The following is a 115,343-nucleotide window of genomic DNA, read 5'->3' as shown; positions in this document are numbered from 1 at the left end:
GCGGCGCTGCTTCGGGTGCGACGGGCGGCCTCGGTGGAGCCGGCGGAAACGTCAACTTCGGCGACGGCGGAGCCGGCGGCGACGGCGGAATGTGGGGTTCTCACAATGTTGGAGATACCTACACCAACGGCGTTTCCCAGGCGAGCGCAGATGCTTCGATCGACGTCACGGCGTTCAACCAGAGCATCGTCATGGGCGCCAACCTGATGGAAAACCTGCTCAGCCAGACAGTCGTCGGCGGCAACTACGACGTGGACCACAACGGCGACGTCTGATGCCAGATCCGCGCAAGCGGAATATTTACAACGGCTACGCGGGGAATCCCGCGTAGCCATTTCCGTCAAAGCCTACCTTCGTTCACCGGGAAGCTAAGCAACATCGAGGAACGAGACCGTGCCACTGGACAGAATCACTGAGGCGATTGCCCATTTCGTTGGGCTTTTCCAGATTGCGTCTGAACAAGCACGGATGCGCGACGACTACATGGAATTCGTCGCACGCCGCGCACAGGAAGCGGCAGACCATTCGGATCAACCGATCCAGATAAAATTCGATTCGCCCTATGATCTGGATAATCCGCAGCCGGGGATACACTACGTTCCCGCTCCGAACTCCGTCGAGCCGTTTGTCGCTCACAGCGAACCGCTCTACGCGGCTCCCGAAATTCCGATAGACGTACAGGCCCAACCGATCATCTATCCGGGCTACGTCCCTCCGACGCTTTTTCATCACAGCGCGTCTTCGTTCAAGATTCTCGACCCCCAGCCACCCGGATCGGTGGTCAGCATCGTTTCGCAGGCAAACAACCTGTCGGACGAAGACTTCGTCAATGTCGGTGGCAGCAAGGCGATTTTCGAGCAAATCGGCAGCCCCCAGACAGCGCTGCAGGAACTGGTAAATGATGCCACGCAAGCCATGCCGATCCAGGGCGGCGTCATGCCCGGATCGTCCGAGGGCATCGGACAGTTCATCAACGCCTCGGCGGATTCGATCCACGATTTCCTGGCAGGTCTGGAAAGCGAAGAGAACGCCGACAGCATTCAGACGTCCAGTACGATCACCGACAATGACGACGGCACTTCGACCGAAACGCATGTGGCAACGGTAGCGCCTTCCGAAGGTGCGATCTATGTCAACGGCGTGGTTGTCGACGAGGCCCCAAAATTCGACGATCACCTTCCCGCTGCATCACCTCTGGTCAAAGACCCCGCTGCTGATGCAGCGCCCGCGGGCAGCAACGGCGTCTGGGAAACGGGCTCGACGGCCACTGCCCAGGTCGTGCATGGCCAAGGCAGCATCGCCGTAACGGCATCCGTGGAAATCAGCACCGGTCTCAATGCGCTGATCAACTCCGCCACGCTCGTAAACGACGCTCTAGAAGGGCAAGTGTTTGCAGTTGCGGGAGATCATTTCTCGCTGAACCTCATCGTCCAGGTAAACGCTTGGAGCGATTCCGACTCGGTTGGCGCAAGCATGTCGGGGTGGAATTGCCCACCCAGCAACACCACGGCCTTCAACATCGCTTCGATGGAGCACACGCCGATCAACGCCGGGACGCAAGAGCCGGCCGGCGGCGGCGTGCCCACTTTCCCCAAGGCATGGGCGGTTACCGAAATAACCGGCGACTTCGTGTCGATGAACTGGCTGCAGCAACTCAATTTCGTCGTCGACCACGACATGGTCATTTCGTCGTCGTCAGCCGGCGTCACCTCGATGATCGGCACCGGCGCGAACCAGACCATCAACAGCCTGTCGATCTTCGATCTCGGCAAGTATTACGATCTCATTCTGGTTGGCGGAAGCTACTACAGCGCCAACATGATCATGCAGAAAAACATCATGCTCGACGACGACATCGTCGGCGGAGTGAGCGGTTTCCGTACTTCCGGCCCAGGTTCGGTTTCCACCAGCGACAACCTGTTGTGGAACGAAGCCAAGATAACCAACATCGGCACGCCTCATAACTCGGAAATGCCAAACGGCTTCCACGGCGCGCTGGACGATTTCGCAGCCGGCAACAAAGTGCTCTCCGCAGATGTGCTGAATGATGCCGCCTTTTCCGGCTTTGCAGGGCTCCACGTCCTTTACATTTCAGGCAGCATCTACGACCTGCAATACATCCAGCAGACCAACATTCTAGGTGACGCCGATCAGGTGGCGGCTGCGATGCACGGCGTCAATTCGACGGCGGATGCCAATTGGTCCATCACCACCGGTTCGAACGTGCTGGTCAACCAGGCCCATATCGTCGACGTCGGTCCCGGCGGAACGGTCTACTATGGCGGCGGCCAATATTCGGATGAACTTCTTGTCCAGACGGATATCATCAAGATCGACAATGGGATCGATATCAAACCACCGGACCAGTTGGTGAACGAAGCCGTTGCATTCCTCAGCGACGACATGCTCACGCCTGCCCAGAACCAAGATACTGACAGCGGTTTCAAGAGCGACCCCGGTGTCCATCCCGCACACACCGACATCATGCAATCGGTCGTGACTTGACCGCTTTTCCCGCTGGAGCACCATGAACCAACATATTGGTAATATTGGCAACGCGACGGTGAACCGTGGGGCAACGGTCGATTCCGACCAGTCCGACGAGGCGTACGCCGCGCCGTCCCCGGATATGGCTCAGTTCAGGGGCTTCAACACGCCCTTTGATGAGTTGATGGCCGAGGTCGACAGGATGGCAGCCGAGTTGCGGACCCGGCCAACACCCGTATCAGAGCCCACCGAATTCGACGACGCAGACGACCTCGCCGAAGAAGAAGATCAGCCGGACGTGGCCATGTCTGCGACGCCCGATCGGAATGCCGAGACGGAAGCAGACATTGCCGAAGTTCCCGTTTCGCACGCGGCCCCCGTTTCGGAAACGGCGCAAGCCGTACCGTTTGCAAGCGCTCCCGGCGCTGCGCCGGCTTTGGCGGAAGTTTCGAGCGATCCTGAAGATACCCCCGAAGAGGCCTACGAGCCGGTTGCCAGTCGCTCCGCCGATCTTTCCGCGGAACCCGAACTGGAAAGACCGCAGCGATCGAGCATCGAACACCCCGTTTCAGCAGGGCAACTGAAATCTATCGACGGCGATACAGGGCCGCTTCTCTCGAACAACGGCGCGCAGACACCTCCGGGGAACAAGCTGCCCAAGGCAAGCAACGACGCCGGCAATTCCGGAGACGTATTCCATCGCCGCCTCGGCCCGATCAATCTGGCAGACAACCTCAAGGCCGGCGTTCTGGCCGTAAGGCGCAATCTGCTGGTGGTCATGGGCTTTACACTCGCCACCAACATCCTCGTTCTGGCTATCCCGGTCTATCTGTTCCAGATATCGGACCGCGTGCTGACCAGCCGCTCCATCGACACGCTGGTCATGCTGACCATCATCATCGCGGGAGCAGTGATCCTGAATGCCGTGCTGGACGCCGTGCGCCGCTTCATATTGATGCGCACTGCCGTCGAAGTCGCGGCGCAACTCGGCGCACCGATCCTTGGCGCCGCCGCACGCGCATCGCTGCACAGCAACGGCCGGGAATACCAGACGCTTGGCGACCTGCAGCAACTGCGGTCGTTCCTCGTGTCAGGCACGCTTTTATCGTTCCTCGACGCACCGCTGGCGCCACTGTTCATGCTGGCCGTTTTCCTCGTGCACCCGCATCTCGGCTACATAGTCGTGGTGTCGGCGATCCTCTTGCTGGTCATCGCCTACTTCAACCAGAAGGTGACGGCCCAGCCCTTCCACGAGGCAGGAAATTTCCAGAGCAAGGCCAACCTGCACCTCGATTCGATGTCGCGCAATTCGCAGATCATCAACGCGCTGGCAATGATCCCGGAGGCCGTGAAAATCTGGGGCCAGGATACAGCCGGCTCCCTGAAAGCGCAGGTGCTGGCGCAGGATCGCAACGTTATCTCGGCTTCGATTTCCAAGGCCGTACGCTTGCTGACCCAAGTCGCCATGCTTGGCTGGGGCGCCTATCTGTCCATCGAAGGGCAATTGACGGGCGGCATGGTCATTGCCGCCTCGATCATTGCCGGCCGCGCGCTGGCGCCAGTGGAAGGCGCTATCGAGGGTTGGCACCAATTCCTCAACACACGCTCAGCCTACCAGCGCATCTCGGCTTTGCTGAAAGCCTCTCCGCTAAACTTCGAGCGGCTGAAACTGCCGAAGCCGCAGGGGCGTCTCGACGTCGAGCGTTTGCTGTTCGTTCCGCAAGGCACAAAGCGCGTGGTGCTGAACGGCGTGACGTTCTCCCTCGAACCCGGCGAATCGCTGGCGATCATTGGCGATTCCGGAGCGGGCAAGACCACGCTTGGCAAGATGCTGGTAGGGTCGATCCTGCCGACATCGGGCAGCGTGCGCCTGGACCTGATGGACTTGAGAAACTGGGACCAGCGCCAGTTCGGCGAGAACATCGGTTACCTGCCGCAGGACGTCCAGCTGTTCCCAGGCACCATCAAGGCGAACATCGGGCGAATGCGCGACGATGCCAGCGACGAGGACATCTACAAGGCCGCGATGCTGGCGGATGTGCATGAACTGATCTCGAGCTTTGCCCAAGGCTACGAAACGATCGTGGCCGCGGACGGCTCGCCCCTGTCGGGCGGACAAAAACAGCGCATTGCGCTAGCGCGTGCCTTCTTCGGCAATCCGCATCTGGTGGTGCTGGACGAACCGAACTCCAACCTCGACGGTGCAGGCGACGCAGCATTGCTGCGCGCCTTGGAGCACGCCAAGAAGGAAAAGATCACCGTCATCACCATAACCCAGCGTCCATCGCTGCTGAACGGCGTCGACAAGATCCTGCTTCTATCGAACGGAGCGGTTTCGATGTTTGGCGTGCGCCAGGATGTGCTGAAGGCCCTGGCACCGTACAACGCCGCCACTGCCCGCAACAATCTGTCCAACCACCAAGCCCAGGCAGTCCAGAAGCCCGTGCAATTTGTTCAACAGGCCGCCCAATGAGTACGAGTATCGCCAACGTCCATGACATCGAATGGTATGGCGACGTGCCACGCTCGATCCGTAAACACGCGATGTTCGGACTTTTGCTGGTGGCGCTGGCTTTCGGCGGCTTTGGAACATGGGCCGCAACCGCGCCGCTGGCCGCCGCGGTCATCAGCGCGGGAAGCTTCGTCGCCACTGGTGAAAACAAGGTGGTGCAGCACCTTGAAGGGGGCATCATCCAGGAACTTCTGGTCAGCGAGGGCGATCACGTCAACGCCGGCCAGCCACTGATCAGGCTGGATGGCATTGTGGCTCAGGTGAAGGAACGGCAGTTGTTCCTGCGCCAGGCTCGTCTGGAAGCCAATGTCGCCCGCCTTCAGGCTCAGGTGGCCGGCAGCACGACCGTAACATTCCCGCAGATTATCGCCGACAACAAAGGTGACAGCGACATCCGCTCCATTGTTGATGGCCAACTGGCTAACTTTCAGTCCGCCAAGAACCGGATGGACAGCGAGATCGGTCTGCTGAAACAGAACATCGAATCGTTGAAATTTCGCATGGAAGGCTTTGATCGGCAAAAGCAATCCATGATCGAGCAGAAAGCTTTCCTGAAGGACGAATACACCGGCAAGATGCAGTTGTTGTCGGAAGGCCTGATCCGCAAGACGGAAGTGAACGCGATACAGCGCGCCATGGCCGATGCAGACGGCCAGATCGGGCGCCTTGAGTCAGAAGTATCGGAAACCCAGGCCCAGGTGCAGAAGTTCGACCAGCAGATCACGCAGACGGTGACCGAGTTGAACCAGAAGTCACTGGACGAACTTCAGGTCGCGCAAGGCGATCTCGACGCCGTTCGGGAAGAAGCAAGACAGGCACAAAACCTGTTGCAGCGCTCGACGATCAACGCGCCCGTTACCGGCACCGTCGTGCGCATGTATTATCACACCTCGGGCGGCGTCATCGAAAGCGGCAAGAAAATCCTCGAAATCCTGCCCTCTGACGTGCCGTTGATCATCGAGACGCAAATCCAGCGCAAGGATATCGACGCCGTAAAGCCCGGCCAGAAGGCGACCATCCGCCTGGTAGCACTGAACCGACGCACGACGCCCGTGCTGAACGGCGACGTCTACTATGTTTCGGCTGACGCGCTGGCTGACACCATGATGCCGAACAGCGAAGTCTATCTCGCTCGAATCAAGCTCTCGCCAAGCGAGCTGGCGAGAATTCCCGGATTCACGGCGACGCCGGGCATGCCGGCGGAGGTCATGATCGAGACGGCGGAGCGTACGTTCCTCGACTACCTCACCAAGCCGATCCGGGAAAGCATGGCGCGCGCCTTCACCGAGCGGTGACGCTGCTGCCAAAGCGAACATGAACGGCGCGCAGCAGATATTTCGCCAAGGAATATCTCAAATGATCCGCTTCTGCTCTCGCCGCGGGTTTTAGGCCTTGCGCCGCAATTGGCGAAACTATAAGGCTTCACGCGGTTCGGAGTGTAGCGCAGCCCGGTAGCGCACTTGACTGGGGGTCAAGGTTGCTCAGGCCGATTTTTTCTTTCCTTCCAGATTGTTAGAAATCTGCTTTGAAGCGTCGGTGTGGCTTACGGTGTGGTTTGCTGCATCCATGGCGACACGCATGTCCTCGATCACCGCGTGGGCATACTTCGCGGTTGTCGTGATGTTTTCGTGACCGAGCATCCGCTGAACGACTTTCATGTTGCCGGCACGTAGCGTGCGCGTTGCGGCTGTGTGACGAGTGTCATGAAAGCGGAAATTCTCTACGCCGGACTTGGAGCTGCCACGACGCCAAGCGGTCTTAAAGCCCTCCATTGTGATGGGATAGCGCGCACCGCGAACAAGGCCCATCCGTTTGTTCGTCCTCTTCGCTGCATAGGTGAAGACCGCCGAAGCATGGTGGCCTGTGAGAGGCCGGAGCAGATCACAGACTGCGTCCGTCATCGGCAAGATCCTTGTCTTGTCCCCCTTGCCGATAACGGTGATCGTCCTGCCGAAGAAATCAACACGCGACCACGACAGATCGACGATCTCCATCCGCCGACACCCGGTCAGTATTGCGAACCGAACCGCAGGTGCGTAGTCGTCACGCATGGCAGCCATCAGACGCCTCTCTTCATCAACGCTGGCCTCGCGCACGCGCTCCCTCGGTTCCTTGAGCAGATGGCGGCTCCAGTCGATGTCGGCAACCGGCACCTTCCACGTCTTCTTTGCCCGCGTCATGATCCCCCGCAAAGGGACGGTCGCAGTGCGATTGACAGTCGCATTGCTGACGCCGTCGAACCGACGGGTGGATACCATGGCCGCGACCATGGAGTCCGTGATGCGGTCCAACGTGATATGCTTGCCAAAATGCTCCAGGAGCCAACCGAGAAAACGATAGTAGTTGTCGGAATTCGCCAGATGCTGTCCGACCTCATGCCAGAACCGTGAGCTGGCGATTTCCAGCGACATTGGTCCCTCAGCAGTGAACGCCGCAGCCTGTTTGGACCGTTCGCGAACTTCCCGACGCTTCTCGTCTAGGATGCGTTCCGCCTGGCGCTTATTGCTCGTGCCCGTGGAGCCTGAAAATCGACGACCGTGAACGGTAAAGTCGTAGTGGTATTCTGATTTGCCGTGTTTTCGATATACTGACACGCGTTGCGGCTCCTTCTCTCGATGAAGTTCAGCAGATCTTCTTGCCTGTAGCGACGGGTTGGTCGCCTACCCTCAAGACCGATATTCACCCAGGGTAGCTGACCGGCATCGGTGAGCCAGCGCATGTGCTTGGGGCAGATGGCGAGAAGCTCGGATGCTTCGGCGGGAGTGAGAAGACGCTGCATATTTCAGTTATAGCGAAAGCGAGACTGGAGTGCAGTTGACGTAACGTAAAGCCCGTTCTTGCCGATTCATTATTTGCCAGACGAAGTCGTTGGTCACAAAATGGATGGCGGTCGGAAGGAGTAGTGCCTCGACTGGAATTCGGCTCGATCAGCATGCCGTTGCTTTACCGCTACGACGCCATTTCTTGACATCGGTGGATGGACGGAGAGACGGACTCAAGCTTGCATCCGGTCTTGGAATGGAGATCGGAGAGAAATGGGGAATGGCTGACTTCCTCCCGATAGGATCAGGGCGATGGATCCCCGTGGACCACCACGGGGATTGACCGAAGGGCAGAGATCGAAGTCCTAGGAAATTTCAACGTATGCAATGGGGATGCCTTGGGTCACCACCGAGATTCGGAGATCCAATCCTCCTCTACGATGGTTCGGCGTGGTAGCTGGGGCGACCTGCTGAGCTCAGGCACTCTATTTCCCAATTTGGGAAGTTTTCTCTTGTTCCCATTACGGGAAATCGCTATATCAAGCCATGCAGATCATCGCCAGGAAAGCACTCAAGGACTTTTGGACTAGGCACCATCAGGCCGAAATTCCATTGACGACCTGGTATCTGGCCGTGAGCAAGGCGGATTGGACCGGACCGGCTGACATCAAGGCTGCATTCGGCGCAAGCGTGGACTTTGTTGGCGACAACCGAGTCATTTTCGATATTGGCGGCAACAAGTTACGACTGATCGTTCACGTTGCCTACAAATTCCACCGTGTCCTAATCAAGTTCGTCGGGACACATAATGAGTATGACAAGATCAACCCGGAGACAGTGTGATGGAAAATATTCGTCCCATTCGAACCGAAGATGACTACAACTGGGCTCTGGCCGAGATCACCGGATATTTCGAGAACGAGCCTGAAGTCGGTTCGCCCGATGGTGACCGCTTCGACGTGCTTGCCGCTCTGATCGAAGCCTATGAGGACAAGCATTACCCGATTGAAGCGCCTGACCCGGTCGATGCCATCCATTCGCACATGGAACTGTTCAACCTGTCCCGAAAGGCTCTTGCGGAGGTGATCGGCTCATCACCCCGCGCGACAGAGGTGCTGAACCGGAAGCGCGCTCTGACGCTGGATATGATCTTCAAGCTCAACAAGGAATGGCGTATTCCCGCCGAGATTCTTATCCGACCATACCATCTCGCCAAGGGAGCGGTGCAAAAGCACACAACGGGAGAATGATTGTCTGAACGCTGGCGCCAGCGGACCGACGGACCAGCGTCAATCGATGGCTGGCTTTCGAGAGCGTCGACCGTTCATCGAGCTCCATTTTCGGCTCGACCTTCAGCCTCGACTTGACGGGCTTTCCACCATGCAGCGGGATCTCGGCTGCGGTGCCGCCCGGAATTCGGCAACGATCTTGAACAGATATCGCTCCATGCTCGTAATCTGCACGTTTCCGAATGGTTCTCGCGGCTACTGACTCCCTCCTATCAACAACACCGGTTCCTATCATTCGAACAAATGCAACCAAGAGTGTCTGCGCTACGTTGTCATTCAACCGGATAGTGACAACTTAGCCTCGAAAAATGCCAACTTACGACCCGTCTAGAAGCCGAAAACGACAACTTCAGGCCAGCCGATGTCAACTTCTCACAAGCGAAACGCCCGAAAATCGGGCGCTAAGTTGTCACCGAGTTGAAGAGAGTTGTCACTTTTGGCCCGAAATCGGCTTTTTTGGAAAATTGCCAACCTGAGCGCGTGTAAAAAGGGTGGCCACACGAGATATTTAATCCAATCTCAGCGACGGGATGGACCCGGTTCGGGAAACAAAACGCAGCGCATTTTCCCCACCTATCAGGTCCTGTTGTCGGATCTGCGCAACCCCTTGTCTGTCAACGAACAATACATATTCACACAGCGTGCCTATGTGACCCTCAGGATCGAGGCGACCGTCAGGATCCATCGCCGGTGACGACTTATTTGGTAGGCGGAAATGATCGGAATTCGGTAATCGAGCCAGAACGTTCCATAGTTAGAAAACAAAAATATAGGAGGCGTGCTGGTGCGCCGACCTTATGTCTACTTTAGACGGAACGCGGCCAATCCTCCAATGATGCCCAGCCGCCTGATCGTCGTTCTCTCGTTTCGGCACCCAACCGTCGATCAAACCTCCTTGCCTCAGTTTAACTGCTAGGGGCCAAGCGAGAAGCCCGAAGAGAATTGACCTCGGACCACAGCGCTTCCACATTATGTCGGCGAAGGCGCAACCCAAGTCGTTGCGCGACGTAATGCATTGCGAATGCCATCGAGTGGCTTGACAAAATGTAAGTATTTGCTTACATCTTTATCAGTCGTGCAAGGGCACCCCCGCCACGCCATGCGGCTCCACGACCATTTCGCCGTTCCGGCAGCACCCGCCTACCTGCTCATATTTCAAACCGTCATCTTTCATAACAAAGCGAACGCCGATATCGGTCAAATAGACGGCGTGCCTCTTCCCGATGGGAATGCGAACATAGCGGCATCGAGCAAGACGGCCCGTCCTTAAACCATGAGGACACTATGAGGCAGCCGCAGCCGACTGGAAGATCAGAACGATCGCTCCCCGGGGAAATTCCGGACGCCCGCTTCTGGTTGTCGCCAGACTTAAAGGACATGATCAAAGATCGCGGCAACGTAGTGCAGAATTACGACCGCGTATCGTGCGCTGGTTGGAGTTAAGCCGGGCACGATGATGGATGCCGTTTTGCACGTCATCCTAACCGGATGGGGCCTTACGGCCCGGGATTCGGAGTTATGGCCAGGTTACGCATCCCACCTGGCCGCCCGGACAAGGCTAAGCTCTTCAACACAATCGATGCAGAATCGAACTAAATCCTTCTTGCAGGACCGTCACTATTAGAAATGCCCGGTCCAGCAGGGGGGAAAGTCAATCTCTGCAGGGACATAGATCGTCCAGCGTTAGATAGCTATGCGAAATACCCCGCGTCAGGGGCTCGCCAACTTCCGGAGTTTAACTAAACCACTGCGCTGTCGCTGATTTCCCGGATCCGGGCAACGAGATCCGTAATGCGCCCATCATCGAACACCTGCTCCGGCCCGGTCGGCGCGATGTCCGTGAACGGCGCCTCGTAGAGCAGAGCGGGATTCATTGATCCGGCTTCGGTCAGGTGCTCGACGACCAGGTCGATGAACTCGATCTGCTGACGGGTGGCGGTGCCATGTGCGAGGAAATCTGCGAAGGTCTCGTTCACTGCCGCCCGGTCGAGCCCGACCAGGGAGCGCACGAAACGACCGAAGCCGCGGCTGGTCTCCCGGGCGCGCTCGATATCCTGCAGAGCGCCAATACCTGCCTCCAGGAGCAGCCTTTCCAACTCCGCCAGATCGTAGGCCGTCAGCGGCTTGCCCTGGCGCAACTTGTCGAGAACCTGGTTACCGGTGAGCCCACGGAGGAAATGCCGCGCCTTGGCTTTGAATCGAACGAAATCGGCCTCGCCAACCTGCGGCAGTTCGATCTCTTCGCTGGCGCCGATTTCGTCGGCAAAGTTCGAATAGACGACCGCCTTGCGGCCCTTCTCGATATGCTGGATTAGATTGCGGAGGCGCAGCCGCACCAGCTCCAGCAGCGGAACGGTGACACCTTCCCACCATTCCGAGGTCTGGATCTCCTCGATGATGGCAGCCTGCGCGGCAATGCCGGGAATAGCTGTCTGGTCATCAAGCGCGGATGCGATTTCCAGAAGCTGCTTCTTCAGCGCATCGAAGCGCCTGGAGCCTTTAAGCAAAGCAAGCTCGAGTTGAAAGATAAGCAGATCGAAGCGCTTCGCCTCCTCAGTGCCGAGTTCGCGTGACGACGGTAGCGAGGCGATGTCATTCACCAGTTCGTCGCGCGCCGTTTCGTCGAGTTCGGCCCACGCCGGATCCGTCTGGTATTTTTCTACCGTGCGGAGCTTCTGGCGCACGATGAAGTTGTCGATGTTGAGACCAGCGACCGTCTCGCGCAGGACGGAAAGGGCGCTGGCCCGCACCTCCTCCTCGCCGGGCAGATTTTCGTCCTCACCCGGCGCCTGGTAAGGTTCCTGCCCCGGTGATGCAAATCCATCTACCCGGCCCTGCTTCTGATCGAGCGCCAGCACCAGATCGAGCCGGGCGGCGAACAGGCGGGCGGAAAGTGACTTCGCAGCACCAACTTCCTTGATCTCCGGATTGGCGCCGAAAAATTCGAGGTTCTGGCAATAGTCGAAGACGCGGAAGAACTCTTTGTCTTGGCCAGGGCCGAACAGGTCGGGGCAGAGCCGGGTGCCGCGGCCCATCATCTGCCAGAATTTCGTCTTCGATCTTACCTGCTTGAAGAAGACGAGGTTGACCACCTCCGGCACGTCGATGCCAGTGTCCAACATGTCGACCGAGACAGCGATGTGAGGCGCCTTGTCTCTGCGGGAAAAATCGTCGATCAGCGTCTGCGCGTAAGGCCCGCTCTCATAGGTGATGACACGAGCGAAATGGCCCGCTAGCGATGGATAGGCGGCATTGAATCGTGCCTCGACATAGACGGCGTGCGCCTGGTTCTTGGCGAAGATGATGGTCTTGCCGAGCCGATCTCCACCTTCCACCTTGAGCCCGTTCTGCATCAGGTGCGCGATGACCTGGTCGACCGTATCCTGGTTGAACAGCCGTTTGTTGACCTCGGCCGCTTCAACGGCGTCGGGGATCTCATCCTCACCCCACTCCAGCATGTCCCATTGGTCCTTTTCCTCGTCGGAAAGGTCGTCGTAGCGCAGGCCGGAACGCACGATTCTCAGCGGCACGGAAATCGCTACCGGCGGCACGAGATGGCCGTCGGCGACGGCCTCCTCCAGGCTGTAGGCGTCGGTCGGCACGCCGTCTTCCAGGTCGAACAGCGAATAGGTGTTCTTGTCGATCTCGTCCTTGGGCGTGGCGGTCAGGCCGACGAGGAAACCGTCGAAATACTCGAAGATGGCGCGGTAGCGCTGGTAGACTGAGCGGTGCGCCTCGTCGATGACGACGAGGTCGAAGTGCCCCGGCCCGAACTTCGCCTTGCCCTCCTGCCTGCCGTCGATGAGGTTCATCATTGTCGGATAGGTGGAGAGAAAGACGCGGCCTTCGCTGGTGCGCTCGGTCACGAGATTGACCGGCGCGGAATCCGGCAGGTGCGCCTTGAAGGCGCCGGCCGCCTGGTTCACCAGCGCCACGCGGTCGGCGAGGAACAGCACACGCTTGACCCAGCCGGCGCGCATCAGGAGATCGACCAGCGCGATCACCGTGCGCGTCTTGCCCGAACCGGTCGCCATCACCAGCAGCGCCTTGCGCTCGCCCTCGTCCTCGAAGGTCTTGGCGATGGCGCGGATGGCGCGCTGCTGGTAGGGGCGCCTGTCGCCGGCGATCTTGGTGTTGAGCTTCGTCTCGGCGAGCCGTTTACGACTCGTGCGGCGCTGGATCAGCAGTTCCAGTTCGTCCCGCTTGTAGAAGCCGCCGATCTGGCGCGGTGGATGGTGCGCATCATCCCAGATCCAGTGCTCGTAGCCGTTCGAATAGAAGATCACCGGCCGCTGGCCGTAGCGCGCCTCCAGCCGATCGGCGTAGAGCTTCGCCTGCTGCTGGCCTTGGCGCGCGTCCTTCTTCGTGCGCTTCGCCTCGACCAGGCCAAGCGGCTTACCGTCTGCTCCCCAGAGCACATAGTCGACGAAGCCGATGCCTTCGTTGTTGGGCATGCCCTCGACACGGAACTCCGTGTCCTCGGGCCGGTCGAGCGCCCAGTCGGCTTCGCGTAGCAGCAGATCGATGAAGCGGTCGCGTGTCTCGGCCTCGTTGTAGTCGTGCACCGAGGGCGCGGCCTCTGCAGCTTTGCGGGCTGCCGCGACTTCATCCCGCAGGCGCTTCAACTCGTCGTCCAGACTGGCCTTGTCGGAAAGCAGCTTGGTGAGTTCGCCATTCTTTGCGTCGAGTTCGGCCTGCTGCGCCTTGAGGTGGGCGAAGGCCTTCTTCAGCGTCTCGTCCCGGCGTGTGAGCACGGAAGAGTCGAAGGTAAGTCCCTCGGTCGGCTTGGATTTCCGAGCATAAGTGCGGGCCAACCAAAAGCAGACGTGAAACAGTTCCTTCACCGCGCCAGCGGCATCCTGTGGCCGTATGGTGCGCTCCTCATGCACGGCGCGATTGCGTAGCGTGTTGATGAATCTCGCCTTGACGAACACCGCTTCGCCCGCTGCGCGGCGAAAGCTCGGCTCGTGCAGCAGGGCCGCGATATTGTCCTGGTAGGGAAGTTTCAGGCCGGGATCGTTGCGGAACGCCCATTTGACGGCAAGCTCCACCGTCTTACCTGCGAAGAACGCCGCCGCCGTCGGAGACACGGCCGCCTGCCGCTCAGCTTCCAGCGCGGCATCGTGGACGGTTGGAAATTCGGCTGCGAGGAAGGCAAAGTTTGAGGTCACTTCAAGTCTTTCAGTCTCGGGAAGTCACTAGCAAATGCCCGTCGAATTGGCATCCACTCATTGTCATCGACATTATGCTTCCACTTTACGGTATTCATCACATCGTATCCCGCAGCACGGAGATCTTCCTCGAGCCTCTTTTCCATTGCCCCGACAATATCCCGTAAAGGCGTATGCAATTCCATAAGAGACTTGCGCATCTGCTTGTCAGCATGATCGAAATCTTCCGGCTTGACGACCTCGGGGTGAATCGGTCCATGCGCGACCAGTCCGAAGGTCAAACACGTCTCGGGCTCGACGCCCAGATTGGTGAGTTGACGACGCAGTGCGTTCTGGTTTTTCGCCGAACCAAGATGCTGACCCAGCCTAATATAAGGTGGAGAGGCGTTGGGGCTCGAATTGTCGCCTGTTCGTCCCACGTAAAGCAGCTCCCGACCGTCCGCAGTCACGGCTTTCCAAACATAAATCCAAAACCCGCGTCGAAGCATTTGTCCCGGTAAAGTAAGACGGAATGTTCCTATTTCAGTCATCGTGATTGTGCCCTTCAAAACTCAGCGCGCCAGGTTGCGGCTTTCAACAGCACGGTTTTGTGCAAAGGTGGCGTGAGTTCGAACCCACGCGGATCGCGAGCAAAGTCGAACAGCCGCACCAGCCTGAAAGCATCGGGCCGTTCCTCTGAGAAGGCCCGTTCGTTTTCCGAGAGCAGGAACGGCGTCTGCTTGTGGCCGGTGGTTGTCTTCACCTCGATCAACCGCTCTCGGCCGGCAGGATCGAAGGAGCGGATGTCGTAGCCGGCACCGTCTCCATCCTCTGCCGATACCCAACGCACCTTGCGGGCAAGATCGTCACGCCCCGACGATCGCAAGCTGGACTGCTCAGCGAAGAAGACACGTTCCTCGCCATCCTTGCCCAATTGCCGGTTGCGGGCGTCTCGGAGTGCAGGATCGAACTTCCGCACGATCCGCACCAGTGCGGGCGGCAATGCCTCGAATTCCGTAACAGGCGGCGCCTCGAAAAAGATTGGTTGGGGCTCGCGCAGGCCGGGCAAAGGGGCCGTTGGCATCGGATTTTCGAAGAGTGCCGGATAGCGAGCAATATGCCGCTCGACGCCGTCGACCAACGCGCGTTGGAAATTCGCCATCGGCTTGTAGCCGGTGATCCAAGGCATGCCGAGACGGTAGAGCACCGCGCTTATGTTCTGGTGCTTGAACTCGATCGAGCCGCGGCTGCGGCCGGTCAGCTCTTGCAATGTCGCGTTGCGCTGTGCCTTTACGAACGGACGGTTAACCAGTTCCAGCGCCAGCATTTCGAAATAGTCGGCGACGATCAGATCGATTTCGTGGTCAGTCCAATCACTGCCAGCCAGCGCGTTGGGCATGATCAGATCTGACCTGAGAACGCGCGAGATTGGAGTGAGGAGAAGAGGAATTCAGCGAGAGATAGCTGTGATTTAGCTGGGTCGAAGACATGATGTATGGCTGCAATCTTAGTTGAAAACTGATCTTGAGCTTCCCGTCTAGGTAAAATGAGCGGGAAGTGGCGTAAATCTCCAAGATTTATACCTTTCACAGCTGCCCCTTTTGTCCTTCGATCCATCCAGTTTTTCGCGGCGGCAGTTTCCATCTGCGCTTTCACAAAGACGGTGTTCGCCCCTTCGATGGCCAGACGAGCCGTATCCTGCGTAATATTTGCTCCCTCACAAATATCAGGAGTAATAGCCAGTCGGCCCACATGCCCCCGAATCGAGATGAGCAAATCGCCCTTTCGCAGGATTGACCGCCTATATTCGCGTGCGATCTCCTTTGTTGTTCGTTTCAGCCCCGAAGCCACTACAGCCCCGTTTTGGATATCAACAACACGAATGTAGGGCACTCCGTCTGCTTGGTCTGGGCCTGGCTTAAGGATGCCGTAAGTAATTTTCCGGGAGGGCGACACGATATCCTCCAAGGGCTCAATTGGGAGATGTTGCGGGTTTTCGATTGGATCGCCGAACATCTCCAGAAAGATCGACTGCGTAAGGCTGTCGAGCAGTTCGATGGCACGTTTGCGCTTGCGGCGCAGCGCATCCGCCTTGTCCAGGACCGCCGCGATCCGCCGCTGCTCGAGGAGCGGCGGGAGGGGGATTTCGAGGCGCTTCAGAAACTTGTAATGCCGACTATATCCGGCACTCGGTATCTCGTTAGCACGCAGGAAGTGATAAAGGAATCGCGGGTCCGCTTCTATCTCCGGCCTTTGCTTCAGAAGCTTGACGCCGTCGGCACCCATACAAAAGGGAAAATCCACGAATTTTAGCGCGCGAGTGTGATCACCGAAAACGATCCACGGTCCTCTCCCTTTGACGAGATAGGCGGGATCGTCGGTGTATCCGCCTACGAATTCCTGCCCTTGATCGACGATCGGATGCCGGCCAATTGCGGCGTAATCGCCTTTTTGAACCTTCAAGTTACCCGAAGAAGCATCTTCGAACACTTGCTCGAAAGGGAGCGCAATAACGCTCACAGCATCGCCTCCAGTTCCTCAAGTCCCTTGGCGATCTCCTTCTCCAGCGCCTTCAACTCGGCAATGATTTCCTTCGGCGGGCTGTGCTCGACCGTCTCGTGCACCACTTCCTTGTAGCGGTTGATGGAAAGATCGTAGCCGTCCGCCGCGATCTCGGCTTTCGGAACGCAGAAGCTTTGCGCGGTGCGCAAGCGTTCGCGCTCGGCGCCGTTGCGCTCGGCCCAGCGCGCGGCGATGTCGGGCAGATTGTTCTTCGCCAGTTCCTCGTCGGAGAGCGTCAGGTTGACGAAATGGCCGGCCTCATGGTGGCCCGGCGTCGGCCCGATCTTCTCGGCCGGTAGTAGCGCGTTGCGCTTGTCATCCAGTGAAAAGCCGTCGGCCTGGCAATCATAGAACCAAACGTGATCGGTGCCACCGGAATTGGTCTTGGTGAACAGCACGATCGCCGTCGAGACGCCGGCATAGGGCCGGAACACGCCGGACGGCAGCTTGACGATGCCGTCGAGCTGATGGCCCTCGACCAGCATCTTGCGGATCGCCTTATGTGCGGTGGACGAACCGAACAGAAAGCCGTCCGGCACGATCACCGCCGCGCGCCCGCCAGGCTTTAACAGTTTCAAAAACAGCGCCATGAACAGAAGCTCGGTCTTCTTCGTCTTGACGACTGCTTGCAAGTCCTTGGCGACCTGATCGGCATCGAGATAGCCGGCGAAGGGCGGGTTGGCGAGCACCAGCGAATAGCGGTCCTCGTCGCCGGCATGCTCCTGGCTGAGAGAATCCTTGTAGCGGATATCGGGATCCTCGACGCCGTGGAGCGTCATGTTCATAGAACCGATCCGGAGCATCGTCTGGTCGAAGTCGAAGCCTTGGAACATTTCTGTATTGAAATGGTCGCGGCTTTCCTGGTCGATGAACAACTTCGGGTGGTTGTCGCGCAGATACTCGCCGGCGGCAACGAGGAAGCCGCAGGTGCCGCATGCCGGGTCGCAGATGATGTCCTTCGGCGTTGGCGCCGTCATTTCCACCATTAGCGATATGATGTGGCGTGGCGTGCGGAACTGTCCGTTCTGGCCGGCGCTGGCGATCTTCGACAGCATGTATTCGTAGAGGTCGCCCTTGGTGTCGCGATCCTGCATCGGCAGCCTGTCGATGAGGTCGACGACCTTCACAAGCAGCGCCGGCGACGGAATGGTGAAACGCGCGCCCTTCATGTGGGTGGCATGCGCGGTGCCATCTTCGGCCATGGTGCGCAGGAACGGGAAGACGTGTTCGGCGACGAGGCTGAACATCGTGCCCGCGTCCATGTTCTTCAGCCGTGACCAGCGCATGTCGGTATAGGTGACGCCGCCACCCTCGCCGATGCCATCCTTTCCATCCGGGAAAATGCGCCGGCGCATAGGCTGGCCGGTGCGAGTCGAGCGGTTTTCCTCGAGTTGCTCGGCATCGTCCAGCCCGCGCATGAACAAGAGATAGGTGATCTGCTCGATCACCTCGAGCGGATTGGCGATACCGCCTGCCCAGAAGGCGTTCCACACGGCATCAATCTTCGAACGCAATTCACCTGTGATCATTCTTGTTAGCTCTTGATTCCAACTGCGGCGACAACCTAGGCTACTTAGAGTGAAAAGAAAAAGAGGCTTGGGGTAGATACATTCGGGCGTTCCGCGCGGGGCGCAAAAGCAGTGCCAGTCGAAAACTACAAGGTATTCGCGACGACAACGACGAGGTCGGCGTCGCTACAGCGATTTCTACGGTCAGCACAACTGTCGCGACCGGGGCGTGTTCCTGGTCGCAATCCCGAATTCCAAGATCAAACGGATGCTTGAAGTTAATGCGAAGGCGATTTCCAGGGTTCTAGAAGCTGCACGCCGCAAGCTACTCGAAACTGGAACGCGAAACCGGCTGATCCACGTCAATCGGGCCAATCAGCGGGCGAATTGCCTAAATGTGATCAACGAGCGCACGGGCGACATTTTCGCGCTCCTGCGTATCCACGGCAAGCGCATGCGCTTCATGGCGATGGGCAAGGACAAGGTCGAGGAAGGGCAAGAAATTCTGCTCTCTCAACAAGGCGATGATCGCGAACCCGATGCCGGCAGATATGGCGACAGCATCATCGAGACGCCGCTGGGACCAGAAGCGCTAGCGCGGCGTCTTTTGCGCCTGGCGCATGACGCGAAGACGGCGGAAGAAGAACAGGGACTCAACATCCTTTACCTTGCTATGGGTTTCCTACGTTGGCGTGAGAGCCCGACATCGGAGATCCAGCGCGAGGCGCCACTGGTGCTCATACCTGTGCAACTGGTCCGCAATGAGCGCACCTCGACCTTCGATATCCTGTCCCGCGACGATGACATCACCACAAACCTGCCCTTGCAGGAGCGGTTGAGACAGGATTTCGGGATCGTGCTCCCGGAAATCGAAGAATCCGAAGAATGGAGCCCGTCGCAGTATTTTGAGCTAGTGGCCGATGCCGTTTCTGGGCAACCAAGCTGGTCCATCGATGCCGACGGCATGCAGATCGGCTTCTTCTCCTTCGCCAAGCTTTTGATGCACCGCGACCTCGACCAGGCGAACTGGCCGGACGGCACGCTGGCCGACAACGATTTGCTTGCCGGGCTGCTGGCCGACGGTTTCGAAGCCGACACGCCGCTTTTCGGACCCCACGACAAGCTGGACGACCATCTAGATCCAGCGCAGATCATCCAGGTGGTCGACGCAGACGCCTCCCAGACCAAGGTAATCGAGGAGGTGCGCAAAGGCGCCAGCCTGGTGGTGCAGGGACCACCCGGGACCGGAAAGTCGCAGACCATCACCAACATCATCGCCGCCGCTGCTCATGACGGCAAGTCGGTGCTTTTCGTCGCCGAAAAAATGGCAGCGTTGTCGGTCGTGCATGATCGGCTCGTGAAGTCAGGACTGCGAGACATTTGCCTCGAACTGCATTCGCGCACGGCCAACAAGAAGGCCCTGGCCCAGGAACTCGGCCGCACTCTGATGGCTAGCGCGCGAGCTTTGCCGAAAGCGACCGATCCCGCGCAGCTTCGCCTTACGCGCGACGAGCTGAATCGGATTACGGAGCTTTTGCACACACGTCTATCGCCGAGCAACGAAAGCCCCTTCCGAGCGATCGCGGAGATCATTGGGTTTATCGGCCAAGGAGCGAAGGCACCATCGATTTCCGAGGAGGGACTAGAAGCGCTAACGCGGGATGCCCGCCAGCGGGCGCTGACGGCCATATCCGGCTTTGCCGCAGCGCTCGAAGTAGCAGGCTCGCCCGAAGCGCATCCATTTCGCGGAACCATGAACCTTGATCTGCAGCCTACAGATCTGGTGCGCCTCGAGAATGAATTGGCGGCGGCAACGAAGTCAATCTCAGATATCCACGGTGCTGCGAAGCAGCTTGCCGACACACTTCATCAACCCCAGCCGACCACGCTCACCGAGATCGCCGCTCTTGGTGCAGGGTTGGAGGCACTGGCAGCGGCTCCTGCCGATGCGGCGTCATCGATAGCCGTTTTGTTTCCGAATGCGGACCAGGCCCGGCAACATGAAGCGCTACAGACCGGCGTTCACTGGGCGAGAGCCCAGGCTGCCGCGGCCCCTAAGTTTGCTGGAGCAGCATGGGGCGCTAGTCTGGGCTCGATGCGAAAGGCGATCGTTCGCGGCCAGACATCTTTCTTTGCCCGGCTGTTCGGTCCCTATCGCCGGGCGTCCGGCGAATTGGCGAGCCTCTTGTCAGGTTCGCTGCCCAAGACGCCGACGGAACGGCTAGCTCTGGTCGACGAACTGTCCGAGGTGCAGAATCTGCGCAAGAGCCTAGCCGATGAAGAAGGCTGGCTGCAAGCGACGCTTGGCGCCGAATGGCGCGGCGAACGCACGCCCTTTGCAACTCTGTTTGCAATCAGCGACTGGTTGGCCGACATCAAACGTTCCGGAGCATTTTCTGAAGCCGACCATGTGGCGAAAGCGATCACGGTGTTTTCGGATCCTCTCGCCGCAGCACGCGACATCGAGGTCCGCATTCAGGCCTGCCGTGCTCGCGTGGAAGCGCCGATTACCCGGTTGCAACTGGATCTGGCACAAGCGGAGATCGGAGATGCGCTTGAGGCGGCGCCTCTATCCGAGATCGCTGCGGCATTCGGACAGATGAAGGCCGACACGGAACGCTATGTTGACTGGGTCACTCTTGCGCGCAGCGTTGCAGCAGCGATCGATAGCGGTGCCGGTGCGATCATCACCGCAATCGATGAGGAACGGATCAATCCCTCGGAGGCTGGACGTGAATTCGCCTATGCTTGCGCCGAGGCACGCTGGAACGCAGCGCGCGCTTCGAGACCCGAGTTGAATGGGCTTCACCGGCTTGATCGGCACGACCTTGTGCAATTGTTCCGCAAACTGGAAAAGGATCGCATCGATACCGCCAAGACATTGATCCTGTCGCGTCATTTCGAGCAGATGCCGCGCGGCACAATGGGGGAGATGGGTATCATCCGCGGTGAGATCGGACGCAAGCGCGGTCACAAGTCCATTCGCTGGGTGATGAAAAAGGCCGGCAGCATGGTGCAGCGCATCAAGCCGGTAATGCTGATGAGCCCGATTTCGGTAGCCCAGTTTCTACCGCCAGGCAGCGTCGATTTCGATCTCCTCGTGATCGACGAGGCATCTCAGATTCGGCCCGAAGATGCCCTGGGCGTTGTGGCCCGTGCTCGACAGATAGTTGTTGTTGGCGACCAAAAACAGCTTCCTCCGACGTCATTCTTTGATCGGCTGGTCGATGATGTTGAGGATTTTGAAGACGAGGACGAGGATACCCCTGTCGGTGCCACCGCGGCTGACATGGAGAGCATTCTGTCGCTCTGTGAGGCGCGCGGGCTAAGGTCGCGCATGTTGGAATGGCACTACCGATCCCGCGATCCATCGCTGATCCGTGTGTCGAACGCCGAGTTTTACAGAGACGAACTGGTGTTGCCACCGTCGCCGCTGCAACTCGACGACGACTACGGGCTGAAATTTCACCGCGTTCCCGGAGTGTATGCGCGCGGTGGCAGCGGGTTGGGGCGTCAAGGCACCAACCGAATTGAAGCGCAGGCAGTTGTTCGCGGGATGGCGGACCATGCCCGCGCCTGGCCTGACCTGTCGCTTGGGGTCGTTGCATTCTCAAAGGCGCAAGCCGACATGCTGACCGAACTGTTGGAACTCGAGCGTCGTCAGGATCCCGCCTTGGACGGCTTCCTGCGCGAAGGGCGCCATGAGGATGTGTTCGTCAAGAATATCGAGAACGTGCAGGGTGACGAGCGCGATGTCATTTTGATCTCGGTGGGCTACGGACCGCAGGAGGCAAATGGGCGACTCGCTTCCATGTCTTTCGGACCTGTCAACGGTGAAGGCGGAGAAAGGCGGCTAAACGTCCTGTTCTCCCGCGCTAGAGTTCGCTGCGAGGTCTTTGCTTCATTCGACCCGGGCGATATCGACCCAGCACGCAGCAAGCGCGAGGGGCCAAGAGTATTGAAGCGCTTTCTCGACTTCGCCAAGACCGGGGTCATGGAGGAGCGTGCGGTCAGCGGTCTCGATGCAGACAGTCCGTTTGAGGAAGACGTTGCTACCGCGATCCGTTCGCTCGGATACCTGGCGGATCCTCAAGTGGGGACGGCAGGGTTCCGAATTGACTTGGGGGTGCGTCACCCAGATCGCCCAGGGCAATATCTGCTGGCTGTTGAATGTGATGGTGCTGCCTATCACGCTGCCCTCTGGGCTCGTGAGCGTGACCGATTGCGTCAAGATGTTCTCGAAAATCTAGGTTGGCACTTCCATCGTATCTGGAGCACCGACTGGTTCCATCACAGATCCCAAGAGATTCAACGATTGTCCGCAGCATTGAACGAGGCGCGATCGGCGGTGGCGGATGGAATTCGCGTTCGAGGTGCGAACGACGGGGGCGTGAAACCGGCAGTAATGACACAAGATGCTGCACCTGAACTGATTGAGATAGACCATCTTGCCTTGTCGGCGCCTCCCTATGTCCGCGCTGAGCTTTCCGTGCGATCGAATCTCGAGCCTCATGAGGTTCCAGTCGCTCAGCTCGCTGACCTCGTGCTGAAAATCGTCGACATCGAAGGGCCGATCCACATCGACGAGGTGGCACGGCGCATCACCTCGTCGTTCGGTAGATCGCGGGCCGGCAATCGTATCGTTGAGGCAACCGGGCGTGCCGCGCGTCTCGCTGCGCAGAGAGACCAAGCGCTGAGGCGGGAAGGTCCATTTCTTTTGACGGAAGAGCAAGCAGAAGATCCGCCGGTCCGGGATCGTATCGCCGAGACTGGCAGTCTCCTGAAGGCCTCCTACCTACCACCCATGGAAATAGCAGCTGCGGCTCATCGCATTCGTTCGGAAAGTGGTGACATGCCGACCGAGGATCTGATCCGCGCTGTAGCGCGCCTCTTGGGATTTCAGCGGGTTGGAAACGATTTGGCGGAAGTGATTGGCGAGACGCTCAGATAGTAGAAGGATCGAGACTGTGCGCACCTCACTGTTTCACATCGACAACGACAGCAAGATCTCGGAGATGAAGGCCGCGCCTTACGAGAACGAAGACGCCATCCAGTCACTACTCGAACACTATCCCGATGTCCTCGCAGGTGATCAGTTTGCAGGCGAGGAACCACGCCGTTGGGCGCTCGTTGCCCGAGAGATGGAGGTGCCAGACAGCGAAAACGGGCCAGCGCGATGGTCTCTTGATCACCTCTATCTCGACCAGGACGCAATCCCTACGCTTGTCGAAGTAAAGCGCCGCAGCGACACCAGGAGTCGGCGCGAAGTTATCGGGCAAATGTTCGACTATGCCGCCAATGGACCGTCATATTGGGCAATCGGTGATCTCCAGACGTCATTCGCGAAGACACATGCCGATATAGGTGCCGATCCGTGCGAGGTGCTGCGAAAGCTTTTCGGCGATAGCCTAGATGCCGAGACCTACTGGCCGCGCGTAGAAGACAATCTGCGCAACGGTCGGATTCGTATGATCTTTGTGGTCGATGAGATGCCGCCGGAGTTGCTGCGCATCGTAGAGTTTCTCGCTCGCCAGTTGCGCGACGCGGAGGTCTATGCGGTTGAAATCCGCCAGCACCTCAGCCCTGCTGGCCGGTTGCTTTCGACTCGCGTCCTCGGTCGCACTCAGAATGCGGAGACTAAGATTGCAAAAACCCATTCCACCATCACCTTGAGCGAAAACGAATGGCTCGACCGCTTGGAGGCTAAGCATGGGGCAGTGGCTCGCGCGATCTCCATCACGTTGATCGAAGGCGCACGCAGGCTTGGTCTCGAAACCTTTGTGACACAGGCCCAGAATCCCTCAATCGGCACCCGCACCGAGGTAAATGGGGCCATGCGCTATCCATTCTTCCTAGTGCCCAATGCCAAGGCCACAATCTCGCTCAGCTATCTGGTCTACGCACCCGGCTTTACTAGCGAAGGAAAACGTCAAGAACTTGTCGACCGCATGCATGACGCAGGTTTCAAATTTCAGATGACCAACCTCAATGGAGACATAAGAATACCTTTGTCAGCACTAAGTGATCCGGTCATTCAGGCGAGTTATCTGGGGATTCTGGGCTGGATGATCGACGAGCTTCCGGGGGAAATACGTGCAACGAACTGACCGAATAGAGCTTTGGAGCAAGGCTGCTTTGGAGGAGAATATGCCGACTTGCAACATTCGTAGCCCCCAATTTAAAAACAACCAATTGGATCAAACTTCCTGTGTCATGGCTTGAGAGACCAGTTCCAGTCGCCCGTGATCAACCCAAAAAATCGCCACGCCTCGTAACGGTTGAGCAGGAAAGATTTGGGCGACAATTGCGCTATAAGCAGAGAGTTGCGGCCAATAGGGGCCGAGCCCCTCCCCTGCCCCGCCTGATTTATGGTCGATCAGAAGGCAACCCCCAGGCCCGGTAGCCAGAAGATCAATAGTGCCCAGGATTTCGGCTCCCTCCGGCAAGCGCCCCAGAACCGGAATTTCGGCATGCAGTTCGGTAAAACCTTGCTCCGCGAGCCACCGTTTCAGTGCAATTGCTCTCTCGGCAACCGTCGCAAGCACTGCATCATCAAGTCCTGTTGCGGCAGATAGATTGGGTGCTAGATCGGGGCGTGTCAGGTATGTCCGTAATGCCAGATGCAAAGCGCTTCCACGAACAGCATCATTGATTACCTCGGGCCACCGCGCACCGAGCAAAACAGGCTGGCTGGCTGGGGGCGCTTCAGTGGCCACGACCTGCGACGGCTGCAATCTCCAAGGACTGAGCGGCATTGGAGGCATAGGGGCAGGTCTGCCGAACCGCAGCAAATCGGCCACCTGCTCGCCATTATGTATGGTCAAGCTAGCCTGTTCGGATTGTTCCAGAATTACAGCAGAGCATTCCAGCTTTCCAATTTGCAGCTTGCCATTGCCGAGGCGAACCTTGCAGCCGTCTTCAAAAACATGGAAGAGGCAGCTGGCCTCCCGTGCCTCCTCTTCACGTCCCTTCAAGAAGCCAGGCCATTCCAGCACAACTCTGTCGCGCGCGCGAGTAAGCGCGACATAGAGCAAGTTGCGCGCATTTGCTTCGAAATCTGAGCGCCGGTCCTCGATGAAGCGGGTCTGAGCCTCGGGCGCGGCGAAAGTCGGCGTATGGATCAGTTGCGCAGACGCAAGAACTGCCCCCATATCATCAATCTGTTCAAGAGCCTCAAAGCGGATCGAGGTCGTGCCAGGTCGCTCCTCAATCCCATTGTCGAATTCCGCAATGACGGTAATTGGCCATTCACGACCTTTGGAGGCGTGCCAAGTGACGATCTCGACTGCCTCGGCGCTGTTGGAAGATGGGTCAGGTCGGCGATCGAAGTCACGCTCGCCGGACCGCGCATCAAGCCAGCCAAGGAATACTTTGACGGTCTCCCCATGAAAACCCGAGGCCGCCTTCAGATCGCGATGTGCGACTTCGAACTCACGCGCCTCTGCCTCGAGGCGCAGCAGATCAGCCCTCGCCTGGGCCGCGTTCGGCAGGCGCTCGGCCCAAATGCGCAGTTCCGCCGCATCCAGCACCAGATCCACCGCATTGGTGACTGGCACGCGAGCGAGTCGATCGGCAAGAGCTGCAAGGCGCACCAGCACCGCATCGTCAACAAACTGTCCATCGATCTGCCCTGCAAGCGCCTCTTGCAGGTCCAAAGGACTAGGACCAAGGGTGCGCAGCATCAGACCGGCATGGATGTCCGATGGGTTCGCAGCATAGGAGAGCGCCGCGCAGGCAGCCTGCACCACGGTGCTTTGTGCCCAGCCGTCCTCTGCGATACGCACAGGCACACCGCGTGCGCGAAGTTCCTTGGCGTAACGAGCAGCAGTCGTGTGACGGCAGACAAGGAGCGCGATATCTGAAGGGCGCACCTTGCGCGCCTTCTTCGTATAGCGATCGGTGACAGTTTCGCCGTTCTTCAAGATGCAAGAAATTCGTTCGCCCACATGTTCATGCGGTTTCGAGAAATTCTTGACACCGCGGCCCTTGACTACATTCAAGATCTCGAGCGCCGGCCCGTCGACGGCGTCCCGTGTTGGGGTCAGCGGATTGTAGCTCGCACCGAAAAGCCCGCTCCCCATGGCGTTGATGAACTCCATCACAGCCGGAGTTGAACGCCAGTTTTGTTCAAGAGGTTGCGTGGATTCACTGTTGGCGGCCGCTAACGCCTCGGAAAGCCGCGGATCGGCTCCCTGAAAACCCATGATCGATTGTTTGACATCACCCACCAGCAGCGTGCGCGGCGCGTTGGCTCCCAGTTGCCACAGAAGTGCGAACTGCACCGGGTTAGTGTCCTGGAATTCGTCGATGATGACGCAATCGATCTCATCCAGCACCGACTGGAGCACCAACGGATCCGTGCGCAAGAGCCGCTCCGCACCGGTGATCATGTCGGCAAAGTCAATCAGGCCGAACGCCTTCTTGCGCGCCTCATAGGCCTCCATCACCTCCTGCGCGCAGGCAACAAGGCATTGCAGGTGCAGTTTCGCATCCGCAAGCGGTCCAGGATGGAGCGGCAGGACCTCTGCTGCCGTCATGATCCGCTGTGCATGGTAGTCATAGCCATCGGGCGTCTTACTACTTGAGTTCGATACGAACAGGCTTCGCAGAGACTGCCAGAGCCCCCAATCGTGGTCGAGCAATGCTGGATCAAAAGCCACCCGGCGAAACAGCGAGAGATTCTTTTCCAGCTTCTCGACATTTGTTCTCGCGGTGATCCCCGCCATGCCACCTGCGGGAAAAGCCTCCAGCATCGCGGTGATCGCCCCTTCTAGCGTCGCACGAGCAGCCGCAGGGTCGGCGATCACCTTGCCATAAACACCATCCAGCCGGTCGAGCGCAGGCGCGATAAGGCCATCATCGCGCCCCTTGTCGCCAAGACCGCGCAGCAGATCGATCATAGACAGCACTCGGTCACGTAGGCTGTCTTCAACCGTCTCGCCCTTCTGCCAGTTCGCGTGATAGCCAAACCGCTCCGGTTCAGCCTTGATCGGGTCGAGTGATTTGGCATGGGCAAGCGCTTGGCGAACTAGAAGATCGCGCTCGGCATCACCCAGATGGCGCGGCTGCGGCGAAGTCCCGGCGGCCAAGGCATGTTCGCACAACAGTCGCAGACCCAGCCCGTGAATAGTCGACACATAGGCGCGCTCTACTGCCAACGCTTCGGAAACAAGGCCCTCGGCCAGCAACCCTGCGCGGATGCGGTCTCGCAGTTCACTGGCAGCGGCTTCGGAAAAAGTCACAGCCAAGATGCGTTCGGGCCGAACAACCCCGCGCGCCACCCAGTCGGAGAGCTGTGTCTTGATTGTGTGCGTCTTGCCTGCGCCGGCACCGGCGGGAACGATGACAAGGTCCGTGCCCATGGCTATCGCTCCTCAGCCTGGCGGATGAAAGCTCGGACGAGCGGCGAGCCATCGCTTAACGCATAGGGCGTGAATCCACCTTCTTTTCTGAAGAAACTCTCGTCACCAGACCCATTGAGCACGATCTGCCCGGATCCCAATTCGCCCAGCCGCTCAATCAGCCGATTGACCGCGCCTTCGTTGACCGCATTGCCCATATCGCGGGCGGTTGAATCTTGGGGCAATACAAGCCCTGACGTCAGAAATCCGCCGTCGTTCATCAGGTGATAGGCAATAGCGATTTTGCGGCCAATCAGCTTTTGCATGTCGTCACCTTCGCATCGAATAGGCCTCGCAAGCATGTCTCGGTAGAGGCCAGCCTGCAGATCCCATCCCGCCTCCATCCGGCGGCGCCGGCCAGACGTGCCGCTTTTTTTGTGATCGACCACGAGCAATTCTCCCGTGGGTAGCTCAAGGATCATATCGGCCTTGCCGCGCACAAGGATGCCGTTGCTCTCTCCAGCCAACCAGATCTCACTGCCCCTGATCTTGGCACTCAGCGCCAAGATATGATCGCGCCAGCGCTGGGCCGCGATGAGGATTTCACGCTCCAACCCCTTGCGTTCCATCTCCCAGGACGAGTTACGCAGGAAACCCGCATGACGGGTGAGCGCCTGCTCATAAGCTTTAGAGACTGCCTCCTCCAATCCTTTCGGATCCAGGACGTCCTCACCAGCCGGAAAGACATGTTCGAAAACGTCATGAGCGATATTACCCTTGGCGAGGACATCCAGTTCATCTGCTGTCCAGGCGAGGTCGGTTGCATTGATCTCGCCCAGAAGCCAAGCGAGCGGACTGACAATCAAGGTCTCGAGCCGACTAGGTGACTGCGGCATGGCTGTCCCGTTATCATCTCGCCTGAGCCCAAGCAGGTCACGGTCCGGGAAAACAAGCGCCTCGGGCAATGGCAACGGATCGGGCAATCGGGCGAGACGGTGATGTGCAACTGGCCAGAACTCGGGGGTGTGTCGGGACAGATCTGTAACCAAATCCCCCGCTTCGCCAATACCGCTTGTTGCGCGCGCGATCAACGAAAGCCCGGCCGACGGTGCAATCCTCACTCCAGACAAATCGCGCCAAGGAACAAGGAAAGTCACACTCTCGCTTACCGATTGAAGTTGCTCATCGAAAAGAGCAAGGCTGTGGGCAAGCTCCTCAGCCCGTCCGTGAAGTTGCAAACCGATAGCCGCACAGATTTCCAATATTTCGCTATCGAGAAATAGCGGATTGGCGTGCGGTCTTGCTGGATAAAGCCCTTCGGTAAAATCCGTCACGATCAAATGGCGGCACGGGCGCCAAGGACTTTCCCGCGCAGACCAAAGACTGACACCTTCAAGATTACGGAGATGTTCAACCTCGTTTGGCGGCGCAATCTGCACGGCACGCAGGATTGTCTCCCAATCTGGGCTACCCTCGCCTGCTGGGATCGGCAGCCGCGCCAACAGAGCCTTGCCTTGCGGCAGGCGCTCGCAGATGCGATCGATCAGAAAGCGCAAATGCTGAAGGCTTGAGGCAGCAGTTCGGATATCCTGCCAGAGCGCCTTGTGATTTGAATTCGCATCAAGAATCCGGCCGCGAAAATCACCAGCCATTACGCTTTCGGCAAGATCGCGACCTGTCTGCAACTCCCAAGGCATCAGTGGCGAAAGAATCAGGCTTGCCAAAACCATGGCCGGAGTCGGTGGGCGCTTTGCGAGCAACAAATTCAGCGCGGTTTCACCCAGGAAATCTCGCTCCGGAAGGTCGGCAGGCTGTCCGGAAAGTGGCACGCCCTGCGTCGCAAAAGCCCGAACCAACTGCCGTGTTTCGTCCGCAGTCATCACCGCTATGTCTCGAGCGGCAACACCGTCCTCAATGAGTGCCCGCGCGCGGGCAGCAGCAAAATCCGCGCAAGATGCGGGATCACGTAGACCGAAGAAAGCCACGCTGCCATCCGCCGCGCCGGTTTCGAGTTCGCGTGCACTGACCCCGCCTTGCAGCGCAAAGAGCCGTGAGCCCCTCGGCGCTTTCCGTTCCGTGGGAGGAACAGTCACGAGCCCAAATTCGGTCTGCAGACGCTCATAAAGCGCCTTCATACATGCAGGAGCCAGTGGATCAAGCGACCCATCCACCACTGGCAGCGGATCGAGGAAGCTACCTTGCCGCTGCTCCAGCACATGACGAATAGGCACAAGGCCCTCAGGCAGGCTATCTCCCAGCTGTCGCCAAAGTTGAACTAGCGCTGAAAGATGCCGCTTCGCCCGACTGTCAGCCATGCTCGATATCTGCGGAGGACGCAAGTTAGACGTAGAGGAGATCAGGTCCTCAAGCGCCGAAGAAACGGCTGCGACTGTCTCGGCCGGTGCATTGAAATAGCTCTCCGCCCAAACCGGATCTGGCGCAGAAGAGATAATATGACCTGGCGCCCATTCAGAAGGTCGCGGACAAAGCGAGAGCTCCGCAAGGCGAGTGCCATTCAACCGATAGTGCAGACCAGAGCAAGGATCAGCAACGAGAAAAGGATAGAACATCAACTAGCTCACAGATAAGATGCCCGCGACAATGTATGAATTTCGTTAATTTCTGCGCAGGTCCACACTTTGCGCACAAATTTTTCCTAGATAGGTATAATAATGCCTTACATCTACAACGAGCAACATTGGGATAATTTTGTAACGGCCGAGCATAATCATCAAAACGCTATCGGAAAAAATCCTCGTTCGTTTGCGGAAAGCGTGGGTGATTTGCCTCCGGAACTCCTAGAGATTCTACCAAACTATAGGCTCTCTCGAAATGATTTGTTTGGTATGGTAGAAAATCAGGAAGACAATCGGGTAATTTTTCTTAGTGTAATGGCTTGGGGATCCATGAAGATACCGCACTGCCGCCTATCTCTAGAAAGTCTCGATCAAATATCTGATTGGATCGAATCTATACGTTTCGGAGATACGTCGCGGCGCGAGGCATACGATAGTTTTATACAGATTGCGGCAAGAGGCATTGGCCCTGCATATTTTACAAAACTAATATTCTTTCTAACAGCAAGAAACGAAGATACAAATACAGGCTATATTATGGATCAATGGACTGCAAAATCTGTGAATCTAATAATTAACGGAATAAACATTAGAGGTATAGATTATATAGGATCACTTATCAAATTGACAAATCAAGGTTATGTCGACTCAAAAAATGAGTCGCTACGATACGAACACTTCTGCAGGATAGTCGACCAGATTGGAGGATGCCTTGAAGGCAATGGCGGAAATAATCCTGAAAATATCCCTTGGAATGAATTTGCAGAAGAGAAGATGTTTTCCAAAGGTGGAATAAATCCTATGCATTGGCGTAGTTATACCAGAGCACAATTTATAGATAGAAATATTATGAATTTACCTCAGGCATTGACATTAAATCAGCTCGAATTAATCGATTAACGATTCATAGATATACTACTGAAGCTAAAATATTGATAATTTTATCAATTCTGCATCTTAACATGTGAACCGTCTTAATAATGCACCGTTTATCCAGCTATGGAATACCGGAAAAGTCGCTGCGCTGATAACCTTGCACCATCTTGCGCAGGGCGTCCGGTTTGATCACTTCGACACTGTCACCCCAGGCATAAAGCGCCCATGCCATCTCCAGATGACCGCCGGCTGAAAAGCGGACCGTCAGCGAACCATCCACTTCTTCGGTGACTTCCTGATCAGGATGAAAGCGATAGCCTCTGATCGTGCTAGCGACCTTGGGGCTGAACCGCCACTCGACCTCGCCGTATTCTTGTTCGTTATGAAAGGCCCCGAATGAACGCTTGGCATAGGAAGCCAAGTCGAATTCGCCGGGCCGTATCGACGGCGCATCCAACACCCGCGCGTTTGCCATGCGGTCGATACGCCAGCGCGATGGATTGTCACCTGAGGCTCCGTCTACAAGAGCTACCAAGTAGGCACGATGACCAAAGATTACGCCATAGGGATGCACAACCCGATGCGTCGTGCCAGTGCTTCCTGGATACTCAAATGCCAGTTGCTTCAGCGCCAAAATGGCTTCTGTGAGCGGCCTCATAGTGACCGGATCGATTTTTGGACGTGGTCCAGGCCTCGCCATTACGTAGCTGCCACTCAGCAGAGCCTCGTAGTCTACGTCTAGGCTGCTTATCCGTCTTTCGGGCGCCATCAAACGGATCTTGGTGCGCAATGATTGGAGTGCAGAGGATTCATTTGAGGCATTGGCAACTTCGAGCATTTCAATTGCATGATCGAGTGCCGCCATTTCCTCCGGCGCGAGATCCGTTATCGGGCGCAGTCTGTCACCATTGATATGAACCGTCTTTCCGCCGACCTCATTTGTGCTCGTCGTTAGTTTATTGCCGAATACGCTTTCAAGAGCCTTGATAAGGCGTTGCGTGTTGCGCCTTTTGCCGTTTGACGAAGGAGCATTCGACCGTTCATCGATAGCTTCATATGACATTCCGTAGCGCTGCGCGGCGATCTCCATAGCGAGATCAAGAAGCTCTCCTGCCTTGACATAGGACATTATCAAATCTCCTTGCGTTTCGGGGTAACCGAAACTGTCGCCCAACAAGGGTAGATATACAGCCATCAAAGACAAGGAAGAAGCTTTGCCACACATACAATTGATATGGCAGGGGCCGCATAGAAGGAGGATCAAGCCCATGGCCGAAAACAGATTGATGCATCGCCATCTCAAAGTGAAGCGCAACGTGTTCCGCATCATCGAAATGCATCTGGCTGAAAAAGGCGCAACCGAAATCGCACGGAAAACAGGCATCAGCCGATCGTCCGTCTATCGGGTAATTTCCGATATCATGGACAACCAGCCGATCCCGAAGAAGACACCGGAAAATCTGGAAAACGGCCTAAAGTGAAAACCGCGATCGACCTACTGGTGGAGCGGTTGCCCGATGATGCCAGATGGTGGATCCGGCACCTGTCGATTGGGGATCGTATTGAGGTCGATCGATTACTGAAGGAGACCGGCGCTGAGAATTTCAGCAGGCACTGGCGAGAACACAAAGCCGAACTTGAAAAGATAGAACATTTTTAACAGGCGACCAGAGTCAACATGAGCAGCAAATCAACCAAGGAAAATCGGCGCAAGATTCCGACATTCAGTCTGAAAGAATTGGAAGAGGCTGGAAAAATTCCCCCCCTACACAAACCTGATGGATCCCTTCGACAAATGGCTGGCCGAAGAGGAGCGAAAAAAGGCAGAAAGCGGCAAAAATCTTTCAGTGAAATGAGCTCTGCACCTTAATGCAATAGAATCTACCATAGCCGTAGGGATACATGATTGATACATTTCTCATCACATCATTACCTGGATATAAAACTTGGAGCGTATGAAAAATTCATATTGAAATCATACTTTATTTCCTATCTTGCCTCTCATGCTCGTGATGGCAAAGTGCGCTTGTCTACTGAAATTTTACAGTGGTATATGCAATATGGGTCAATTCTTAGACTTGAGTTGCCCTCGCTAAATAGACTGGTTGGCGGGCCAATCCAAGATGACCCGCGCTCTGCCGTAACAGTTCAAGTGACCCGCTCGATTATCGAGCAAAACAGGACCGCACCTCCACCGCCTTCCGCCCTGCAAAAGAGGCTCGATTGGGTTGCCCGCACGCTGAGGCTGGACTCAGATGAAGCGGCATGTGTGGGCGCGCTCATCCGCCTAACTCAATTTGAACCGTTCCAATCGTTTTCCAATGCCGCGTCACAATATTTTGAGAAACGTGATGAAGCGTCTGCGGACCTTGTCGGCTCGCTAGTTGGACTTCAACTGAGCAAATCGCAAAAGCTATTTGACCGCCACGGAAACCTAATGCAGCTTGGCATGGTCGAGGACCGAGGTGGTAGGGACATCGCTCCTTCCGATATATTGTTGAAAGTTTTACGTAGACGCACCAGCAATCCACGGATGTTAGAGGATGTTCTTCTTGGCGGAACGCCAAACCCGACGCTCGATTTGGCGGACTTTGATCATTTGGGTCGAGAGCGTGACGATGTGGTTGCAATATTACGCGGGAGCCTCGATCGTCGAATTGAGGGAGCGGGCATCCTGTTTTATGGCCCGCCCGGCACCGGCAAGACCGAATTTGCTACGCTCCTTGGCAAGGCCTGCGATGCAAGAATTGTATTTGCGGGAGAGATGGATGCGGAGCGGTCCGAACCGGACCGGTCCGATCGTATCGCGCATCTTGCACTGATCTCAGCGATCGGAAAGCGAGCCGGTCGAGTGATTGTCGTTGTCGATGAGGCAGATGACATCTTTACCGGTGTAGATGACGAAAAATTGTCCAATCGCACCGGGTCGAAAGTCTTCATCAATCGGTTGGTGGAACATTGCCGCATCCCCACCATCTGGATCACCAACAATCCACAGCGCCTCGGGGAAGCAGTCATCAGGCGCATGTTGCGCGCCATTGAATTTCGAAAGCCGGGAATTAAGGCACGCAGGCGAATTGTCGATCGAAATGCAGCGACGCTCGATCTTGGAATCGACGAAACCTATCGCGTAAAGCTAGCTCAACTTCCTGCCTCGCCCGCAGTTCTGACGTCAGCTATGCGTGCGACGAGCGTGTGCGGTGGTGACGGCGAGACCGTTCTCAATGCGGCGCTGTCACTTCAAAAGGCTATGGGCTGCTTGGAGACTCTTCGGGAGCCGCCTTCAACGGTCGCTTTTGATACTGCCTTATCAACAGCGGACGCAGATCTTGTCGAGATTGAGCAAAGCGTAGCGCGAGTTGGCGCAGAGGCGCTGTCTTTCCTCTTCACGGGGCTCCCCGGAACGGGAAAATCAGCATTCGCGCGACACCTTGCAGGTAGCCTTGAAATGGAAATCTTGGAGAAACGTGCATCCGATCTGCTTGGCATGTTCGTCGGAGAGTCGGAAGCAAAGATTGCCCAGGCTTTCGAGGAAGCAGCGGACACCAAAAGCTTTTTGATTTTTGATGAAGTCGATTCCCTTCTTCTCGATAGACGCAACGCGCTTCGCTCCTGGGAGGTGAGTCAGGTGAACGAGATGCTGACTTGGATGGAAAGGCATCCTTTTCCTTTTGCGGCAACCAGCAATCTAGCAGAACGGCTTGATCAGGCGGTTCAGCGCAGATTCACTTTCAAGGTGAAATTCGCCGCGATGACAGACAAGCAGATTGAGTTGGCGTTCCAGCGTCACTTCAAACTACCTGCGCCTAGAGAACTGCTTCGCATCAATCCGCTCACCCCCGGTGACTTTTCGGTCGTGGCCAAACGAGCCGCCACCATCGGCGTCAGAGACGCCAACACATTGGCTGCAATGCTTGAAATGGAAGTTTCTTCCAAACCGACCATGATCAGACGCATCGGCTTCTGATCACCGTTAGCAGCATCAGACGACAAAGGAACGCAATTGCTACGAACAAGCATAACACATCCTATTCAGATCGCTGAACTTAGCGCCGGCAACGGATATGGCCGAATTGGCATCACGCTCTGCCCAGGTAAGGTCGACCCCAATTCCGCTGGTGGAGCCTGGTCGCGTGACCTTCAACAGGATCTCGACGCCATAGCAGCGTGGGGAGCATCAACCGTAGTTTCGCTGATAGAAGACCACGAATTCAACCTACTCCATGTGCGCCAGCTTGGCGTTAAAGTGAGAGAACGCCATATGGGATGGCTGCACCTTCCCATTATGGATGTGTCGACCCCGCAACCGGATTTCGATGACGGCTGGAAGCTTAAAGGCGAAGCTCTACGTGCGAGCGTTCGCAATGGTTTCAACGTCGCCATCCATTGTCGTGGTGGTTTGGGTCGGGCTGGAACGGTCGCGGCGCAGCTGTTGATTGAACTCGGTATGGAACCAGAAAGGGCCATTGGTGAAGTTCGACGTGTAAGACCAGGCGCCATCGAGACCATCCAACAAGAGAACTATGTTCGAGGTCTGCGGGCCGTTCCCGAACATCAACCGAGAACAAACGAAGAAGCGATCCGCGACCGCGCGATCGGTTCCATGGTGGGCCTGGCGGTGGGCGATGCTCTTGGCACAACATTGGAGTTTGAGCCGCGCGACAGCTTCCCGCTTATTGATGACATGGTCGGCGGTGGTCCCTTCGGCTTGCAACCGGGCGAATGGACTGACGATACGGCGATGTCACTTGCGTTGGCCGAAAGCCTTGCTGAGTGTGGTGACATGGACGAGACAAATCTACTTGAGCGGTTTTGTGACTGGCATCAAAATGGCACCTACTCTTGCACTGGATATTGTTTTGATATCGGTGTCACCACCAGCTTGGCGTTACGTCGTTGGAAAACAACCGGCATGTCGCATGCCGGTTCAACTGAGCCCAACACTGCGGGCAACGGATCTTTGATGCGATTGGCCCCTGTCGCAGTTCGATATTGGCGTGATCGACCGGCACTTAGGGATGCCGCCGCGCGGCAAAGCCTCACCACGCACGGCGCGGCCGAAGCAGTAGATGCCTGTGTTGCCTATTCCGAAATGTTAGCTGATGCCATCGAAGGAGCACCACTTTCCGCAGTTTTAGGAAATCGAGCCGCAAATTATTGCGAAACCGTTTCCCAAATCGTGCGAGGTTCCTGGCGAGGCCGCTCAAGAAATACGATACGGGCATCCGGCTATGTCGTTCACTCTATGGAAGCATCGCTCTGGTCCGTTGCTCGAACCGCCGAGTATCGGGCAGCGGTGCTCACCGCAGCCAACTTGGGTGAAGATGCGGACACGACAGCTGCAATCGCTGGACAGTTGGCTGGAGCGCTCTATGGATTTGCTTCGATTCCACCGGCATTCGTCCAACGGCTCGCATGGAAGGATCGAATTGTTGCTGTCGCAAACAACCTGTTTGAAGCCGGCATGAAAGGTTCAAAAAACACTTTCGGCCCGGGTATAGCCTGAAACCTAATTCAAATGGAATTCAGACATATGCGTTACGATATTATTGCAGACATTCATGGTTACCATGATACTTTGTGTGAATTACTTAAGAAAATGGACTACACCTTACACGCGGACAGTTGGAAACACCCGCAAAGAAAGGTCATTTTCCTTGGCGACTTTATTGACCGGGGCCCACGTCAGGCAGAGACCTATCGGACCGTTCGCAAGATGATTGACAGCGGACATGCGCTCGCTGTCATGGGGAACCATGAATTCAACGCTATAGGCTGGACAATCCGAGACCCTGTTAATCCGGAAGAATTTCTGCGAAGTCATACCAGTGAACGCCGGAAGCAGCACGAAGCCTTTCTTGAGCAAATTGGCGAGGGTAGCGCACTTCACGCAGAGATCATTGCTTGGTTTTGGCAGCTTCCGCTTTGGCTTGAACTGAACGGGCTGCGGATCGTGCACGCCGCCTGGGATGAGGCGAAGATCAAAGAATTGATCCCCTTGCTCATGCCGGGAAACAAGCTAAGTGCCTGCGTATTACAGGGCTACAACGACCGAAATTCAGCAACTTATGACGCCTTGGAAACGATCCTAAAAGGCATGGAAGTCAAGTTGCCGGACAGCGCGTCCTTCAAAGATAAAGATGGAAAATTACGTAGTGAGATAAGGCTTAAATGGTGGGAGACTGGGCCATCTTCATACAAGAATGCAGCGCTCATGTCGGACGACATTGTGAACCGTCTATCGCTGGATATTATGTTGGTTGATCCTCGCCCAGGCTACGATGACCATTGCCCTGTATTTATTGGGCACCATGCGCTCTCCGGTCTGCCGAGACTCCTGTCTTCCAAGGTTACGTGCTTGGATTTCTCCGTAATCAATAGAGGCGGCCATCTCTGCGCCTATAGATGGAGTGGCGAGACTGAACTACTTGAACAAAATCTTGTTTGGGTGCGCGTTAACGGCTGACGATGCGGCGAACCAAGTCATATGTTTCAAACTACTTGGGCAGATCGTAAAAAGTGTAGATCTTCTTGCCACAACGAAGGCAATATGTTCTCGACCAGCGTTACAATTTCGATTTTTGACTGCTGCTGAATCTATTCTCCCGATTCACAATGTCGGCATCGCAAGTGACGATCGTCAATCGGAATTCACGAACCTGTCGAACTGCGGGATAACTCTTGCGATCAGGTCAAATTCCGGCTCGAACTCGGCTAGTATTTGTCTCAGTTTCTTTTCCAACTCGTCAGTGTCGTAAATATCGTTCACCGTCACAGAATTCTTTTTGAGAAAGCGCGAATATACACGCCCTATATCGGCAGCTCCACTCTGGAACTGAATACGGCTCAAGCCATTTGCAGACGTCTCCGACTTAATCGCGTCGATTATACATTTGCGGATCTCATGGTTTGATATGGGGCCAACTTCCGCATTCAGCTTGAGATGCCCCTTCACACCATCATCGCCAGCCCGTAGCTCTGCCCAGACAATGAACGGGTAGCCTGCCCACCAATTCTCGCAGCCACGCCATTCTCCTTCGGTCTTGTCCAACTCATCACGCCAACGGGCGGGCAGGAAGCTTACGAGGCTCTTCGCGAGACCGTTGTAAACAAACTCGCGTTCTCCAATCCTAACCACATCTCCTCGGCCGGGATTGTCCCCGAACAATCGATGCACAGCGAGCGAAAAATCAGATCCGGACCCATGCTCAATAATGAAATCCAGCACCTTCTTATGATCACGATAAAGCTTACGTGCCAAATTTTCCATTTCGGAGCGCTCTTTGCTCATCCCGGTCAATTCCTCAAGAACTCTAAGGTAATGAGTTAGAAATGTTGCCACTTCCGGCGTAAACAAATATGCCTCTTGCTCAAGATAGGTTTGTAGAAATCCGCAGATTTTTTCATATCGTGTCGAGGTATATTCGTCATCTTCGGGCCCCTCCCCCCGTAGCGTGAGGAATATTCCGCAAATATCGACAGTCGTTTCCGATTCGTTGCTAGTATCTTGGGCGCGAAATAGCTCCATAACACGTTCGCGATATTTCGTCAGTTGACCAGCATGCTGCTTGCTATAGACCTTGTTCTCAATGATAAAGGCCCAGCGATTTTGTGGCGAGAGAACGAAAATATCGATATGGTTCCATTCACAACGGACGTCTGCGTCACGCATGTCACTTTGTGAAACTTGAAGCGCGTTTGGTCTCTTGCGACTATTTCCTTTTAGCGCCTCCGCAAGAAACGCTTTCAAGAAGTGGTCGCCCAGGCCATGAGTTTCTTTAGGATTCAAGAGCCAGGCAAGAATGGCGGAATGGCGAATTTCCATTCCCTCCATTTTCATTACTCTAATGGGATTGAAACGGTTGAGGTATGCCTCGATCCTCTGCATAGAGGAATTGTTGACGAAGAGCGCTTCCAGTTCATCATACGTGGTCTCAAGCTGCAGCCGACCCAGTGCATTCATAGCAAAATCATTTCCTCTGCCTAACCTACGTAAGACCGGCCAGATATCGACAACCATTAAGAGTGGAGCCCGTCCCGATACGTCGCTATCGTAACCGAGGCAGCTTCCACGCAATCGGGCTGGTAAATCGGTGCTGACGCATACAGATCGGTTTCATTTTCCTCATTCAACTATTTTTGCACCATGACGTTGATGCAGGCGAATTGGCTGGATAGCACGCATAGCCTACCGAGGTCATATCGCGTTCGTCGCCCTGGGCGTTTTCTGTGCTTTTGCAAGCACACCTCATAGCCTCCTTCTTGCTAGCGATAGGGTATTAATTCTATATCTATTTCATCTTTCCGGGCTTCGATCGCCCGAGTTTGTTCAGATGCTTGCTCGGCGGCAGAGCGGTCACGATGTAGCCGTTCCTCACGAGAACAAAATACTGCTTCCACAGCCGGGTATTCCGTATCAGGTAGATAATGGCGCCGGAGGGCGCACGCTCGATGATCGTCGCACGGCCGGTCTTGATGTCACTCAGCATTTCCGAGAACTCACCAGGAGCCAGCACGACGCCGTATCGCGCAAAGAGCTGTTGATGGAAATGCCAGTGGCTTTTGGGGATGGATTTGCCATCCCAGCGAGAATCGAAACCGGTTTCGTTTTTCATTTGGTTCAGCCAATTTTGATTTGAACAAACAGGCAGAGCGGTCCGCAAGAGCGAGTCGCTGCATCATGGGAACGACGGCCTGGTGGCGAAGAACTAAGGGCTTGTCTGGAAGATCACCCGGAGCTTTTGCACCTTTTCGAGGGTTGGAGCCGGATCCGAATCCCAGGAGGCGAGCCTGATCACCTCGAGCCAGAAACGCTCGTTGGGCGTTATTTCCCGATTACGACTACCGTCGATCCGACGCCGGCTATCGGTGAATGGGTCTTGCTCCCCGCTCATTTGCCGAAAATCCCGCGAATGGCGGATCGCGCCTTCGAGGTAAGGCTAGGATTGGCATGGTCCGATGCCCGGCGGATTTCCTCGAGCCATACCACCTCGTTTTCGGTGACCAGGGTTCCGAAGATCTGCCTGACGGCAAGTTCGGTGGTGTCGCCCCCGAGCTGCTCGAGGGCCAGCTGAAACAGCATCACCGGATCGCAGTCCAGGGCAATCGCCAGAGCCGAAACCCTGTCGAGCGGGAGCTTGGCCGTGCCGGCCTTGATCATAGCGAGCATGTTGGGATTGACGAAACCTGCCTCGCTGGCGATCGCGATCTGGGTCTTCTTCGGGCGCAGTTCCAGGATGCGCTTCTCAAGATATTTCGCGAGCCTGGTGTTCGCGTAGGGTTTCCCCTGACGGTTGTTCATCATCGTCCATCCTCTGAAATCACAGCTTTGATGTGCTGCTAATTTCGTTATAGCGACGGCCTGTTGGGGATTTCTTGGGAGATGATGGGTATTCAACTTTGAGCGCCTGACAATCGGGCATACAAAAGTAGTTCAACCCTCAGCACTGAGCTCGGAATGCCTTTTCGTTTCGTTCATACCGCCGACATTCATCTGGATTCGCCGTTGCGGTCTTTGGCCATGCGGAACGGCGAATTGGCGGATCTGATCGGAAACGCAACACGCGGAGCGTTGATTTCCATTGTCAATCTCTGCCTTGAGGAGCGCGTCGATGCGTTGATCATCGCTGGCGACCTTTATGATGGCGATCAGACCTCGATGAAGACCGCGCGGTTCCTCGCTGGGCAACTACAAAGGCTGCACGGTGCCGGTATCGAAACCTATCTCATCCGCGGCAATCATGACGCACTTTCGCGTATCACCCAGGAGCTAATCCTTCCTCCGTCGGTCAAACTCTTCGCCGGACGCGCCGAGACCGTCGAGCTGAATCGTGGCAATCTCAATGTCGCCATCCACGGCCTCAGCTTTGCCAAGCCGCATGCGCCTGAAAGCCTACTGCCGAAATATCATGCGCCTATTCCTGACGCGGCCAATATCGGCGTCATGCATACGAGCCTCGCCGGCGCACCGGGGCACGACCTCTACGCTCCCTGCAACGTGTCTGATCTTCACAGATGGGGCTATGACTACTGGGCACTCGGCCACGTGCATCAGCGAGCCCAACATGATGGCGATCGTTCGGTAATTATGCCCGGCATGCCGCAAGGGCGCGATATCAACGAGGCCGGAGCCAAGACGGTTTCGCTGGTGACGATCCACGACGATCGTTCTGTGACCGTCGAGGAACACCTCACCAGCATTGCGCAATTCGAGCGCATTGCCGTCAATCTGACACGGGCAGCGACGTGGCGAGAAGCTATCAATCTCGTTGAGAGGGAAATCGCGAACACGCGTGACACAACGCATTCCCAACATCTGGTTGGGCGACTTCGACTGGACGGCATAACGCCCCTCACTTGGCAGCTACGTCGCGACCGCGATCTGTTGCTTACCGAGATCGAACACCGCGCCGAGAGGATTGGGAAAACCTGGATCGAGAAAATCGAGATCAACACGCAGATGCCGGCTGCGCCATCTGCTAGCGGCGCCACGGCCGATCCCGCGCTGGAGCTTGGCGAATTGATGCGCGGCGACATCGTCCGCCAGCACGGTGTGCGGGAACTGGTCCGAGACATCGTCACGGAACTGCGCGATGACCTACCGGTGGATTTGCGTGCCTTTGCCGGTGACGACGAAGCCGCGCTTGATGCCTTCATCGACCGGGCGCTTATGGATGGGAGCGACGAGATCCTCGCTCGGTTGACATCGGCAAGCGCGGACCCTGCGTGATGCGCCTGCGGCGGCTCGACCTCACCCGTTATGGCAAGTTTACTGACTATTCCATCGAGTTCGGGGATCACAGTGCAGGAATGCCAGACCTGCACGTCGTCTATGGATTGAACGAAGCGGGAAAATCCACCGCACTGTCGGCGTATCTCGACCTTCTCTTCGGCATCGAGGAACGCACGCGCTACGCCTTCCTGCATCAGGGCCGGACGATGGAGATCGGCGGTCGCTTGGAGTTCGGCGGAGCCGCGCACGAATTGAAACGACTCAAGCAGCGCAGCAATTCGCTGTTGGACGGGAAGGACAACCCCGTTGGCGAGGCGCTGCTAAGCGCCCCCCTTGCCGGCCTGAGTCGCGAAGCCTATCGCATGATGTTTTCGCTCGACGACGAGACGCTCGAGCAGGGCGGCAATGCAATCCTGGAAAGCAAGGGCGATCTCGGGGAATTGCTGTTTTCCGCCAGCGCCGGCCTTGCGGGCATCAGCGCCACGCTTGCGGAGACCGGCAGGCAAGCAGACGAGATATTCCGCAAACGCGCCAGTTCGACAGTCATCGCCAAGTTCAAGCATCGGCTCGCCGAATTGAAATCTCGGCGCGATGAAATTGACATGCAGGCGTCGGCGCACGCTGCGCTGAGGGCGGAACTCGAGCGGGCGGATGCCGCCTATGAGGAGGTGGTGCAGGCAAAGGGGCAGGCAAAAGCGAGGCACGACGAGATCGCCCGCCTGCTCCGCGCGCAACCCATTGCGAGCGAGCTCGCGCAGATTCGGGAGCAATTGCGTGCCCAGGGAGATCTTCCTCGGCCACCGCAGTCCTGGGCCACGGATATAGTGGAACTGATCGATGAGGATATCCGAGTCCAAGCCCGGCTCGCCGGGCTCGATCAGCAGGAGGGGCGTCTGCACGCCGAGTTGGAGACGCTTCAAGCTGACGACCGTCTGCTGGCCATGGCCGACCGGCTGGATCGCCTCTCGGAAGCTTCCGCGCGATACAGCACGGCGGAAGAGGATTTGCCGAAACGAAGGGCCGCCCTTGCCGAAAACCAGCGGATCGTTTCCCTGATCACCGCCACGCTTGGCAAGCCGGACGTGGATGACCCCGCCACGCTTCTGGTGCCTGCTCCGACGCTCGGAGCGCTGCGCGATCTGATCGCCGCGCATTCGGGTGTCGAGGTCGCCCGTCAATCGGCCACGCAGGAGCACGAGGCGGCAAAACGCGCGCTCGATGCGCCCAGAAGCGCACAGGCGATGGGTGCCGAAGGTATCGTCCTGGATGCCGCATGGACCGCCGGCATCCAGTCGGTCGTTGCGCGGCTGCGTCAGGGCGACCTCACCGCCGGTCTGCGCCTCGCCGAGCGTGGCTTGCCGCAGAAAAAGAAGCTGTTCGATGACGCGGTGGCCCTGCTGCATCCTTGGTCGGACGACAGCGCGCTTCTGCGTCGGATCGACCTGCCAGACGCGGCGCGGATTGAAGGCTGGAGGTCCATTTATGCGGCGCTGGAAAAGCGGCGCACCGGGAACCTGGAGCGATCACGGGATCTGGCCTCGCAATTGCAGGAAACCACAGCGCGCATCGATGCCATCCGGGACGGTGCCGGCAGAATTGGTGACGAGGATGCCCATTCCGTTCTCGCAGCGCGCGAGCAAGCCTGGGAAGCGCATCTTGCCCAGCTTGATCGCGAGACGGCGACCCAGTTCGAGAAAAGAATGCGCGAGGTGGACGCGATGGCGTCTGCCCGTCTTGCCGGAGCCCAGCAGCTCTCCGAGCTCCGCACGCTCACCAGCGCACTCGCCGCGACCAGAGCCGCCATCGAACGGCAGGAGCGGTTGCTGGCCGAGGTCGATGGTGAGTTGAGGGCTTTGCGGGACGAAATCCGCGCAGAGACACCCGATGCGACGGCTATCGCCGACGATGTGCCGATCGCTGCTTGCCTGGGGCGACTGGATCGCTGGCGAGAAGCGCGAAACACGGCGCTTTCGGCATTGGATGCACTGCTTGAGGCGGAGCAGCATATTGCCGCCACGCGCGATGAGCTGGAGATGGAACGCCAATCGCTGGCCAAGTCCCTCGTGTCCGCCGGGATAGAGGCGGCCGACCTGCCGCTGCCCGCCTTGTTGCAGATGGCCGATACTCTGCTTGCCGATCAGGCGACAGCGAGGACGCGCCGGGCAGATGCCAGCAAGCGCATCCGGGAGCTTGAGCAGGAGCTTGCCGAACGTAAAATCGTGCTCGACGCTTCCGCGGCTGCGTTCGAGGCATGGCAAAAAAGCTGGTCTGCCGCGCTCGACAAGACCTGGTTTGCCGATAACGAGGAAAGCGTTACGACAGTGCGCGAACGCATCGAGGCGCTTTCCGAATTGCCGGCGGCAGTTCGAAACCAAACCGAGATCCGCCACCGCATCGACGCGATGGATCGCGATAGAATCGATTTCACTCACCTGGTTGCGGAAATCTACTCCTCGCTGGGAGAAGCGATTGATGGCGCCGCACCGCTCACGGCAGCCAAGGCGCTGGCGCGCCGGCATGAGGAGGCCCTGCGGATTCTGGCCAAGCGACAGGACACGGAAAAAAGCATTGAGGAGATCGCGGCCGAGCGCATGGGTCTTTCCGAGCAGATTGCTCTGCACGATGCGCGCAGGAAAGCGATGCTCCAGGCCTTCGATGTCGAAACCCTGGCCGATGCGCGAACCGCTCTCGATCGCTGCGCCACGCGCGATCGCCTGGAAGCGGATGGGCAGAAGCTCGGGGGGCTCATCACCGGGGAACTGCGCCTGGCCGCTCTCGAAGACGCACAAGCCGTTCTTGACGGGTTGAACGTCGAGGAACTGCAGCGCGAACATGCCGAACTGGCGGCGCGGCTTGAGGACATCGACGAGCGAGCCAAGGAACTTTACGCCGAGAAAACAAGCGCCAACGACCGGCTTAACGCCATTGGCGGTGATGACGCCGTCGCCCGCATCGAAGCGGAGCGGAGGACCATCCTGCTGGAGATTGAGGATTCCGCCGGGCGTTTCCTGCGATTGAAGGCTGGCGGTCTGGTCGCCGAGCATGCGCTTCGTGCCTACCGCGACAAGCATCGCAGCGCCATGATGGCACGCGCCTCCGAGGCGTTCCGGGTGATGACGCGGGATGAATATTCAGGCCTCGCGACCCGGCCCGAAAAGGATCGGGAATCACTGATAGGGCTCTCGCGGCAAGGCGGATCGAAGCTGGCTGTCGATATGTCAAAGGGCACGAGGTTCCAACTTTATTTGGCGTTACGTCTCGCGGGCTATGAGGAATTCGCGGCATTGCGTCCGCCGGTCCCGTTCATCGCCGACGATATCATGGAGACCTTCGACGAGCCGCGCTCGGAGGAGGTATTCCGGCTGCTTGGGCAGATGGCGTCCGTCGGGCAGGTGATCTATCTCACACACCATCGTCACCTGTGCGACATCGCGCGCCAAGTCGTGCCGGAAGCCAAGATTCATGAGATTTCATAGATGAGCCGAGTGCATGGACCCTCAGCGATGAGATGTGAACCGATTCACTCTGCGGCGCAGACGAAATTAGCCGCAGATGGATGGCTGAACATACTAGTAAGCCCAGTTCAACTTAGAATGCGTTGGCCGGTTTACACACTTAGCGCGAGCGTAAACCAGAGCTTTAAAACCACGAACATACAAAGAACATCCGGTGTGATTTTCGGTGTGATTTTTGACCACCAAAGGCACACCGGGACACCATTTGTTCCAATTTCTCCACTTTCAGCCAATTCGCCCCTTGCTTCTCAACCCTTGATCTTCTAGGGCTTCACGCGGTTCGGAGTGTAGCGCAGCCCGGTAGCGCACTTGACTGGGGGTCAAGGGGTCGTGGGTTCGAATCCCGCCACTCCGACCAACGTACCAATGGCGTCATTGGTGACCGGGAGCCATCGTTCTCGAAGGACAGGCGGGACCGAACAGTTCGGTCCTCCCGCTCCTGTCTGTCCGGCCTTTCAGCAATCTCCGACGCATCGACCCGGACGCTCCGATCATCCGGCCTCCTCCCCAACCCCAACGCAGATCTTGTGACCAGCATGCGCGGCGGACGGCCGTCGCTCGCTTCCAATACGCCATGGTGCGGCTTGGCCGAAACAGCGTTGCCGGATGCTGCCTTTGAAAGGCGTCAGGCCCAAGCCGTCCATCAACTCGTGACGACAGGGATTTGTTGGGTCCGAAGAAAACCTCTTGGCATCGATATATTCATATGAATATAGAGATATTGCTAAATAGCAGCAAATTTTTACCGATGCTTTTGATCGGTCTTATTTTTTCGGAGGGGTGGAAATTGCGATATATTCGACATGGTACAGCGCTTGCCATTCTGGCGACGCTGGCGGCGACAAGTCATGTCTTTGCTCAAACAGCAAACGACGAAGCAGAACAGGCTCAGGCAACGGAAAAGGAAAAGAAGGCCGAGGCCAAGAAGGCGAAGGACGACGTTTTCCAACTGGGTCGTATCCTCGTCCCCGCTGCGGGCGTTGACGGCGGCACAAGCGGCCAGAAGATTTCCCAGAGCGTGGTGACCCCGCAGGAAGTCTACTCGACCAACCGCAATACGCTGGACGATGCCTTGCGCACCGTTCCCGGCGTCGAGGTTTCGACCACTGGCGGTCGTCGAAACGAGCGCCTGCTCTACGTGCGCGGCTTCGACCGTTTCCAGGTTCCGCTCTCCATCGACGGCATCCGCGTCTATCTGCCAGCGGATAACCGGCTCGACTTCGGACGCTTCCTGACGCCGGATCTGTCTGAAATCCAGGTCCAGAAGGGCTATGTGTCGGTCCTCAATGGGCCGGGAGCCATGGGCGGCATGGTCAACCTCGTGACCCGCAAGCCAACCCGCGAACTTGAAGCCGAGTTCCAGAGCGGCATCGACCTTGGCAACACCGGCGATCTCGCCGCAGCGACCGCATTCGCGTCCGTCGGCTCGCGACAGGAAAACTTCTACGTGCAGGCGAGCGGAGCAATCCGCGATTCCGACGGCTTCTTCCTGTCACGCAACTTCGTGCCCACGGCAGTGGAAGACGGAGGACGCCGCGACCTCAGCGAGGTCGACGACTGGCGTCTCAACTTCAAGGCCGGCTACACGCCGAACGACACCGATGAATACGTCATTAGCTACACTCACCAAGAAGGCAGCCGGAAGGCGCCCTACCATGTCATAACGCCCGATACGCGGCACTGGACATGGCCCTATTGGAACGTATCCAGCCTGTCGTTCTATTCGCACACGCAGATTGGCGAAGCGTCCTACGTGCGCACCAAGGCCTACTACAACACCTTCGAAAACCTGCTGTCGTCATTCGACAACAACACATTCACGACCCAGACCGCAGGCTATGCGTTCGACAGCTACTACGACGACAATTCCTACGGCTTTTCGGTCGAAGGCGGAACGGACCTTATCGAGCGCAACACGCTGAAGGCGGCGCTGCACTATCGCCGCGATACGCACCATCCGCAGCAACATGCACGTCCGGACCACCCGACGATGGCGTTCCTTGAGCCGCGTCTGGAAAGATCCGAAGATACCTGGTCAGCCGCTTTGGAGAACACATTCCACTCGACTGATACGTTGGATTTCGTCGGCGGCGTCAGCTACGACTGGAACGACATCCTGAAAGCGCAACGCTACGCGAGCGGAGCGATCCAGGAATATCCGGTGGGCGGCAGCAGCGCCGCCAACTGGCAGCTTGCGGCGATCTACCGCCCGACCGATGCGCTGGAATTCAATGCAAGCATCTCGTCGCGGACCCGCTTTCCGAACCTCTTCGAGCTCTACAGCACGCGCTTCGGAACGGCCGAGCCCAACCCCGACCTCAAGGCGGAACGGGCAATCCACTATCAGCTCGGTGCGACCGCTACGCTTTCGGAAACGGTGCGTGTCGGCGGCGCGCTGTTCTACAGCGATCTTACCGACGTAATCCAGTCGATCCGGATCGGCGCCGCGCCCGGCGGCGGTGACCTGACGCAAAACCAGAATATCGGCGACGGGCGCTACTACGGCCTCGAACTGACAGGCGAGTGGGACATTTTGCCTGAACTCACCATCGGGGCAAATTACACGCTGCTCAAGCGCAACCTCGTCGATCCGGTCAGGCCGGGCCTCAAGCCGGTGGATACGCCGGAACACACCGCACGCATCTATGCCGACTGGATGCCGTATGAGAATTTCACGGTCTCTCCGGACCTGGAATTGGCAAGCTGGCGTTGGTCTGATGCAACAGGCGGCGGCTATGTGAAGACGGCCGGCTATGCTCTGGCAAACATCAACATGCAGTACGACTTTTCGGAGAACATGGCGGTCAACTTCGGCGTCCGCAATATTTTCGACAAGAACTACGAACTGAACCAAGGCTTCCCCGAGCCGGGCCGCACCTTCTTCCTGAAGACGCGCCTGACTTTCTAAACGCTGCCTCCCAAGACAGCGGACCCGCCGGCAAACACCATTGCCGGCGGGTCAATTTCTTCCCCAGATAGATTGTAGAACCTGTCGCCTAGCCCACTTCAAAATCGCCCGGCTGCGGCGGGGCGATAGGCGTAAAACGTGTCCGCTCCGGCTTAAGGTCGAGCAGCGGAGTGCCATCGAGACAATCCATGCCGCGCACCAGAAGCGTGCTGCCTTCGCGTCCAACCAGACCGACGATGGAGGTCCCGATAGGATTGGGACGCACGGGAGAGCGCAGCGAAAAGACACCGCGCGTCTTGCCGTCGCTGGCCGGGCTCTGCAGCACGAGGTCCCGCCGCGACATGTGCAGCCAGTAGAGAACCTCCAGTTCTTCGAACTCCTCGATATTCTCCAACCCTTCCACCCAAGGCTCGAAAACTTCGATGCGGCAGATCGGCCCGTCTCGCCTGCCCTGTCGCGGCGTCTCCATGCGCGAGTTCCAGGGGGTACGTATCTGGCCGATGAACACCAGCCCGGCATCCTGCGCAGGGGGCGCTTCTATCGCCTTCTCGCCAAGCCTCACTTCGTTTTCCCGTACCATATGCCTAGCCTTGCCTTTGCGTGTTCCCGAGTACCGGCGCACATATCGACCGATCGGCCGCCGGCATGAATTCGACCGCAACTTCAACACCGTAGAGCTGCTTCAGCGTCGCCGCCGTAACGGCCGTGGCAGGCGGTCCAAATCCGATAATCTGCCCATCTTTCATCAGAGCCACTTCATCCGCGCAGGCAAAAGCATGGCCCGGGTCATGCGTCGACAAGACTATGGCGAGACCGGTGCGGCGCAGCTCGTTGATGCAATCGAGCACTCGGGTCTGGTTGCCGAAATCGAGGCTTGCGGTGGGCTCATCCATCACGATCAGCTCGGCTTCCTGGGCGAGTGCGCGCGCGATAAGCACCATCTGCCGCTCGCCTCCACTCAGTGTTGTAAACGTCCGATCGGCGAGGTGACCAAGGTTCAGCCTTTCCAGAGCTGACCGTGCCATCGCGCGGTCCTTGGCAGAAGGCGTCGCAAAAACCCCGATGCGGCTGGCGCGCGCCATCGTCACCATCTCGGAAACCTGGAATGGAAAATAGGCGGAATTTGCTTGCGGAACATAAGCCACATGTCGGGCGAACTCGGCCCTGCCGAAACTCTGCACAGGCTTGCCTCGAAACTCGAGTTGGCCCCCAAGCGGAGGCAACAATCCGAGCAGGGTGCGAAACAACGTGGTTTTGCCGCAGCCATTGGGACCCAGAAGGCACAGGACCTTAACTGGATTGACCTTCAGGGTTACGCCGCGGCCGACTGGACGTCCACGATAGCCGAAGGCGAGGTCCCTTGCCGAAAGCATCACTGCCAACCCTTGCGGCCACTGGCCAGCAGCCACAGGAAAAACGGAGCCCCAATAGCCGCAGTCAGGATTCCTAGGGGAACTTCGATTTCGGCAGCCATGCGCGCGGCGGTATCGACCGCGACCAGATAGCCGCCGCCGAGCATGAGAGATGCAGGCAAGAGCTTGCCGAAATCCGGGCCAACAAGGCTGCGCGCGATGTGGGGCATGATCAGCCCTACCCAGCCGATTATGCCGGAGACCGAAACGGCTGCAGCCGTCATCAAGGTTGCAGCCGACACCAGCACCAGGCGCATTTTCCCGGTCTCCACGCCAAGCGCCCTCGCCTCCTCGTCATCCAGCGTCATCAGATTCATGCGCCAGCGCAGCAGGACCATCGGTACGAGCCCGAGAGCCATCGCCGGAAGGATCGAAACCATGTCGCTGGTGTTGATGCTGGCGAGACTGCCAAGCAGCCAGAAGGTTATTGCAGGAAGCTGGTTGTAGGGGTCGGCAAGCACCTTCAAAAGCGAAATGCAGGCCCCCAGCAACGCGCCTATGGCCACGCCCGCCAACACCAGAACAAGAACCGGATCTCGTCCGCGCACCATGGAGCCGATGAAGTAGACCAATGCGACTGCACCGAGGCCGCCCCCGAACGCCAGCGCCTGTATGGCCAGCACAGGCAACGACAGGAAGATACCTGCCACCGCGCCAAGGCTCGCACCAGCCGATACGCCAAGTATGTCCGGCGACACCAGCGGGTTGCGGAAAAGTCCCTGATAGACCGCGCCTGCCACCGCGAGACCAGACCCCACGAGAAACCCGCAAACAACGCGGGGCATGCGGACATTCCAGATTATCGTGTCGATGTTTGGATCAAGGCCGCTCGGTTCGCCGATCAATCGCCACCACAGCACGCGAGCGATATCGGCCACGGAAATGGGATACTTTCCCGCGGACATGGCAATCAGGATGACCAGGATAAGCAGGACTGGCGGAACGAACCGACCCACCCTCCCAAAAGCATCGGGATGCCGGTCTTCTGCTTCTCGAACGGTTTTTGGCAAACTCATTTAGCCGAGGAATCTGACAGCAGCTCGTCCAACTGACCAGCCGAAAGATCGACCCCGTAGAACAGTTGGTAGAATTCGGATGTCTTCTGGCGCAAGTCGATATCGGTCAATCCCGGATAGAGCACGCCGGTCAGCCAGGTTACCGCCATCAACCTGTTCACGCCCGGCGGTGAATCGAACCAGCCGAAGGGCAGCGTCGGTGCCCGGTAGACGCGCTTCTCCTTCACCGCCTTGACACCGGCCCACAACGGATCCTGGAGCACCGACTTCTGGAAGTCCGGCTTGAGCGTGAGGATGACATCAGGGTTCCATGACAGCACCTGCTCGATGGAAACATTGGAAAGTCCGCCGGAACCGGCAAGCGCAGCAACATTCGTGGCCCCGACCGCACCTAGGATTTCCATGTTGATCGAGCCGGCGGCACCGGTTTCCAGCCCGTCAGGCCCCCGCCCGTAGTAAACGCGCGGCCGCTGCTGTTCGGGCACGCCGGCAACCAATTCCTTTTGCCAAGCCATCGTCTTTTCGGCATAGCTCGCCAGTTCTTCTCCCCTCGCCTCAACGCCGAGCAAGCCAGCGACTTCGCGCAAGGTCTGCGGCGTGCGCGCAAAGGCGCCATCGATCAACACATATGGAATGCCGGTCTGTTCCTGAACGCGATCGGCAAGCGAGGCGTAGGTGGAATCGACGCTGCCGACATCGATGATGATGTCCGGTTTCATGGCCAGCACCATTTCGATGTTCGCCGTATTGCCCTTCCCCGTCAGCCGCCCGGTTTCAGGCAGGTCGCGATAAGGCTCGGCAAGAAACTGCTTTTCATGATCCGAGGGAGCGCGCACCCATCCGGTCATCTTTTGCGGGGCCAATACATAGAGGAGCACGGACGCAGGCGGCCCTGCCGAAAGAACGCGCTCGATATGGTCAGGCAGTTTGACCGACCGGCCGGCGGCATCGACAAAGAGCCGCTCCGCCATTGCGGCCGCAGGAAACAAGATGAATTGAAGCAGTGCTAGAACGACTGGCAGAACTTTGAAAATGTTCATGTCGGATCCCAACGGTGACGACGGTGTCGGCTGGTTATATTCAATCAAATATACCGTTCAAGCCGCATATTGATGCGAGCCCGCAGCAAACCGCAATCGGCGCAATTTTGGTCGGCTCCACCCACGCGGGAGAGCTGTCTTTCCGCGGGAATCGACGATGAGCCACGAAGCGGGCAGGTTTATCGCTTCGAACGTCTTTCACCGATGAAGTGGGCCACCGCCATAGCCCGGTTATGAACGCCGATTTTGTCGTACAGGTTCTTCAAATGGTACTTCACCGTGTTTTCCGAGATGCCGGTGCGCGTCGCGATTTGCAGGTTTGTCCAGCCGTCGGCAAGCACGGACAGCAATTCGAGTTCGCGCGGCGTCAGTCGTGAAAGCGACGTTTCGCCGATTTTGGAGACGTCGATATACGGAATGCAGATACGCCCGTTGGCAACGGCCTGAACGGTGTCGAAGAGCACGTTCGGGTTGTCGAACTGATAGCAGAATCCCTGCGCGCCCAATTGCACGCATTTGCGCAGGATGGCGACGTTGTGGTCATTGGAGAAGATGACGATCCTGGTTTGCAGGTTGCGGCGCTGGACCTCTTCCAACACATCACCGGCATTCATGTCCGACAGTCTCCAACCCACGATCGCCACGTCGAACGCCGATTGGTCGGATTCCAACATCGCCAGAAGCGCCTCGCCACCCTCTGCCACGCTGGTGAGTTCGAACCTGTGATCCTGCTCGATCATGTCCTTGAGCGCGGCGACCACAAGCGGATTGCGCTCGACAATCAAGAGCCTCGTCGTGACCGCTTTGCGAACCCCAATGATTGCGTGCATCGGCTCCGCCGTCTGTTTCAGGTGATCGTTCCTACGGCGACTGCCTTCCGTCCCGCGGCGCGGGAAGCGGAGATGACGGTGTTGGCCATCAGGAGTGCGATGGTCATCGGACCGACGCCGCCCGGCACCGGGGTGATCGAACCGGCATTGGCCGCAGCCTCGTCATAGGCGACGTCGCCGACAAGGCGCGCCTTGCCGTTGGCGTCCGCCGGCAGGCGGTTGATGCCGACATCGATGACGGTTGCACCCGGCTTGACCCAGTCGCCCTTGATCATCTCGGGGCGACCGACGGCGGCAACCAGGATATCGGCGCTGCGGCACAGGCCCGGCAGGTCCTTGGTGCGGCTGTGGGCAATCGTCACCGTGGCATTGGCGTTGAGCAACAGATTGGCCATCGGCTTGCCGACGATGTTGGAGCGGCCGACCACGACAGCGCTCAAGCCGGAGAGATCGCGGCCAAGCGCGCGTTCGATCAACAGCATCGAGCCGGCCGGCGTGCACGGCACGAACGCCGTGTCCAGTTCGCCGGTGCCGAGCTTGCCGACATTGATGAAGTGGAAGCCGTCGACGTCCTTTTCCGGCGCGATCGTCTGGATGATGCGGCCGGAATCGATGTGGCCCGGCAACGGCAATTGCACGAGGATGCCGTGGATGGCCGGATCGGCGTTCAGCTTCTCGACCACCGCCACCAGCTCTTCCTCGCTGGTTTCAGCCGGCAGCGCGTGTTCGACAGAGTTGAAGCCGCATTCCTTGGCCTTCTTGCCCTTCGACGCGACATAGACCTGGCTGGCCGGATCATGGCCGACGATGACCACCGCAATGCCCGGCACGACGCCCGTCTCGGCGATCAACCTGTCCGCCTCGGCCTTCACCTTGGCAACGACATCCGCCGCTACAACCTTGCCGTCTATTACAGATGCCATCACCAAACTCCCTCGCTTTCCCGTTGTCAGCTCAGGCCCTGGATGTCGCCATTGTCGTCGAGATGGATGTCCTCGGACGACGGCTTGGAGGGCAGGCCCGGCATGGTCATGACCTCGCCGCAGATGGCGACGACGAAGCCGGCCCCGGCCGAAAGGCGAACCTCGCGCACCGGAACGGTGTGGCCCGTCGGCGCACCGCGCAGGTTCGGGTCGGTCGAGAACGAATACTGGGTCTTGGCCATGCACACCGGAAGATTGCCGTAGCCCTGCTTCTCCCACTGGTGCAGCTGGTCGCGGATCGACTTGTCGGCAATCGCCTCCGAGCCGCGATAGATGCGCTTGACGATGGTGTCGATCTTGTCGAACAGGCCAAGCTCGTCGCCATAGAGCGGCGCAAACTGCGAGGTGCCGCCCTCGGCGATCTCGACCACCTTCTTCGCAAGCTCCTCGATGCCGGCCGAGCCATGCGCCCAGTGCTTGCACAGGATCGCTTCCGCCCCCTGCTCCTTGACATAGGCCTTCAGCGCCGCGATCTCGGCATCGGTGTCGGAATAGAAGTGGTTGATCGCCACCACCACCGGAACGCCGAACTGGTGCACGTTCTCGATATGGCGGCCAAGGTTGGGGCAGCCCTTCTTCACCGCATCGACATTCTCAGGACCGAGGTCCTCCTTCTTCACCCCGCCATTCATCTTCATGGCGCGAACGGTGGCCACGATGACGGCAGCGGCAGGCTTCAGGCCAGCCTTGCGGCACTTGATGTCGAAGAATTTTTCCGCGCCAAGGTCAGCGCCGAAGCCGGCCTCGGTCACGACATAGTCGCCGAGCTTCAGGGCGGTGGTGGTGGCCATCACCGAGTTGCAGCCATGCGCGATGTTGGCGAACGGGCCGCCATGCACGAAGGCCGGGTTGTTCTCGAGCGTCTGCACCAGGTTCGGCTGGATGGCGTCCTTCAGCAGCACCGCCATGGCGCGGTGCGCCTTCAGCTCACGCGCAAACACCGGGCTCTTGTCGCGGCGATAGGCCACGATGATGTCGCCAAGGCGCTTCTCGAGGTCCTTCAAATCCTTGGCAAGGCACAGGATCGCCATGACTTCCGAAGCAACGGTGATGTCGAAGCCGGCCTCGCGCGGATAGCCGTTGGCAACGCCGCCCAGCGACACCACGATCTCGCGCAGCGCCCGGTCATTCATGTCCATGACGCGGCGCCACACCACGCGCCGCGTGTCGATGCCAAGCTCGTTGCCCCAGTAGATGTGGTTGTCGAGCAAGGCCGACAAAAGGTTGTGCGCCGAGGTGATGGCGTGGAAGTCGCCGGTGAAGTGCAGGTTCATGTCGTCCATCGGCACGACCTGGGCATAGCCGCCGCCGGCAGCGCCACCCTTCATGCCGAAGTTCGGACCAAGCGAGGCTTCGCGAATGCAGATCACCGCCTTCTTGCCGATGCGGTTCAAGCCGTCGCCCAGACCAACCGTCGTCGTCGTCTTGCCTTCGCCAGCCGGCGTCGGGTTGATCGCCGTCACAAGGATCAGCTTGCCGTCTTTGTTGTCCTGGATCCTGGACGTAAATTCCGCAGATATCTTTGCCTTGTCATGACCGTATGGGATGATGTCGGCATTCGGAATGCCGAGCTTCGCGCCTACTTCCTGGATCGGCTTCTTCTTTGCCGCACGTGCAATCGATATATCGCTCTTTACTTCCGCCATGGCTCAATTCCCGTTTTAGATGTCGTCGGCTGAGGGTGTTGTCGAGGGGTCGCGCATAGAAGCGCGACCGCACTTTCGCCGCCATCCCAAAACAGGCGCGGGATGCGCGGAAAACGACAGAATGTCGCAACGGCATAAGTGCCGGATCAGCGATCCAGCACCGACCTCAGCTCCACGATATTGGACCGCACCTGCAACAGGTTGAAGCCCATCGTGGCGAGGTGCGACGGGAAGAACGCGCTCGACTCGTTGCCGTTGGAGATGATCCACGGCTGCACGTCGAGCGAGTTGCGCAACTGCTGCTCCATGCGCGTCCAAAGTGCGGTCAGGTTGCGCTCGGCAATGATGGCCGCGAAGTCGGAGCGCGCCGCCACCAGCACGCCGTAATAGGCATAAAGCTGGCCATAGGCGAACCAGAAGCGGTCGTCGGCGCGCAGGTCGAACCAGCCTGCGTCCGAAGCCTCGATGCGGGCGCGCAGTATATCGGAGGTGGAGCCGATATCGCCGGCGATGCGGTCGAGGAACTGCATCAGATTGTCGGCGCGGGCGTCGAAGGTCGCCTGGCACTTCTCGAGGCTGGAGTTGAAGCCGCGCAGCTTGCCGATCGCCTCGCGGTAGACGCTTGGCGTGGGACGGGTCGGGCCGCGCCAGCCGACATACCAAGCGTCCTCGTTCCAGGCGAGCGCGGTACGCGCGTCCTGAAGGTTCTGGTCGATTTGCGAAGTGCCGCGCACGCGGCCGAGCGTATCGACAAGCTCGGTCGTGGTGCGGCGCATGACCTGGTTGATGCCAAGCTGGAAGGCGGCTTTGTTGTCGAAGAAGGGCGTGCGCCGCCATTCGATGCCGAACAGCCCGATCTTCGAGATGACCATCGACGAAATCCAGGCGTTCTGGTTGACGTTGAAGTCAATCAGATCGGCGGAAATGGCGGCGATGGCTGAAGGCTTGCAGCTTTGCGACGCCTGAGCGGTCGTGGTGGCTGCGCTGCTGGCCTGCGAAGTGGTGGCTGTGCGGTTGGCAACGTTGGGCACCACGGGGTCGCCGGCAAGCGTCTTGCTGGTCTCCGCCGCCAAGGCGTTGGGGTAGTCGGGATTGAAGTTGGTCCACCACTGGGTGACGTAGAAGAAATAGGCGTAGAGGCCGACGATGACGATCAGGACCGCGCCGAGGACCGCCTTCAGCGTCCAGCCGCGCTGGTTATACCAGCGGCCCGCCCACATGAACGGCCACAAGATGATGCCTATGAGAAAGCCGATACCCCGGCCGATGAGCTGAAACACCTTGGTGACGAAGTTCACGATCGGATCAAGCATGACGTTTCACCTCGCATCGGTTCAATCGGCCAGACCGTAGAGGCGTGTGCGAAACGCCACCTTGTCCTTCAAGTATGTGGTTTTGAGAATGTCCACAACATGCTCGCGCCAGGGTTGGCTGAAACCCTCGTAATCCTTGTAGAAGCCCTGCTTGTTGAAGACATAGCGCGAGACGAAATCCGAAGGGACGAAGTCCGAGATCAACCGGTTGGTCAGCCATGCATCGGGATGGTCTGGCTTGGCGCGCACGACAAGGAACCGCTGCAGGGGGAAGACCTCTTCCAGCCGCAACTGCCCCACTTGCCTAATCTCGCGCTTGGCTGCGTTGAGGAAGGGGAAGTTGCCGTCGCGGTTGATCATGTCGGCGTTGCTGTGGATCCAGGTCTGCAGCCAGACCTTGTCCACATCGGAAAGATTGCGCTTCGGCTCGGCCTCGCGGATCAGGCTGCGCACCACCATTTCGGCGCGGTGTTCCAGATAGCCGGAGGATTCGATCCAAGAGGCGCGGGGCAGTTCGATGCGCCCCGTTCCGGCGAGGAAGCGGAACACCTTGTCGGCATCGTGGATCGACAGGTAGCTGACCTGCCACGGCCGCGAGCGGCGGAAGCCCGGAGCCGCCGGATCGCCGATGACGGTGGTGGCGTCGGGATCGACGAACACGTAAAGCCCGCCGAAATGGCTGGTCCAGTAGGCGTTGTGGCGGAAGATGACCTGGTCCGGCACCAGAGTGTTCTCGCGGATGTCGCCGCACACCTTGGCCAGTTCCACCATCTCTTCGAGCATCTTGTCGTTGCGCCAGGCGTCCGGCTCCTGCTTCAGCCGGTTGACCAACTTGCCAAGCTCAGCCGCCTTGCCCAGTACGTCCTCCGCCGACAGCACGCGGAACTCGACCTGGTTGATGGACAACAGGTCCTCGATGTCCTCGACCTTCGATACCGAATCCTCGATCTCGCCGTAGATCACGTCCTTGATGGTCAGCGCATCGATGGCGCGCTGGTTCTTGGACATGAACTCGAACATCAGTTGCGAGGTGTTGGAGAAAGCAGTGTGCACCACCGGCAGGTCGCGCTGCGATGGCGTCAGGATGATGAAGCGGCGGTTGATGCCGTTCGGGTCGAGATAGTCGTAGTCGTCGAATTCTTCGGCGACCTGCGGGGAAAAGCCGGTGCGGTCGATCTCGAAGCTCTTCAGCTTGGTCGGCTTCAGCCCGAATGCCTTCAGCGCCTTGTTGTAGCGCTCGATAAGGTGCGGTTCCTCGACCGGCAAAAGGCGGCCGTAGATCAGGGCATTGTCGCGCAGAAGGGGGAATTTGCTCATCCCTTCTCCCCGTTCACGGGGAGAAGGTGCCCGCAGGGCGGATGAGGGGCGGCGCTGACACTCATGTTCTTTTCTCGATAGTCGTCGAAGGCATGAATTTCATATCAGTTGCGACCAATTTCTTTGCCAGACTGCCGTCGAGTGCTGCGACGATCGTGTCGAGCACATTTCGTCGGTTGGCCAGCACATCCGCGTGCCAAACTCTCAAAACAGACCACCCGTTCTGATTCATTGTTTTGTCACGATACAAATCTGCCGCGCTACCTGCGTGTTGGCTTCCATCGACCTCGATGACCAGATTGCGCTCCCGGCACGCAAAGTCAGCGAAATACGGGCCGATAGGAAGCTGCCTTACGAATTTGAATCCATTGAGTCTTCGACCGCGCAGTTCATACCACAGCTTCTCTTCTGCTTCGTTCTCACTGTGCCTCAGTTCCCTGGCTCTCGCCACTTTGGGTTCGTTTCCGCCACGCATCGTGCCGCCCCTCATCCGCCCTTCGGGCACCTTCTCCCCGTGAACGGGGAGAAGAAAGATCAGCTCCACAGCCCCTTTTTCTTCAACTCCTCCATCTCGCGCACGGCGCGTTCGCGCAGGCGGGCGTCGCGCAGGAGCTTCTCGACGGCGGAATCGTCGGACTTGTCCGAGTAGCGGAATTCGGAATCGGCGTAGCGGTTGATCTCCTGCACCACCATGTCCATCGAGAACGGCCCGCGCAGTTCCTCGATCATCGCCTTCTTCTCGTCGTAGGTCTTGCGCATGAAGGTGTCGGGCGCAGCGAACCAGTCGTCCGGCAGCTCGATGTCCATGGCCCGCATCTTGATGGCGTCGGTGACGTTCTTGATGGCGCGGCCGGTAAAGCGCGGCTCGGCTTCCTTGATGCGGTGGAGGTAGTCGCCGACATCGGCCAGCGTCTTCGGCTCGCCGTTCTCCTTCATGAAGCGCTCGTAGACCTTCATCAGGCCGTCTTCCTGCGGCTTGTCGTGGCCTTCATAGGCATCGGCCACAGCGCGCTGGATTTCCTGCGCTGCATAAAGGTCGTGCTCGCCGAGCGGGATTTTGTGATTCTTTCCAGCAAGAAGCACGAAAATATCAATGTAGTCGTTGCGCGTCTGCGGCCCGTCCACCAGCCAGCGTGCGCCGGCGCGCTGGCGCAGCGCATCGTCGACGTTTTCGGGATAGTTGGAGAACATGCCGAACGAGCAGTTGCCGCGCACGACGGTCGAAGCGCCGGCAAAGGCGTCCATCAAAACGCCGGTGATTTCCTGCTGGCCGGCGGAGGCGCGGTCGTCGGAACGGCGCGCCGCCACCTGGTCGATGTCGTCGATGGTGCCGAAGCCGATGGCGCGCGGGTTCAGCACGTTGTTGATGAACTGGCGGCAGTTCTGGCCCGACTTGCCCTGATAGGACGAGATCTGGTCGACGCCGAAATTCTCGTAGACGAACTGGTAGCCCGCGACCTGGCAATAACCGTTGACGAGGCCGGCGATCATCTGGATCAGCGTGGTCTTGCCGGTGCCGGGCGCGCCGTCGCCGATGAAGGTGAACAGAAATCCGCCCAGCTCAACGAACGGGTTCATCTGGCGGTCGAAGTCGTAGGCCATCAGCATCTTGGCCAGCTTCATCGACTGGTATTTGGCTATGTGGTTGCCGACGACCTCTTCCGGCTTCTTGAAGGTCATGACCAAAGGCTTGGAGCGCTTGCCGGGAGCAACATCGAAGCCATCGAGCGTGAAGTCGTCGGCGTCGATGCGGATATGCGTATTTTCGAACGGGCCGAGCGTGCCGTCGAAGCGGCCCTTGCGCTGCAATAGCCCATCGATGGCGACGCGGGCGAGCGCCTTGGCGCGCGTGGTGAGGTCGGCATCGTCCTTCGAGCCGGCAATGGCGCTGTCGAGGCCCGCGATGATCGACTTCACGGCGTCCTGCGGCGTGTCGAACAAAAAGTCCGGTTCGGCGACATCGTTCGGCGCTTCGCCGTCGCCGTCGATCAACTGGGCGAGGTAGGCGGCGAAACTGAAGGCTGCAACATAGGCGGAAGCAGAAAGCAGTTTCTTGAAGCTGTTGGCCTGCTCGCCCTGCAAGGGCGCTCGGGTGTTTTCCGCCCTCAGGCTTTCAAGGTCCGAGTTCTGGGCGAACACGTCCGAGACCGCCAGCGCAATGGCGATGCCGCGGCGGGCACGGTAGAGCAGCGTGTGCTGCGGGATGGTGAGCAACTGGTCGTCCGGATGGACCGCGCCGACCGTCTTGGTGAACTCGACTTCGCGGGTGCGGCGCACGGAGCCGGTCGAGACCGTGGAGACGAAGCGGCGGTTGGTGCCGGCCAACGCAGTGCCGGATTCGCGTGACGGATCCTCCAGCACGACGATGCGGGTGATGAAGCTCTGCGCGGTTGCGCGATGCTTTTCGATATCGGCTTCCGGGATGGTGGTCAGGCCGGTGTCCATGTCATGCGCTCCGCTGCTGCTTGGACTTGTCGCGCTGCCCCTCACCCTTACCCTCTCCCCGTGAAAAACGGGGAGAGGGAGGCTTCGACGTCGGCGACTCCCTCTCCCTGCTTGCGGGGAGAGGGTAAGGGTGAGGGGCCGCCCAAGCGCAATCAAACATCCGAAATCACCTGTCCGTTGGACAGAATGTGGACCTTGTAGCCGGAGAAAACCTTCTGCACCTCGCCGGCGGCGTAGAGCGCCTGATAGGCTTCGTGCGGCACCAGCGCGTGGTTCTCGTAGCTTGATACGCCCTGCCGCGTCGCTTCAAGGTCATCGGTGTTGATGAAGAATTCCTGCGTGGTCTTTTCGCTGGAGAACAGGCCTTTGCGGCCCGGCTTCTCGCCCTTGGAATAGACTTCCTGGATGGTCCAGGTGAGCAGCCAGGCGTTTTCCGGCTTGCGCACCTTGGCCAGAACTTCGCTGACGGTCGAATTGTTCTCGGTAATGCCCGCCGTATAGAACGGCCCCAGCACCACGCGGCGCAACTGCTTGGGGTGCAGCGTTTCGAAATCGCGGTCGAGATTGACGGCAATGGTCATCGGCGCCAGCGAATAGGCCGAATTCTTCTCGGTAAAGTCGTCGAATTTGTGCGCCAGTTCGGGGTTGAGCAGGCCTTCAACCGGCAGCGGAATTTCCACCTTCTCGTTCAGCTTGCCGTCCTTGGTGACAAGCTGGCCGACCATCGCCTCGGTCGAATCCTCCACCGTGACCATATAGACCACCGGCAGATTGGCGGCGCCGTCGAACGCGGCCCAGTGGACGAGATAATAGGGCAGGCCGGACTTCGGGTTGACCGAGACCTTGACCGTTTCGGACAGCGAGAAGGGGCCGAACGTCTCCTCGCTCTTCACGTCTTCCAGATAGAGCCGCTCGGCCATCGACTTTTGCAGCGCCTTGGGAAACTCCTTGCGGCGCAGGATGAAGTCGGCCATTTCGGCGCGCAACTCGTCGGGTGCCGGAATGTTGGCCAGCCGCTGGTCTGCCTGGCGGCGGTCGTTTTCCAGTTCGAGCAGGTTCTGGAACACCGGATAGCCGCTCTCGGCGCGCGAGATGCGAAAGGTTTCCTGGAAGCCGAGACGATTGCGCCAGCAGGAAAAGGATTTTTCCAGCCGCGTGATATACTCGGCGACGATACGGGCGACGATGCCGTGCCGGTAGAGCGGCGAGCGGTCGTCGCGCATGAACACTTCGAGCCCGCCGAGTGCTGCGGCGATCGAGGAGAAATAGCGCTCGGCGGCGTCGGTTTCGGCGCTCATGCGGTGCCCGCCGGATCGATCTTACGACTGCACGTAGTTCGAGGCGTTGTGCTTCTTCAGCACGTCGTCGAAGCGGCGGGCAAAGGCGTCGTCGGCCAGCTTCTTGCGGCGCTGGATGTCGGCGGATGCCACCATGTTCTTCTCATGCAGCTCGAGAAGGTCGCCGATGTGCTTTTGCGAGGCGGCGCCGATGCCGGCCATGGTTTCCTCGGCGGTGGTGTCGACCTTGGAGCCAAGCGTGTTGATCTTGTGGGCGACGTCCTGCTGGGCGGCCGTCTTCAACGAATCTTCCAGCGCCTTGTAGAGGACGATGCGCTGCTCGGTGTCGATGGTCAGTTTGTTGATCAGCGTCGCCTGCGCGGCGATCTGGTTGTTGAGCGAATCGACGAAGGTCTGGAACATCGAAGTGTAGCGTTCCAGCGTCTGGCTCTCGGCCAAAAGCTCCTGCTCCTTGGCCTGCTTCTCGTTGTATTCGGTCGCCAGTTTCGAGCGTTCGCCTTCGAGCTTGGTGCGCTCGGTCTGGTTGGTCGAGGCTGCGATCCGGTTTTCGATGTCGAGCAGCAGTGGGTTCAGCTCCTCGATGCGCTTTTGCGTGGCGGTGAGGTTTTCGATGGTCGCCTTGCGCCGCTCGATAACCTGGCCAAGGCTGGTCTCGGAGGTCTTGTAGCGGGTGTCGAGCACCTGCTTTTGCGCCTTCAGGATGCCGACGATGGTGTCGGACTTGGTGAGCAATTCCTGCAGGTTGCCGGCCAGCGACATGTTGCGCACGCGGTCCGAGCGCATGCGCTGCTGGCGCTGCTTGGAAAAGATGCCGATGAATTTTTCCCAGCCCGTGTAGTTCTTCATGCTCTCGAATTCGGCGCCGAACACGTTGGTGGCGTCTTCGAGGCCGATGATGAGGTCGGCGATGTTGCCTTCCATCACCTTCTGCTGGTTGAGCACGTCCTGGATGCGGGCATTTTCGATGTCGAAGTTCGCATCGCCGATCTTCTTGTCGGCTTCGGCCAAGGTCTCAAGCACCGTGCCGGACTGCTCGATCTTCGAGCGCATGTCCTCGACGACCTGCTTGGTCTTGGCAATTTCAGCGTCGAAATTCTGCAACGTCGCCATCGGGGCCTCCAGATTCGGCGTGGTTCGCGTTTTGCGAGCAGCGGCGAATATAGGTGGCGCTCAACTCTATGTGAAGGCGCGATGCGGATCGTTGTTTCGAAAACAACAACGGGGCCGGAACAGGTCCGGCCCCGTGATGCATGTTCGGCGTTTTCAGACGCCTGCGGAGCTTGCCGGCTTGCGCTCGGGCCGCGGCTTTTTGACGGGGCCGGCAATCAGGCCTTCACGGATGGCCAGCTTGCGGGCGGCCTTGCGCGTGCGGCGGACGGCTTCGGCCTTTTCGCGGCCGCGGCGTTCGGAGGGCTTTTCGTAAGCGCGGCGTTCCTTCATTTCGCGGAACACGCCTTCGCGCTGCAATTTCTTTTTCAGGACCCGGAGAGCCTGGTCGACATTGTTGTCACGAACAAGAACCTGCAATGATCTGCCTTCTTCCTTTGGATGTTTGTGGGACATGACCCGGGGCTCGGATGGAGGAGCGCCGGGAACATAGCGAGAGGAGCCTATATAGGGGCATTGCGGATCAATTGCACGTCATGCCGAAATATATTTTCCAACCAACGCGTTATGCGGAATTTCTAGGAAATTGATTCTGGTCAGCCGGCAAAGCCGATGAAGTCGTCGGGCGCGATGCGGCCCATTTCCTCTTCCCAATGGCGGCGGCACAGCGACACATAGATGTCCTTGCCGATGGCAACCTGCTCGCCTTGCTTCGCCACCTTGCCGTCGGGGCCGAGGCGAACCACCATCGTCGCCTTGCGGCCGCAGCGGCAGATGGTGCGAACTTCGCGCAGGTCGTCGGCCAGCGCCAGAAGCGCGCGCGAGCCGGAAAAGAGGTTGCCCTGGAAATCCGTGCGCAGGCCATAGCACATCACCGGAATGTTCAGCCGGTCGGCAACCCGCGCCAGTTGCCAGACCTGCTCCTCGTCGAGGAACTGCGCTTCATCGACGAACACGCAGTGCACGGTGGTGTGTTCATGGTGGGCGGCGACGCGGGCGAAGAGGTCGTCGCCCTCGCGGAACATCTCGGCGTCCGCCTCGAGGCCGATGCGCGATGAAATCTGGCCCGTATCGCCCTTGCGATAGTGGCCGGCAACGAACAGCATGGTGGTCATGCCGCTCTCGCGGTAGTTGTACGACGCCTGCAGGAGCATCGTCGTCTTGCCCGCGTTCATCGTTGCGTAATTGAAATAGAGCTTGGCCATCGGCACTCTTTAAGCGCAAGTCGTCGGCGAAGGGAGTGGCACGGCGCTGGCTTCCACTGGAAAACGCTGCGATGTCGCTTAGAAGCCATTCCGCGCCGCCGTTTGCCATGTGTTAGTGCTTGAAACCAAACGAAAATGGTGTTTGGCTCAACAAGAAATTCAAAATTGCGCGTCTCAAGCGTCGCAAATAGCCACAATGGGAGAAAATTTATGCCGGCTTTGAAATCATTCGCCGTTTCTTTTGCTTTGGCGGCGGTCGTCAGCACGGGAGCATTCGCCGCCGAGCCTGAAAGCTGCAAGACCGTGCACTTCGCCGATGTCGGCTGGACCGACATCACGGCGACGACGGCAACCACTTCGGTCATCCTGGAGGCGCTCGGCTATGCGCCCGACGTGCAGGTGCTGTCGGTTCCGGTGACCTATACCTCGCTCAAGAACAAGGACATCGACGTCTTCCTCGGCAACTGGATGCCGACCATGGAAGCCGACATCAAGCCGTATCTCGAGGACAAGTCGGTCGAGGACATCGTCACCAACCTCGAAGGCGCGAAGTATACGCTCGCCGTGCCGAGCTACACCTACGATGCCGGCCTGAAGAGCTTCCAGGACATCGCCAAGTTCAAGGACAAGCTCGGCAACAAGATTTACGGCATCGAGGCCGGCAATGACGGCAACCGCCTGATCCTCGACATGATCTCCGGCAACAAGTTCGACCTCGCGGGCTTCGAACTGGTCGAAAGCTCGGAAGCCGGCATGCTGGCCGCGGTGCAGAAGGCCGTTCCTTCCAAGGAAGACGTCGTCTTCCTCGGCTGGGAGCCGCATCCGATGAACGCCAACATCGACATGAAGTACCTTGAAGGCGGCGATGAGGTGTTCGGCCCGAACTTCGGCGGTGCAACCGTGCACACCAACGTGCGCGCCGGCTACACCACCGAGTGCCCGAACATGGGCGTGTTCCTGAAGAACCTCGTCTTCTCGCTCAAGATGGAAAACGAGATCATGGGCTCGATCCTCAACGACAGCGCCGAGCCGAAGGCTGCCGCAACCGCATGGCTCAAGGCCAATCCGGATGCGATCACGCCGTGGCTCAATGGCGTGACGACCTTCGACGGTGGCGACGCCACCGCCGCGGTCAAGTCGGCGCTGGGCCTTTGATATCCCGGTTCGTTCTCTGACGAATTTCGACGGCGGCCAAATCACGCGCGTTTGGCCGCCGTTTTCGTGACAGGCACAGGAGGGGTGCATGGATCCGGTTTCGACACTGATCGGCAGTTTCAAGATTCCGATCGGGCAGTGGGGAAAGTCGTTCTTCACTTTCCTGACCACGAACTTCGAATGGTTCTTCGACGCGATCGCCAACGGCGTGACCTTCGTCCTGCAGGGCCTCATCAACATCCTGTTGATGGTGCCGCCGTTCATCCTCGTGCTCCTGATCGCGGCCCTTGCCTGGCGGCTGCAGCGGTCGTGGAAACTTGCCGTCGCCGTCGCCATCGGCCTTTGCTTCATCATCAACCAGGGGCTCTGGAAGGATACGGTCGAGACGCTGGTGCTGGTGGTGGGCGCTGCGGCTGCCTCGATGGCCATCGGCGTTCCGGTCGGCATCTGGGCCGCCCATAATGAGCGCGGCTACCGCTTCCTGCAACCGATCCTCGACCTGATGCAGACGATGCCGACCTTCGTCTATCTCATTCCGGTGCTGATCCTGTTCGGCCTCGGCATTGCGCCCGGCCTGATCGTCACCGTGATCTTCGCGGCGCCCGCGCCGATCCGCCTGACCTATCTCGGCATTACCTCGGTACCGAAGCCGATGATCGAGGCGGGCGAAGCCTTCGGCGCCACAAAACGACAATTGCTGTGGAAAGTCGAACTGCCGGCGGCGCTGCCGACGATCATGGCGGGGCTCACCCAATGCATCATGCTGTGCCTGTCAATGGTGGTCATCGCGGCGCTGATCGGCGCCAACGGCCTCGGCAAGCCGGTGGTGCGGGCGCTGAACCAGGTCAACATACCGCTCGGCCTTGAGGCTGGCCTTGCCATCGTCATCGTCGCGATCATCCTTGACCGCATGAGCCGCGTCCGCACGGGAGGCGCAAAATGACCATCGCCGTCGATTTCAAGAACGTCGATATCGTCTTCGGGCCGGATACGCGCGATGCGCTGGCCATGGTGGACAAGGGCGCCACCCGCGCCGAGATCCTCGAACAGACCGGCAATGTGCTTGGCTGCGCAGGGGCAAACCTCACCGTGCATGAGGGCGAAATCTCCGTCCTCATGGGCCTGTCCGGCTCGGGCAAGTCCACGCTGTTGCGTGCCGTCAACCGGCTCAACATCGTTACGCGCGGCCAGGTCATGGTCAGGGACGGTGATCGCACCGTCGATGTCGTCAGCTGCGACGACGCCACCTTGCGCCGCCTGCGCCAGAAGCAGGTGGCGATGGTTTTCCAGCAGTTCGGCCTTCTGCCATGGCGAACGGTGGAGGAAAATGTCGGCTTGGGGCTTGAGTTGGCCGGTGTTCCGGATGCCGAGCGGCGCGAGCGCGTCGCCAAGCAGCTAAAGCTCGTCGGTCTCGATCAGTGGTCAAAGAAGTATGCGCATGAGCTTTCCGGCGGCATGCAGCAGCGCGTCGGGCTGGCGCGCGCCTTCGCCACCGAAGCGCCGATCCTGTTGATGGATGAGCCGTTCTCGGCGCTCGATCCGCTTATCCGCACCAAGCTGCAGGACGAATTGCTACAGCTTCAGGCGGCGCTGAAGAAGACCATCATCTTCGTGTCGCACGATCTCGAAGAGGCGCTCAAGATCGGCACCCACATCACCATCATGGAAGGCGGCCGCATCGTGCAGACGGGCGCGCCGGAAGACATCGTGCTTCGCCCGGCCAACGAATATGTGCGCGACTTCATCGCCAACGTGAACCCGCTGTCGGTGCTGACCGCATGGAACGTCATGCGCGCCAAGAGCGAGCTTGAAACGGACAAGGGCGGCTGGGTCTGGCTCGACCGCCGCGCCACCACGCGCTTCAAGCTGGACAAGAACGACCTGGTCGTCGCGGCGGAGCGCAACGGCAAGCCGGCGGTATGGATTTCCTGTTCCGATGTCGAAAAGCAGCCGGAGGAGGCCTCGCAAGTGTTCTGGGCCACGCCCGGAACCTCGCTCAAGACGGTGATGCTTGCCATGCACCGTTCGCAGACGGCGCCCGTTGCGCTGTTCGACGAGCAGTCGCGCTTTGTCGGATCGATCGGCATTCGCGATGTGCTGAGCGCCGTGCTGCGGCGGTAGAACCGATTGCTGAAGTGATTCAGCAAAGCGCCTGAAAGCTCTGATTTCGAATCGGATTTCGCGATGCGTGCCGCCAGCTTGGATGCGTGTTGCTCCCGGAGCGGTGGGCGCGGACCCTTGAACTGGCCGCTGGCGATGATGAAGTAAGGCGTCATGGCATCATCCAGTCCGACCATTGAGCCGCCGGTCAGGCCGCGCGTCGAAACGCAGCCCAAGACCGAGCGGCCAAAGCTCTACAAGGTCATCCTGCTCAACGACGACTACACGCCGCGCGAATTCGTCGTGCGGGTGCTCAAGGCAGAGTTCCGTCTCAACGCAGACCAGGCACAGCGCGTCATGATCACGGCGCACCAGCGCGGCGTGTGCGTGGTCGCTGTGTTCACCAAGGACGTTGCCGAAACCAAGGCAACCCGCGCCACGGATGCCGGCAAGGCAGCCGGCTATCCGCTGACGTTCACGACGGAGCCTGAAGAATAGGGGGTATGCGAGTAGGGCAGTAGGGCAATATGTGATTGCAGCTTCGCGAACTGGTCTTGCTTGGGTGGCAACCGGGCTGTTGCCATTTCCTACTGCCCTATCTTCCTTCCCGATACCACATCGAGCCGAGTGCAAGCAGCAGCAGGCCAAGGCCGAGGAAGCCGCCGAACAGCGGCACCTGGCTGACGGCCTTCAACACGCTGTCGTCTGTCGTCCTGAAACCGATCCAGTCGTTGCCCGCAGCTTCGCCGCCGCCCCTGACCGGCACCACCGAGGGCACGGCGATGCCGCCCGTCAACGATGCGCTGGCCAGCCGGCGAACGCTTCCGCCGACCGCTTCCGCCGCCGGCCGCAATTTGTCGGGGGTCGAGACGACATCGGCGAATTCCGGCGCGTTGACCGGGCCGACGTGGGCAAGTGCCGAAAGGTTGCCATTGCCGACCTGATAGAGGCCGATGTCGCTGACCTCGACGCTGCCGAGGAATACGCCGGGCTCCGATTTTTCCAGCTTCACCGCAAGCGTCTTGCCGGATGGTGTGATGACCTGCGCCGTGCCCGGATCGTCGCTCATCGTCTGGCGGCGAATCTCCAGCACTATTCCGCGCCCGTCGGCGGTCAGCCGTTCTTCCTCGAGCTCCGGCTCCTTCATCAGCCAGTGCGCCAGACGCCGGTAAAGCTGCACATGCGGCCCGCCGCCTTCATAGCCGCGCGCCCACAGCCAGCCCTGATCGGACAACAGCATGCCGACGCGGCCTTCGCCCTTGCGGTCGAGCAGCAGAAGCGGCTGGTCGTCGGCACCCTTCATCACCACTTCGCCTTCGGGGTTCTCGATGCCGATGGTGCGGAACCAGCGGCCCCAATGCGGCGGCTCGCTGCCGGATCCGTCCAGTCCGCGCGTCACCGGATGGCGCTGGCCGAGATCGGTCAGGCGAGGGTAGAACGCCTTGTCGATGACCTTGCCCGTCGGCATGGCCGGCAGCGCAGCCATCAGCGGGGTGTTGGCGATCGTGCTTTCGCCGGCATATTCGGGGCCGGCTGCGATCAAGAGGGCACCGCCGTTTTCGACATATTCGGAGATGTAGTCGTAATAGAGGATCGGCAGCACGTCGCGGTGCTGGTAGCGGTCGAAGATGATCAGATCGAACTCGCTGATCTTCTCCACGAACAGCTCGCGCGTGGGGAAGGCGATCAGCGATAGTTCGTTGATCGGGGTGCCGTCCTGCTTTTCTGGCGGGCGCAGGATGGTGAAGTGGACGAGATCGACCGAGGCGTCCGATTTCAAAAGATTGCGCCATGTGCGCTCGCCGGCATGCGGCTCGCCCGACACCAGAAGCACGCGCAGGTTCTCGCGGATGCCGTCCACCAGCGCGATGGCGCGGTTGTTGGTTTCGGTGAGCTCGCCGTCTTCCTTGGGAATGGCAAGCTCGATGATGTTGCGCCCGGCATTGGGAATGGTGACCTGAAGGGGCATTTCCTGACCGACGAAGGCGCGCTCCACCGAAACCTGCTCGCCATTGACCGACACGCGCACATCGACTGGACCGGACTGCCGGTCAGTGCTGATGACGCGATAGGTCATGTCGAGCGGCTTGCCGACGAGGCCGAAGCGCGGCGCTTTCTCGAAGCGGATGCGGCGGTCCTTCTCGTTTTCCTCGCCGGTGATGAGTGCGTGCAGCGGTGCGTTGAACTCAGGCGCTGAACCCGGCGCGTCATGCACTTGGCCGTCAGTGATCATCACCGCGCCGGCAATGCGTGAGGGCGGCACGTCGCGCACAGCACTTTCCAGCGCGGAAAACAGCCGGGTCTCGGTGCGGTCGCCGGCAGCGCCCGCATTTCCGGTCTCGACCACGCGCACGTCGAATTGCTTGAAGCGCGCCAGCCTTTCCTTGATGCCGGCCAACGCCTCGTCGGTCTGCTTGCTGCGCTCGCCGATGTCCTGGCTCTGGCTGCGGTCGACCACGACGGCGACGACGCTTTGCAGCGGCTCGCGGTCCTCGTCGAGCAGCACCGGGTTGAGCATGGCAGCCGCCAGCGCGACAAGTGCAGCCGCGCGGAACAAAGCGCCGCGCTGGCGCAGCCACAGGCCAACAATCGCAAGCAGCGCCAGCGGAGCGACCACCGCCGCCAAAAGCGGCCATGACAGAAGCGGTTCGAACGACAGCGACCAGTTCATGTCACTGCCCCAGCCGTTCGAGAAGGATCGGCACGTGTACCTGGTCGGATTTGTAGTTGCCGGTCAGCATGTACATCATGATGTTGACGCCGCCGCGCAGCGCGTAAATCCGCTGCATCGGATCGGACGGCACCGTGGGCAACAGCGGATTGCCGCTGGAATCGATGGCCCAGGCACCGGCGAAATCATTCGCGGTGATCATGATCGGCGAAACGCCGTCGCCGGTGCGAACCGGGCGGTTCTCCGAGTTGGACGCATCGAGCGAAGCTTCGACCCAAAGCGGGCTGCCGTTGAAGCGGCCGGGAAACTCGGGAAGGATATAGAACGCCTTGGTCAGCACGTGATCGCTCGGCACGGGCTCCAGCGGCGGCACATTCAGGCCGCTCAAGATGTCGCGCAATCTTTCGGTCGCAGGGCTGGCCGAATCCGCGCCGATGCCGTTGGCAAACTGGTCGCGGGTGTCGAACAGCACCGTGCCGCCCTGCTGCATATAGGCGTCGATGCGGGCGATGGCCGCTTCCGTCGGCATCGGCGCTGCCGGATCGATCGGCCAGTAGATCAGCGGATAGAAAGACAGCTCGTCCTTGGCGATGTCCACGCCCGCCGGTTCGCCCGGCTCAAGTGCCGTCTTCTCGATCAGGAAGCGGGTCAGGCCTTCGAGCCCGGCACGGCTGACGGCATCCACTCCCGGCTCGCCGGTGATCACGTAAGCCAGCCGCGTGGTCGAAATCGCCTCGATGGAGATGGCATCATCCGGCTTGGCGTCGTCGGCACGCGCCTTGTCGATGGGCAAGGCCAGTGCGCCGAGCGCGACGAGCAGAATGGCGGCAGTGGCCGCGCGGCCCCGCAGCTTTGGCCGGCGCGAGAACAGGCCGCCCATCCAGAACACCGCCAAAGTATCCAGCACCATCAGCGCCAAAGCGGCGGCCACCAGCGAACCTTTCAGGTGATGCGATTCATCGAAGGCATACTGGATGTTTGTAACCGGAGCCGAAACCTGCGGCCGCTGAAGCGGCGTGAACGTGCTGTCGGCGTTCAACAAATTGTGCGCCACGACGCCGGCTTCCGAACCGTAAAGGCCGGGCGGATTTTCCAGCGTGACGGCGCTGGCAGCCTGCGGAGCAAGTGGGCGCGCGTCGGCAGGCGGCGGCACCAGCGCGCCATCGGCGGCGATCATGCGGTAGGGCGCGAGCGCCGAGGCAGGCGTATCGTTTGCGGCGGCAATGCTGCCCTGGTTGCGCGACAGTTGCACGATGCGCGACAGCATCTCGACGAAGCTGCCGGAGATCGGCAGGTTCGACCACGTCGCTTCCGGCGTGATGTGGAACAAAACGATAGTGCCCTTGCCCTTCCTCATGCCGGTCACCAGCGGCGTGCCGTCGGCGAGATTTGCCCAGGTGCGGTCAACGATGTCGGCGGAAGGTTCGGCCAACACCTGCCGGCTCACCGTTACCTCGCTTGGCGGGGCCAGATCGGCGAAGGGACCGGTCGCCGGAAATTCCGTCACCGGTTGCGGCGTCGTCCATGACAGCGCGCCGCCCAGCGAGCGCTCGCCGGTGCGCAATCTCACCGGCAACAGATCATCGCCGGCGCTGGCGGCGGCAAGCCGCGACCCGGCAAAGCGCACCAGGGTGCCGCCTTTTTCGACCCAATCGACCAGCTTGACGTGCGCCTGTTCGGGGATGGTGCCGACATCGGCCATCACGATCATGGCCGGCTTCTGGTCCAGAAGCTGCGGAATGGCGTCGGCGAGGTCGGCGCTCTGCGGCTCGACCAGATCGGCAAACGGCAAGAGCGCGCGGCGGATATAGTAGAGCGGCGAGAGCAGCGGCTGCGCCTGGTCGGCTTCGGCTTGCGACAACAGGCCGACGCGGCGGCGCTTCGAGCTGTCGTCCAGTACGCGCACCGCACCGGCATGGCGTTCGCCGTCGAGCGCAATCGCTGCGAAGTCGTTGCGCAGTTCGAACGGCACCTTCATCGTGCCGGTGGCCGTCGTCTCGCCCGGCGCGAAGGTTAGCGTCGCATCGGCAATGCGGCGGCCCTTGTCGTCGAAGGCGCCAGCGGTGATCTGGCCGGGGCCGGGATTGCCCGCGGCGCGGATGGCGGTCAGCGCAAAGCCGTCCATTTCGTTTTCGGCAGCCGCAAGCCCGACATGTGTCAGGCGATCAGGCACCGCCCACACGACATTGGCGGCGTTCTGCGACAGCAATGTGTTGAAGGCGGCTTCGTCGCCGGTTGCGGCCAAGCCGTCGGCCAGCACCGCAACGCTTGCGCCGGGCAGAGTGGCCAGCGTCTCGGCAACGCGGGCATAGACAGCGGGACGATCGGTCGGGATCGGGCGCGGCTTGGTGGCGCGCAGCCGGTCGAGCGCCGCACCCGCATCGAACGGGCCGATCTCGGCGTTGGGCTTTTCGGCGGTGAAGGCCAACACGACCGGAACGCCTGTCGTGCCCGCATCGGCGATCAGCCTCTCGGCGGTGGCAACGCGCTTGTCCCAATCGGGCGCGGCGGCCCAGTCATTGTCGATGACCAGCGCAAGCGCTGCGCCATCGGTCGGCAGTTTCTCGCGCGGATTGAATACCGGTTCGGCCAGCGCCATCACGATCAGCGCGGCCATCAAAAGGCGCAGCAGGGTGAGCCACCACGGGCTTTGCTGCGGCGTCTCCTCGCGCTTCAAAACGCGCGCCAGTATCTTCAGCGGCGGGAACACCTCGGTCTGCGGCTTCGGTGGAGTAAAACGCAGCAGCCACCATATCACCGGCAGCGCGAGCAGGCCCCAAAGCACCATCGGCGCGCCGAAGGAAAGCGGCAGCCAGCTCATGCCACCACCCTTCCTGACGGCATGCCGTCGGCAGCCATCGCCATGTGCAGGCGCACCAGCGCCTCAGAGGCGAGGCGATCGGTGTGGTTGATGGTGAAGCTCCAGCCCATGCGCTTGCAGCGGCTCGCCAGTTCATCGCGCCGCGCCCGATAGAGGCGGCGATAATCCTCGGCCAGCATTTCGGCGCGCCCGGCGGTCAGCTTTTCACCGGTTTCGGGGTCGGTGAACTCGGTGCGCCCGGCATAGGGGAAGGTCTCTTCGGCCGGGTCGGCGACCTCGACCAGATGCGCACGCACGCCGTGGCGGGAAAGCACGTCCAGCCATTCGAAGGTTTCCTCGACCGGATCGAGGAAGTCGCTGACCAGCACGATGTCAGAAAAGCGGCGGATGCCGGAGAGGTCGGGCTTCGAGGGCAGTTTCGCGGCATGGGCAAGATGCGAGGCGATGCGCTCGGCGCCGTTGCGCGCGGTGAACGGATCGGTCAGGCCCGGCCATGCGATGCGCTCGCCGCTGCGCGACAGAAGCTCGGCCATGGCGAGCGCCAGCACCAGTGCGCGCGATTCCTTCGAAACGGTCGCCGTGGCGGATTTGTAGAGCATCGAGGGCGAGGGATCGGCCCAGAGCCAGACGGTATGCGCGGCCTCCCATTCGCGGTCGCGGATATAGGTATGGTCGTCGCGGGCCGAACGGCGCCAGTCGATGCGATTCACCGCCTCGCCCTCGACGTAGGGGCGGAACTGCCAGAAGTTTTCGCCGATACCGCGCCTGCGACGGCCATGCCAGCCGGCAATCACGGTGTTGACGATGCGGCGGGCCTCGACCAGCAGATCAGGCACTAGCGAGGCCCGCTGGCGGCCGCGTGCCAGCGCTTCGCGCGCTTGCTCGGGTGCCTGGGCTTCGCCGATCCGCATCATCAGACGGCCTTCACAAGCCTCGCCACGGCGTCGCGCACACTCATGCCCTCGGCGCGCGCGGCAAAGGTCAGCGCCATGCGGTGCTGCAGCACAGGCTCAGCCAGCGCGCGCACGTCGTCGATGGAGGGCGCAAGGCGTCCGTCATAAAGCGCGCGTGCCCGGGCGCACAGCGTCAGCGCCTGGCTGGCGCGGGGACCGGGACCCCACGCGATGGTCTTGTCGGCCTCGGCGTCGCCCTGGCCGGGGCGGGCCGAGCGAACCAGCTTGAGGATCGCCTCGACCACGCTCTCCGGCACCGGCATGCGGCGGATCAGCATCTGGATTTCGCGCAGCCGCTCGGGGTTGAGCACATTTGCGGCCTTCGCCTCATCGACGCCGGTGGTTTCCAGAAGGATGCGCCGTTCCGCTTCCAGCTCGGGATAGAGGATGTCGACCTGCATCAGGAAACGGTCGAGCTGGGCTTCCGGCAGCGGATAGGTGCCTTCCTGCTCGAGCGGGTTCTGCGTTGCCAGCACATGGAACGGCGCGGGCAGGTCGTGGCGCGCGCCGGCTACGGTGACATGATATTCCTGCATCGACTGCAACAGCGCCGACTGGGTGCGCGGCGAGGCGCGGTTGATCTCGTCGGCCATCAGGAGCTGGGCGAAGATCGGGCCTGAAATGAAGCGGAAGGAGCGCTTTCCGCTCTCGTCCTGCTCCATCACTTCGGAGCCGAGGATATCGGACGGCATCAGGTCCGGCGTGAACTGGATGCGGCGCGCGTCGAGGCCGAGCACGATGCCGAGCGTTTCGACAAGCTTGGTCTTGGCAAGGCCCGGTACGCCGACCAGAAGCGCGTGGCCGCCGGCCAGCAAGGCGACCAGCGTGCGTTCCACCACGCTTTCCTGGCCGAAAATCACGCGGCCGATGCCATCGCGCACCCTGGAAATGTCGGCCAGCGCCCTTTCGGCCTGTTCGACCATGTCCTTTTCGCTGAGCGGGCTTTCCTTGACGATAACGCTCATAGTGCCTCGATCCTTATGCTGGAGACGGCGAACCGTCCTCATTCGGCTGCGATTCGATCTCGCGCGGCAAGCGATAGGAGTCTAAACCACATACGGAGTCTAATTCACAGGCCTAGGCTGACAAGCGCAACAACAGTGACTATTTCGTGACCATGACGGACGCCTCCGAACATCGTGAAGCAAGCCTTGCAAGTGCTGCCGACGCGCGCGGACTGGAAGCGCTGATCTCGCGCGCCACCCGCGCCGGCAAGGGCCTGCCGCCGGTGGAACGCTGGAATCCGGCCTTCTGCGGCGATCTCGACATGGAAATCCGGCAGGACGGCACCTGGTTCTACATGGGAACGCCGATCGGCCGCATGCCGCTGGTGCAGCTTTTTTCGACCGTGCTGCGCAAGGACGAAGACGGCAAGACCTATCTCGTCACGCCGGTGGAAAGGGTTGGCATCCGCGTTGTCGATGCGCCTTTCATTGCCGTCGAGGTTAATGTCGCGGGGCAGGGCGCCGAACAGGCGGTCACCTTCCGCACCAATGTCGGTGATGTGGTCGAGGCGGGTCCCGCCCATCCGCTGCGCTTTGTCGATGAAAGCGAAACCGGCGGCCTGAAACCCTATGTGCTTGTGCGCGGGCGGCTGGAAGCGCTGGTGGCGCGCCCGGTGATGTACGAGCTCGTCGAACATGGCGAAGAGATCGAGATCGACGGCCAAACGATGTTCGCCATACGCTCGCGCGGCGAGATTTACCCGATCATGCCGGCCGATGCCTTGAGAAAGTTGAGCGCCTGACGGCCATGGCTGAACCTGCACCTTTTTCCGCCGAGGCTTTCCGCATGCGCGCGGCCCGGCAAAGCGCGCCGGAAGGCGACCAGCCAGACTATGGCGATCATCGCTTCAATCCGGGCCATCCGCGCCTTCTGGTCAACCGCGACAAGCTGCGGGGTGCTGCCGTGCTTATTCCCGTTGTCGATCATGGTTCGGAAGCCACGGTGATCCTGACCAAGCGGGCCGAGACGCTGCGCAGTCACACCGGGCAAGTGGCGTTTCCGGGCGGGCGCATCGATGCAAGCGACCCATCGCCCGAATTCACGGCCCTGCGTGAAACCGCCGAGGAGATCGGTCTCGACAATGGCTTTATCGATGTGGTTGGGCGCATGCCGGATTATGTGTCCGGCACCGGCTACCGCATCGCGCCGGTTCTGTCGGTGGTGAAGCCCGGTTTCCATCTCCATCTCAATCCCGACGAGGTCGATGCGGCCTTCGAGGTGCCGCTGCGCTTCCTCATGGACCCTGCCAACCACCAGAAAGGCAGCCGCATGTGGAACGACCTCGAATGGATGTTCTATGAAATGCCTTATGAGGGCCAACGCATCTGGGGCGTAACCGCAGGTATTATCCGCACGGTTTATGAAAGGCTCTATGCTTGAACGAGACGGTGACGATAGCCGGGCGGGCCGAGTGGCTTGACGACAAGCACCTGCAGCGCCTTTTGGCCGTGCTTGCCGAAGGCGGCGAGGCTGCGCGCATCGCCGGCGGCGCCGTGCGCAACGCGCTGCTTGGCCAGAGCGTTGCCGATGTCGATATCGCCGCCACCACCTTGCCAGAGGAAACGGTTCGGCGGGCCGAGGCTGCCGGCTTCAAGGCCGTCCCGACCGGCATCGAACACGGCACGGTCACGGTTGTCGCCGGCGGCAAGCCGTTCGAGGTGACGACGCTGCGCGCCGACATCGAGACCGACGGGCGTCACGCCAAGGTTTCGTTCGGGCGTGACTGGAAGGCCGATGCCGAACGGCGCGACTTCACCATCAATGCGCTTTATGCCGAGGCAGACGGCACTGTCGTCGATCTCGTCGGCGGGCTTGGAGACATCGCCGCGCGCCGGCTGCGCTTCATCGGCGATGCCGAAGCGCGCATCCGCGAGGACTATCTGCGCATCCTGCGGTTTTTCCGCTTCTTTGCCTGGTATGGCGATGGCCGTCCCGACGCCGATGGCCTCAAGGCCTGCGCACGGTTGAAGGAAGGGCTCGACCGACTTTCGGCCGAGCGGGTGTGGGCGGAACTCAAGAAGCTCCTGTCGGCACCCGATCCGTCGCGGGCGCTGTTGTGGATGCGGCAGGCAGGCGTGCTGTCTCGCGTACTGCCCGAAAGCGAGAAATGGGGCATCGACGCCATTCATGCGCTGGTTCGGGCCGAGGCTGATTTCGGCTGGTCACCGGACCCAATCCTGAGATTGCAGGCCATGGTGCCGCCAGATGCCGCCCGCATGAAGGCGCTTGCCGAGAGGCTGAGGTTCTCGACTCTGGAGACAAACCGGATGGAACGCTGGGCGCTGAGGCCGGCGCTCGATCCTGCCACGACGGAAGGCACGCTTGCCAAGCTGCTCTATCTCGGCGATCCGCAGGTTTTTGCCGACAGGCTGCGGCTTTCGCTGGCAACCGCGCGGGCACGCGCCGTCGAGGATACTTCTGCGCTGATGCAAGCGGGCGGCTTCTCGCGCCTGCTTGGCTTTGCCGAAAAATGGCAAAAGCCGGTTTTTCCGCTCAAGGGTGCAGACATGACTGCGCTTGGCGCTGCACCCGGGCCAAAGCTTGGCGCGTTGCTGAAGCGGCTTGAGAACGACTGGATCGAGTCGGGTTTCGGGCTTGAGCGCGACGCGCTGCTCAAGCGCGCCGCAAAGGATTTGAAATCCTAGTCCTTAGGCGGCGTCGCGCGTCTTCTCGATGCGTGAGCGTATGGCCTCGACCATGGTTTCGCGAATTACCGTCTCGCCATGCGTCTCGCGCATGTGTTCGACAGCCCGGCGCATCACTTCGGCTTCCTCGTCGGCACGCGTGTGCCATTCGCAGCCGGGGACGAGCGACCCGCAATGGAACTCTTTCATGGGTTTCTCCTTTCCTCGTTTTGAATGAGACGAAAGCATAACACGGCTGAGCGGGTTTTGTTGCGCGTGTCGGTTGAAAATTCAGGTTTCCGCTGGTCCAGACGAATGGCGATCAGACAAAAACGTCGGGGCCAAGCCTTGCGGCCTGACCCCGTCGCTGCCGCCGGTTGGACGGTTACTTCGCGGCCATCGCCGATTCAGCAACCTTGTTCTTGCCACTCATATCCCACGAGACGGTGACCTTCTCGCCGACCTTCAGGCCAGGATCCTTGAAGGACTTCGAAAGCTGGAAGGTGGTGCCGTCCTGGAGGACCAGGCTCTTGGCCGTGGCGTTGAACGTTTTGATGTTGCCGGTGGTGTGGTGAACGGCAGCAAAGGCCATTGAACCGGAGGCGAGGAAGGTGGCTACAGCAGCCGAAACAACAAGCTTGCGCATGGCAGGCTCTCCTGGAATGGCGGGCGCGTTTCTTGGAACATCGCCCGGCAGACAATAGACCGTCCAGATACGTCGGGTCGCGGTTCGTGGGTGGTGAGCCGCCGGCGTTTCCCGGTCCGGCATAAGAAATAACGCTGATTTTTCAGCAGTGTATTAGACGAAAAAGATATTCCAAACGGCCTTAAAAGCCACAATCGCCGCCCAGATTCGATGATCTGGACACGATTGCGGCTCACATTGCGCTCACGCAGATTTTACAGCCATTTCACTTCCGGCGGCAGGGAAGAGAGGATCGAGGCGACGTTTCCGCCGGTCTTGAGACCGAAGATCGTGCCGCGATCGTAGAGCAGGTTGAACTCGGCGTAGCGGCCCCGGCGCACCAGTTGTTCGTCGCGGTCGGCGTCGGTCCAGTTGTCGTTGAAGTTCTTGCGCACGAGGTGCTGGTAGACGACGAGGAAGGCGCGGCCGACATCCTGCACGAAGGAGAAATCGGCGTTCCAGCCGCCTTTTTCCTCCTCGGAATGCAGCCAATCGAAGAAGATGCCGCCGATGCCGCGGGCTTCGTCGCGATGCGGCAGGTAGAAATATTCGTCGCACCATGCCTTCAGCCGGTCGTAGTCGGCGATGCCGCGGTTCTTGTCGCAGGCAAACTGCATGGCGCGGTGGAAGGCGACCGTATCGGGATCGGCCTGCGTGCGGCGGCGATCCAGCACCGGCGTCAGATCCGCGCCGCCGCCGAACCACTGGCGCGAGGTCACAACCATGCGCGTGTTCATGTGCACTGCAGGGACATTGGGATTCCACGGATGTGTGATGAGCGAAATGCCGCTTGCCCAGAAGCGAGGGTCCTCGTCGGCTCCGGGCATCTGCTTGCGGAACTCCGGCGAGAACTCGCCATGCACGGTCGAGGTATGGACGCCGACCTTCTCGAACAGGCGGCCCTTCATCATCGACATGGTGCCGCCGCCGCCCTTGCCCTCGTCGCGCAGCCACGGCGTCCGTTCGAAGCGCCCGGGCTCCCAACTGGACTGCGGCCCGGACACTTCGTCCTCGAGTTGCTCGAAGCCGGCGCAGATGCGGTCGCGCAGATCCTCGAACCAAGCCCTTGCGGTTTCCTTCTTCGCTTCGATGTCGATGGGCAATCCGGCCGTAATGTCAGGTCGCTGCAATTCGGTCTCCGTTTCGGGTTCGCTTTGCCCGACAAATGACTCGTCTTTTTCCGTGGCGATCCCTAATCTCTGGGCAGAAAGCGTCAAGGAGGCTTTTTTGCGCACTGCGGCAAGACCACCGCTGGATGGGTTGAAAAAACGGCTTGACCAGAGCCGCGCAAGCCGCGCCGGTCGACCGCGAGACGGCTTTTTGCGCGAGACCTTCATACTGTCGCGCTCGGATGCAAGACTGAAGGCGCAGGAGTGGTTCGAGCGCTGGCCGAAGCAGGCCTACTGGACCGAGATCGAAAGCTGGTTCGAACGCCCGAACGACGTCATCGAGTTCACCATTCGCCGCCTGCCTGCCGCCGATTGACACCTCCATTCAGGGCACAACCAGCCGTCGCGCTCCGGGTCCGTCACGGCTGAGGCGATCTTCCTTGTTGCGCAGCGGGCAGCGGTCGATCGACATGCAGCCGCAGCCGATACAGTCGGTCAGTCCGTCGCGCAGTTTCTTCAGTTGAGCGATGCGCTTGTCGAGGTCGTCGCGCCAGCCGGCCGAAAGCCGCCCCCAATCGTCGCGCGTCGGCGTGCGCCCTTCGGGCAGTGAATCGAGCGCTGCGCGGATATCGGCAAGCGAGATGCCGACATCCTGCGCCACCTTGATCACCGCAACGCGGCGCAGCACGTCGGAGCCGTATCGGCGCTGGTTGCCGCTTGTGCGGTAACTGCGGATCAGCCCGCTTCGCTCATAAAAATGCAACGCTGAAACAGCGACCCCGCTTCTCGCCGCAACCTCCCCGACGGTCCATTCGCGCGCCATCGAAAATTCCCGCTTGACCTCAACTTATGTTGAGGTTGTAGCAGTTAGGCGTTCGATCTGCAAATGCGGGAGAAGGTTATGTGCATCCGTCAGGAATTCGTCGCTGCAAAGCCGGTTGGCAGCGCCTTGCCGCTAGCCGATCTGCCGGATCGCTTCTCCGGCGACCATTGCCGCAGAGACGGCGACGTTGAGGCTGCGGGCGCCATTCTTCATCGGGATGAGCAGGCGGGCATCGGCGCTCTCGTGGACATGGTCGGGTACGCCGGCCGATTCACGCCCGAACAAAAGCGTGTCGCCTTTCTCGAAGGAAAAGCTGGTGTAGACGGTCGCGGCCTTGGTCGAAAGCAGCAGCAGCCGGCGTCCGTCGGCATTCCGCTTCTCCTCGAAGGCCGCCCAGTCGAGATGACGGGTGAGGGCCGCCATTTCGATATAGTCCATCCCGGCCCGCTTCAGCGCCCGGTCCGACAGGTCGAAGCCCGCCGGCTCGATGATGTCGACGCCCAGCCCAAGGCACGCGGCGAGGCGCAGGATTGTACCGGTATTGCCGGCGATATCCGGCTGGTAGAGGGCGATGCGCAGATCGTCTTGCATTTCGAGGTGCTTTTCCTGCGTGGCAGATCGGCCACAGCCAGAGCGCGCTTTTGGCAATGGCTGGACTTTCGGGTGGTGGTTTTCTGCGATTGCGTGTATATGCCCGCCATTGTCAACTCGAACTGACGGAGGCGGGATATGGAATTCATGATGTCCGTAGACATTCACCGCCCCATCCGTGGGCTTACTGCCTGACGGCGGCACTCGGTTCGACGCTTCACTGACATTTTCAAGACGCTCGCGCTGATTCCCGCCGAAACGCTTTCACGGCTTTCGAAGGTAACCAGCCATGTTTTCCAATGCGTCAAAGGGGCTCGCAGCCCCGCCTGAGTCTGCTTCGCATTCCGGCAAGTCCGCGTTCGATGGCAATGCTGCCAGCCGTCGCGGCCGTGATTTCCATTCGACTTTTTTCCTGGAGGACGGACCTATGTTCGATCCATGCAAAGTCCCCGGCTCCCGCAGCCTGCACGAACGCAAGCTGGCAACCTGGGCGCTCCTTGTCGGCGAAACCCATTCTTCCGCCGTCCATGCCGAAACCAGGCGCAGGCCGCATCGCGGCATGCTGCCGGATGTCGATTTCTCCCGCGCGGTGCCGGACTACAGCCGGCCTTCGCTGGTGCGTCGCCTGTTTGGCCTGTTCCGCTCTGGCGGTGGCAGTCACCATCCTGCTGACGTGGCCTGTCAGGAATCTCCTGATGGGCCTGTCGGAGACATGCGTTCGCCATCCTATATAGCGCGCGAGCGGAGAGGTGCTTCGGCAGACCCATCCGAACCCCGTGACGAGGGGTCTGTGCGTCCATTGGCTGCGTAAACGGGCGCAGAAACTGCAACTGACAAAGAAGAAAGTGCCGAACCGATGTTTCGCTGGTTTGAAGAAAGACTCGATCCGTTTCCGGTCGCAGAGCCGGTCGAGCCGCCCAAGACCCTGATCGCATTTTGCCTGCACTATACGCGCGGCGCGTGGCCTTACATCGCCATTACCGGGGTGCTGATCACCTCTATCGCGCTGGCCGAAGTGTGGATGTTCGGCTTCCTTGGTCGCATCGTCGACTGGCTCTCGGCGCAGAACCGCGAGACGTTCCTGCAGACGGAAGGCTGGAAGCTGGCGGCCATGGCGTTCGTCGTGGTCGTGCTTTTGCCGGCCATGGCGCTGTTGCAGTCGCTGGTGCATGACCAGACGCTGATGGGCAACTACCCGATGCGCATCCGCTGGGACGTGCACCGCTACCTGCTCAAGCAGTCGATGACGTTCTACCAGGACGAGTTTGCCGGCCGCATCGCCACCAAGCTGATGCAGACGGCGCTTGCCGTGCGCGAATGCGTGGTCAAGGTCATCGACGTCCTCAACTATGTCGTGGTGTACTTCCTCGGCATGGTGTTCATCGTCGGCTCGTCCGACTGGCGCCTTGCGACTCCGCTGGTCGTCTGGCTGGTAGCCTACGCGCTTCTGCTGCGCTATTTCATCCCGCGCCTTGGCAAGGTGTCGGAGGAGCAGGCCGACGCGCGTTCGGTGATGACCGGGCGCATCGTCGATTCCTACGCCAATATCCAGACGGTCAAGCTGTTCTCGCATGCACGCCGCGAGGCGGTCTATGCGCGCGACAGCATGGCGATCTTCATGGACACGGTCTACCGCTCCATGCGCCTCGTAACCAGCCTTTACGGGCTGCTCTACCTGATCAACTCGCTGCTGCTGTTCTCCGTCTCGGCGCTGTCGATCTGGCTGTGGCTGAACGAGGCCGTGTCCATCGGCGCGGTGGCCGTGGTCATCGGTCTTGTCCTGCGTCTTTGGGGCATGTCGCAGTGGATCATGTGGGAGATGTCGGCGCTGTTCGAAAACATCGGCACGGTGCAGGACGGCATCGGCTCGATCTCGCTGCCGCGCCTTGTGGAAGACAAGTCGGGGGCAAAAGAGATCGTCGTCGACAAGGGCAAGATCGAGTTCGATGGCATCGGCTTCCACTACGGCAAGCAGAAGGGCATCATCGAAGACTTGTCGCTTGTCATCGATCCGGGTGAAAAGGTCGGCATCGTCGGGCGCTCAGGCGCCGGCAAATCCACGCTGGTCAACCTGCTGCTGCGCTTCTACGACCTGGAGAAGGGCCGCATCCTCATCGACGGGCAGGAGATCGCCTCGGTCAAGCAGGACAGCTTGCGCGCCCAGATCGGCATGGTCACGCAGGATACCTCGCTGCTGCACCGCTCTGTGCGCGACAACATCCTCTACGGCCGCCCCGACGCGACCGAGGAGATGATGATCGAGGCGGCGCGGCGGGCGGCGGTGATGGACTTCATCGGCGGGCTTGCCGACCACAAGGGTCGCAAGGGCTTCGACGCCCATGTCGGCGAGCGTGGCGTCAAGCTGTCCGGCGGCCAGCGGCAGCGTATCGCCATTGCCCGCGTCATGCTGAAGGATGCCCCGATCCTCATTCTCGACGAGGCGACGTCGGCGCTCGATTCAGAAGTGGAGGCGGCCATCCAGGAGAACCTGTACAAGCTGATGCAGGGCAAGACCGTCATCGCCATCGCGCACCGGCTCTCCACCATTGCGGCGATGGACCGGCTAGTGGTGATGGATAAGGGCCGCGTCATCGAGGAAGGCTCGCACGAATCCCTGATCGCCAAAGGCGGCCTTTACGCGCAACTGTGGCAACGCCAGTCCGGTGGCTTCCTGCTCGACGAAGGTCCTGCCGAGCCGGCCGGCGAACTGGAGGAACAGGCGGCGGAGTAGTGGTCTATTTCAAGCCGGCGGCCTTGCGCAAAGCTGCATTGATGCGGGTTTGCCAGCCGCGGCCGTCTTTGACGAAGAAGCCGATCACTTCTTGGTCGAGGCGCAAATGGACCGAACGTTTCGTGTGGGGAAGGGGCGGGCGGCCGAGACGACGGCGCTCGTTGCTTTCCAGCACTTCCTCCATCAGGGGCGTGTCCGGATCAGCCAGCGCAGCAGCGGTGATCTCGTCGTCCTCTTCGTCGGTCATGTTTTCAAGCGCGGCGCGTGCCATATCTTTGGCGCGCGCAAGCTTGGCGGGATCTGGCGATCCCCTGCCTCTTACGCCAGACTGCAACTTGCTTTCGTGCCCGATGTGGTCCGGCGCTTCTGCTTCAGATTTCCCTGGCAAGGCATTGGGACGATGTTTGGCTCTAGCGCTCATAGAATTTCCTGATTTCCGTCTTTGTTGCCCGACGCAGCGAAATCACACGGATTCGCTCGTCTCGTTCCGTAAAGACCATCGTATAAAATCGGGCGCCTATCAGGCCGGTTGCCAGTATTCTCTCCTCGCCGTAGTCCGTGGCCTCATCTACAACATAAAGAGCGGTATCGAAATCAAAGGCATGTACCGCTTCGAAATCGACCCCATGCTTGGCCTTGTTCGACCTCGCCTTTCTCTCGTCCCACTCGAACTGCATAGCGCCCCCACGCTAAGAATTATTGTGTATACGTTATTCTCAGATATGGCAAGTTTTTGTGGCCACAAAAAAGAACGCCTCTATCAAGGTTTCGGCTTTTTTCCCGTTGCTGGTATGAGCAAGAACATTGTCCCTGGTTGGAGTGCGGCCGCAGTATGAATGCCGTCTATCGCTGGTTTGAAAACTGGGTCTACCCATTCAGGGAGCCCGCCAGTCTGAAGCCGCCGTCAACGGCAGGCGGCTTTCTGTGGCACTATGTCGGCCAGGCCAAGCTGGCGTTTTTTGCCATGCTGGTCATTGGCGGCATCGCGCCATTGGTCGAGGCGGGGCTGTTCTATTTCGTCGGCCGCCTGGTCGATATCCTCGACCAGCTTCCGGCTGACCGCAGTTGGGCAGCGCTTTGGGACGCCGCCGGCTGGGAAATCTCGTTCATGATCGCGGTCGTGCTGGTCATCCGCACGGTTGTCGTGGCCCTGTCCGCGCTTGTCGGCGAGCAGACCATCGTGCCGGGCTTCTTCAACCTTGTGCGCTGGCAGGCGCACCGGCATGTCTCGCGCCAGTCCTATTCCTTTTTCCAGAACGATTTTGCCGGTCGCATCGCAACCAAGGTCTGGCAGGCAGGGCAGGCCACCGGCGACCTGATGGAAAGCTTCATCGAGGTGGTCTGGTTCATGATCGTCTATACGGTCACCACACTTGCCTTGGTCGCCGCGCTCGACTGGCGTCTGGCGGCGTTGGTGCTGGTTTGGATCGTGGCGTTCGGCTGGCTCGCCAGGCTCTACATCCCCTCCATCCGCAAGCGCGCGGAAGCGACGGCGGAAGCCGGGTCGATGATCAATGGACGCATCGTCGATTCATATTCGAACGTGCAGACGCTGAAGCTTTTCGCGGCCGACGGCGACGACAGCTACATCCGCAACGGCTTCGACATCTATCTCGACCAGCTCCGCCCCTTCACCCGCCGCCTTACCGGGGTCAGGGTGGCGCTGACGGCGCTGTCCGGCATCATGATCACGGCGATCGGCTGTTTTGCCGTCTATCTGTGGGTCGAAAACCTCATCACCGTTGGCGCGGTCGCCTTTACGCTTTCACTTGTGCTGCGTCTCAACATGCTGCTTGGGCGCTTGATGATGCAGCTCAATGGCATATTGCGAAACCTCGGCGTGCTGGAAAACTCCAAGGAGCTGATCTCGCAGCCGCTCGGCCTTGTTGATGCACCCGATGCAAGGGAACTTGTCGTTACTGGAGGGAGCATCGAGGTGAACAACGTCGAGTTCCACTACGGCAAGGGCTACGGCGTCCTCGACCACATCAGCCTCAGTGTGCGGCCGGGTGAAAAGGTCGGTCTGGTCGGCCCTTCTGGCGCCGGCAAGACCACGCTCGCCAACCTCATCCTGCGCCTCTACGATCTGGAAAGCGGTGCGATCCTGATCGACGGCCAGGACATCTCGAAAGTCACGCAGAACTCGCTGCGGGCCAATATCGGCGTGGTCAGCCAGGAGACGGCGCTGTTCCACCGCTCGCTGCGCGACAACATCAAGCTCGGCATGGAAGAGGCGAGCGATGCCGAGGTGGTAGCTGCCGCCAAGCGGGCGGAAGCGCATGATTTCATCCTTGGCCTGCGCGACAACCGGGGTCGTGCCGGCTACGAGGCCTTCGTCGGCGAGCGCGGCGTCAAGCTCTCCGGTGGCCAGCGCCAGCGCGTCGCGATCTCGCGCGTGTTCCTGAAGGACGCGCCGATCCTCATCCTCGACGAAGCCACCTCGGCGCTCGATTCCGACATCGAGGCCGCGATCCAGGAAAACCTGCACAGGCTGATGGAAGGCAAGACGGTGATTGCTATCGCGCATCGCCTCTCCACAATCGCCGCGCTCGATCGGCTGGTCGTGCTGGATGGAGGCCGCATCGTGGAGGAAGGCACGCATGACGAGCTAGTCGCCCTCGACGGCCTTTATGCGCGGCTGTGGAAGCGCCAGTCCGGCGGTTTCCTGTTCAACGAGGAGAGTCCGCTCGCGGAGACGCGCCCGGCGGAGTAGACTGTTGCGTACCACTTTCGATTAATAATTCAGGGCGATCTATGTCGCTTAGGCCCCCCAATTTCTTGTGGAAAACCAGCGCCGGCGACGCGACGTTCGATCTGCTCGGCCACGAGATCCTTACCGAGAAGGCTGCAGGGCTTGGACGCACCGGTGCGCAGGCCGAAGCGTGCCTTGCGAGATTGCGCGACCACCAGGGATCGGAGGCCGAGCGCGAGCGTCTCATCAAGGCCGCGGCCGACGCCGTTTATGCATGGTTCATCCAGCGCGAATTGTGCGGCTTTCGCCGGCACGACGACGTCGTGCGCCAGTACGATATACCCAGGGTTGTGCTTGCTAGGTTGGGCGCGAAATAGCGTGCTGCCGTCAGTCGGAAAGTCCGGCCAGTTCCGACGGCGCGATGAAGCTGTCGGGGCAGTCGCCGCTGCGGATGATGGCGCGCACTTTCAGCGGCGGCGAATCGATGCCGGCATAGCGCTCGAAGCGACGCAGATAGTAGCGCATCAGCGGGCCGGCGATCGGCTGCTGGTCGTGCAGCGTCGTGCCTGCGGAATAGACGACAGGATTGTTGCCCGCCTTCCATTCCACCGCTGCGCGGTGCCAACCTTGCGGCGACACGTTGCCGATCTGCACAACGCAGCCGTCGCGCACGCCGGTGAACCATTGCGGGTCCGTGTCGGGTTCGGGCGGGGTTACGGCAAAGGCATGGTTGGCCATCAGTGCCGCAATGTCATCGCTGTCGGGGTATTGCGCGGCGAAACTGGTGGCCGAGCCAAGCTGGACCTTGAGGCCGAGGCTCACTGCCAGAAGTACGGCAAAGGCGAGGCTAAGCGACAGCCGTGGCATCGCGCCTGATCCCTCTCGTGAAGATGAAGACGATCGTCAGGATGGTCACCCAGCCGGCAATCGCCGCTCCCGTCGGGCCATGGATGGTCGAATAATACTGCGGCATCACGCCGATCAGCGCGATGCGGAAGACGTTGATGAACACTGTCGCGGCACAGGCAAGCAAGGTCGCCAAGATGGCCCGTTTCGACCATTTGAGGCCTTGCGCGCTGACGAAAAGCACGCCGCACAGCATCGCAAGCGATACGTTTGTAAGCGAGGAGCACGCCGGCTCGAGGAAGATCACGCCCGATCCGTCGGCAAACGGGATGGTGTTGCCGCTCGACTGCGTTCCGACGATCCAGCTCACCAGCTTGGCGTCCATTTCCAGTATCCGCGTACCGGCGGCGGCGAACAGGATGCGCGCCCACAGCATCGGCACCGTCAGCGCCAGCAGCACCATTCCCGCGCGGCGCAGCGAGGACGACTTCGCGGATGTGGCGTAAAGATAGATGCCGGCAAGGGCGATGCCGAGCCAGCTCATGAAGGGTGCGGGAACGAGGAAGGTTGCGCAGGCGATGACGGCAACGGCGATATCCATACGCCCTGCCGCGCGCTGGTCGGCGCGCAATAGCAAAAGGACCGCGATTGCGCCTGCGGCCCAGATGACGATGCTTACGCCAAGCGTATTGAAGAGCGCGGCCGCGATGCCGTTGTTCTGGATTTCGGTCGCGGCCTTCTCGCTGATGCCGTTGGCGAAGCCGACAATGGTTACGCCGAGGTACAGCAGACGACATTGAACGGCCGCGCTGACGCGGCCGTCCTCGTTCACGATTTCAGTTCTGCTTACGTCGAAAGTAGTCACGCACACGTCTCGCGCTCTGTCAGCCAGGCAGGATCCCGCCCAGGTTCGCTGCCCGCGCGGCGCAAGCCGCTTGCTTAAGGCCTATTGCCCGTCTTTCGACTTGCGATTGCGGTTCCTTACCCACAGGTAGCCGCCAAGAGCGACGACTGCCGGCAGGCCGAGACCAATCACAGGGCCGGGCGCGGAGTGCGAAACCGTTCCGCCACCGTTGTTGCCGCCACCGTTGTTACCACCGCCTTTTCCCCCGCCACTGCCGGGAAACCAGCCCGAAAGGGCAAATGCGGGCAAGCTGGTCAGAACTACAAATGCGATTGCGATCGGCAAAGTCCGTGTTGCCTTCATGTACTTTTCTCCCATCCAAGCGACTAAGATTGAAGGGTACCATGCGGGTCAGGATTCGTAGGTCGCTCATAGGTGGTAGTTCGCTAGATAGTATGGCTTAACCATATCTAAGAAGCCTGTTTTCACTCAGTCCACCTTGTGACTGTTGCACCATGTTGCGCCGTGACGAAACGCGCTGGAACACCCGGCGGCGCTTAAACCATATGGCCTACACCGTCCCTGGCTGGCTGTGTGTCGTTTACGGCGCGGGGGCAATCGTTCGATTCGATCAACGCCACCGGTCGGATTTTCCAAAAAGGGGCCGCAGCCAAGCTGTATGACGCCGGGCTCGCAACTGTCTGTAAGTGGCTGAATTCCGGCCTTCCGAACGGGCCGCGACAATCTGCCGTCCCGCCTGTTGCGCTCTGGACAAGCGGTGGCTTCACGCATAAACCGAAATCCAAATGCCGGAGGAGTCCCGCTAGCCTTTTGCCATGCGCGAATGGCTGGCGTTTTGAGCGGGGACAAGAAGCTCGACCTTCGGCACGGAAGAGGCGAAAGGATCAGGCACCCGTGAGCGCAACCGATATCGAAGATCCAAACCGTCGAGATTTTCTTTACATCGCCACCGGCATGGCCGGCGTTGTCGGTGCAGGCGCCGTCGCCTGGCCGTTCATCGACCAGATGCGGCCCGATGCCTCGACGCTGGCGCTTTCGACCGTCGAGGTCGATGTCTCTTCTCTGACGCCCGGCATGTCGCTGACTGCCAAGTGGCGCGGCAAGCCGGTGTTCATCCGCAACCGCACGCCTGAAGAGATCGAGGCCGCCAAGGCCGTCAAGCTCGACGAGCTCAAGGATCCGCTGGCGCGCAACGCCAATCTCGCTTCCGACGCACCGGCCAACGATCTCGACCGCACCGCCGGCGAGGGCAAGGAAAACTGGCTGGTCATGGTCGGCGTCTGCACCCATCTCGGCTGCATCCCGCTTGGCCAGCAGGGCGATTTCGGCGGCTGGTTCTGCCCATGCCACGGTTCGCACTACGACACCGCCGGCCGCGTCCGCAAAGGCCCGGCACCGGAAAACATGGCGGTGCCCGTGTTCGAATTCATTTCTGATACCAAAGTCCGCATCGGTTGAGGCAGGGGGATATTTCGATGAGCGAGGGACACTCCACCTATTCGCCTAAAACCGGGCTTGGCCGCTGGTTCGATGCCCGCCTGCCGCTGCCCAGGCTGGTCTATGACAGCTTCATCGCCTATCCGGTGCCGCGCAACCTCAACTATGCGTGGACCTTCGGCGGCATCCTGTCGATCATGCTGGTGGCGCAGATCCTCACCGGCATCGTCTTGGCGATGCACTATGCCGCCGACACGCACCTGGCCTTCGGGTCGGTCGAAAAGATCATGCGCGACGTCAATTCCGGCTGGCTGCTGCGCTACCTGCACTCCAACGGTGCGTCGTTCTTCTTCATCGCGGTCTATGTCCACATCTTCCGCGGTCTCTATTACGGCTCCTACAAGGCGCCGCGCGAACTGCTCTGGATCCTCGGCTGCATCATCTATCTCCTGATGATGGCGACCGGCTTCATGGGTTACGTGCTGCCGTGGGGCCAGATGAGCTTCTGGGGCGCGACGGTTATTACCGGCTTCTTCACCGCCATTCCGCTTGTCGGCACTTGGATCCAGGAACTTTTGCTCGGCGGCTTTGCGGTCGACAACCCGACGCTCAACCGCTTCTTCGCGCTGCACTACCTGTTGCCGTTCATGATCGCCGGCGTCGTTGTGCTGCACGTCTGGGCGCTGCACGTCACCGGCCAGAACAATCCGACCGGCATCGAGGTCAAGTCGAAGACCGACACCGTTGCCTTCACGCCCTATGCGACTATCAAGGACGCGCTCGGCATGATCGTGTTCCTGCTGGTGTTCGCCTATTTCGTCTTCTACATGCCGAACTATCTCGGCCACCCGGACAACTACACCGTTGCCAACCCGCTGAAGACGCCGGCGCACATCGTGCCTGAATGGTACTTCCTGCCGTTCTACGCCATCCTGCGCGCCATCACCTTCAACATCGGGCCGATCAACTCCAAGCTCGGAGGCGTGCTCGCCATGTTCGGCGCCATCGCGGTCCTGTTCGTCGTGCCATGGCTTGACACTTCCAAGGTCCGCTCAGCGGTCTACCGTCCGTGGTACAAGCTGTTCTTCTGGATCTTCGCCGCCAACGCCATCTTCCTCGGCTGGCTCGGCTCGCGTCCGGCGGAAGGCTCCTACGTGGTCATGGCGCAGATCGCCACGCTCTACTACTTCGCCTTCTTCATCGTCATCATGCCGCTGCTTGGCCTGATCGAGACGCCTCGCCGCCTGCCGAACTCGATCACCGAGGCAGTGCTGGAGAAGAACAAGGGTGCCGGCAGCGGGCATCCGGCGGGCGCCACGGCGTCTCCGGAAACCAGAGGCTGAGGCAGGGAATCTTAGGGGATTTAACATGAAAAAGATTCTCGCTTCGCTGGCAGTGCTGGGCTTCATGATGGCCGGCACCGCCGCCATTGCCGAGGAGGCGGGCCACAACGCCGCCGAACCGACGCACTTTCCCATCCACAAGCCAAAGCAGATCGACTGGACCTTTTCCGGTCCCTTCGGCACCTACGACAAGGGCCAGCTCCAGCGCGGCCTGAAGGTCTACAAGGAAGTCTGCTCGGCCTGCCATTCAATGAACCTGGTGGCGTTCCGCACGCTAGAGGACCTTGGCTATTCCGAGGCGCAGGTGAAGACGCTTGCCGCCGAATACACCGTCCAGGACGGTCCCAACGATGAAGGCGAGATGTTCGAGCGTCCGGGCCTGCCGTCGGATCATTTCCCGTCGCCGTTCCCGAACGAACTGGCGGCTGCTGCTGCCAATGGCGGCGCTGCTCCGCCCGACATGTCGTTGCTCGCCAAGGCGCGCGGCGTCGAGCGCGGCTTCCCGACCTTCGTATTCGACATTTTCACCCAGTATGCCGAAAACGGCCCCGACTACATCCACTCGCTGTTGACCGGCTATGACGAACAGCCGCCGGCCGGCATGGAGATCGCGGAAGGCACGCACTACAACCCGTATTTCATCGCCGGCAAGTCCCTGGCCATGGCCAAGCCTTTGTCCGACGATCAGGTGACCTACGACGACGGTGCGCCGCAGACGGTCGACCAGTATGCGCGTGACGTCTCAGCATTCCTGATGTGGGCGGCCGAGCCGCATCTCGAGGACCGCAAGAAGACCGGCTTCCGTGTCGTCGTCTTCCTGCTGCTCTTTGCCGGCTTGATGTATCTCACCAAGCGCAAGGTCTGGGCCAACGTCCCGCACTGAAACTAAAGATATGAGAATAAGGGGAGGGGCGCCGATCGGTGCCCTTTTCTTTTTGGCCGGCAGGCGGCAATAAAGCACGGTCCCGAAAAGTGGATACCGGTTTTCGGACAAGACCATGCGCAAAGAAAGAAATGGATCGCGGTGACGGTTCAACGAAAAGCCGTCACGATCCGTTGGATGGCGATTGGATGCCCCCGATGAACGCTTCTGTCGAAGAAACCTTGCTCGCCGCGATCCGCACAATTCCCGACTATCCCAAGCCGGGCATCCTGTTTCGAGACATCACCACGCTGCTCGGAAATGCGCGCGCATTCCGCCGCGCCATCGACGAGTTGGTGCATCCGTTTGTCGGCGGCAAGGTGGACAAGATCGCGGGCATCGAGGCGCGCGGCTTCATCCTTGGCGGCGCGGTTGCACATCAGTTGTCTGCCGGCTTCGTGCCGATCCGCAAGAAGGGCAAGCTGCCGCACGAAACGGTGCGCGTCGCCTATAGCCTGGAATACGGACTGGACGAAATGGAGATGCACAAGGACGGCGTTGCTCCGGGCGAGAAGGTCATCCTGATCGACGACCTCATTGCCACCGGCGGCACTGCAGAAGCGGCGGTCAAGCTGTTGAGGCAGATCGGCGCTGACATCGTTGCCGCCTGCTTCGTCATCGACCTGCCGGATCTCGGCGGCCGCCGCAAGCTGGAAGCCCTCGGCGTGCCGGTGCGAACCCTCATCGGATTCGCAGGGCATTGAGCGGCAAACCGCGCCGTAATTTCGAAGCGCCACTCCTCAACCTCGTCATCCCGGAAGCGAGCCGAGCAAAGCGACGGCGATGCTGTGCGGGATCCATTCCGTGACATCGCGGCAGCGCGAAAGCGTTGTAAAACCAGCTACACCCCTCATCCGACCTCGCTGCGCTCGGCCACCTTCTCCCACAAGGGGCGAAGGTAGGTCGGCATCCACGCCGAGGCCAATGTTCAACGTTAGTGTTTAGCGGTGGGGTCGATGACGGCTTCCCTTCGCCCCTTGTGGGAGAAGGTGGCCGAGCGAAGCGAGGTCGGATGAGGGGTGTTTGAGCGCAAACGCTGACGCCTTCCTCTCCCCGCCTGCGGGGGTGAGCAGCCGGTTCGCAAAGCGAATTCATCATGCCGGTGGCATGATGAAAGGCCAGCGAACGCCGGGTCGCTGCGCAAGCAGCGGGCACCCGGCCGGTAGGGTAAGGGTGAGGGGCAGCGCTGGCTTCACTGGATGTGGATCGAATTACCCACCTCCCTATCCACACCCCATGCCAACCCCTTGACCTCACTCACTTCTGTAAAAAATCTTTCACCCCGCTTATCCACGCCCTCTCATCCCTCCCCCATACTCTGCCCCATCGCTCTTGCGGGAACCGGCTGCGCACCGGGCAACGGTTAGGGCGGCGGTGACCTCCCCCCATTGGTTCGGCGCCAATGGACCCGAGGGCATCCGACAGGCCGGCGTCCTGCGGCGGGCTTTCCATGACAAAGGAAAGGCAACCCGTGGCGGCAGGAGGCGCATTTCGCCTGATCGTCGCGACAGGGTAAGCCCATCGGACGATCTTGGGACCGGTCGACTGGATGACAAGCACCGGACGGGCGGCCGCGAGGCCGCACTACTTAACTAAACGAGCGACCGAACGGCCGCCCGTCCTCCCGACCTCATTCGAGGTCAGTTCTTTGACAATGGCCAGACGGCTTTCGCCGGGCGTGGCAATGAACAGGTGCGAGCTTCAGCCCGCCTTGACCAGCACCGAGTTCTCGAACTCGATGACCTTCGCGCCGGTGGAATTGAATGCCTCCGCGAAGATGGTCAGCAACAGCCATCCGGGCCGCGATGCGATCGGCCGATATCCGACGCCTGTGCGCGTGAAGCTTATCGTCTCGCCGGCATATACCGGCTTCAGCCATTTGAGGTTCTTGAAGCCGGGCGAGGGGCCGAATTCCGGTGCCGGCCCTGTACCAGTCCATCTGGTGTCCGCCGAGGTGATCTGGGCGAGGTTGTATTTCATCCACATCGCCGCCGTGTGCCAGCCGGAGGCGCACAGCCCGCCGAGCACACTCTTCTTTGCCGCCTCTTCGTCGAGGTGGAAGAGTTGGGGATCGTATTTGGCGGCGAACGCCTTGATCTCGTCCGGCCTGAACGTATGCGATCCAAGCTGGACTGTTTTCCCGATGCCGAGGAATTCGTCGAGCGTCATTGGGCAGCTCCGCGCGTCAGGAACATGACGGAGTTCCGCAGTTCGAACACAGGTTCGCCGCGCTGGTTGACCAGTTCCGTCCTGATGGTCACGAGACCGACGGTGGGCCGCGATTTCGACAGCCGCTTGGACAGCACCGTGCATGTGCCGGTGAGCGTGTCGTTGGCCAAAACCGGGGCCCGCCACCTGACCTCGTCAATGCCGGGCGATCCCTGCGATGTGGAATCGACCAGAAAGGCGTCGCAGATCATGCGCATGAAAATCGCGCAGGTGTGCCAGCCGGACGCCGCCAATCCGCCGAGGATGCTCGCCTTGCCGGCGGCTTCGTCCAGATGCATGGGTTGCGCGTCGAACTCGGAGGCGAATTCGATGATTTCCTCCGCCGTCACCAGCTTGCTGCCGAGGTCGAGCGCGGCCCCTTCGGCAAAATCCTCGTAGGCCCATTTCTTGGCGGTCATGGAATGGAATCTCGTTCAAGCTTGCGCCGATACCATGAACCTTGCGCAGCATTGCGCGCAAGGCCGCAGGTACTGTGGCCTTACATCCGGTACGCTCTGCGGATCAGGTGTTGAACTTGAACAGCATCACGTCGCCGTCCTGCACGACATATTCCTTGCCTTCGTCGCGTGCCTTGCCGGCTTCCTTGGCGGCGACTTCGCCGCCGAGCGCGACGAAGTCGTCGTAGGCGATGGTCTGGGCCCTGATGAAACCGCGCTCGAAATCGGTGTGGATTACGCCGGCCGCCTGCGGGGCCTTGGTCCCGCGCGAGATAGTCCAGGCGCGCGTTTCCTTCGGGCCGGCGGTGAAGTAGGTGATGAGGTGCAGCAGATCGTAGCCGGCTCGGATCAGCTTATCGAGACCCGGCTCGTCCAATCCCATCGAGGCCAGGAATTCCCGCTCCTCATCATCGGGAAGCTGCGCCACCTCGGCCTCGATCGCTGCCGAGATGACCACGGTTTTCGCGCCTTGCGCCTCGGCCATCTTCTCGACGGAGCGGGTATGCTCGTTGCCGGTCGCGGCGTCTGACTCAGCTACGTTGCAGACATAAAGGACCGGGTGGGAGGTAAGCAGGTTCAGGCCCCTGAGGATAGCAAGGTCCTCCGCTGCAATGCCGTTCAGCAATACGCGGGTCGGCTTGCCGTCCTGCAATAGTGCCAGCGCCTTTTCCATAAGGGGCAGGACTGTGGTCGCTTCCTTGTCCTTGCCGGTTGCGCGCTTGCGGATCTGGACGATGCGGCGCTCGATGCTGTCGAGATCGGCCAGCATCAACTCGGTCTCCACCGTCTCGGCATCCGCAACCGGGTCGATACGACCTTCGACATGAGTAATATCGTCGTCCTCGAAGCAGCGCAGCACATGGACGATGGCGTCGACCTCGCGGATGTTGGCGAGGAACTGGTTGCCCAACCCTTCGCCCTTGGAAGCGCCCCGCACCAATCCGGCAATATCGACGAAGGAAATGCGGGTCGGAATGATTTCCTTGGATTTGGCAATCTCCGCGATCTTCTTCAGGCGCGGATCAGGAACTGCCACTTCGCCCGTGTTAGGCTCAATGGTGCAAAACGGATAGTTGGCGGCCTGCGCGGCAGCCGTGCGGGTCAGTGCATTGAACAGCGTAGACTTGCCGACATTGGGCAGGCCGACAATACCGCATTTAAAGCCCATGATTTATCAAGTCCTGTCGATCTTCGGGAGTTGCCCACGGCTATGGGCGAAAGGCCTGACAATCGTCAAGCCCCGGTGGGGCAGCTATTCCTTGTTGCCGAACAGCTTCTTGAGCATTGCCGCCATCGGTCCGGTTTCGGGAAGCTTCACAGCGGGTCCTTGCTGGCGAGCCTGGCGGATGTGGCTTTGCTGCGGCTTGCGTGCCGCTTTCTTCGGTGGCGGCGCGTCGTCTTCTCCGGTCGGCTGGAGCTTGTCGCGCAAGGTCAAGGTAATGCGGTTCATGAAGGAATTGTCGTCGCCCTTGGCGATCAGGTCGGCATTGTCCGCAACGGACTGGATCAGGACGTCGAGCCATTCCTGATCGGCCTTGGAGAAGTCACCAAGAACATGGCCATGCACCATCTCCCGGGCGCCGGGATGACCGATTCCGATGCGGACGCGCCGATAGTCCTTGCCGATATGCTGGTCGAGCGAACGGATGCCATTATGACCGCCTGCACCGCCGCCAACCTTGACCCGCACCTTGCCCGCGGCGAGATCGATCTCGTCATAGAAAACGGTCACAGCGGACGGCTCTAATTTATAGAAGCGAAGTGCTTCGCCGACCGCTTGGCCGGAAAGGTTCATGAAGGTCTGCGGCTTGATAAGCAGCACCTTTTCGCCGCCGAGCTTGCCCTCGGCGATCTCTGCCTGGAATTTGCGCGACCATGGCGAAAACGAATGGCGGCGGGCTATCGCGTCCGCCGCCATGAAACCGACATTGTGCCGGTTGTTCGCATACTTCGCACCCGGATTGCCGAGGCCTGCAAAAAGCAGCATCGTCGTCTCTCCGGGTGGAAAGAGGTTACTTCTCTTCGGCAGCAGAAGCCGCAGGGGCCGCAGCTGCGCCGTCGTCGTCTTCCGCCTTGGCAGCGGCGGTACCGGCTATGGTCGCGATGGTGAAGTCGCGATCAGAAATCACAGCCTTGATGCCTGCCGGCAGCTTGACCGCCGAGATGTGAATTGAATCGCCGATGTTGGCGCCATCGAGATCGACGGTGATGAAGTCGGGGATCGCATTGGCGGGGCAATGGAACTCGACTTCGTGGCGCACGACGTTCAGCGTGCCGCCGCGCTTGATGCCCGGTGACTTGTCTTCGTTGATGAAGTGGACCGGGACGTTGACGGTCACCTGGGTGTCCTTGCCGACGCGCAGGAAGTCGACATGCATCGGGAAGTCCTTGACCGGATCAAGCTGATAGTCCTTGGGCAGGACCTGAATCTTCTTGCCGTCGACGTCGATCGTCGCGACCGTCGTCAGGAAGCCGCCGCCATGAATCTTGTAGAAGACTTCCTTGTAGGGCAGCGTGATAGCCAGGGGAGGCTGCTTGTCGCCATAGATGACTGCTGGCACTTTACCGTTGCGGCGAACTGCACGGGCGGACCCCTTACCGACCTGTTCGCGCGCTTCGGCCTTGAGCTCGTATGTGTTGCTCATGGCATTTCCTTTCGCGTTGTATGGAGCGTTCGCGGCAGGCACAGCCAAGCCGTAAACGTTGAAGGTTGCCACAGCGATGCATGATGGCCTGAGAACCGGTATCCGCTTTCGGGGATCATGCAGGAAGGCAGCCTTCCGCCGTGTTGCCTCCAAGGGTGTCTACACGGGTGGCGGCTCTATAGCGGAAGGGCGCGTGCCGCGCAAGGCTTGGTGGCCTTACGCCTTGGTTTTGCTCGCCTGCTTCATGTTGGGCAGGAAGATCGTCAGCAGCCCAAGGAGCGGCAGGTAGGAGCAAATGCGGTACACGTAATCGATGCCCTTCACGTCGGCAACAATGCCGAGCAAAGCGGCAGCGATGCCACCCATGCCAAAGGCGAAACCGAAGAAGACGCCTGCAATCATGCCAACGCGGCCAGGGACCAGCTCCTGGGCAAAGACGACGATGTTCGAGAAAGCCGACGACAGGATAAGACCGATGATGATGGTCAGAACAATCGTCCATTCCAGATTGGCGTAGGGCAGGGCCAATGTGAACGGCAACACGCCCACGATCGAGAACCAGATCATAGCCTTCTGCCCGAAGCGGTCGCCGAACGGTCCACCAAGCAAAATGCCGAGTGCCGATGCGCCGAGAAAGGCGAAGAGCAGGACCTGCGACATCTGCACCGAAACGCCGAATTTCTCGATGACGTAGAAGGTATAGTAGCTCGAGATGCTGGCCATATAGGCGTTCTTGGACAGCACCAGCAGTGTAAGGATCGCCAGTGCCCAGGCGACGCGGTTCCGCGAGAAAGGCGAGACGAAGGGTGCTGCCTTGCGGGCCGCCTGATTGGCGCGGAAGCGGTTGTACCAACCGCCGACCTGATAGAGAACGACGATGCCGATCAGGGAGCCGATGGCAAACCAGGCGATGCTCGACTGGCCGAAGGGAACGACGATGAACGCGGCAAGCAATGGGCCGATCGATTGACCGGCGTTGCCGCCGACCTGAAACAGGGATTGGGCAAGGCCGTGCCGTCCACCGGATGCGAGGCGGGCGATGCGCGAAGATTCAGGGTGGAACACGGCCGAGCCGATGCCGATCAGCGAAGCGCCGATCAGCAAAAGCCAATAGTGACCGGCATAGGCGAGCACAATCAGCCCCACAAGCGAAGACGCCATGCCGACCGGCAGCGAGTAGGGCATTGGCCGCTTGTCGGTGACGAAGCCCACAACTGGCTGCAACAGCGATGCCGTTACCTGGAAGGTGAAGGTGAGCAAGCCGATCTGCCAGAAATCGAGACCGTAATTGTCTTTGAGCAACGGATAGATGGCCGACAGCAGCGACTGCATGATGTCGTTGATGCCGTGGCAAAAGCTTACGGCGAGGATGACGGTGAATGCCGTAGTCGTCGCGGTCGTGGTGGTGCCACCAGCTGTCGCTGTCGTGTCGGTCAAGGAAGGCTCCATGAGGCTTGCAGGCGGTCCTGCGATGTCACGCAGCTTATAGTCCGGTTGCGATGGGACTTCTTTCGTGGTTTGGTCCAAATATTACGCAAGTGGGCCAACACCAATGGTAATCAAAGTTTCCCATCTGGAAGCACCGGTCACGGATCTCTTTACCTTGCATCGGTCACGCCTGGACTGGCTGGAAAGAACCAGCGGGCCGATCATTGCGCTGCCGTCGGAATACCCCGACGGCTACCGGGTGCCGGAGCACCAACACAGCCGCAGCCAGTTGCTGCACGCCTTGACGGGGGTGGTGCTGGTGAAGACGGACTACGGCCGCTGGATGGTTCCGCCCGACCATGCCATGTGGATTCCGGCAGGGATCGAGCATGCGGTTGAGATGCTTGGCGATGTGAGCATGCGCTCGGTCTATGTTACGCCTGATGCAATCGACGGATTGCCGGGTAGTCTTCGCGTCGTGGCCGTCAGCGACCTCATGCGCAGCCTGATTATCGAGGCCGTGACCTTGCCGCCTGAGCCGCAACTTGTCGGTCGTTCCGGTCTGGTCCTTAATCTTCTGCTTCATGAAATCCCGAATTTGCCGGAGAAGCCTCTTGGCCTGCCGTTCCCTGACGACCCAAGGATTGCCACGCTTTGCCGTCGGTTTGTCGCGGAGCCTTCGCCGCACGCAACCATCGACGACTGGGCCGCGCTGGTTGGCATGAGCCGACGCTCGTTCACCCGGACATTTCACAAGCAGACTGGGTTGTCATTGTCGACATGGCGCCAGCAAGCCCTCTTGTTTGCGGCCTTGCCGCGATTGACAGATGGCGAACCGGTCACGCGAGTGGCGCTTGACCTTGGCTATGATAGCGTTCCGGCCTTCACGACAATGTTCAAGCGAATGCTGGGCATTTCGCCAAGGGCATATCTGCGAGGCTCGCGAGATGTCGAACGGGCTGCCCGCTAGAGCAGCCTACGCACCTGGGGCCGCAATGATGGGTTGAGGGCCTGTTGTTAGTCGAACAGGCTGGATACCGACTGCTCCGACGCAGTACGCGAGATGGCCTCTCCCAGAAGGTCGGCGACGGTGATGACGCGAATGTTCTGCGCATCAAGTGCTGCCTGGGTCGGCTGGATCGAGTCGGTGGTAACGAGTTCCTGTAGATGCGAACCGGCGATACGGGCGGCGGCGCCGCCCGAAAGGACACCGTGAGTGATGTAGGCGGTGACGCTGGTTGCACCCTTCTGCAAGAGCGCGTCGGCGGCATTGCAGAGCGTGCCGCCGGAATCGACGATGTCGTCAATCAAGAGGCAATCCTTGCCGCGCACGTCGCCGATGACGTTCATAACTTCAGATTCGCCCGGTCGTTCGCGGCGCTTGTCGACGATCGCGAGTTGCGCATCGATGCGTTTGGCGAGCGCGCGAGCACGCACCACGCCACCGACGTCAGGCGAGACGACCATGACGTTGCTAAGCTGCTTGTATTTGGCCTTCACGTCGCGCGCCATGACCGGCACCGAGAACAGGTTGTCGGTGGGAATGTCGAAGAAGCCCTGGATCTGGCCGGCGTGAAGATCGAGCGTCAACACGCGGCTGGCGCCGGCGCGTGCGATCATGTTTGCCACAAGCTTGGCCGAGATGGGTGTGCGGCCCGAAGCGCGCCGATCCTGCCTCGCATAGCCGAAATACGGGATGACCGCCGTGATGCGCCGTGCTGACGAACGCATGAAAGCGTCTATCATGATGAGCAGTTCCATCAGGTGGTCGTTTGTCGGAAAAGACGTTGACTGCAGGATGAAGACGTCCTCACCACGCACGTTTTCCTGAATCTCGACGAAAATCTCCTGGTCGGCGAAGCGCCGGACGCTGGCCTTGCCAAGCGGAATGTTGAGATAGCGGGCGACTGCTTCGGCCAGCACCCTGTTGGAATTGCCCGCGAAGAGTTTCATATGTCGTTCCTGGAGAGAATTTTACCGGGCTTTTATCCGCCTTGACCGGTATTGCAAGCACTGAGAACCGGAATCGTCCGGCAAACCCCAAAAAACGCGATCAAGGCAGAAGCGTCGTTAGCCGGTACGACCACCGAGCCATGATGAAAATTGGTCTATGGTCTTATTGGCGATCGCTTGCATGGTTGCCGGAGCCACTCCCGCCCAACCTTCGACGCCATTTACCGACGCTGCTTTTTCCTGGCCGTTGATGCGGTGAAGCCGATTGCCGGCGGGATCATAGACATCCCAGACATAGATCACCGTGGTTTCCTTGCCCTCGGTGATAACGGAGAAGTAGCCCTTCAAGACATGCGTTGCAGACTGATCGGTGCTGCCGGCCAAGGTAATGCCACGCTGCCGCGCCTCTGTCTGAAGCTGCGCAGACAGAGGCGCGGCAGCTTCAACAGTGGCCCCCACGATGGGCGCGATCTGAAGACGGGTTCTGCCTGAGACAGCAGTTTGCTGGGGGGCGGATGTTGGGGCGGTGGTGGTTGGCGTGGATGCCTGTAGCGGCGTCTTTGATGGGGGTGGGCGTACGGGAGTCGTATCGGTCCCGAATTCGGATGGTATCCTGGAAGACATGTCGCCTTGAGATGCCGGTGTTGGGTCAGGTTTTTGACCTAGCGCCGAAGGGTCCAGAACCCCGGAGCTATTGCAGGCAGAGAGCCCCAGGGTAAGGAGCACCGGTACGGCCGAAATGGGCAATCTCCGCATGTGCTCCAGATGCTCCTTGATAGCCCGCTGCGCCGTGCTTCGGTTGTTTCACTTTACGATCAAGTCGAGATCATGGCGCGACAGAGGCTTCGGCTGCGTCTCTGTCGTGAGATAGGTTCGCCCAAGCGTCATGGCCGTTTCCGTCTCGGAATCCATAATTATCATGTGGGCGAACAATGTCATGTTGGGTGCGATTGGCTCCGAGTTGCCTTGATAGAACATCGGCATGTCCATCCATGATGGCGTGAAGCGCGCGCCTACGGAATAGCCGCAGGCGTTGAGCCGATGCTTGGTCAGGCCATGGGCTTCCATGGTCTTTGCATGAGCGTCGAAGACGTCGCCGAAAGTGTTGCCCGGCGTCATCGCCTTTTCGACGGCGACAAGCGAAGCCTGGGACGCATCGAACAGTTCCTGGTGACGTTTGGAGACCTTGCCGGTCAGGATCGTGCGCATCATGGGCGCATGATAGTGGTGAAAGACGCCGGCCCATTCCAAGGTCAACTGGTCGTTCTTGTTCAGCTTGCGGCGTCCGGCCTTGTAGCGGCAAAGAAGGGCATCGGCGCCCGACCCAACGATGAATTCGTTGGCGGGATAGTCGCCGCCACCGGTAAAGACGGCTCCCTGCATGGCAGCGAGGATCGCGCCTTCGTCGCCGCCTTGCTTGATGAGTGGAAGTGCTGCGTCGAGTGCGTTGTCGGCCAATTCGGCCGCCTTCTCGACTTTCGCTATCTCGGCGGGGCTCTTGAACAGGCGCAGCCTGCCGACAATGCCGGACGCATCGGCAATCTGGCCGAAAGTCTGCAACTGTTCATCGAGGCGGCGACCGTTGAAGGCGGTGAGGCCGTGGGTATCGTATTCCACGCCGATGCGCGCGCCGAGCAGATCGAGCTCATTGAGCAGGTTGCGCAGGTCGATGGCCGGATTGGCGCCTTCGCGATCCGTCCACAAGACGATGTTGTCGATGATCGACGTATGTCGCGCCTGGCGCAAGTCGGCCGAACGCGTCAACAGTGTCATAGAGCCATCGGCTTTGACCACAAGGCACTGGAAGAAGCAGAATCCGAAACTGTCGTAGCCAGTCAGCCAGTACATGCTCTCCTGTGCGAACAGGAGCACGGCATCGAGCTTTTTCTCAGCCAGTTCGATCATCAACCTGTCGCGACGGGCGTCAAATTCTGAACGTTCGAAATGCAACGCCATTCGAGTCAATTCTCCAAAACGATTGCCGACACCTGGCGACCGTAGTCCGGTTCACTACGGTGCGTCGTGCGGCGGTATGAATAGAAAAGGTCTTCCTCGGCATAGGTGCAGCGGCCAAGGCATTCGGCAACGACGCCAGCTTTGCGCAAGCGGTCGACGGTGTAGGTATTGAGGTCGAACAGGGAATGGCCGGGTTTGCCCGAGGGTGTGAAGTAGCGGTCGTTGCCTGTCTCTGCCGACGTGAAACGCTCGACGAATTCTGGCCCGACTTCATAGTTTGCCGGCCCGATCGAAGGGCCCAGCACCGCGACGATGTTTTCACGCTTGGCGCCAAGGCCTTCCATCGCTGTGATGGTATTTTCCAGCACGCCGGTGAACGCGCCTTTCCAGCCGGCATGTGCAGCGCCGATGACGCGCGTTTCGCTGTCAGTGAACAATACCGGGCCGCAATCGGCCGTCGATGCTCCTACTGCGATGCCCGGACGATCGGTAACGATTGCGTCTGCTTTTGGCCGTTCGCCTAAGAACGGCTCGCGTGCAACTATCACGTCCGGAGAATGGATTTGGTAGGCGGTGAGCAAGTGGTTTGAAGGCACGCCCATCCATTGTGCGACGCGGCGGCGATTCTCCTGCACCAAGGCCTGGTCATCGGCTGAACCGGTACCGATGTTGAGGCCTTGATAGATGCCCTCGGAGACCCCGCCAATGCGGGTAAAGTAGCCGTGGCGGATGCCTTGCGCCTTTGCCTTTTCAAGCAACGGTGACCGGAGCGGGTCCGGTTTGAGTTGATTCAACATTACCGCTTTGTTGTCTCCGCAAACCGTTTCGTCAAGCCAGCGACTTTCAATGAAAACAATCCGGCACGAGACCGCTTATCTAGACCAGAGAGTGGCGCAGCACGTTGCTGAAAGTCAATTCTCTGTTGGAAAGGGCACGTCGGCAGCGTTGCCAGGTAAGATTGCCAGCACCTTGAAGAGGGCTCCCATCTGGTCGGGGCCAGCTAATCGTTCGACCTCGCCAGATATCTTTTCGCGTGTTGCGTTGTCCGCGTTTGCGCCGAGACTGCCTGCCCGTTCGAGCAAGCCCATGGTAACAAGGAAATCGCCCTGCGTAGCCAGAGACGCAACCAGACCATGATTTCGAGCGACAGCGGCGAGTGCGGCGAAATCGACATGCGAGGTCAGGTCGGCCTCGCCCGGGCTGGCGAAAATGTCTTGATAGGCATGACCTTTCATCGCCTGCAGCGTGTCGCCTACGCCCGGTTCGAGATGGCCGTAGTCGAAAAACAGACCCGCGCCGCCGTCCTTTGCGATCCTCGCGGCGATCATATCCATGAGTGCGCTTCGGGCGGGCGCGGCTTCAAAGATTGTGCCTTCCGGCGCGTCGTGAGCACTTAAAGGTAGGAGGGATCGGTCCAGCGAGGCCGCGCCAGCGAAGAATGACAGATCGCCGTTGCCGTCGAGGCCAACCATGCGCTCACGCCACTCGCCATTTTTGCGAACAAATTGGCGAATGGGCACCGCGTCAAACAGCTCGTTGCCGACAATGAGAAGGGCGCCTGAGGGTACCTTGTTGAGGGATTCGTGCCATGACAGATTTGCATCGACTGTGCCCAGTGTTTGCTTTTGTATCTCTGCCAATCGCGGGCTGATCTCGATCATTGAAAACGCCGCTTCGTGCAAAAAAACGGGATCGAGGCGTTCGAAGGTCCGCAACATGTCCTTCATCAAGGTGCCGCGGCCGGGACCGATTTCTGCCAATGTCAGCGGCATGGGGCGGCCAATTGCCGACCAAGCCTGGTAGAGCCATATCGCAGCTAATTCTCCGAACATCTGGCTGATTTCGGGCGCGGTAATGAAATCTCCCACCGCGCCAAATGGCTCGCGGGTCGTGTAGTAGCCCTCGATTGGGTCGAACAGGCATTGCGCCATGAATTCGTTTGCCGGAATAGGCCCCAGCGTTCGAATCTGCTCGACAATGCGCTGTTTCAACCGGCTCATGCTGGTTGGCGGTGTGCCAGCGGTTTTGCCGTCGCCATTGCCCATATTCCGATCAGGACCATTGGGATGGACAGGATCATGCCCATGGTGAGCCATCCCCCTAGCAGATAACCGATCTGCTGATCGGGCTCACGGAAGAATTCGACGAAAATCCGCGACAGCCCATAACCGGCGACAAACGCGCCGCAGACAAAACGTGGCATTTTCAACTTGAAGCGCGAATGGGTGAGAACCCGTAGCACCACAAATAGAACCAGGCCTTCCAACAGTCCCTCGTAGAGCTGGCTCGGATGACGCGGGTCCGGTCCGCCGGTCGGAAACGCTATGGCCCATGGCACATCGCTGACGCGGCCCCAAAGCTCGGAATTGATGAAATTGGCGAGCCTTCCCAAACCAAGGCCAACAGGGACGCCTGCCGCCACGACATCAAAAAGTGTCCATGGATGGATGTTGCGCGAACGCGCAAAGAGCGTCATCGCCACCAGCGTTCCGAGGATGCCGCCATGAAAGGACATGCCGCCCTGCCACACTGCCAAGATGTCGGCCGGGTTGGCGATGTAGCGAGGCAGGTCATAGAACAGGACGTAACCTGTGCGTCCACCAAGCACGACGCCGACCGCGGCCCAGACGACAAAGTCGTCGATGTCCTGCGGCTTCATCGGCAAGGTGCCGTCCGGCCACAGCCGATTGTTAGTAACCAGGCGCTTGGCATACCACCACGCAAACACGATGCCTACGACATAGGCCAGTCCGTACCAATGCATAGCAAGCGGCCCAAGCTGGATGATGACCGGATCGATGTTGGGAAAGGGCAGGGATGCCGGCAGAAGCAATGGGTAGGCGCTCAACGAGAAACCTCGAGTTGATGATGACGGGGCGGACCATGCGGCAGGGTTCCGGCACGGTCAAGCGATGTGGATCGCAAGCGCACTTGCATTCCCGATAGATGGACACTACGTCAAATCCGAGCAAGCGAGGTATTGCCATGTCGACCGGCCCGAACCGCATTCTGGATGAACTTGCCAAGTTGGTGACGGATGCAGCCGGCGCCGCCCAAGGCGTGCGCCGTGAAGTCGAAACTGCTTTTCGCGGTCAGGCGGAGCGGATTCTCAACTCGATGGAAGTTGTCCAGCGCGAAGAGTTCGACGCGGTGCGCGATATGGCTGCGAAGGCCCGCGAGGAAAATGCCAAACTGGCATCACGTATCGATGCGCTGGAATCCAGATTGGCCGAGCTTGGCGGGTCAGCGGGCAAGGCCGCCAGTGCAACAACCTCGCGCGCCAAAAAATAATCGATAAACTTGTCCACAAAGCGCGAGCCCGAAAAGCGCTTTGTCATGAATCGCTTATCGGCATTGCGTGAATCGTCCCGACAGCGGCTTTCCACACCGGAATGACGCAATGCGAAAAATTGGGCTGGTCACGCGACTCTCTATCAATAGACTGAATTTGTTGCATGATTCGCGGAAGCGGAGATGCGCCGGGCGGTGGGGTCCGGTCATGGGGTGTAGCGTCGAGCAGTCCAGGCCGTCCGAGTTCTAAAACAACAATGTTCGTTGTGTGTGCCTCTTCACGGAGCGTGTGGTGGTGCTCCCAAACGACAGGAAGCAGTGAATGGAACTCCTCGAACTCGAAGTCTCGCGCGAAATCCACCCCGTGGATGTCATTGAGCAGGTTGCGCACAACAACGACTGGTCTTTCGAGCGGGCCGGCGACGACGAAATCTCGATTACTGTTGTCGGGAACTGGACGGAGTATCAGGTTTCGTTCTCCTGGATGGAAGATTTCGAAGCACTGCATCTTGCGTGTGCCTTCGATATCAAGGTGCCCGAAAACCGCGCACTCGAAGTGATGCGGCTCTTGTCGCTCATCAACGAACAGATGCTGTTCGGCCATTTCGACCTGTGGGAACAGGAGGGCGCGATCATGTTCCGGCAGTCGCTTCTGCTTGCTGGTGGCGTCGAACCGTCGAGCCAGCAGGTCGAGGTGCTGCTGTCTTCGGCATTGGAAGCCTGCGAATGCTATTTCCAGGCGTTTCAGTTTGTCGTCTGGTCGGGCACGTCCGCCAAGGATGCGTTGGCCGGCGTCTTGTTCGAGACCTACGGCAACGCATAGGGTCGGTTCAAGATGAGTTCGGGCAACGCGCGAAAGGCGGAAATCAGCTTCGCCGATTTCGACAAGGTCGATATCAGGGCCGGAACGATTGTCGAGGCCGAGCCTTTTCCGGAGGCGCGCAAGCCGGCCATCAAGCTCAGAATTGATTTCGGGCCTGACATCGGCGTGAAGAAGTCATCGGCGCAGATCACCAAGTACTATGAGCCGGAGACGCTGATCGGTCGGCAAGTGTTTGCCGTCGTGAATTTTCCTCCGCGCCAGATTGGGCCATTCATGTCGGAAGTGCTGACTTTGGGCTTTCCGGATGAGGAGGGCGCCGTGGTGCTTGGTGCAATCGAGCGCAAAGTGCCTGATGGCGGAAGGCTGTTCTGACACAAATTGAGCGTCAGGCGATTGGCTTTGCTCCTGCTTTCAATGCTTCCTCGACCACGTCCAGGAACATTTGGGCGCATGCGGCCCACGTGTAGCGCGTAGCGCGCTCGCGGGCCTTTTGCCTGTCGGAGTTTAGCGCGGCAAGGGCGGCTTGCCTGAGATCAGTTGAGATGACGCCGCCAACGCCATCGCCAATAATGTCGATTGGCCCGGTGACGGGGTAGGCCGCAACAGGCGTGCCGCTGGCCAGAGCTTCAATGATGACGTTGCCAAAAGTCTCGGAACGGCTAGGGAGCACGAAGACATCTGCACCCGCATAGAAGCCCGCAAGCTCGGCGTTGGGTCGATGGCCAAGGAAGTGCACGCTCGGATACCGCGTCTTGAGCGAAGCCAGTTCTGGCCCGTCGCCTACGATAACCTTTGAGCCCGGCAGATCGAGGTCGAGAAATGCCGGCAGGTTCTTTTCGATTGCGACACGACCCACACACAGAAAGATTGGGCGCGGCAGCTCAAATTCGATCGCTTTGTCTGGATTGAACAGCGTGGTGTCGACGCCGCGTGTCCACGGTTTCAGCTTGGTGAAGCCGTGAGCGGAGAGATCGCTCGCCATGGAGTTGGTTGCGACCAATGTTCCTTGTCCCGCATTGTGAAAGCCGCGAAGCCAGCGATAGGTCCAAGCCTCGGGGATCGGCATTCTGGCACGGAGGTATTCGGGAAAGCGCGTGTGGTAGCTGGTGGTGAAAGGCCTTCCAGTTGCCAGGCAATGGCGTCTGGCCATGATGCCAAGCGGACCCTCCGTGACGATATGGATATGATCGACATTCGATCTGTCAATCATGCGAGCGATCGAGCGCGGCGTCGTTAGCGCCAACCGGATGTCCGGGTAGGTCGGCATTGGCAAAGTGCGAAAGATTGCAGGCGTCAGGAACTGCGTTTCTACGCCTAATTCCTTCAGCGATTGCTCCAGGCGTTCCAAGGTGTGGACAACGCCGTTCACCTGCGGACGCCAGGCATCGGTCACCATCAAGATGCGCATACGGCACCGCTTGGCATGGAATCGTGGATCGCGCAGTTCATGCTACGCCTAGACCATGCTTTCGCGACAAACAGATGAAGCCTGTTTGTCTGCAGATGCCTAGGCCGGGACCTTGATGATGGCGCGCAAGCCGCCCAAGGGGCTATCGTCGAGTGTAATGTCGCCGCCATGACTGCGCGCAATGTCGCGTGCGATCGGAAGACCCAGGCCGGTGCCGCTTGCGTCGAGATTGCGCGCCTCATCCAGCCTAACGAACGGCTTGAATACTTCTTCGCGCTTTTCGAGAGCAATGCCGGGTCCATCGTCGTCGATCACGATGGTCAAGGATCCATGGCCATGCCTTGCTGCGATTTCGACGTTTTTGGCGTAGCGGAAGGCGTTGCCGACGATGTTCGCCATCAGGCGGGCAAAGGCGTTGGGACGGACCTGGATGTCAGCGCTGCCACTTAGCGACGTGGTGAGCTTGCGTTTGCGCAGCTTGGCCTCTTCACCGAGTTTCTGGAAATAGGCATCAAGATCGAAATGCCCGGCGTCTTCAGCGGCGTCGCCGCGCGCAAACGCCAGATAGCCCTCCAGCATGGACTGCATATCGTCGATGTCTTTGCCTAGTGCTTCGATATCGGCCTTGGAGCGCGTGAGTGCCAATTGCAGCTTGAAGCGGGTGAGGATTGTCCGAAGATCGTGACTTACGCCTGTAAGCATCGCCGTGCGCTGCTCGATCTGGCGTTCGATCCGTTCTCGCATCTGGATGAAAGCGAAGCCTGCCCTGCGTACTTCCTCGGCGCCGCGTGGTCGGAAGTCGGGTGGCATTGGCCTTCCTTTGCCGAAGCTTTCCGCGGCCGCTGCCAAAGCGAGGATGGGCCTGATCTGGTTGCGCAAGAAGGGTATGGCGATGGTCAGGAGGACAAGGGAGGTTCCGACCATCCAGATCAGGAATATATGGGTGTTGGAAGCGTAAGCCTGGTTGCGGCGCACGAAAACGCGCAAGACCTTGTCTTCCAGTTGGATGCGCACCTCCACGATGTTCGAATTGCCAACCGTATCGATCCAGAACGGCCGGTTGATCTGCCGTGTTATTTCCGTCGACAAAATCTGGTCAAGAATGGAGAAGAACGGCTTCGGGCCTGGAGCCGGTAGGGGATCGGGCGGCAGGAGATCGACCTTCAGCTGCATCCGGTCCTGCGCGATGCGGATGATTTTGGCGTAATCTGCGTCGTTGGGATAGGTTTCGATCAGGTCGATGACAGCCGCAATGTCGCGCGTGACGGCCTGAGAAAGGCGTTGCGTAACGGTCTGCCAATGGCGCTCCATAAATACGAACGCAATGACCGACTGCAGCAGGATCATTGGGGCGATGATGATGATGAGCGAGCGGGCATAGAGCCGCTTTGGCATATATAGTGAGACGAGCCGCCAGAAACGCCGCCACGCGCCGCGCGTAGCGGCAGCGATCCGCGAAACGCGCGCTATGATGCCGTCTGGCTCAGGGCCTTGCAATTCAGTTGTCGCCATTCCTTATCGGCCCGCGAATACGCACAAACGGCAAGGTAACTGCCCGTCGCTACAACCTATTCCACGCTGAGCCGATACCCAATACCGCGCACTGTCTGCAGCCATACCGGATTTGACGGATCGCGTTCGATCTTGCGGCGTAACCGATTTATCTGCACGTCGATGGTGCGCTCGCCGACATCCGAATCGTCACCCACAAGTTCATGGCGCGGGATCGTTTCGCCTGCGCGCTCGGCAAAAATCGCCAGAATCTCCTGTTCGCGGTCGGTCAACTTCAGGACCTCGCCGCCCCGCTTCAACTCGCGCCTGGAAATCTGGAACGTATAGGGCCCGAACACCAACTGCTCGACCTTCGGAGTCGAGGAGGGGCCGCCCCGCCGCAGGATATTGTTGATGCGCAATATCAGTTCGCGCGGGTCGAATGGCTTTGGCAGATAGTCGTCGGCGCCTGCTGAAAGTCCGGTGATGCGATTGTCAGTTTCTGACAATGCCGTCAGCATCAGGATGGGAACATTCTTGTCGACTCTGAGAGCCTTTGTCAGTTCGACACCGCTTTCGCCCGGCATCATCACGTCAAGCACAAGGAGGTCGAAGTCGAGACCGGCGAGTTTGCGCCGCGCTTCCGCAGCAGTCCCTGCCACGGTTACGCGAAAACCGTTTTCGGTAAGGTATTGTTTGAGCAGGTTGCGAATGCGCGTGTCGTCGTCAACGACCAGCAGGTGAGGGGCGTCATCCTCGGGAACCGTCTGGTCCAGCCTTTCAGAATTTTCCATGGCTGTCTCCTGAAGCATCCGCTTCATTCATGATTCCTTGGCGGAGTATCAATTTGCGCTCTGAGTTCCGGATTGACCATAGCCTTCAGGAAACCCTCTACTAACGCCCGGCCATCAGTTCCGACATCTTGCAATGCAGTATGGATGCGGCGTGACTGTGGCCTTGCAAGTGCCAACGCCAGAGCGCGCCCTTTTTGCGTTGGATAAAGCTCACGTTGGCGGCGATCGCGAGGACCCTGCAACTGTACGATGTGATCGGTATCGATCAACTGCTTCAGTACCCGCGCCAACGATTGCTTGGTTATCTTCAGAACTTCCAGCAGTTCGGCAACCGTCAGGCCCGGCCGGCGATTGACGAAGTGCAGCACCCGGTGGTGCGCGCGCCCAAAGCCATAGTCGGCGAGCATCTCGTCTGGATCGGAAGTAAAATCCCGATAGGCGAAAAAGAAGAGCTCGATGAGGGTAAAGTCGATTCCGTCCTCGTTGGCTACCGCCGTTCTTATCGGCAATTCTGGTATGCGTTTCTTGTCCGGCATGGTTTTCCTACAGCGGCGCAAAAATATGTCAGCACTATTGACATATTTTTATTGGGATGGTAATTTTTGACAAGCTTTAGGGCCGATTGCGACCGAAAAGGCAAGACTGGGACCGAATTCCGGAACTTCCTGAGTTTGCCAGAGCCACAATATGGGCCTACGCTTTAAGGAAAGCGGCTGCCTTTTTGGGCGACCGGCTCAATATGCAACGCTCAGCTTTATGCGGATTTGGTGTCCGCGGGAGGTAATAATGGCATCCGTTCCCTTTGATCAGCTTGATGGCTTTATCTGGATGAATGGCGAGTTCGTCAAATGGGGGGACGCCAAGGTCCACGTGCTGACACACGGTCTCCACTATGCGAGTTCGGTGTTCGAGGGGGAGCGGGCTTACGGCGGTGAGATATTCAAGCTTACTGAGCACAATGAGCGCCTGCATGAATCGGCCCGCATCCTAGGCTTCAAGATTCCTTATTCCGTTTCCGAAATCGACGACGCTTGCGTAACTCTCCTGAAGAAGCAGGGTTTTAAGGACGCTTATGTGCGGCCAATCGCCTGGCGTGGAAGTGAGCAGATGGGCGTTTCAGCCCAGAACAGCCGCATCAATTGCGCCATCGCGATTTGGCAGTGGCCAAGCTATTTCGATCCGGCACAGAAGCTGAAGGGTATCCGGCTTGATATGGCGGAGTACCGTCGTCCCGATCCTCGCACGGCGCCCTCCAAGTCGAAGGCGGCCGGCCTTTACATGATCTGCACGATCTCCAAGCACGCGGCTGAAGCCAAGGGCTATGCCGACGCAATGATGCTCGATTGGCGCGGCCAGGTTGCCGAGGCGACCGGCGCCAATATCTTCTTCGTCAAGGACGGCAAGATCCATACGCCGAAGCCTGATTGCTTCCTCGACGGTATTACGCGCCGCACAGTGATCGGCTTGGCGCGCGACCGCGGGCTTGAGGTCATTGAACGCGCTATATTGCCGGAAGAACTGGAAGGTTTCGAGCAGTGCTTCCTGACCGGAACTGCGGCTGAAGTGACACCGGTTTCAGAGATCGGTCCGTACCGTTTCGAAGTTGGTGAAGTCGCCAAGACACTGATGCATGACTACGCTGCCGCCGTTCAGCCCAAGCATGCCATCGCAGCAGAATAACGCTCATTGTCAGCAAGTTGCGAATGGGGTGGCATCAGCCACCCCTTTTTCGTTTGGCCGCCGGGATTTGACTTTCGTCGAATTCGGCGTCTCATGATGCAATCGGCTCAGGCGAGTCGGTCTTACACTTGGAGGGATGTCAGTATGGAAACGCTTCTTCCGATTATTGTTCAGGTGATTACGGGTATCATTGGCGGCCAGGCGGTAGGCGCGGCGGTCAAGCAAGCTGCAATGAGTCAACTTCCCAAAATTCTTAGTGGCGCAATCGGCGGTGTCGGTGGTGCGGCGATCTTGGGAAGTCTCCTTGGGGGCGGTGCGATTGATCCTGCAGCAGCTACGGCAGCAGCGGGCGGCATTGGCGACGCACTCAACCTCAACAACATCGTCGGCGGCGCCGGAGGTGGAGCCATTCTGACTGCGATCGTTGGCGCTGTCATGAATGCAATGAAAAAGTAAGACCGGTTTCGTCTTCCATCCAAGGGCGGCCTCGGCCGCCCTTTTTTGTTTTGGCTCAAGATTGCGTTGTGGACGATCAATGAAGATCGACCTACATCAACGGCCACAAAACAAGGAGCAAAAATGGGTCAACTCAACGCTGGCATCGTCCCGGTTACGCCGTTTCAGCAGAATTGCACTATCCTTTTTGATCAGGACGAAAAGATCGGTGTCGTCGTAGACCCAGGTGGCGATATTGATCGGGTACTGGCCGCGCTCAAGGAAAATGCCATCGTCGCGACTGCTATCTGGATTACGCATGGCCATATCGATCATGCCGGCGGCGCCATGGATTTGAAGGACGCGCTCGGCGTCGACATCGTCGGGCCGCATGAGGATGATCGACCGCTGCTTGCCAACCTTGAAAATCAGGCGAAGAAGTTCGGTATCACGGATAGCGTGCGAAACTGCACGCCTGACCGTTTTCTACTCGACGGTGAGACTGTCTCTTTCGGGGAACATGTCTTCGAGGTTTTGCACTGCCCGGGCCATGCCCCTGGTCATGTGGTGTTCTACAATCGCGCCGCCAACTTCGCCCATGTCGGCGATGTGTTGTTTCGGGGATCGATTGGCCGAACCGACCTTCCGGGCGGCGACCACGCGGCATTGATCCGATCGATCAAGGAAAAGCTGCTGCCGCTTGGTGATGACATAGGGTTTCTATGTGGTCACGGTCCCGGTGGACGATTCGGCGAAGAACGACGGACCAATCCATTTCTGGTTTGACGGCAGACGCAAAAAAGCGCCGCATCATGCGGCGCTTTTTTCGCAATATGGGCGGTTGTCAGTTAGCCTGGCAGAAGTGGCGCTGGCCGTCGTATCCGACAAAAGTGCCGCTGCGGGGATTGAAGCTGCGGTAGCGGTCCGAACAATACTGATACCACTCGGGGCTCCACGGCTCATACGCACCGCCGTAATCGTAGTCGGCGCGATAGTAGCGGCGGACCGGAGCAGGGCGCGGCTCTCGGATGACGTACGTCGGTTCCGGTTCATAGTAGCGCGGCTGCGAGGCAAGCGCTCCGCCGATCAACGCGCCGGCGGCCAGACCGATGACGCCGGCTGCAAGCGCGTCATCACCATGGCGATGATGATGACGCCAACGCCAGTCATCGGCATGAGCAGCCGGAAGCATAGCCAAGGTCGTCGCGCCAAGCGCGACCGACAAAACGGATGCTTTGAGAATTCTGTTCATGACGATCTCCTTGTTGCCGGCCTGCCGTTGCAGGTGGCGCAGCCCGGTGTTGCCCGAACCAATAGATGACCGTGGCTGAACGGCGGCTGAACGAACTTAGTTCGCGCTGTTAACGCAGCCGCATCCCAAATGTTCCCTCGCGGCGCTTAGCCGACGGTGAGATTGACTGCTTTCGGACCCTTGCCGCGCTTGTCCGGCTCGGTTTCGAACGTCACTTTCTGTCCATCCTCAAGGCCTGGCAGGCCCGATGCTTGCACTGCGGAAATATGCACGAAGACGTCCTTCGCTCCATCATCCGGCGTGATGAAGCCGAAGCCTTTGGCATGATTGAAGAACTTTACTGTGCCGGTCTGCGGCATGGGAAACTCCCTTATGATCCCATAGTCTGCTTTCGGGCTGGCAATGCCCGAACGGCAATTTGTCGTTTATTTTGAGTTGATGGGCAACAAAAAACTTTTTTTGCTAGCTACTATTCAAAACTCGATGCTATCCGCCGCACCACTTAAATAGAAGAAGGGCGCGGCCCGCACGGCCCGCGCCCTTCTCGAAACTTTTACGCCGGTAATGAACCGGGACTTACGCCGCGCGCAGGTTGACCGCCTTCGGGCCCTTGCCCATGCGGTCGGGCTCGACGTCGAAGGTGACCTTCTGGCCATCGACGAGGGTGCGCAGGCCGGAGGCCTCGATCGCGGAGATATGGACGAACACGTCCTTGGCGCCGCCCTCAGGCGTGATGAAGCCGAAGCCTTTGGTGGTATTGAAGAACTTTACGGTACCGGTCTGGGACATTGGGGGGAAACTCCTTCACCCGATCAGTTTTTTGGTCCTGCCCGCCGCCTGGGTCGGATGCAAGTCCGGTGGTTGCTTCGGCGGTCATGCATTTGCGCACAATAGAACCCCCCGCCAAAAAACGGGGCTGTCAGAGATTTACGATATCGGGGATAGGGTCGTGCAAACGTTCCATTCTCCGGGTGGCAAATGCCCGAACGGCGAATTTATTGCACGGAATTGTGTTTGTTACAATACACTCACTCGCAGGTTGCGTCATCAGCAGCAAGCCCTACGTTGGTAGTGGGTTACGCCGCAAGCAGGGCTGCGTCATAGGCCAAGTCCGTTCAAGGATAGGCCCAGATGCCACCAAGGCGATCATTTGCACCGTTCGGGTTGTATTTTCGCGCCGATTTGCGACGATCGGCATGCGGTGCTGCCCCCTGCCGCGTACATATTTTTGATGGAGATATGTCATGCGGCTTCAAGGCATTTTCCTTTCAGGCGCGGCGGTTCTACTTTTTTCCGGCATCCTTGCCGCCTGTACCGTGGTGGTTGACGAAAGCCCCGGCTACCGGCCGCCACCGCCGCCGCGCCCCGGCCCGCAATTCTGCACGCGCGAATACGCGCCGGTGTGCGGACGGCAAGGCCCCCGCATGAAGACCTTCCCCAATTCCTGCGAGGCCGGCCGCGCCGGCTACCGCATCGCCTATGGCGGCCAATGCCAAAGCGGAGGTGGCGGCTGGAACCCGCAACCGCCGCTGCAACCGGGGCCACCGCCGCGCCCGCGCCCGCCGCAGGCCTGCACGATGGACTACAGGCCGGTGTGCGCGACGCGGCGCGGACAGGTGCGCACCTTCTCCAACGCGTGTTCTGCGATGGCCGAAGACTGGCGCATCGTTGACAACCAGGGCCCTTGCTAGGTCGAGTAAAGGTCAAGCCTATCGAGCGGATTTGCGGCTGACGGATTTCCGGCCCGGTTTGCCCTTGGCCATTTTCGGGACAGGGGCCGGCTGGTGCCCGGATTCGGCCAATAGCCCGCAGATATAGGCGTGGGAGGCGGCGCGGCGCTGCTGTTCGGCAAAGGCGGCCAATTCGATGCCGGCGGCGATGAGGAAGAAGCGCTCGGTGAGACCTTCGTTCCAGCGCGCGGCGCATTCCGGTGCGCAGACATCGAGGGCGCGGCAGGACTGGTTGCGGCGGCATGTACGGTTTTCGCAAGTGTGATGAAAGCCTGCGGCGGTGGCAAGCAGCCGCCGCGCCACCAGCACCTCGGGCCGCGGCTCTTGGCGCGGCGCAAACAGTTCGGCAAGGGCCGCGGTCGCCTGCGGCACGCACGCGCCGACCAAGTCGATCTGATGATGCAGAAGAGAGTTTTCCTCGTATGGGTCCATGACGTGTCCTTTCGACTGCTGCCGTGTTTTCAGGAATGGCGGCGACATGCGCGCATGCTTCGCCGTTCCGGCCGGTGGTCCGGTCGGTTTGAGAAAAAGTCCGGGAGGACGGGCGGCCGTTCGGTCGCTCGTTTAGTTAAGTAGTGCGGCCTTGCG

General features: G+C 59.6%; 103 protein-coding genes, 1 tRNA gene and 1 pseudogene (1 of these 105 running past the window's edge). 44 read left to right on the top strand and 61 right to left on the bottom strand.

What is annotated here, in order from left to right:
• From ACODTY_RS02570 to ACODTY_RS02555, 4 genes are all read left to right on the top strand, one after another.
• A protein-coding gene (locus tag ACODTY_RS02570; RefSeq protein WP_488992727.1) for a hypothetical protein crosses the window boundary here: on the top strand, positions 1-275 show its final stretch. Its footprint begins 1,648 nt before the window's first position; only the last 275 of its 1,923 coding nucleotides appear in the window; its start codon lies off the left edge, out of view; the stop codon is at positions 273-275.
• A gap of 118 nt (positions 276-393) precedes the next feature.
• Complete coding sequence (locus ACODTY_RS02565) at positions 394-2,505, top strand: type I secretion protein (protein WP_488992726.1); 2,112 nt, start codon at positions 394-396, stop codon at positions 2,503-2,505.
• 166 nt (positions 2,506-2,671) lie between these two features.
• Positions 2,672-4,960, top strand: coding sequence for a type I secretion system permease/ATPase (locus ACODTY_RS02560; protein ID WP_488992920.1), 2,289 nt, complete (start codon positions 2,672-2,674; stop codon positions 4,958-4,960).
• A complete protein-coding gene (locus ACODTY_RS02555) occupies positions 4,957-6,294 on the top strand; it encodes an HlyD family type I secretion periplasmic adaptor subunit (RefSeq protein WP_488992725.1) in 1,338 nt (445 codons plus the stop codon). The genes ACODTY_RS02560 and ACODTY_RS02555 overlap by 4 nt, the downstream gene beginning before the upstream one ends.
• Positions 6,295-6,480: 186 nt before the next feature.
• Here the strand turns inward: ACODTY_RS02555 and ACODTY_RS02550 are convergent, their stop codons facing one another.
• Positions 6,481-7,593 (bottom strand): tyrosine-type recombinase/integrase, encoded by a 1,113-nt coding sequence (locus ACODTY_RS02550; protein WP_488992724.1) that lies wholly within the window; start codon positions 7,591-7,593, stop codon positions 6,481-6,483.
• A complete protein-coding gene (locus tag ACODTY_RS02545) occupies positions 7,476-7,778 on the bottom strand; it encodes a helix-turn-helix domain-containing protein (protein WP_488992723.1) in 303 nt (100 codons plus the stop codon). The genes ACODTY_RS02550 and ACODTY_RS02545 overlap by 118 nt, the downstream gene beginning before the upstream one ends.
• Before the next feature lie 529 nt (positions 7,779-8,307).
• Between ACODTY_RS02545 and ACODTY_RS02540 the strand changes: the two genes are divergently transcribed.
• Together ACODTY_RS02540 and ACODTY_RS02535 are read left to right on the top strand one after the other, a co-directional pair.
• Entirely contained in the window at positions 8,308-8,604 is a 297-nt protein-coding gene (locus tag ACODTY_RS02540) for a type II toxin-antitoxin system HigB family toxin (RefSeq protein ID WP_488992722.1), read from the top strand.
• On the top strand, positions 8,604-9,011 hold the full coding sequence (locus tag ACODTY_RS02535; protein WP_488992721.1) for a helix-turn-helix domain-containing protein: 408 nt from the start codon (positions 8,604-8,606) through the stop codon (positions 9,009-9,011). Before ACODTY_RS02540 ends, ACODTY_RS02535 begins: the two co-directional genes overlap by 1 nt.
• A 1,778-nt stretch (positions 9,012-10,789) precedes the next feature.
• Here ACODTY_RS02535 and ACODTY_RS02530 read toward each other — a convergent pair.
• From ACODTY_RS02530 to ACODTY_RS02510, 5 genes are read right to left on the bottom strand one after another with little or no spacing between them, the layout of a single operon-like run.
• Positions 10,790-14,221, bottom strand: a complete 3,432-nt coding sequence (locus ACODTY_RS02530; protein WP_488992720.1) for a DEAD/DEAH box helicase family protein — start codon at positions 14,219-14,221, stop codon at positions 10,790-10,792.
• Positions 14,218-14,751 (bottom strand): hypothetical protein, encoded by a 534-nt coding sequence (locus ACODTY_RS02525; RefSeq protein WP_488992719.1) that lies wholly within the window; start codon positions 14,749-14,751, stop codon positions 14,218-14,220. Before ACODTY_RS02525 ends, ACODTY_RS02530 begins: the two co-directional genes overlap by 4 nt.
• Before the next feature lie 14 nt (positions 14,752-14,765).
• Complete coding sequence (locus ACODTY_RS02520) at positions 14,766-15,599, bottom strand: protein NO VEIN domain-containing protein (RefSeq protein ID WP_488992718.1); 834 nt, start codon at positions 15,597-15,599, stop codon at positions 14,766-14,768.
• A gap of 2 nt (positions 15,600-15,601) precedes the next feature.
• Complete coding sequence (locus tag ACODTY_RS02515) at positions 15,602-16,720, bottom strand: restriction endonuclease subunit S (RefSeq protein ID WP_488992717.1); 1,119 nt, start codon at positions 16,718-16,720, stop codon at positions 15,602-15,604.
• On the bottom strand, positions 16,717-18,291 hold the full coding sequence (locus tag ACODTY_RS02510) for a type I restriction-modification system subunit M (RefSeq protein WP_488992716.1): 1,575 nt from the start codon (positions 18,289-18,291) through the stop codon (positions 16,717-16,719). Before ACODTY_RS02510 ends, ACODTY_RS02515 begins: the two co-directional genes overlap by 4 nt.
• A gap of 247 nt (positions 18,292-18,538) precedes the next feature.
• Here ACODTY_RS02510 and ACODTY_RS02505 point away from each other — a divergent pair.
• From ACODTY_RS02505 to ACODTY_RS02495, 3 genes and pseudogenes are all read left to right on the top strand, one after another.
• A pseudogene (locus ACODTY_RS02505) lies at positions 18,539-19,048 on the top strand (DUF4011 domain-containing protein); the annotation flags it as partial.
• A gap of 45 nt (positions 19,049-19,093) precedes the next feature.
• Positions 19,094-23,221 carry a DUF3320 domain-containing protein gene (locus tag ACODTY_RS02500; protein WP_488992919.1) on the top strand — a complete coding sequence of 1,376 codons (4,128 nt, stop codon included), beginning with the start codon at positions 19,094-19,096 and terminating at the stop codon, positions 23,219-23,221.
• Positions 23,222-23,237: 16 nt separating this feature from the next.
• Positions 23,238-24,377 (top strand): hypothetical protein, encoded by a 1,140-nt coding sequence (locus ACODTY_RS02495; RefSeq protein WP_488992715.1) that lies wholly within the window; start codon positions 23,238-23,240, stop codon positions 24,375-24,377.
• Positions 24,378-24,467: 90 nt separating this feature from the next.
• Here the strand turns inward: ACODTY_RS02495 and ACODTY_RS02490 are convergent, their stop codons facing one another.
• Together ACODTY_RS02490 and ACODTY_RS02485 are read right to left on the bottom strand one after the other, a co-directional pair.
• Positions 24,468-27,632, bottom strand: a complete 3,165-nt coding sequence (locus tag ACODTY_RS02490; protein WP_488992714.1) for a UvrD-helicase domain-containing protein — start codon at positions 27,630-27,632, stop codon at positions 24,468-24,470.
• Positions 27,633-27,634: 2 nt separating this feature from the next.
• Positions 27,635-29,926, bottom strand: coding sequence for a PD-(D/E)XK nuclease family protein (locus ACODTY_RS02485; RefSeq protein ID WP_488992713.1), 2,292 nt, complete (start codon positions 29,924-29,926; stop codon positions 27,635-27,637).
• Between the two features lie 357 nt (positions 29,927-30,283).
• Between ACODTY_RS02485 and ACODTY_RS02480 the strand changes: the two genes are divergently transcribed.
• Entirely contained in the window at positions 30,284-31,087 is an 804-nt protein-coding gene (locus ACODTY_RS02480; RefSeq protein WP_488992712.1) for an 8-oxoguanine DNA glycosylase OGG fold protein, read from the top strand.
• A 97-nt stretch (positions 31,088-31,184) separates the two neighbouring features.
• Here the strand turns inward: ACODTY_RS02480 and ACODTY_RS02475 are convergent, their stop codons facing one another.
• On the bottom strand, positions 31,185-32,192 hold the full coding sequence (locus ACODTY_RS02475) for a helix-turn-helix transcriptional regulator (RefSeq protein ID WP_488992711.1): 1,008 nt from the start codon (positions 32,190-32,192) through the stop codon (positions 31,185-31,187).
• Between the two features lie 139 nt (positions 32,193-32,331).
• Here ACODTY_RS02475 and ACODTY_RS02470 point away from each other — a divergent pair, with 139 nt between their 5' ends.
• The 5 genes from ACODTY_RS02470 to ACODTY_RS02450 all read left to right on the top strand — a co-directional run bounded on the left by ACODTY_RS02470 (position 32,332) and on the right by ACODTY_RS02450 (position 37,529).
• The gene (locus ACODTY_RS02470) at positions 32,332-32,544 is read left to right on the top strand and encodes a helix-turn-helix domain-containing protein (protein ID WP_488992710.1); all 213 of its coding nucleotides are present in this window, start codon (positions 32,332-32,334) and stop codon (positions 32,542-32,544) included.
• Entirely contained in the window at positions 32,541-32,723 is a 183-nt protein-coding gene (locus ACODTY_RS02465) for a hypothetical protein (RefSeq protein WP_488992709.1), read from the top strand. Before ACODTY_RS02470 ends, ACODTY_RS02465 begins: the two co-directional genes overlap by 4 nt.
• Before the next feature lie 246 nt (positions 32,724-32,969).
• Complete coding sequence (locus ACODTY_RS02460; RefSeq protein ID WP_488992708.1) at positions 32,970-35,030, top strand: AAA family ATPase; 2,061 nt, start codon at positions 32,970-32,972, stop codon at positions 35,028-35,030.
• Positions 35,031-35,066: 36 nt separating this feature from the next.
• Entirely contained in the window at positions 35,067-36,569 is a 1,503-nt protein-coding gene (locus tag ACODTY_RS02455; protein ID WP_488992707.1) for an ADP-ribosylglycohydrolase family protein, read from the top strand.
• Positions 36,570-36,596: 27 nt separating this feature from the next.
• The gene (locus ACODTY_RS02450; protein ID WP_488992706.1) at positions 36,597-37,529 is read left to right on the top strand and encodes a metallophosphoesterase; all 933 of its coding nucleotides are present in this window, start codon (positions 36,597-36,599) and stop codon (positions 37,527-37,529) included.
• Positions 37,530-37,703: 174 nt separating this feature from the next.
• Here ACODTY_RS02450 and ACODTY_RS02445 read toward each other — a convergent pair whose 3' ends face one another.
• The 3 genes from ACODTY_RS02445 to ACODTY_RS02435 form a co-directional block, all read right to left on the bottom strand.
• A complete protein-coding gene (locus ACODTY_RS02445) occupies positions 37,704-39,026 on the bottom strand; it encodes a PDDEXK-like family protein (protein ID WP_488992705.1) in 1,323 nt (440 codons plus the stop codon).
• A gap of 328 nt (positions 39,027-39,354) precedes the next feature.
• A complete protein-coding gene (locus tag ACODTY_RS02440) occupies positions 39,355-39,678 on the bottom strand; it encodes a hypothetical protein (protein WP_488992704.1) in 324 nt (107 codons plus the stop codon).
• 275 nt (positions 39,679-39,953) lie between these two features.
• Positions 39,954-40,460: an XRE family transcriptional regulator gene (locus ACODTY_RS02435; protein ID WP_488992703.1), complete on the bottom strand. Its 507-nt coding sequence runs from the start codon at positions 40,458-40,460 to the stop codon at positions 39,954-39,956.
• Between the two features lie 60 nt (positions 40,461-40,520).
• Between ACODTY_RS02435 and ACODTY_RS02430 the strand changes: the two genes are divergently transcribed.
• From ACODTY_RS02430 to ACODTY_RS02415, 4 genes are all read left to right on the top strand, one after another.
• Positions 40,521-41,792, top strand: a complete 1,272-nt coding sequence (locus ACODTY_RS02430) for a metallophosphoesterase family protein (protein WP_488992702.1) — start codon at positions 40,521-40,523, stop codon at positions 41,790-41,792.
• On the top strand, positions 41,792-45,271 hold the full coding sequence (locus ACODTY_RS02425; protein WP_488992701.1) for an ATP-binding protein: 3,480 nt from the start codon (positions 41,792-41,794) through the stop codon (positions 45,269-45,271). The genes ACODTY_RS02430 and ACODTY_RS02425 overlap by 1 nt, the downstream gene beginning before the upstream one ends.
• Positions 45,272-45,591: 320 nt before the next feature.
• Positions 45,592-45,668 (top strand) — tRNA-Pro (locus tag ACODTY_RS02420).
• Positions 45,669-46,097: 429 nt separating this feature from the next.
• Positions 46,098-48,218, top strand: coding sequence for a TonB-dependent receptor plug domain-containing protein (locus ACODTY_RS02415; RefSeq protein ID WP_488992700.1), 2,121 nt, complete (start codon positions 46,098-46,100; stop codon positions 48,216-48,218).
• A gap of 88 nt (positions 48,219-48,306) precedes the next feature.
• Here ACODTY_RS02415 and tsaA read toward each other — a convergent pair whose 3' ends face one another.
• The 15 genes from tsaA to ACODTY_RS02340 all read right to left on the bottom strand — a co-directional run bounded on the left by tsaA (position 48,307) and on the right by ACODTY_RS02340 (position 63,830).
• Positions 48,307-48,798 carry a tRNA (N6-threonylcarbamoyladenosine(37)-N6)-methyltransferase TrmO gene (gene tsaA, locus ACODTY_RS02410; RefSeq protein WP_488992699.1) on the bottom strand — a complete coding sequence of 164 codons (492 nt, stop codon included), beginning with the start codon at positions 48,796-48,798 and terminating at the stop codon, positions 48,307-48,309.
• 4 nt (positions 48,799-48,802) lie between these two features.
• Positions 48,803-49,594 carry an ABC transporter ATP-binding protein gene (locus ACODTY_RS02405; RefSeq protein ID WP_488992918.1) on the bottom strand — a complete coding sequence of 264 codons (792 nt, stop codon included), beginning with the start codon at positions 49,592-49,594 and terminating at the stop codon, positions 48,803-48,805.
• A complete protein-coding gene (locus tag ACODTY_RS02400; RefSeq protein WP_488992698.1) occupies positions 49,591-50,646 on the bottom strand; it encodes a FecCD family ABC transporter permease in 1,056 nt (351 codons plus the stop codon). Before ACODTY_RS02400 ends, ACODTY_RS02405 begins: the two co-directional genes overlap by 4 nt.
• On the bottom strand, positions 50,643-51,686 hold the full coding sequence (locus ACODTY_RS02395) for an iron ABC transporter substrate-binding protein (RefSeq protein ID WP_488992697.1): 1,044 nt from the start codon (positions 51,684-51,686) through the stop codon (positions 50,643-50,645). Before ACODTY_RS02395 ends, ACODTY_RS02400 begins: the two co-directional genes overlap by 4 nt.
• Before the next feature lie 179 nt (positions 51,687-51,865).
• Positions 51,866-52,516, bottom strand: coding sequence for a LuxR C-terminal-related transcriptional regulator (locus ACODTY_RS02390; RefSeq protein WP_488992696.1), 651 nt, complete (start codon positions 52,514-52,516; stop codon positions 51,866-51,868).
• Positions 52,517-52,533: 17 nt separating this feature from the next.
• Positions 52,534-53,439, bottom strand: a complete 906-nt coding sequence (folD, locus tag ACODTY_RS02385) for a bifunctional methylenetetrahydrofolate dehydrogenase/methenyltetrahydrofolate cyclohydrolase FolD (protein WP_488992695.1) — start codon at positions 53,437-53,439, stop codon at positions 52,534-52,536.
• 26 nt (positions 53,440-53,465) lie between these two features.
• The gene (locus ACODTY_RS02380) at positions 53,466-55,145 is read right to left on the bottom strand and encodes a formate--tetrahydrofolate ligase (protein WP_488992694.1); all 1,680 of its coding nucleotides are present in this window, start codon (positions 55,143-55,145) and stop codon (positions 53,466-53,468) included.
• Positions 55,146-55,291: 146 nt separating this feature from the next.
• The gene (locus ACODTY_RS02375; protein ID WP_488992693.1) at positions 55,292-56,458 is read right to left on the bottom strand and encodes a DUF2333 family protein; all 1,167 of its coding nucleotides are present in this window, start codon (positions 56,456-56,458) and stop codon (positions 55,292-55,294) included.
• A 21-nt stretch (positions 56,459-56,479) separates the two neighbouring features.
• A complete protein-coding gene (locus tag ACODTY_RS02370; RefSeq protein WP_488992692.1) occupies positions 56,480-57,775 on the bottom strand; it encodes a DUF6638 family protein in 1,296 nt (431 codons plus the stop codon).
• Positions 57,776-57,836: 61 nt separating this feature from the next.
• Positions 57,837-58,250, bottom strand: a complete 414-nt coding sequence (locus tag ACODTY_RS02365) for an endonuclease domain-containing protein (protein WP_488992917.1) — start codon at positions 58,248-58,250, stop codon at positions 57,837-57,839.
• A gap of 59 nt (positions 58,251-58,309) precedes the next feature.
• The gene (locus ACODTY_RS02360) at positions 58,310-60,220 is read right to left on the bottom strand and encodes an AAA family ATPase (RefSeq protein ID WP_488992691.1); all 1,911 of its coding nucleotides are present in this window, start codon (positions 60,218-60,220) and stop codon (positions 58,310-58,312) included.
• 152 nt (positions 60,221-60,372) lie between these two features.
• Positions 60,373-61,518 (bottom strand): hypothetical protein, encoded by a 1,146-nt coding sequence (locus tag ACODTY_RS02355; RefSeq protein ID WP_488992690.1) that lies wholly within the window; start codon positions 61,516-61,518, stop codon positions 60,373-60,375.
• A gap of 21 nt (positions 61,519-61,539) precedes the next feature.
• Positions 61,540-62,628: a hypothetical protein gene (locus tag ACODTY_RS02350; RefSeq protein ID WP_488992689.1), complete on the bottom strand. Its 1,089-nt coding sequence runs from the start codon at positions 62,626-62,628 to the stop codon at positions 61,540-61,542.
• 153 nt (positions 62,629-62,781) lie between these two features.
• Positions 62,782-63,045, bottom strand: a complete 264-nt coding sequence (gene rpsU, locus ACODTY_RS02345; protein WP_488992688.1) for a 30S ribosomal protein S21 — start codon at positions 63,043-63,045, stop codon at positions 62,782-62,784.
• A gap of 176 nt (positions 63,046-63,221) precedes the next feature.
• Positions 63,222-63,830, bottom strand: coding sequence for a thymidine kinase (locus ACODTY_RS02340; protein ID WP_488992687.1), 609 nt, complete (start codon positions 63,828-63,830; stop codon positions 63,222-63,224).
• Between the two features lie 210 nt (positions 63,831-64,040).
• Between ACODTY_RS02340 and ACODTY_RS02335 the strand changes: the two genes are divergently transcribed.
• From ACODTY_RS02335 to clpS, 4 genes are all read left to right on the top strand, one after another.
• Positions 64,041-64,985, top strand: coding sequence for a choline ABC transporter substrate-binding protein (locus ACODTY_RS02335; protein WP_488992686.1), 945 nt, complete (start codon positions 64,041-64,043; stop codon positions 64,983-64,985).
• 88 nt (positions 64,986-65,073) lie between these two features.
• The gene (gene choW, locus ACODTY_RS02330; RefSeq protein WP_488992685.1) at positions 65,074-65,928 is read left to right on the top strand and encodes a choline ABC transporter permease subunit; all 855 of its coding nucleotides are present in this window, start codon (positions 65,074-65,076) and stop codon (positions 65,926-65,928) included.
• Positions 65,925-67,106 (top strand): choline ABC transporter ATP-binding protein, encoded by a 1,182-nt coding sequence (gene choV, locus ACODTY_RS02325; RefSeq protein ID WP_488992684.1) that lies wholly within the window; start codon positions 65,925-65,927, stop codon positions 67,104-67,106. Before choW ends, choV begins: the two co-directional genes overlap by 4 nt.
• 153 nt (positions 67,107-67,259) lie before the next feature.
• Complete coding sequence (clpS, locus tag ACODTY_RS02320; RefSeq protein WP_488992683.1) at positions 67,260-67,583, top strand: ATP-dependent Clp protease adapter ClpS; 324 nt, start codon at positions 67,260-67,262, stop codon at positions 67,581-67,583.
• Between the two features lie 97 nt (positions 67,584-67,680).
• Here clpS and ACODTY_RS02315 read toward each other — a convergent pair whose 3' ends face one another.
• The 4 genes from ACODTY_RS02315 to ACODTY_RS02300 are packed head-to-tail and all read right to left on the bottom strand — an operon-like array spanning position 67,681 to position 74,495.
• Positions 67,681-69,756, bottom strand: a complete 2,076-nt coding sequence (locus ACODTY_RS02315; protein ID WP_488992682.1) for a hypothetical protein — start codon at positions 69,754-69,756, stop codon at positions 67,681-67,683.
• Position 69,757: 1 nt separating this feature from the next.
• Positions 69,758-72,577, bottom strand: coding sequence for a DUF4159 domain-containing protein (locus ACODTY_RS02310; protein WP_488992681.1), 2,820 nt, complete (start codon positions 72,575-72,577; stop codon positions 69,758-69,760).
• On the bottom strand, positions 72,574-73,491 hold the full coding sequence (locus ACODTY_RS02305) for a DUF58 domain-containing protein (RefSeq protein WP_488992680.1): 918 nt from the start codon (positions 73,489-73,491) through the stop codon (positions 72,574-72,576). Before ACODTY_RS02305 ends, ACODTY_RS02310 begins: the two co-directional genes overlap by 4 nt.
• The gene (locus tag ACODTY_RS02300) at positions 73,491-74,495 is read right to left on the bottom strand and encodes an AAA family ATPase (protein WP_488992679.1); all 1,005 of its coding nucleotides are present in this window, start codon (positions 74,493-74,495) and stop codon (positions 73,491-73,493) included. The genes ACODTY_RS02305 and ACODTY_RS02300 overlap by 1 nt, the downstream gene beginning before the upstream one ends.
• Before the next feature lie 152 nt (positions 74,496-74,647).
• Here ACODTY_RS02300 and ACODTY_RS02295 point away from each other — a divergent pair, with 152 nt between their 5' ends.
• The 3 genes from ACODTY_RS02295 to ACODTY_RS02285 are packed head-to-tail and all read left to right on the top strand — an operon-like array spanning position 74,648 to position 77,180.
• Positions 74,648-75,277 carry a DUF1285 domain-containing protein gene (locus ACODTY_RS02295; protein ID WP_488992916.1) on the top strand — a complete coding sequence of 210 codons (630 nt, stop codon included), beginning with the start codon at positions 74,648-74,650 and terminating at the stop codon, positions 75,275-75,277.
• 5 nt (positions 75,278-75,282) lie between these two features.
• The gene (locus ACODTY_RS02290) at positions 75,283-75,915 is read left to right on the top strand and encodes a CoA pyrophosphatase (RefSeq protein ID WP_488992678.1); all 633 of its coding nucleotides are present in this window, start codon (positions 75,283-75,285) and stop codon (positions 75,913-75,915) included.
• Positions 75,912-77,180, top strand: coding sequence for a CCA tRNA nucleotidyltransferase (locus ACODTY_RS02285; RefSeq protein ID WP_488992677.1), 1,269 nt, complete (start codon positions 75,912-75,914; stop codon positions 77,178-77,180). Before ACODTY_RS02290 ends, ACODTY_RS02285 begins: the two co-directional genes overlap by 4 nt.
• Before the next feature lie 3 nt (positions 77,181-77,183).
• Here ACODTY_RS02285 and ACODTY_RS02280 read toward each other — a convergent pair whose 3' ends face one another.
• From ACODTY_RS02280 to hemF, 3 genes are all read right to left on the bottom strand, one after another.
• Entirely contained in the window at positions 77,184-77,369 is a 186-nt protein-coding gene (locus tag ACODTY_RS02280) for a DUF1059 domain-containing protein (RefSeq protein ID WP_488992676.1), read from the bottom strand.
• A 175-nt stretch (positions 77,370-77,544) separates the two neighbouring features.
• Positions 77,545-77,805, bottom strand: a complete 261-nt coding sequence (locus tag ACODTY_RS02275; RefSeq protein ID WP_488992675.1) for a DUF1344 domain-containing protein — start codon at positions 77,803-77,805, stop codon at positions 77,545-77,547.
• Between the two features lie 254 nt (positions 77,806-78,059).
• The gene (gene hemF / locus ACODTY_RS02270) at positions 78,060-78,974 is read right to left on the bottom strand and encodes an oxygen-dependent coproporphyrinogen oxidase (protein WP_488992674.1); all 915 of its coding nucleotides are present in this window, start codon (positions 78,972-78,974) and stop codon (positions 78,060-78,062) included.
• A 97-nt stretch (positions 78,975-79,071) separates the two neighbouring features.
• Between hemF and ACODTY_RS02265 the strand changes: the two genes are divergently transcribed.
• Positions 79,072-79,329: a hypothetical protein gene (locus tag ACODTY_RS02265; RefSeq protein ID WP_488992673.1), complete on the top strand. Its 258-nt coding sequence runs from the start codon at positions 79,072-79,074 to the stop codon at positions 79,327-79,329.
• 9 nt (positions 79,330-79,338) lie between these two features.
• On the opposite strand, the gene soxR is transcribed toward ACODTY_RS02265, so the two are convergent.
• Both soxR and ACODTY_RS02255 read right to left on the bottom strand, forming a co-directional pair.
• On the bottom strand, positions 79,339-79,776 hold the full coding sequence (gene soxR, locus ACODTY_RS02260) for a redox-sensitive transcriptional activator SoxR (protein ID WP_488992672.1): 438 nt from the start codon (positions 79,774-79,776) through the stop codon (positions 79,339-79,341).
• 132 nt (positions 79,777-79,908) lie between these two features.
• Positions 79,909-80,367 (bottom strand): tRNA (cytidine(34)-2'-O)-methyltransferase, encoded by a 459-nt coding sequence (locus ACODTY_RS02255; RefSeq protein ID WP_488992671.1) that lies wholly within the window; start codon positions 80,365-80,367, stop codon positions 79,909-79,911.
• A gap of 427 nt (positions 80,368-80,794) precedes the next feature.
• On the opposite strand from ACODTY_RS02255, the gene ACODTY_RS02250 reads away from it, so the two are divergent.
• Both ACODTY_RS02250 and ACODTY_RS02245 read left to right on the top strand, forming a co-directional pair.
• Positions 80,795-81,178, top strand: a complete 384-nt coding sequence (locus tag ACODTY_RS02250; protein ID WP_488992670.1) for a hypothetical protein — start codon at positions 80,795-80,797, stop codon at positions 81,176-81,178.
• A gap of 45 nt (positions 81,179-81,223) precedes the next feature.
• Positions 81,224-83,098 (top strand): ABC transporter ATP-binding protein, encoded by a 1,875-nt coding sequence (locus ACODTY_RS02245; protein WP_488992669.1) that lies wholly within the window; start codon positions 81,224-81,226, stop codon positions 83,096-83,098.
• Positions 83,099-83,102: 4 nt separating this feature from the next.
• Here the strand turns inward: ACODTY_RS02245 and ACODTY_RS02240 are convergent, their stop codons facing one another.
• Entirely contained in the window at positions 83,103-83,369 is a 267-nt protein-coding gene (locus ACODTY_RS02240; protein ID WP_488992668.1) for a BrnA antitoxin family protein, read from the bottom strand.
• Between the two features lie 133 nt (positions 83,370-83,502).
• On the opposite strand from ACODTY_RS02240, the gene ACODTY_RS02235 reads away from it, so the two are divergent.
• From ACODTY_RS02235 to ACODTY_RS02225, 3 genes are read left to right on the top strand one after another with little or no spacing between them, the layout of a single operon-like run.
• Positions 83,503-83,934, top strand: a complete 432-nt coding sequence (locus ACODTY_RS02235) for a hypothetical protein (protein WP_488992667.1) — start codon at positions 83,503-83,505, stop codon at positions 83,932-83,934.
• Entirely contained in the window at positions 83,931-85,811 is a 1,881-nt protein-coding gene (locus ACODTY_RS02230) for an ABC transporter ATP-binding protein (protein WP_488992666.1), read from the top strand. The genes ACODTY_RS02235 and ACODTY_RS02230 overlap by 4 nt, the downstream gene beginning before the upstream one ends.
• Positions 85,812-85,852: 41 nt before the next feature.
• Positions 85,853-86,167, top strand: a complete 315-nt coding sequence (locus ACODTY_RS02225; protein ID WP_488992665.1) for a DUF6665 family protein — start codon at positions 85,853-85,855, stop codon at positions 86,165-86,167.
• A 10-nt stretch (positions 86,168-86,177) separates the two neighbouring features.
• On the opposite strand, the gene ACODTY_RS02220 is transcribed toward ACODTY_RS02225, so the two are convergent.
• From ACODTY_RS02220 to ACODTY_RS02210, 3 genes are all read right to left on the bottom strand, one after another.
• Entirely contained in the window at positions 86,178-86,657 is a 480-nt protein-coding gene (locus tag ACODTY_RS02220) for a hypothetical protein (protein WP_488992664.1), read from the bottom strand.
• Positions 86,638-87,501, bottom strand: a complete 864-nt coding sequence (locus tag ACODTY_RS02215) for a hypothetical protein (RefSeq protein WP_488992663.1) — start codon at positions 87,499-87,501, stop codon at positions 86,638-86,640. Before ACODTY_RS02215 ends, ACODTY_RS02220 begins: the two co-directional genes overlap by 20 nt.
• Positions 87,502-87,582: 81 nt before the next feature.
• On the bottom strand, positions 87,583-87,843 hold the full coding sequence (locus ACODTY_RS02210; protein WP_488992662.1) for a hypothetical protein: 261 nt from the start codon (positions 87,841-87,843) through the stop codon (positions 87,583-87,585).
• 552 nt (positions 87,844-88,395) lie between these two features.
• Between ACODTY_RS02210 and petA the strand changes: the two genes are divergently transcribed.
• The 4 genes from petA to ACODTY_RS02190 all read left to right on the top strand — a co-directional run bounded on the left by petA (position 88,396) and on the right by ACODTY_RS02190 (position 91,907).
• On the top strand, positions 88,396-88,959 hold the full coding sequence (gene petA / locus ACODTY_RS02205; RefSeq protein WP_488992661.1) for a ubiquinol-cytochrome c reductase iron-sulfur subunit: 564 nt from the start codon (positions 88,396-88,398) through the stop codon (positions 88,957-88,959).
• A gap of 17 nt (positions 88,960-88,976) precedes the next feature.
• Positions 88,977-90,281 (top strand): cytochrome b, encoded by a 1,305-nt coding sequence (locus ACODTY_RS02200; protein ID WP_488992660.1) that lies wholly within the window; start codon positions 88,977-88,979, stop codon positions 90,279-90,281.
• A gap of 25 nt (positions 90,282-90,306) precedes the next feature.
• Positions 90,307-91,164 carry a cytochrome c1 gene (locus ACODTY_RS02195; RefSeq protein WP_488992659.1) on the top strand — a complete coding sequence of 286 codons (858 nt, stop codon included), beginning with the start codon at positions 90,307-90,309 and terminating at the stop codon, positions 91,162-91,164.
• Between the two features lie 197 nt (positions 91,165-91,361).
• A complete protein-coding gene (locus ACODTY_RS02190) occupies positions 91,362-91,907 on the top strand; it encodes an adenine phosphoribosyltransferase (protein WP_488992658.1) in 546 nt (181 codons plus the stop codon).
• Positions 91,908-92,904: 997 nt separating this feature from the next.
• Here ACODTY_RS02190 and ACODTY_RS02185 read toward each other — a convergent pair.
• The 6 genes from ACODTY_RS02185 to ACODTY_RS02160 all read right to left on the bottom strand — a co-directional run bounded on the left by ACODTY_RS02185 (position 92,905) and on the right by ACODTY_RS02160 (position 97,951).
• On the bottom strand, positions 92,905-93,372 hold the full coding sequence (locus tag ACODTY_RS02185; RefSeq protein WP_488992657.1) for a MaoC family dehydratase: 468 nt from the start codon (positions 93,370-93,372) through the stop codon (positions 92,905-92,907).
• Entirely contained in the window at positions 93,369-93,830 is a 462-nt protein-coding gene (locus ACODTY_RS02180; RefSeq protein WP_488992656.1) for a MaoC family dehydratase, read from the bottom strand. The genes ACODTY_RS02185 and ACODTY_RS02180 overlap by 4 nt, the downstream gene beginning before the upstream one ends.
• Before the next feature lie 103 nt (positions 93,831-93,933).
• Complete coding sequence (gene ychF, locus ACODTY_RS02175) at positions 93,934-95,037, bottom strand: redox-regulated ATPase YchF (RefSeq protein WP_488992655.1); 1,104 nt, start codon at positions 95,035-95,037, stop codon at positions 93,934-93,936.
• 84 nt (positions 95,038-95,121) lie between these two features.
• Positions 95,122-95,856: an aminoacyl-tRNA hydrolase gene (gene pth, locus ACODTY_RS02170; protein ID WP_488992654.1), complete on the bottom strand. Its 735-nt coding sequence runs from the start codon at positions 95,854-95,856 to the stop codon at positions 95,122-95,124.
• A gap of 25 nt (positions 95,857-95,881) precedes the next feature.
• Positions 95,882-96,514 (bottom strand): 50S ribosomal protein L25/general stress protein Ctc, encoded by a 633-nt coding sequence (locus ACODTY_RS02165; protein WP_488992653.1) that lies wholly within the window; start codon positions 96,512-96,514, stop codon positions 95,882-95,884.
• A gap of 216 nt (positions 96,515-96,730) precedes the next feature.
• A complete protein-coding gene (locus tag ACODTY_RS02160) occupies positions 96,731-97,951 on the bottom strand; it encodes an MFS transporter (RefSeq protein ID WP_488992652.1) in 1,221 nt (406 codons plus the stop codon).
• A gap of 115 nt (positions 97,952-98,066) precedes the next feature.
• On the opposite strand from ACODTY_RS02160, the gene ACODTY_RS02155 reads away from it, so the two are divergent.
• On the top strand, positions 98,067-98,912 hold the full coding sequence (locus ACODTY_RS02155) for an AraC family transcriptional regulator (RefSeq protein WP_488992651.1): 846 nt from the start codon (positions 98,067-98,069) through the stop codon (positions 98,910-98,912).
• A 47-nt stretch (positions 98,913-98,959) separates the two neighbouring features.
• Here the strand turns inward: ACODTY_RS02155 and ACODTY_RS02150 are convergent, their stop codons facing one another.
• The 6 genes from ACODTY_RS02150 to lgt all read right to left on the bottom strand — a co-directional run bounded on the left by ACODTY_RS02150 (position 98,960) and on the right by lgt (position 104,699).
• Complete coding sequence (locus ACODTY_RS02150; protein ID WP_056236730.1) at positions 98,960-99,895, bottom strand: ribose-phosphate pyrophosphokinase; 936 nt, start codon at positions 99,893-99,895, stop codon at positions 98,960-98,962.
• A 117-nt stretch (positions 99,896-100,012) separates the two neighbouring features.
• Positions 100,013-100,279: a hypothetical protein gene (locus tag ACODTY_RS02145; RefSeq protein ID WP_488992650.1), complete on the bottom strand. Its 267-nt coding sequence runs from the start codon at positions 100,277-100,279 to the stop codon at positions 100,013-100,015.
• 420 nt (positions 100,280-100,699) lie between these two features.
• Positions 100,700-101,851, bottom strand: coding sequence for a M24 family metallopeptidase (locus tag ACODTY_RS02140; RefSeq protein WP_488992649.1), 1,152 nt, complete (start codon positions 101,849-101,851; stop codon positions 100,700-100,702).
• Positions 101,852-101,856: 5 nt separating this feature from the next.
• On the bottom strand, positions 101,857-102,648 hold the full coding sequence (pgeF, locus tag ACODTY_RS02135; protein ID WP_488992648.1) for a peptidoglycan editing factor PgeF: 792 nt from the start codon (positions 102,646-102,648) through the stop codon (positions 101,857-101,859).
• A gap of 114 nt (positions 102,649-102,762) precedes the next feature.
• A complete protein-coding gene (locus ACODTY_RS02130; protein WP_488992915.1) occupies positions 102,763-103,851 on the bottom strand; it encodes a class I SAM-dependent methyltransferase in 1,089 nt (362 codons plus the stop codon).
• Entirely contained in the window at positions 103,848-104,699 is an 852-nt protein-coding gene (gene lgt, locus ACODTY_RS02125; protein WP_488992647.1) for a prolipoprotein diacylglyceryl transferase, read from the bottom strand. Before lgt ends, ACODTY_RS02130 begins: the two co-directional genes overlap by 4 nt.
• A gap of 137 nt (positions 104,700-104,836) precedes the next feature.
• Between lgt and ACODTY_RS02120 the strand changes: the two genes are divergently transcribed.
• The 3 genes from ACODTY_RS02120 (at position 104,837) to ACODTY_RS02110 (ending at position 106,337) form a co-directional block, all read left to right on the top strand.
• Positions 104,837-105,142, top strand: coding sequence for an accessory factor UbiK family protein (locus tag ACODTY_RS02120; protein WP_488992646.1), 306 nt, complete (start codon positions 104,837-104,839; stop codon positions 105,140-105,142).
• Between the two features lie 322 nt (positions 105,143-105,464).
• Entirely contained in the window at positions 105,465-105,965 is a 501-nt protein-coding gene (locus ACODTY_RS02115) for a type III secretion system chaperone family protein (RefSeq protein WP_056236745.1), read from the top strand.
• 12 nt (positions 105,966-105,977) lie between these two features.
• Positions 105,978-106,337, top strand: a complete 360-nt coding sequence (locus ACODTY_RS02110) for a tRNA-binding protein (protein WP_488992645.1) — start codon at positions 105,978-105,980, stop codon at positions 106,335-106,337.
• A gap of 13 nt (positions 106,338-106,350) precedes the next feature.
• On the opposite strand, the gene ACODTY_RS02105 is transcribed toward ACODTY_RS02110, so the two are convergent.
• The 4 genes from ACODTY_RS02105 to ACODTY_RS02090 form a co-directional block, all read right to left on the bottom strand.
• On the bottom strand, positions 106,351-107,373 hold the full coding sequence (locus tag ACODTY_RS02105) for a glycosyltransferase family 4 protein (RefSeq protein WP_488992644.1): 1,023 nt from the start codon (positions 107,371-107,373) through the stop codon (positions 106,351-106,353).
• A gap of 99 nt (positions 107,374-107,472) precedes the next feature.
• Positions 107,473-108,885 carry an ATP-binding protein gene (locus tag ACODTY_RS02100; RefSeq protein WP_488992643.1) on the bottom strand — a complete coding sequence of 471 codons (1,413 nt, stop codon included), beginning with the start codon at positions 108,883-108,885 and terminating at the stop codon, positions 107,473-107,475.
• Positions 108,886-108,941: 56 nt separating this feature from the next.
• On the bottom strand, positions 108,942-109,658 hold the full coding sequence (locus ACODTY_RS02095; RefSeq protein WP_488992642.1) for a response regulator: 717 nt from the start codon (positions 109,656-109,658) through the stop codon (positions 108,942-108,944).
• A gap of 23 nt (positions 109,659-109,681) precedes the next feature.
• A complete protein-coding gene (locus ACODTY_RS02090) occupies positions 109,682-110,194 on the bottom strand; it encodes a MarR family winged helix-turn-helix transcriptional regulator (RefSeq protein ID WP_488992641.1) in 513 nt (170 codons plus the stop codon).
• 250 nt (positions 110,195-110,444) lie between these two features.
• Here ACODTY_RS02090 and ACODTY_RS02085 point away from each other — a divergent pair, with 250 nt between their 5' ends.
• The 3 genes from ACODTY_RS02085 (at position 110,445) to ACODTY_RS02075 (ending at position 112,559) form a co-directional block, all read left to right on the top strand.
• Complete coding sequence (locus ACODTY_RS02085; RefSeq protein WP_488992640.1) at positions 110,445-111,338, top strand: branched-chain amino acid aminotransferase; 894 nt, start codon at positions 110,445-110,447, stop codon at positions 111,336-111,338.
• A 144-nt stretch (positions 111,339-111,482) separates the two neighbouring features.
• Positions 111,483-111,794: a hypothetical protein gene (locus tag ACODTY_RS02080; RefSeq protein ID WP_200952377.1), complete on the top strand. Its 312-nt coding sequence runs from the start codon at positions 111,483-111,485 to the stop codon at positions 111,792-111,794.
• 123 nt (positions 111,795-111,917) lie between these two features.
• Complete coding sequence (locus ACODTY_RS02075) at positions 111,918-112,559, top strand: MBL fold metallo-hydrolase (RefSeq protein ID WP_488992914.1); 642 nt, start codon at positions 111,918-111,920, stop codon at positions 112,557-112,559.
• Between the two features lie 58 nt (positions 112,560-112,617).
• Here ACODTY_RS02075 and ACODTY_RS02070 read toward each other — a convergent pair whose 3' ends face one another.
• From ACODTY_RS02070 to ACODTY_RS02060, 3 genes are all read right to left on the bottom strand, one after another.
• On the bottom strand, positions 112,618-113,025 hold the full coding sequence (locus tag ACODTY_RS02070; RefSeq protein ID WP_488992639.1) for a BA14K family protein: 408 nt from the start codon (positions 113,023-113,025) through the stop codon (positions 112,618-112,620).
• A gap of 146 nt (positions 113,026-113,171) precedes the next feature.
• A complete protein-coding gene (locus tag ACODTY_RS02065; protein ID WP_056105658.1) occupies positions 113,172-113,384 on the bottom strand; it encodes a cold-shock protein in 213 nt (70 codons plus the stop codon).
• A gap of 217 nt (positions 113,385-113,601) precedes the next feature.
• The gene (locus ACODTY_RS02060) at positions 113,602-113,814 is read right to left on the bottom strand and encodes a cold-shock protein (RefSeq protein ID WP_056236761.1); all 213 of its coding nucleotides are present in this window, start codon (positions 113,812-113,814) and stop codon (positions 113,602-113,604) included.
• Between the two features lie 455 nt (positions 113,815-114,269).
• Here ACODTY_RS02060 and ACODTY_RS02055 point away from each other — a divergent pair, with 455 nt between their 5' ends.
• Positions 114,270-114,716, top strand: coding sequence for a Kazal-type serine protease inhibitor family protein (locus ACODTY_RS02055; protein ID WP_488992638.1), 447 nt, complete (start codon positions 114,270-114,272; stop codon positions 114,714-114,716).
• A gap of 18 nt (positions 114,717-114,734) precedes the next feature.
• Here the strand turns inward: ACODTY_RS02055 and ACODTY_RS02050 are convergent, their stop codons facing one another.
• The gene (locus tag ACODTY_RS02050; RefSeq protein ID WP_488992637.1) at positions 114,735-115,187 is read right to left on the bottom strand and encodes a hypothetical protein; all 453 of its coding nucleotides are present in this window, start codon (positions 115,185-115,187) and stop codon (positions 114,735-114,737) included.
• Positions 115,188-115,343: the final 156 nt, after the last annotated feature.

It is taken from the genome of Mesorhizobium sp. FG116, from assembly GCF_057809835.1.
The sequence above is the reverse complement of the archived record's forward strand: the minus strand, read 5'-3'. Positions and strand labels throughout refer to the sequence as shown.

What these genes read in the sequence shown, in the direction of transcription:
- ACODTY_RS02560 (WP_488992920.1), top strand. Translation starts at nt 2,672, where the DNA reads ATGGCCGAGGTCGACAGGATGGCAGCCGAGTTGCGGACCCGGCCAACA.
- ACODTY_RS02555 (WP_488992725.1), top strand. Translation starts at nt 4,957, where the DNA reads ATGAGTACGAGTATCGCCAACGTCCATGACATCGAATGGTATGGCGAC.
- ACODTY_RS02545 (WP_488992723.1), bottom strand. Translation starts at nt 7,778, where the DNA reads ATGCAGCGTCTTCTCACTCCCGCCGAAGCATCCGAGCTTCTCGCCATC.
- ACODTY_RS02540 (WP_488992722.1), top strand. Translation starts at nt 8,308, where the DNA reads ATGCAGATCATCGCCAGGAAAGCACTCAAGGACTTTTGGACTAGGCAC.
- ACODTY_RS02535 (WP_488992721.1), top strand. Translation starts at nt 8,604, where the DNA reads ATGGAAAATATTCGTCCCATTCGAACCGAAGATGACTACAACTGGGCT.
- ACODTY_RS02525 (WP_488992719.1), bottom strand. Translation starts at nt 14,751, where the DNA reads ATGACTGAAATAGGAACATTCCGTCTTACTTTACCGGGACAAATGCTT.
- ACODTY_RS02520 (WP_488992718.1), bottom strand. Translation starts at nt 15,599, where the DNA reads ATGCCCAACGCGCTGGCTGGCAGTGATTGGACTGACCACGAAATCGAT.
- ACODTY_RS02510 (WP_488992716.1), bottom strand. Translation starts at nt 18,291, where the DNA reads ATGATCACAGGTGAATTGCGTTCGAAGATTGATGCCGTGTGGAACGCC.
- ACODTY_RS02490 (WP_488992714.1), bottom strand. Translation starts at nt 27,632, where the DNA reads ATGGGCACGGACCTTGTCATCGTTCCCGCCGGTGCCGGCGCAGGCAAG.
- ACODTY_RS02485 (WP_488992713.1), bottom strand. Translation starts at nt 29,926, where the DNA reads ATGGCTGACAGTCGGGCGAAGCGGCATCTTTCAGCGCTAGTTCAACTT.
- ACODTY_RS02480 (WP_488992712.1), top strand. Translation starts at nt 30,284, where the DNA reads ATGCCTTACATCTACAACGAGCAACATTGGGATAATTTTGTAACGGCC.
- ACODTY_RS02475 (WP_488992711.1), bottom strand. Translation starts at nt 32,192, where the DNA reads ATGTCCTATGTCAAGGCAGGAGAGCTTCTTGATCTCGCTATGGAGATC.
- ACODTY_RS02470 (WP_488992710.1), top strand. Translation starts at nt 32,332, where the DNA reads ATGGCCGAAAACAGATTGATGCATCGCCATCTCAAAGTGAAGCGCAAC.
- ACODTY_RS02450 (WP_488992706.1), top strand. Translation starts at nt 36,597, where the DNA reads ATGCGTTACGATATTATTGCAGACATTCATGGTTACCATGATACTTTG.
- ACODTY_RS02445 (WP_488992705.1), bottom strand. Translation starts at nt 39,026, where the DNA reads ATGAATGCACTGGGTCGGCTGCAGCTTGAGACCACGTATGATGAACTG.
- ACODTY_RS02440 (WP_488992704.1), bottom strand. Translation starts at nt 39,678, where the DNA reads ATGAAAAACGAAACCGGTTTCGATTCTCGCTGGGATGGCAAATCCATC.
- ACODTY_RS02430 (WP_488992702.1), top strand. Translation starts at nt 40,521, where the DNA reads ATGCCTTTTCGTTTCGTTCATACCGCCGACATTCATCTGGATTCGCCG.
- ACODTY_RS02425 (WP_488992701.1), top strand. Translation starts at nt 41,792, where the DNA reads ATGCGCCTGCGGCGGCTCGACCTCACCCGTTATGGCAAGTTTACTGAC.
- tsaA (WP_488992699.1), bottom strand. Translation starts at nt 48,798, where the DNA reads ATGGTACGGGAAAACGAAGTGAGGCTTGGCGAGAAGGCGATAGAAGCG.
- ACODTY_RS02400 (WP_488992698.1), bottom strand. Translation starts at nt 50,646, where the DNA reads ATGAGTTTGCCAAAAACCGTTCGAGAAGCAGAAGACCGGCATCCCGAT.
- ACODTY_RS02395 (WP_488992697.1), bottom strand. Translation starts at nt 51,686, where the DNA reads ATGAACATTTTCAAAGTTCTGCCAGTCGTTCTAGCACTGCTTCAATTC.
- ACODTY_RS02390 (WP_488992696.1), bottom strand. Translation starts at nt 52,516, where the DNA reads ATGCACGCAATCATTGGGGTTCGCAAAGCGGTCACGACGAGGCTCTTG.
- folD (WP_488992695.1), bottom strand. Translation starts at nt 53,439, where the DNA reads ATGGCATCTGTAATAGACGGCAAGGTTGTAGCGGCGGATGTCGTTGCC.
- ACODTY_RS02380 (WP_488992694.1), bottom strand. Translation starts at nt 55,145, where the DNA reads ATGGCGGAAGTAAAGAGCGATATATCGATTGCACGTGCGGCAAAGAAG.
- ACODTY_RS02375 (WP_488992693.1), bottom strand. Translation starts at nt 56,458, where the DNA reads ATGCTTGATCCGATCGTGAACTTCGTCACCAAGGTGTTTCAGCTCATC.
- ACODTY_RS02370 (WP_488992692.1), bottom strand. Translation starts at nt 57,775, where the DNA reads ATGAGCAAATTCCCCCTTCTGCGCGACAATGCCCTGATCTACGGCCGC.
- ACODTY_RS02365 (WP_488992917.1), bottom strand. Translation starts at nt 58,250, where the DNA reads ATGCGTGGCGGAAACGAACCCAAAGTGGCGAGAGCCAGGGAACTGAGG.
- ACODTY_RS02360 (WP_488992691.1), bottom strand. Translation starts at nt 60,220, where the DNA reads ATGGACACCGGCCTGACCACCATCCCGGAAGCCGATATCGAAAAGCAT.
- ACODTY_RS02355 (WP_488992690.1), bottom strand. Translation starts at nt 61,518, where the DNA reads ATGAGCGCCGAAACCGACGCCGCCGAGCGCTATTTCTCCTCGATCGCC.
- ACODTY_RS02350 (WP_488992689.1), bottom strand. Translation starts at nt 62,628, where the DNA reads ATGGCGACGTTGCAGAATTTCGACGCTGAAATTGCCAAGACCAAGCAG.
- ACODTY_RS02340 (WP_488992687.1), bottom strand. Translation starts at nt 63,830, where the DNA reads ATGGCCAAGCTCTATTTCAATTACGCAACGATGAACGCGGGCAAGACG.
- ACODTY_RS02335 (WP_488992686.1), top strand. Translation starts at nt 64,041, where the DNA reads ATGCCGGCTTTGAAATCATTCGCCGTTTCTTTTGCTTTGGCGGCGGTC.
- choW (WP_488992685.1), top strand. Translation starts at nt 65,074, where the DNA reads ATGGATCCGGTTTCGACACTGATCGGCAGTTTCAAGATTCCGATCGGG.
- choV (WP_488992684.1), top strand. Translation starts at nt 65,925, where the DNA reads ATGACCATCGCCGTCGATTTCAAGAACGTCGATATCGTCTTCGGGCCG.
- clpS (WP_488992683.1), top strand. Translation starts at nt 67,260, where the DNA reads ATGGCATCATCCAGTCCGACCATTGAGCCGCCGGTCAGGCCGCGCGTC.
- ACODTY_RS02315 (WP_488992682.1), bottom strand. Translation starts at nt 69,756, where the DNA reads ATGAACTGGTCGCTGTCGTTCGAACCGCTTCTGTCATGGCCGCTTTTG.
- ACODTY_RS02310 (WP_488992681.1), bottom strand. Translation starts at nt 72,577, where the DNA reads ATGAGCTGGCTGCCGCTTTCCTTCGGCGCGCCGATGGTGCTTTGGGGC.
- ACODTY_RS02305 (WP_488992680.1), bottom strand. Translation starts at nt 73,491, where the DNA reads ATGATGCGGATCGGCGAAGCCCAGGCACCCGAGCAAGCGCGCGAAGCG.
- ACODTY_RS02300 (WP_488992679.1), bottom strand. Translation starts at nt 74,495, where the DNA reads ATGAGCGTTATCGTCAAGGAAAGCCCGCTCAGCGAAAAGGACATGGTC.
- ACODTY_RS02295 (WP_488992916.1), top strand. Translation starts at nt 74,648, where the DNA reads ATGACGGACGCCTCCGAACATCGTGAAGCAAGCCTTGCAAGTGCTGCC.
- ACODTY_RS02290 (WP_488992678.1), top strand. Translation starts at nt 75,283, where the DNA reads ATGGCTGAACCTGCACCTTTTTCCGCCGAGGCTTTCCGCATGCGCGCG.
- ACODTY_RS02280 (WP_488992676.1), bottom strand. Translation starts at nt 77,369, where the DNA reads ATGAAAGAGTTCCATTGCGGGTCGCTCGTCCCCGGCTGCGAATGGCAC.
- ACODTY_RS02275 (WP_488992675.1), bottom strand. Translation starts at nt 77,805, where the DNA reads ATGCGCAAGCTTGTTGTTTCGGCTGCTGTAGCCACCTTCCTCGCCTCC.
- soxR (WP_488992672.1), bottom strand. Translation starts at nt 79,776, where the DNA reads ATGGCGCGCGAATGGACCGTCGGGGAGGTTGCGGCGAGAAGCGGGGTC.
- ACODTY_RS02255 (WP_488992671.1), bottom strand. Translation starts at nt 80,367, where the DNA reads ATGCAAGACGATCTGCGCATCGCCCTCTACCAGCCGGATATCGCCGGC.
- ACODTY_RS02250 (WP_488992670.1), top strand. Translation starts at nt 80,795, where the DNA reads ATGTTCGATCCATGCAAAGTCCCCGGCTCCCGCAGCCTGCACGAACGC.
- ACODTY_RS02245 (WP_488992669.1), top strand. Translation starts at nt 81,224, where the DNA reads ATGTTTCGCTGGTTTGAAGAAAGACTCGATCCGTTTCCGGTCGCAGAG.
- ACODTY_RS02240 (WP_488992668.1), bottom strand. Translation starts at nt 83,369, where the DNA reads ATGGCACGCGCCGCGCTTGAAAACATGACCGACGAAGAGGACGACGAG.
- ACODTY_RS02230 (WP_488992666.1), top strand. Translation starts at nt 83,931, where the DNA reads ATGAATGCCGTCTATCGCTGGTTTGAAAACTGGGTCTACCCATTCAGG.
- ACODTY_RS02225 (WP_488992665.1), top strand. Translation starts at nt 85,853, where the DNA reads ATGTCGCTTAGGCCCCCCAATTTCTTGTGGAAAACCAGCGCCGGCGAC.
- ACODTY_RS02220 (WP_488992664.1), bottom strand. Translation starts at nt 86,657, where the DNA reads ATGCCACGGCTGTCGCTTAGCCTCGCCTTTGCCGTACTTCTGGCAGTG.
- ACODTY_RS02210 (WP_488992662.1), bottom strand. Translation starts at nt 87,843, where the DNA reads ATGAAGGCAACACGGACTTTGCCGATCGCAATCGCATTTGTAGTTCTG.
- ACODTY_RS02200 (WP_488992660.1), top strand. Translation starts at nt 88,977, where the DNA reads ATGAGCGAGGGACACTCCACCTATTCGCCTAAAACCGGGCTTGGCCGC.
- ACODTY_RS02195 (WP_488992659.1), top strand. Translation starts at nt 90,307, where the DNA reads ATGAAAAAGATTCTCGCTTCGCTGGCAGTGCTGGGCTTCATGATGGCC.
- ACODTY_RS02190 (WP_488992658.1), top strand. Translation starts at nt 91,362, where the DNA reads ATGAACGCTTCTGTCGAAGAAACCTTGCTCGCCGCGATCCGCACAATT.
- ACODTY_RS02185 (WP_488992657.1), bottom strand. Translation starts at nt 93,372, where the DNA reads ATGACGCTCGACGAATTCCTCGGCATCGGGAAAACAGTCCAGCTTGGA.
- ACODTY_RS02180 (WP_488992656.1), bottom strand. Translation starts at nt 93,830, where the DNA reads ATGACCGCCAAGAAATGGGCCTACGAGGATTTTGCCGAAGGGGCCGCG.
- ychF (WP_488992655.1), bottom strand. Translation starts at nt 95,037, where the DNA reads ATGGGCTTTAAATGCGGTATTGTCGGCCTGCCCAATGTCGGCAAGTCT.
- pth (WP_488992654.1), bottom strand. Translation starts at nt 95,856, where the DNA reads ATGCTGCTTTTTGCAGGCCTCGGCAATCCGGGTGCGAAGTATGCGAAC.
- ACODTY_RS02165 (WP_488992653.1), bottom strand. Translation starts at nt 96,514, where the DNA reads ATGAGCAACACATACGAGCTCAAGGCCGAAGCGCGCGAACAGGTCGGT.
- ACODTY_RS02155 (WP_488992651.1), top strand. Translation starts at nt 98,067, where the DNA reads ATGGTAATCAAAGTTTCCCATCTGGAAGCACCGGTCACGGATCTCTTT.
- ACODTY_RS02150 (WP_056236730.1), bottom strand. Translation starts at nt 99,895, where the DNA reads ATGAAACTCTTCGCGGGCAATTCCAACAGGGTGCTGGCCGAAGCAGTC.
- ACODTY_RS02140 (WP_488992649.1), bottom strand. Translation starts at nt 101,851, where the DNA reads ATGGCGTTGCATTTCGAACGTTCAGAATTTGACGCCCGTCGCGACAGG.
- pgeF (WP_488992648.1), bottom strand. Translation starts at nt 102,648, where the DNA reads ATGTTGAATCAACTCAAACCGGACCCGCTCCGGTCACCGTTGCTTGAA.
- ACODTY_RS02130 (WP_488992915.1), bottom strand. Translation starts at nt 103,851, where the DNA reads ATGAGCCGGTTGAAACAGCGCATTGTCGAGCAGATTCGAACGCTGGGG.
- ACODTY_RS02120 (WP_488992646.1), top strand. Translation starts at nt 104,837, where the DNA reads ATGTCGACCGGCCCGAACCGCATTCTGGATGAACTTGCCAAGTTGGTG.
- ACODTY_RS02115 (WP_056236745.1), top strand. Translation starts at nt 105,465, where the DNA reads ATGGAACTCCTCGAACTCGAAGTCTCGCGCGAAATCCACCCCGTGGAT.
- ACODTY_RS02110 (WP_488992645.1), top strand. Translation starts at nt 105,978, where the DNA reads ATGAGTTCGGGCAACGCGCGAAAGGCGGAAATCAGCTTCGCCGATTTC.
- ACODTY_RS02105 (WP_488992644.1), bottom strand. Translation starts at nt 107,373, where the DNA reads ATGCGCATCTTGATGGTGACCGATGCCTGGCGTCCGCAGGTGAACGGC.
- ACODTY_RS02100 (WP_488992643.1), bottom strand. Translation starts at nt 108,885, where the DNA reads ATGGCGACAACTGAATTGCAAGGCCCTGAGCCAGACGGCATCATAGCG.
- ACODTY_RS02095 (WP_488992642.1), bottom strand. Translation starts at nt 109,658, where the DNA reads ATGGAAAATTCTGAAAGGCTGGACCAGACGGTTCCCGAGGATGACGCC.
- ACODTY_RS02090 (WP_488992641.1), bottom strand. Translation starts at nt 110,194, where the DNA reads ATGCCGGACAAGAAACGCATACCAGAATTGCCGATAAGAACGGCGGTA.
- ACODTY_RS02085 (WP_488992640.1), top strand. Translation starts at nt 110,445, where the DNA reads ATGGCATCCGTTCCCTTTGATCAGCTTGATGGCTTTATCTGGATGAAT.
- ACODTY_RS02080 (WP_200952377.1), top strand. Translation starts at nt 111,483, where the DNA reads ATGGAAACGCTTCTTCCGATTATTGTTCAGGTGATTACGGGTATCATT.
- ACODTY_RS02075 (WP_488992914.1), top strand. Translation starts at nt 111,918, where the DNA reads ATGGGTCAACTCAACGCTGGCATCGTCCCGGTTACGCCGTTTCAGCAG.
- ACODTY_RS02070 (WP_488992639.1), bottom strand. Translation starts at nt 113,025, where the DNA reads ATGAACAGAATTCTCAAAGCATCCGTTTTGTCGGTCGCGCTTGGCGCG.
- ACODTY_RS02065 (WP_056105658.1), bottom strand. Translation starts at nt 113,384, where the DNA reads ATGCCGCAGACCGGCACAGTAAAGTTCTTCAATCATGCCAAAGGCTTC.
- ACODTY_RS02060 (WP_056236761.1), bottom strand. Translation starts at nt 113,814, where the DNA reads ATGTCCCAGACCGGTACCGTAAAGTTCTTCAATACCACCAAAGGCTTC.
- ACODTY_RS02055 (WP_488992638.1), top strand. Translation starts at nt 114,270, where the DNA reads ATGCGGCTTCAAGGCATTTTCCTTTCAGGCGCGGCGGTTCTACTTTTT.
- ACODTY_RS02050 (WP_488992637.1), bottom strand. Translation starts at nt 115,187, where the DNA reads ATGGACCCATACGAGGAAAACTCTCTTCTGCATCATCAGATCGACTTG.